Below are 91,859 nucleotides of genomic sequence, written 5' to 3'. Positions count from 1 at the left end.
AAGTGGATCAACAGTTCAAGGAGATGCAAGTTACTTATGGAGTACAGGAGCAACGACTTCAAGTATAGAAGTAACAGCAGCAGGAGAATATACTGTAACAGTAACAGATTCAATAAATGGATGTTCATCAACAGAAACGGTAATGGTTAGTGAAGATACTACCGCAGTAGTTGCGAGTATTACAGGAAACGAGACTTTAACTTGTACCATAACAAGCGTTGTTTTAGATGCAAGTGGATCAACAGTTCAAGGAGATGCAAGTTACTTATGGAGTACAGGAGCAACGACTTCAAGTATAGAAGTAACAGCAGCAGGAGAATATACTGTAACAGTAACAGATTCAACAAATGGATGTTCATCAACAGAAACGGTAGCGGTTAGTGAAGATAACACAACTGTTAACGAGGTTGTAAATATTTGTGATGACCTATTTGATGGTTTCGGTAACCCTGTTCAAACAGTTGATTTAAATGATTATTTAAGTTTAGCTTCTGATACAAGTGGAACTTGGGAGGCAATAGATATTCCTAATAGATTAAATGGAAGTTTATTGGATGTTGTTGAATTAGAAAATGGCGAATATAGATTTAATTTTACGTCATCAACAGGATGTGTATCACAATTAACTGTAGTTATTGATTGTGCGGTATTAGCGTGTGTTACACCAGATGAAATATCCAAAGTAGTAACCCCTAATAATGATGGTATAAACGATACATTTAATGTTGGTTTAGTTGGTGCTAGTAGCTGTAAATATATTGTTGAAATATTTAACCGCTGGGGTAAAATGGTATATGAATCTAAAGATTATAAAAACACTTGGGGAGGATATCATAATAATTCAGGATTGACAATAGGATCAAGTGCAAAATTACCAGCAGGAACCTATTACTACATTGTTAAAGTAATAGATTCTGGAGGGCAATCTTTAGAGCCAATAACAGGGTATATTTATTTAGGAACTCATTAAAAAAACAAAAACTATGAAGCGATTAATTATAATAGTAGTAATGTTAACATTGGGATTTGAATATTCGAATGCTCAACAATTACCACAGTTCACGCAATATATGTATAATACAATTTCTGTGAATCCTGCTTATGCAGGTAGTAGAGATGCTTTAAGTATTGTAGCACTAAATAGAAATCAATGGGCTGGTTTTGATGGAGGACCTCAAACACAAACATTATCTATTCATTCTCCTTTAAGAAATGAAAAAGTTGGTTTAGGACTATCATTAATTAATGATAAATCAGGATTTGAAAATTTTACATATGTTTATGCAGATTTTTCTTATACACTTCAAGCTAGCGATGAAGTAGATGTTAGTTTTGGATTAAAAGGAGGGTTAACATATTATAAGTTAGCAGAAGAATTGTATAATGATACTGAAGTTAATCAAGATCCTTATTTTGATGAAAGACTTAATAGATGGAATTCCAATTTTGGTGTTGGTATATTATTTCATTCAGATAAGTGGTATGCAGGTTTATCAATACCTAAACTGGTAAATCATGATTTACATAATGATACTGAATATGCAGCTTTAGAAACCGTTCATTATTATGCCATTGGAGGGTATGTATTTGATTTAAATGAAAATTTAAAATTAAAACCTTCTTTTATGACTAAATATACTAAAGGAGCTCCTTTATCTTTAGATTTAACAGCCAACTTTTTATTTAATGAAACATTTTGGCTGGGTGGTTCTTACAGGTTTAATGGAGAACAAAGAGCTTTTGGTGCTTTAGTAGATTTTCAAGTTTCTGATCAGTTTAGAGTTGGTTATACTTATGAAATTCCAACAGGAGAAATTAGACCTTATACTTCAGGGTCTCATGAGATTTTGTTAATGTATGAATTTAAATTCTTGAAAAACAAACAAAAATCTCCAAGATACTTTTAACCAAATAAAGATGAATACTATGAGAAATATAAGACTTTTATTTATTGCTTTTGCTTTGATTGGCATTACATCAATGTTTGGTCAAACTGCAAAACAAAAAAGAGCTGACAGACAATTCGATAATTTTTCTTTTGTGAAAGCTATTTCAACTTATGAAAAATTAATTGACACGAGTTTTAATGAACGATATGCTATGCAAAAATTAGCTGACGCATACATAATGTTGAGACAGCCTGAAAATGCCTTGCCTATTTATAAAGAGGTTGTTAAACAAGAAAATGTACCATCTGAATATTTTTTATATTATGCTCAAACTTTAAGAGCTACCGGAAATTATGAGGAATCTAAAAAATGGATGAAGATGTATAAAGAAGCCGGAAATGAAAATGATTCAAGAGTTAAAAGCTTTTTTAAGAATGAAGATTTAGCTAGTGCTATTTTTAATTCAAAAGAAAAAAATACCTTACATACAGTAGATTTTAATTCTAAGTTTAATGACTTTGGTGCAGTTGCTTTAAATGATAAAGTTGTTTTTACATCGTCTAGAGATGAAGGAGTTGCAATTAAAAGACTCTATGCCTGGGATAAACAACCATTATTAGATGTTTATCAAGCACCAACTGAAGGAGGTACTGAAGAATCTATTACAAAGTTTTCTGATGAAATAAATACCATTCAGCATGATGGTCCAGTAACTTTCAATGCAGATGGAACCAAAGCTTACTTTTCTAGAAATAATTACCACGAAAGTTCAAAAATTAGTGATAGTAAAGGGGTGATGCATGTGGGTATTTATTCAGCAGATTTAGTGGAGGGTAAATGGACAAACATTAAGCCAACAAATTTAAATAACCCAAACTATATAGTGTATCATCCATCTTTAAGTAATGATGGTAAAACATTATATTTTGCTTCTGATATGCCTGGAGGTGAAGGAGGAACGGATATTTATAAGAGTTCTATAAATGAAGATGGATCTTTAAGTGCACCAATAAATTTAGGGAATATTGTAAATACTGAAGGTAATGAATCGTTTCCGTTTATTTATGGAGAGGATGAAACATTATATTTTTCTTCAGATGGCCATGTAGGTTTTGGACTTTTAGATGTTTTTGTTTCTATTAAAAATGAAAATAATGAAATTGTTAATGTAATTAACTTAGGAGAGCCAATAAACAGTAAAAAAGACGATTTTGCTTATTTTTTATCGAAAGATGGATTTAAAGGATATATTTCTTCAAACAGAAAAGGAGGAATGGGAGGAGATGATGTTTATGCATTTACAAGAATTCCACCTCTAACCTTAAAAGGTCAAATTTTTGATGCCATAAATAACGAGCCAGTTGCTGGAGCAAAAGTTGTTTTATCAAGAGAAAATGGCGAAGAATTAACGTATTTTATCACAGAAGAAGATGGAGCTTATGAACACTTAATTCCAAGGGATGAAAAATTTATTTTAAAAGGATCTAAAGAAAAATATCAAGATGCTATAAAAGAGTTTAGCTCATTTGGATTAGAAAAGAAAACTGAATTAATAGTTAATTTAAATATTCCAATGGCACCAATTGAAGATGTTGTTGTTTTAGCTGATTTAGAAACTATTTATTTTGATTTAGATAAGCACAATATTAGACCTGATGCAGCCGTTGAATTAGATAAGGTAGTAGCCTTAATGAACAAATATCCAGGAATGGTAATTCGTTTAGAATCTCATACTGATAGTAGAGCTAATGATGATTATAATATGAGATTGTCTAATAGAAGAGCTAAATCTACTTATGATTATATAGTGTCTAAAGGAATTAATGCTGACAGAATAACTAAATATGAAGGATTTGGAGAAACTCAATTAGTAAATAAATGTTCTAATAATGTACCTTGTTCTGAACAAGAACACCAACTTAATAGAAGAACTGAATTTATTATTATAAAAATGAAATAAAGTAAATAGCAGTCGTAAACTAATGATTTTGAATATACTACCGTTGTGGGGACGACAATTTTCTCAAGTTATTATTTACGGCTGTTTACTTTTACAAATTTCAATAAAAAAAGAAGCAATGAATCTCATTGCTTCTTTTTTTATTTATACTCAAAAATTTTGATATTATTTTACTAATCCAGCTCTTTTTAATAAAGCTTCATTTGTGGGTTTTTTACCTCTAAATTTAAGGTACAATTCCATTGGTTTTTCAGTGCCTCCTTTTTCTAAAATAAAGGCTTTAAATTTTAAAGAAGTTTTTTTATCAAATATGCCTTTTTTTCTAAATAAATCAAAGGCATCAGCGTCTAAAACCTCAGCCCATTTATAAGAATAATATCCAGAAGAATAGCCTCCTTGAAAAATATGTGCAAAAGAAGTGCTCATACAATTTTCTTCAACTTCCGGATATAGTTGGGTGTTTTTAAAAGCTAAGGATTCATAATTTTTAACATTAATAATCTTTGAAGGATCTTTAGCATGCCATGCCATATCTAAAATTCCAAAGCTTAACTGACGTAATGTTTGGATTCCTTCTAAAAAATTAGAAGATTTTTTTATTTTTTCAATAAAATCCATTGGAATAATTTCTCCAGTTTCAAAATGTTTGGCAAATAGATTTAAGGCTTCTTTTTCATAACACCAGTTTTCAAATAATTGACTAGGAAGTTCAACAAAATCCCAATATACATTAGTTCCAGATAAACTTTTGTAGGTGGTGTTTGCTAACATTCCATGTAGGGCATGACCAAACTCGTGAAATAAGGTTGTAACTTCGTTAAAACTTAATAAAGAAGGTTTTTTTTCTGTTGGTTTTGTAAAGTTACATACAATTGAAATGTGTGGCCTAGAATTTTCGTTATTTTTAATCCATTGTCCTTTAAAAGACGTCATCCAGGCACCATTACGTTTCCCTTCTCTCGGAAAAAAATCGGCATATAAAATAGCAATATATTTGCCAGCAGTATCGGTAACTTTATATGTTTTAACATCCTTATGATAAGTGTCAACAGAATTAATTTCTTCAAAAATTAAATCATATAATTTATTTGAAATTTCAAAAACACCATTAATTACATGCTCTAATTTAAAATAAGGTTTTAATTTTTCTTGATCAAGATCGAACAATTCTTGTTTTAATTTTTCAGAATAATAAGCGCTATCCCATTTTTGGATTTGTTCAATTCCATCTTTTTGTGCTAAATTTTTTAATTGTTGAAACTCTTTTTCAGCAGCTGGTTTAGCTTTAACAAGTAAATCATCTAAAAAATTAATTACTGTTTGTGGGTTTTCGGCCATTCGCTCTTCTAAAACAAAGTGTGCATGAGTTTTATAACCTAATAAATTTGCCCTTTTATGGCGAAGTTTTGCAATATTTAAAACAATATTTTCATTGTTATATTTATTATTTTGGAAAGCTTTAGAACCAAAAGCAACAGCCATTTTTTTTCTTAATTCCCTATTTTTTGCATAGGTTAAAAAAGGAATATAGCTTGGGTAATCTAATGTAAAAATCCAGCCTTTTTTCTTTTTTTGTTTAGCTGTAAATTCTGCAGCCTCTAAAGCGCTTTCAGGTAAACCTTTTAATTCTTCTTTGTTAGTAATATGAAGCTCAAATGCATTGGTTTCTGCAAGTACATTTTCACCAAATTTTAATTTTAGTTTAGAGAGTTCTGTATCAATTTTGCGTAGTTCAACTTTTTGTTTTTCATTTAGATTGGCTCCATTTCGAACAAAACTTTTGTAATTATTTGTTAGTAAAGTTTCTTGTTCTTTAGTTAAATTTAGTTCATTTTTAATGTCAAATATTAATTGAACTTTTTTAAAAAGTTGTTTATTTAACCTTACATCATTTGAAAATTCAGAAAGTAAAGGAGAAACTTCTTGTGCAATTTTTTGAATTTCATCAGTAGTTTCAGCAGAATTTAAGTTGAAAAAAATGCTTGAAACACGATCTAATACTTCACCACTAAAATCTAGAGCTTCTATAGTATTCTCAAATGTTGGAATCTCTTTGTTGTTTACAATTTTATCAATATCAGCTTTTGCAAGTTTAATGGCTTCAATAAAAGCAGGTTTAAAATGCTTGCTTTTAATTTTGGAAAAAGGAGCTGCACCGTATGGTGTATTAAAATTTTGTAATAAAGGATTACTCATATTATTATAGTAATAAAATTTAATTTTTTAAAATGAGTTTACAGATGATTGAACATCAAATAAAGTCTCTTTTGTTGGGTAGAAGTTATTTTTTAAGTTCTTCAGAAGCCTTTATAACCTTAACTTTTAACGCCTCTTTATATTCAATAATTTTATCTAAAACCTTGGTGTTGGAGCTTCCAATAATTTGAGCGGCTAAAATTCCAGCATTTTGAGCGCCATCAAGAGCAACAGTAGCTACAGGAACTCCACCAGGCATTTGAAGAATTGACAATACCGAGTCCCAACCATCTATAGAGTTTCTAGATTTCACGGGCACTCCAATAACAGGTAAAGGGCTCATAGAAGCAACCATTCCAGGTAAATGAGCTGCGCCACCAGCGCCAGCTATAATTACAGATATTCCACGTAAATGAGCGTTTTTTGCATACTCAAATAATTTTTCTGGTGTTCGATGAGCAGACACAATATCAACTTCAGTTTTTATATCAAAACTTTTTAAAATATCAATTGCTTGTTGCATAATTGGAAGGTCAGAATTGCTTCCCATAATTATTCCTACTTTACTCATAATTGTTTTATTTACTAATTACTCGAATGGTATTTTTAACGTTTTCTGCTATTTTTCTCGCTTCAGATAAATCATTATTTACAATGGTTACATGTCCCATTTTTCTGAAAGGACGTGTTTGTTTTTTCCCATAAATATGAGGAGTAACACCATCCATCTTTAATATTTCTTCAATATTTTGATACACTACATTTCCCGAAAAACCTTCTTCTCCTACCAAATTTACCATAATTCCTGCAACTTTACTATCAGTATTACCTAAAGGAAGATTTAAAATGCTTCTTAAGTGTTGTTCAAATTGACTGGTGTAAGAAGCTTCAATACTGTAATGACCACTGTTATGAGTTCGAGGAGCGACTTCATTTACAATTATTTCATCATCTTTTGTTTGAAACATTTCAACGGCCAACAAACCAATATGCTGAAAAGAGTTGGCTACTTTTAAGGCAATATTTCTAGCTTTTAGAGCCACATTTTCTGAAATTCTAGCAGGGCAAATAACATATTCAACTTGATTAGCTTCTGGATGAAATTCCATTTCAACTACAGGATATGTTTTAGTTTCACCATTTTTGTTTCTAGCCACAATAACTGCTAATTCATTTTTAAATGGAATTAAATCTTCAACAATACAATCGGTATTGGTTAATGAATTTAAATCGTTTTGATTTTTAACAATTTTAACGCCTGTTCCATCATAACCAAATTGAGCAGATTTCCATACAAAAGGGAAAGCTAAGGTTTCTTTTTTTAATTGATCTAATGATGTAAAACGTTTGTGTGGTGAAGTTGGAATGTTATTTTTAACAAAAAAATCTTTTTGTTTTCCTTTATGTTGAATAGTTTTTAAAACACTTGGCTGTGGATAAATTTCCAAACCTTCTTCTTCTAATTTTTGTAATGCTTCAATATTCACATGTTCAATTTCAATAGTAAGTAAATTTACTTTTTTACCAAAATTATAAACAGTATCAAAGTCCATTAAATCTCCTAGATGAAATTCGTTACAAATTTGTGCACAAGGAGCTTCATGTGTTGCATCTAAAATACAGGTGTAAATATCAAATTTTTGAGTTTCGGTTAGTAACATTTTTCCTAATTGGCCACCACCTAAAACGCCTAACTTAAAATTGGATGAGAAATAATTTTTCACTTTTAAAACTTTCGCACAAAAATAACAATCTGATTTTAATTAGATTGCTTTAATATTAAAAATTAGTAATAATTAGGGTTTTACTGTTAACGGTATTTACTTTATATTCTCTAGCAAATTGAGTATTTCCTGAAGTTTGAGGCGTACCATCAATAATACTATATTCACTATTATCGCAAGAACATTTTAATTTTAAACTTCCATCAAACTCCATTGGTGAATTACAATCGTTGTTTGGGCAAGCTCTTTCAAATGCTTTGTATTTAGGCGTAAGCCCTGTATTTTGTATAATAATTCCTTTTAAACCACCATTAGTATATGCCCAACCACTTGGAGTTTGTAAATTAATATATTGTGGTAAATCTAAATTTATAGTCACATTTACATCAATGTTAGGTAAAATATCTTGAGTGTCATTTTTTTCACAAGAAAAAAAAAGAAAGCATACAAACAATAATAGTAAATTTTTCATAGTTATGGTATGAAGTTTATTGGTAAACGATTGCAAGTTACAAATATTTTGTACATTTGTATAAAGTCTCATGCTGGTTGCCAGTTTTGAGATTTTTGTATTTATATAAATTAATTAGTTATGAGTAAAATTTCGTATTACACCGAGGAAGGAATGAAAAAATTGAAGGACGAGCTTGAACATTTAGAACGTGTTGAGCGTCCGAGAGTAAGTAATGATATAGCAGAAGCTAGAGATAAAGGTGATTTAAGTGAAAATGCTGAATACCATGCTGCTAAAGAAGAACAGTCTTTATTAGAACTTAAAATAGCAAAATTAAAAGAAGTTGTTGCCAGCGCTAGAGTGATAGATGAATCTAAATTAGATACTTCAAAAGTTTTGATACGTTCTACTGTAAAAATAAAAAATACAGTAAATAACATGGAATTTAAATATACCTTGGTAGCAGATTCTGAAACAAATATAAAAGAAGGGAAATTGTCTGTAAATTCACCTATAGGGAAAGGACTTCTTGGTAAAAAAGTAGGTGATTTAGCCGAAATACAAGTGCCAAGTGGCATTATGAAATTTGAAATTTTAGAAATTACTAGGGGGTAAAATTCTAATCATCTTTTATTGAAACCCCTTTTCAATTTTTTTATTGAAAGGGGTTTTATATTTTTGAATAAAAATACAATTATGAGTTCAATATTTACTAAAATTATAAATGGAGAAATACCATCTTATAAAATAGCTGAAAATGATGATTTTTATGCGTTTTTAGATATTAATCCTAATGCTAAAGGGCACACGTTAGTGGTACCAAAACAAGAGGTAAATAAGTTATTTGATTTAAATGAAGAATTATACAATGGCTTAATGAGTTATTCAAGAAAAATAGCAAAAGCTCTTGAAAAAACGATTGATTGTGAACGTATTGGTATGGCAGTTATTGGATTAGAAGTACCTCATGTACATGTACATTTAATTCCATTAAAAGAAATGGCTGATATTCAGTTTTCAAAAAAAGTAAAACTAAGTTCTAATGAATTTGAAGCCATAGCTAAAGCAATTTCAAATAATTTATAACTATTTGTTTAAGCTAATTAAAAAAGTAGTTCCTTTTTTAACTTCAGATTTTAAAACTACAATTTTGCCTTTGTGATAATCTTCAATAATTCTTTTAGCTAAAGATAAGCCTAAACCCCAACCGCGTTTTTTAGTAGTAAAACCAGGAGAAAAAATCTTTTTCTGTAAGTTTTTAGGAATCCCTTTGCCATTATCAGCTATTTTAATAAATACTTGTTTGTCATTTTCAGAAATTGAAAGCATTATTTTTCCTTTTCCTTCCATTGCATCTATGGCATTTTTTACAAGATTTTCAATAACCCAACTAAATAATTGCAGATTTAAGAAACAAAAAATTTCATAATGAACGCTTTTAAATTGAAATTCAACCTGTCTAGAACTTCTAGCTTCTAAATAATTGAATGCGTCTTGTGTTGCCTTTACAATGTTGTTTTGTTGAAGTACAGGAACTGAACCAATTTTAGAAAATCTTTCCGCTATAATATTTAATCGTTGCACGTCTTTTTCAATTTCTTGCACGGTGTTTTCATCAGTATTTTCCAATCTTAATAGTTCAATCCAGCCAAGTAAAGAAGATAAAGGTGTTCCAATTTGGTGAGCAGTTTCCTTAGCCATTCCAGTCCAAAGTTTATTTTGATCGGCAACTTTATTAGATTTAAAAAATAAGTAAATAACACTCGCAAATAAAAACAAAATAAGAATTAAAGCTACTGGGTAATACTTAAGTTTGGTTAATAAATCGGAATCTCTATAATAAATAAATTGCTGGGCGTTTCCTCTTTTATGGCTGACCATAATAGGTTCGTTTTGACCTTTCATTATGGAAAGTTGTTTTTTTAAATAGTTCTTTTTTTTGATTTTTAAAGTATCTAAATTGGACCAATCAGTAATGCTGTCTTTTTCATCAGTAATTATCATAGGAATATTACTATTAAAGCCAATAATATTAGTTTCTAAAGAAAAATCAGCATTTAAATCAAAAGTATTAAAGCGTTCGTATGCACCAGCTAAAATTTGCATTTTAGCTCTTTCTTCATTTTTAAATTTTTGAAAAAAGTCGTAAGTATTCCATAAAATAAGTGCTACAATAATAAAAGAAGCAACTATTACAGCCCAACGAACTATTTGTGTATTTTTATAGGAAGCCATTATTCAAATATAAAATATATGTAGCTATAACTTAAAAATAAAATCGATATTATTTTAAAATTGAAATATTTACATTTGTTAAAAAAGACTCATTCAATGTTAAGTATAAATCCACAAGAAATTACAATACCTAAATTACACGGATATTTATTAAGTGCGGTTGCACCTAGACCCATTGCTTTTGCAAGTACCGTTGATATTAATGGATTTCCAAATTTGTCACCATTTAGTTTTTTTAACGTGTTTAGTGCTAATCCGCCAATTTTAATTTTTTCGCCTGCTAGAAGGGTTAGAGATAATACCACAAAACATACCTTTGAAAATGTTAAAGTCACTAAAGAAGTTGTTATTAACGTAGTTAACTATAAAATGGTTCAACAAATGTCGTTGGCAAGTACAGAATATCCAAAAGGTGTAAATGAATTTGAAAAGGCAGGTTTTACCATGTTAGCATCTGAAAAAGTGAAACCTTTTAGGGTTGCTGAGTCACCCATTCAAATGGAATGTAAAGTAACTGAAGTTATAGAGTTAGGGAAAGAAGGAGGCGCAGGAAATTTAGTAATATGTGAAGTGGTAAAATTACATATACAAGAAGATTTAATAGATGCTCAAGGGAATATTAATCAACATAAGTTAGATTTAGTGGCTAGGGCAGGAGGTAGTTTTTATTCTCGAGCAAAAAATGGATTTTTTGAAATTCCTAAACCACTTTCATCATTAGGTATTGGGGTTGATACTATTCCAAAAGAAATAAGAACAAGTACCATACTTTCAGGAAATGATTTAGGGAAGTTAGGGAATATTTCTGCATTACCTTCAGCGGAAGATGTTAATAAGTTTGCAAAAGAACATCGTCAATTTGTTGGGATAAATACTTCAAAAAAACATACATTTGCCAAAGAATATTTAGAAAAAAACGATGTGCAAAGTGCTTGGAAGGTGCTTTTAATCAAATAATTAGTGAATATGGAAATAACTGGAAAAATTAAAAAAATTGATGAAACTAAAACTTATGGGGCTAGTGGTTTTAGAAAAAGAGAAATGGTGGTAACAACAAATGAGCAATATCCTCAAATGTTATTGATTGAATTTGTACAAGATAAATGTGATTTATTGAATAATTATGCTGTTGGACAAGATGTGAAAGTTTCAATAAACTTAAGAGGTAGAGAGTGGATAAATCCTCAAGGTGAAGCAGTTTACTTTAACTCTATACAAGGATGGAGAATTGAAGTAGCACAGGCTGAAGGTACTTCAGAAATTCCACCAATGGCGCCTGTTGATAACTTTGAAACTACTTCAAATATTGATGATAGTGAACCAGATGATTTACCGTTCTAAAAGGTAAATTTCAATGATATTTTAAAGAGAAAAGCTGATGTTTTTCTCTTTTTTGTTTCATTATATTTGTGAAAATTAATGACATGTTTTTACTATCTAAAGATTTAGTGTTTCCACCAGTACATTTAGCAAATGAAGATGGCATGTTAGCAATTGGAGGCGATTTATCTTCTGAAAGATTACTATTAGCGTATAAAAGTGGAATTTTCCCTTGGTTTAGTGATGGAGAGCCAATTGTTTGGTACAGTCCAAATCCAAGAATGGTTTTGTATCCAGAAAAGCTAAAAGTTTCAAAAAGTATGAAACAACTGATTAGAAAAAATAAATTTCAAATTACGTTCAATCAAAATTTTAAAGAAGTAATTACCAATTGTAAAATTATTGCCAGAAAGAATCAACCGGGTACTTGGATTACCAATGAAATGCAAGAAGCGTATATAAAACTACATCAAAAAGGGATAGCAAAATCTGTAGAAGTTTGGAAACAAAATGAAGAAGATAAATCTAAAAGAGAGTTGGTAGGAGGGTTATATGGCATCGATTTGGGAACTATTTTTTGTGGAGAAAGTATGTTTAGTAAAGTAAGTAATACCTCAAAATTGGCTTTTATTTACTTAACTCAAAAATTAAAAAGCAAAAACTATAAATTAATTGATTGTCAGGTTTATAACTCTCATTTGGCAAGCTTGGGAGCTGAAGAAATAGAAAGAGATCAATTTTTAACTTATTTATAAAAGTGTAATATATACAGGAAGTTCATTACCTTTGAACTTGATATACATAATATTAAAAATGGAAATAAAAAACGCACAACTTATAGTAGATAATTGGATTAAAAAACACGGTGTTCGTTATTTTAATGAATTAACAAATATGGCTCAATTAACTGAAGAAGTAGGTGAAGTGGCTCGTATTATTGCGCGTAGGTATGGTGAACAAAGTGAAAAAGAAAGTGATAAAAATAAAGATTTAGGAGAAGAATTAGCCGATGTTGTTTTTGTGGTGTTGTGTTTGGCAAATCAAACAGGGATTGATTTACAAGCTGCTTTTGATAAAAAAATGAATATTAAAACTGAAAGAGATCACGACCGTCATCACAATAATCAAAAACTAAAATAAAATGAATCAATATAAAAATAAGTCATTTGTTAAATTGGCGATACGTTTTACAATTATCTTTTTCATTTTTGTTGCTATTATTGAAATGGTATTTACCATGATAAAAAATGGCAGTTTTACTGCGATGGCTCAACAGTATTTTTCAATAGAAACGGGGCTATATTATTTTAAACGAATTGCTGTAATGTCAACAATTTATGGACTTTTTATGGCTGGTTATTATAAGTTTATAAAAAAATAAGCAACTAAATTATTATTTAACTGCTTATTTTTGGTAAAAAACAATTATTATTCATCCAAATTGATAAGATTTATAGTGCTTTCTTTCACTTTTTTGTTTAATTTTTTAATATCATTATTAAATATTTCATAAATTTTAGAAAGTTCGCTATCAATTAATTTAGTCACTTCATTTTTAAATTCAATAGACTGGTCTGTAGGTCTAAAATTACCAATAGAACTCAACGAATTTAAATGAGCTAACTTGTTGTTTAACTTTATAGGAAAGTTTAACGGATCTTGACTGCTTTTGCTTTTTGTTTGATATAATTCATTTTCATGTTTGGTTAAATCTTCTACAATTTTATTAGCCAATTCAACTATTTCTTTATGGTTTTCTTTGTCAGAAATTGAGCTTTTTAACTGTTTTATTTGTGTTTTAACTTTTGAAATATTTTTTAATGTTTTATGAATTTCAGTTAATTTTTCTTGAATTTCAATAATAAAGTTAAATTGTACAATTAGATCTTCATCTGAAGCTGAACTTCTAGGATCTTTCAATAAATTAAAGGTTTGTTCAGAAACCGTATTCCCATTATTGCTTAATTTTACCACATAAGTACCAGGTAAAGCTTTAGGACCACTTAATGATGCCCACCATAAAATCATTCCTTTTACTTTTTCAGCATCAGGGTATTTTAGATTCCAATTAAAACTATTTGCACCACTTTTAGCTTTTAATTCTTCTTCATTTTGGTTTTTATCTGGTTTTGTTGAATATGTTTTAATATGCTTTCCAGATTCTTCATAGAATGACAAACTTAAAGTATCTTCTTTTTGAAGGTTTTTTACATAATAATTAACAAGTACCCCTCCAGGATGATTTTGCCCAGCTGTATTAGATTTTCTAGAACTTCCACTCATCCTATAACTATCCATTGGTTTGTATAAAAATAATTCTTGAGAAATGAGGTTTTCATTTAATTGGTGAAGAGGAGTTAAATCATCTATGATCCAAAATGATCTTCCTTGAGTTGCGGCAATTAAATTGTTGTTTTTTATGGTTAAATCGGTTATAGGTACAATTGGTAAGTTTAATTGAAACGGGCTCCAATTTTCTCCATCATCAAAGCTTATATACATTCCGTTTTCAGTCCCTGCATATAACAACCCTTTTCGGTTTGGGTCGCTTCTTAAAACTCTTGTAAAATGCTCAGATGAAATACCGTTGGTAATTAATTTCCAAGTTTTTCCATAGTCTTCTGTTTTATAGATATAAGGTTTGTAGTCGCCTAATTTATAGCGTGTACCTACAATATAAGCACCTCCTGCTGTAAAAGGATCTACTTCAATACAATTAATCATCATCCATTCAGGCATTTTTTTAGGTGTAACATTAATCCAATTTTTACCACCATTTTTAGTGATATGAACTAAACCATCATCAGAACCTGTCCAAATTAAGTCTTTTTCAAAAGGAGATTCTACTGCTGCAAAAATAGTTCCGTAATATTCAACGCCTGTATTGTCTTTTGTAATTGGTCCTCCAGAAACTCCTAGTGTTTTAGGGTCATTTCTAGTTAAATCAGGGCTAATAACTTCAAAACTTTGTCCTTCATTATACGTTATATGTACATGGTTTGAAGTTGTATACATCTTTTTTGAATTGTGTGGAGAAAAGAAAATAGGATAGTTCCATTGGAAACGATATTTCATGTCTTCAGCCCCATGTCCCATTGGATCATCAGGCCAAACATTAATAACTCTAGTTTCATTTGTTTTGTGATTAACTCTAGTTAAAAGTCCCCCATAACTTCCTCCATAAACAATGTCATTATTTAAAGGATCAACTGCAATATGAGCACTTTCGCCTCCAGCAGTACTTTCCCAATCACTTTCTCCAATGGTTCCACCGTCAGTTCTATGTAAAATTCTTACGGTTGAATTATCTTGTTGCGCACCATAAATTCTATACGGAAAATGATTGTCTGTAACTACACGGTAAAATTGAGATGTAGGTTGATTGTGGTAGGTACTCCAGTTTTCACCAGCATCAAAACTTACTTGAGCACCTCCATCATCAGCAATAATCATACGTTGATTATTCTCTGGAGAAATCCATAAATCGTGATGATCTACGTGTGGAGCATTAAAAGTTTTAAAAGTTTTTCCGCCATCTTTAGATTGATGGTATTGAACATTTAATACATATACTGTATTCTGGTCCTGTGTGTCTGCATAAATACGTGTGTAGTACCAAGCTCGCTGGCGTAATTTACGCTCACTATTGATAAGTTTCCAAGTTTTTCCAGCATCAAAAGATTTGTAAATTCCACCATCTTTATTTTCAATTAAAGCCCAAATAATATCTGAGTTTATAGGAGATACGGCCAAACCACTTATCCCCCAAATTCCTTTGGGTAGTCCTTCATTTTCAGAAATATTACTCCAACTTTCACCTTCATCGGTACTTTTCCAAATTGCTGAGCCTTCTCCACCGCTTGATAAACTATAAGGAGTTCTCCTAACATTCCAAGTTGAAGCATATAAAATTCGAGGATTATTAGGGTCAAAAATTAAATCTACAGCTCCAGCATTTTCATTTGAAAATAATACTTTTTTCCAGTTTTTACCTCCATCAATCGATTTGTAAACACCTCTTTCTTGGGTAGGCTTATATAAATCACCTAAAACTGCTGCAAAAACAATATCTGGATTTTTAGGATGAATTTTAACTCGAGGGATGTGTCTAGAATTTTTTAATCCAATATGTTCCCAAGTTTTTCCCGCATTTACAGATTTCCACATACCATCACCAGAAGAAACATTGCCGCGTACAGTAACTTCTCCATTACCTACATAAATTACGTTATTATCAGATTCACTCACAGCAATTGAACCAACAGATCCTCCAAAAAAGCCATCAGAAATATTACTCCAAGTATTTCCTGCATCAGTTGTTTTCCAAACGCCACCTCCAGTAGCTCCAAAATAATAGAGATTAGCTTTATTAGCTACTCCAGTAACCGCTGCACTTCTACCGCCTCTAAAAGGACCAATATTACGCCATTCAATAGATTTGTAAAATTCTTCATTAAATTTGCGTACTAGTTTTTGAGCAGTAACTTTGTGGGCTGAAATTAAAAAGAAACAGCTTATAAATAGTAAATATTTTTTCATAATGTTTGGTTAAATTGTTTGATAATTAACGAAATATAAATCTATAAAAAATATTTTATTAAAAGCGATTAATAGAAAATAGATGGAATTGTTAAAAATTGATAAAATAAATAGAGTTGTAAAAGGTAGTATTAAAATTACAGGCTCAAAAAGTGAATCTAATAGATTATTAGTTTTACAACAATTTTATCCTAATTTAAGAATTGAAAACCTATCAAATTCTGATGATTCAAAACTAATGTTACAAGCACTAACGAGTAACTCAAAAGAAATTAACATTGGACATGCGGGAACAGCTATGCGTTTTTTAACTTCGTATTTTTCAGTTAAAGAAAACTCTGAAATTGTTTTAACGGGTTCGCATAGAATGAAAAATAGACCTATTGAAATTTTAGTTGATGCGTTAACTACTTTAGGAGCTAACATTAAATTTATAGAAAAAGAAGGGTTTCCTCCATTAAAAATTTTAGGAAATAAACTAACAAATAATTTTATTGAAATTGACGGAAATGTAAGTAGTCAGTATATTTCATCGTTATTATTAATTGCCCCAACCTTAAAAAATGGATTGCGATTAAAGTTTAAAGGAAACATTACTTCGGTTCCTTATATAAAAATGACCTTGCAGTTGTTGTCTGAAATAGGAGTTAAATATACTTGGATAGATGATCAAATAGTTGTAGAACCAAAAACAGAAATTGATGGTCAAACAATTACGGTTGAATCTGATTGGAGCTCAGCTTCGTATTATTATAGTTTGTGTGCTTTAAGTCCAAATTCAGAAATTGAAATATCATCATTTAAAAAAGAAAGTCTTCAAGGCGATGCAATATTAACTGATATTTATAAAAATTTAGGCGTGGAAACCACTTTTAAAAACACTTCATTAATTCTAAAAAATAATGGAGAAATTAATAAAGATTATTTTAAAAATCTTGATTTAAAAAATGCTCCAGATATAGCTCAAACTATTTCAGTTACTTGTTTTGGTTTAGGTATTGAATGTTTTTTAACAGGTTTACATACCCTTAAAATAAAAGAAACTGATAGGTTGGTGGCGTTAAAAAATGAACTTGAAAAGTTAGGAGGACATGTTGAAATAACCAACCAAACACTTCATTTAAAAAAGTCACTAAAAATAAAGAGAGATATCTCGATAAAAACTTACGATGACCATAGAATGGCGATGGCTTTTGCTCCGTTAGCTTTAAGGGTTCCAATTTCAATTGAAGATCCAAATGTTGTTTCAAAATCGTATCCAACTTTTTGGGATGATTTTAAAAAAATAACACTTTAAAATTCTCAAAAACAAAGTTTTATTGCAATTCACTTGACAACGCCTATGTCGATGTTGTATATTTGCGCTCATTCAAGAAAAAATACCTAAGAAAAGTTGCTAAAAAGTACAATTTTAAACAACATTTCTTTGTATTAAATATAAACAACAATAAAGACACATGAAATTATCACATTTTAAATTCGATTTACCTGAAGATTTATTAGCAGAATACCCAGCAGAACATAGAGATGAAGCTCGTTTAATGGTTTTAAATAGAAAAACACAAACTATTGAACATAAAATGTTTAAAGACCTGATAGAATATTTTGATGAAGGTGATTTAATGGTGTTAAACAATACTAAAGTTTTTCCAGCTCGTATGTATGGTGAAAAAGAAAAAACTGGTGCACGCATCGAAGTTTTTTTATTAAGAGAGTTAAATGCAGAAAGCAGACTTTGGGATGTACTTGTTGATCCAGCTCGAAAAATTAGAATTGGAAACAAATTATTTTTTGGTGATGACGAAAGTTTAGTAGCAGAAGTTATTGATAATACAACATCAAGAGGAAGAACATTACGTTTTTTATATGATGGTTCTTATGAAGAATTTAGAAAAAAATTAGATGAACTAGGTGAAACTCCGCTTCCAAAATACATTAAAAGAGCTGTAGAACCTAGTGATGAAGAGCGTTACCAAACCATTTATGCAAAACATGAAGGAGCGGTTGCTGCTCCAACAGCTGGATTGCATTTTTCAAAACACTTAATGAAACGTTTAGAAATTAAAGGAGTTGATTTTGCAGAAGTAACGTTACATGTAGGTTTAGGAACTTTTAGTCCTGTTGAGGTAGAGGATTTATCTAAACATAAAATGGATTCAGAGCAATCATTGGTTCCAGAAAATACTGCAGAAATTGTAAATAATGCAATTGATAATAAAAAAAGAGTTTGTGCTGTTGGAACTACTGTAATGAGAGCATTAGAAAGTTCAGTTTCTTCAGATAAACATTTAAATGCGTTTAATGGTTGGACTAATAAATTTATTTTTCCTCCTTATGATTTTAGTATTGCAAACTGTATGATTACTAATTTTCACACCCCTAAATCAACACTTATGATGATGGTTGCAGCTTTTGCAGGGTACGATTTTTTAATGGAAGCTTATAAAGAAGCTGTTAAAGAAAAGTACAAATTTTACTCATACGGAGATGCGATGTTAATCATCTAACATTTAAAATATAAATTCCCGCGAGAGCGGGTTTCTTTTTTATAAACTTGAAGTATTAATGATTGAAAAAAAAGACATACGAGCTTTAACCAAAGAACAATTAAGAGATTTTTTTGTTGAACATGGTGATAAAGCTTTTAGAGGGAATCAGGTTTATGAATGGTTGTGGAGTAAAAGTGCACATTCTTTTGAAGATATGACAAATATTTCAAAAGAAACACGTCAAATGTTAGAAAATAATTTTGTAATCAACCATATAAAAGTAGATCAAATGCAGCGAAGTTCTGATGGAACTGTTAAAAATGCGGTGAGATTGCATGATGGTTTAATAGTAGAATCTGTATTAATTCCTACAGAAAATAGAACCACAGCTTGTGTTTCTAGTCAGGTTGGATGCAGTTTAGATTGCAATTTTTGCGCAACCGCTCGTTTAAAGAAAATGAGAAACTTAAACGCAGATGAAATTTTTGATCAAGTTTCTGCAATAAATCAAGAAAGTTTATTGTACCACAACCATAAACTCTCTAACATTGTTTTTATGGGAATGGGAGAACCTTTAATGAACTATAATAATGTACTAAAGGCTATTGAAAAGATAACTTCAGAAGAAGGATTGGGTATGTCACCAAAACGCATTACAGTTTCAACTTCAGGAATTCCTAAAATGATAAAAAAATTAGCGGATGATGAAGTGAAATTCAATTTGGCTGTTTCATTGCATTCAGCAATTGATGAGGTACGTTCTAAAATTATGCCTTTTAGTAAAGCTTTTCCTTTAAATGATTTAAAAGAATCGTTAGCATATTGGTATGCTAAAACTGGAAGTAGAGTAACTTATGAATATGTGGTTTGGAATGGAATTAACGATACTAAAGAAGCAATTAACGCTTTAGTAAAGTTTTGTAAATATGTGCCTTGTAAAGTAAATTTAATAGAATACAATCCTATAGATGATGGAGATTTTCAACAGGCAAACCCTCAAGCAATAACCGATTATATTAGCATTTTAGAAATGAATGATATTATTGTAAATGTTAGGCGAAGTAGGGGAAAAGATATTGATGCAGCTTGTGGACAATTAGCAAATAAAAAAAGCTAGATAATTTTATCTAGCTTTTTTATGTTATAAAGAAATAATTAATTTCTTTTAAGTTTCTTTTTAACTTCAACTTCTTGGTAAGCTTCAATAACATCACCAATTTCTATATTGTTAAAGTTTTTAATTTGAAGTCCACAATCGTATCCTTTAGCAACTTCTTTTACATCATCTTTAAATCGTTTTAAAGAGGTTAATTCACCAGAATGGATAACTACACTATCTCTGATAACTCTAATTTTAGAATTTCTATAAATTTTTCCACTAGTAACCATACAACCAGCAATATTACCTACTTTCGAAATTTTATAAACTTCTCTAATTTCAACATTTCCAGTAACTTCTTCTTTAATTTCTGCCGATAACATACCTTCCATTGCATCACGTAAATCGTTAATAGCATCATAGATAATTGAATAAGTTCTAACATCAATTTCTTCATTTTCAGCTAAAACTCTTGCGTTTCCTGATGGTCTAACATTAAATCCAACAATAATTGCATCAGAGGCAGAAGCTAATAATACATCAGATTCTGTAATGGCACCAACACCTTTATGGATAATGTTGACTTGAATTTCGTTGGTAGATAGTTTTTGGAAAGAATCTGTTAATGCTTCTACAGAACCATCCACATCACCTTTTAAAATAATATTTAATTCTTTAAAGTCACCAAGTGCAATTCTTCGTCCTATTTCATCTAAAGTAATATGACGTTGAGTTCTTACCGATTGTTCACGTTGTAATTGAGAACGTTTAGCAGCAATTTGTTTTGCTTCTTTTTCATCTTCAAATACATTAAACTTATCTCCTGCTTGCGGCGCGCCATCCAATCCTAATATAGATACTGGAGTTGAAGGACCTGCTTCTTTCATGTTGTTTGCACGTTCATCAAACATAGCTTTTACTTTACCACTATGTTTCCCAGCCAAGATATAATCTCCAATTTTTAATGTTCCTTCTTGAACTAAAATGGTAGAAACATATCCACGACCTTTATCTAATAAGGCTTCAACTACGGTTCCAACTGCATTTTTATTTGGGTTAGCTTTTAAATCTAACATTTCAGCTTCTAACAACACTTTCTCAAGTAAATCATCAACACCTTCACCTGTTTTAGCTGAAATATTTTGTGATTGTATTTTTCCACCCCAATCTTCAACAAGTAAATTCATTGCTGAAAGTTGTTCTTTAATTTTATCAGGGTTAGAGTTTGGCTTATCAATTTTGTTAATTGCAAAAACGATAGGAACACCAGCTGCTTGGGCATGACTGATTGCTTCTTTAGTTTGCGGCATAACATCATCATCAGCGGCAATAACAATAATCACTAAATCGGTTACTTGCGCTCCACGAGCACGCATAGCTGTAAAGGCTTCGTGACCAGGTGTATCTAAAAACGCAATTTTTTGACCGTTTTTTAATTGAACTCCATAAGCACCAATATGCTGGGTAATTCCACCAGATTCACCTGCAATTACATTTTCTTCACGAATATAATCTAATAAAGATGTTTTACCGTGATCCACGTGTCCCATTACTGTAATAATTGGAGCTCTTGGTTCTAATTCATCTTCTGTATCTATATGTTCCTCAATTGCTTCTTCAACTTCAGCTCCAACAAAATCTACGGTATAACCAAACTCTTCAGCAACAATTGTTAATGTTTCAGCATCTAAACGCTGATTCATAGTAACCATCATTCCTAACGTCATACAGGTTGAAATAATGTTGGTTACAGGAATATCCATCATAGTTGCAATTTCACTTACAGTTACAAATTCTGTAACTTTAAGTATTTTGCTTTCTGCTGCTTGTATTTCCTGATCAATTTCAGTTTGTTGACGATGTAGATCTCTTTTATCTCTTCTATATTTTGCTCCTTTACCTTTTTTAGATTTACCCTGTAATTTTTCTAAGGTTTCACGTACTTGTTTTTGTACTTCAGCTTCTGAAGGTTCTTCTTTAATAATAGGTTTTCTAGTTCCTCTTTGTTGAGCTCCTCTTTGTTGTTGAGTCCCTCTATTGTTAGAAGTTCCAGATTTTCTATCGTTAGGAGATGTAGGAGATTTTTTTATTCTTCTACGTTTCTTTTTATTAGCATCAGCAGTTGATTCTTTTTTTGCCGCTGTAGGCTCAGCTTTTTTCTTTTTAGGTCTTTCAAATTGTTTTAAATCAATTGTTTTACCTGTAATTTTAGGACCTGATAATTTTTTGTATTGTGTTTCTATAGTTTGAGGAGTTGTTGTTTCAGGTTCTTGCTCCTCAGTTTTTTTATGTTTTTCTTCTTTTTTAACTAATGGTTTTTCCTTTTTTTGAGAAATAACAGGTTCATTCTTTTTTGGTTTTTCTATAGCTGCTTCAACTTCTTTTACCTTTTCTGGTTGTTTTTTCTCTTCAATTGGTTTTTCTTCTACCTTTTTTATTTCTTTAGGCTCTTCTTTTTTAACCTCTTTAACCTCAACCTTAGGAGTTGGTTCTATTTTTTCTTCAGCAGCTTTAGGAGTTTCAACTTCTTCTTTTTTTGGTTCAATTTCAATTTTACCAACAGTTTTAACTTCTAGTTTTTCAGCTTTAGCTTTGACAACAACTTTTTTAGCTTCTTCTTCAAGACGCTGTTTTTCTAACTTTTCTTCAAGAGCAATTCTGAGCGCTTCTTTTTCTTTGCGCTTTTCTTCGCTTACTTCTTTAGATGCCGCTTTTTTACTTCTATCAGTTTGAAAACCATCCAATAGTATTTCATATTCTTCACCAGATATTTTTGTTGTTGGTCTAGCTTCAATCTCAAATCCGTGATTTGCTAAGTGCTCAACAGCTCTATCTAACGAAATGTTTAATTCTCGTAATACTTTGTTTAGTCTCAATGTTTTGTTGTCAGCCATATAATTTATTTTTAGCCTATTTGTTTTTAGAAATTTGATTAGTCTTCAAATTCTGATCTTAATATTTTTTGAACTTCTAAAATTGTTTCTTCTTCTAAATCAGTTCTACTTAAAAGCTCAGATACATCTTTTTCAAGTACGCTTCTAGCAGTATCTAAACCAATTTTTTTGAATTCTTGGATTACCCAAGTTTCTATTTCATCAGAGAATTCAGTTAATTCTACATCATCTTCAGTTTCAACTCCTTCTCTTTGCACATCAAGTTCATAGCCAGTTAATTGTGAAGCCAAACGGATGTTAACACCATTTTTACCAATGGCTTTTGAAACTTCTTCAGGTTGTAAAAATACATCAACTCTTCCTTTTTTGCCATCTTCTCTACCTTCTTCTTCATGAATTTTCATAGAAACGACTTTGGCAGGACTTAAAGCACGTGCAATGTAAAGTTGTGTGTTTTTGGTGAAATTGATAACATCTATATTTTCATTACCTAGTTCACGTACAATTCCGTGGATACGAGAGCCTTTCATACCTACACAAGCTCCAACAGGATCTATTCTATCATCGTATGAATCTACAGCTACTTTAGCTTTTTCACCAGGGATTCTTGCAACTCCTTCTATAGTAATTAAGCCGTCAAATACCTCTGGAATTTCTTGTTCAAATAACTTTTCTAAAAATTGAGGGGAAGTTCTTGATAAGATAATTACAGGTTTGTTTCCACGCAATTCAACAGATTTTATAATACCTCGTACAGATTCTCCTTTTCTAAAATAATCTGAACGAATTTGTTCGCTTTTAGGTAATACAATTTCATTTCCTTCATCATCTAATAAAATAATTGCATTATGACGAATGTGATGTACCTCGGCACTATAAATATCTCCTTCTAAATCTTTAAATTGTTTAAAAGTATTGGTGCTGTCATGTTCATGAATTTTCGATATTAAGTTTTGACGCAATGCTAAAATTGCTCTTCTACCTAAATCAATTAATTTAACTTCTTCAGAAACATCTTCACCAATTTCAAAATCTGGTTCAATTTTTCTTGCTTCTGAAAGTTCAATTTCTTCATTATCATCTTCGGACATTCCATCGGCAACAACAACTCTGTTACGCCAAATTTCTAAATCGCCTTTGTCTGGATTAATAATAATATCGAAGTTATCATCTGATCCAAACTTTCTTTTTAAAGCAGCTCTAAATACTTCTTCAAGAATTGACATTAAAGTAACTCTATCTATATTTTTATCACCTTTAAATTCTGAAAACGACTCAATTAATGCTAAATTTTCCATGCATCCTTATTAATTAAAATATTATTTTCACTTTTGCCTCTATAATGTCTGCAAATGGTATTGTTGCTTTTTTGGCAACAGTAATTTTGCCTTTTCCTATTGGTTTAGGTTCTCTAGCTTTCCATTCTAAAGTTATATCATCATTTAGAACTTCTGTTAAAGTGCCTTCAATAGTGGTTGTATTTTTTAGTTTTACCTGTAAAATACGATTTATATTTTTAATGTACTGCCTGTTGACTTTTAGAGGATGTGAAACATCTGGTGACGTAACTTCTAAAGAAAAATCTTCTTCTTCTCTGTCTAAATTATGCTCAACTCCTCTACTAATTCTTATACATTCTTGTAGCGGTATTCCATGGTCACCGTCTACTTCAACATAAATTTTATTATCTGGTAAGAATTTTAATTCTATTAAAAAAAGTTCTGGATTTTCTTTAATTGCTTCATTTACCAGATTTGTAATTTTTTCTCTATCCATCTTTGTATAAAAAGAGGGGACTTTACGTCCCCTCCTTCCTCTATTCTGTAATAATTCGCTGCAAATATAGTAACAATTTTTGAAATGATAAAAAATCATTCTTCTTTTTAATTTAAAATTATTAACTTTACACTAACCATAACATTCGATTCAACAAAAATTTATGAGAAATATACTTGTCCCTATTGATTTTTCTGTGCAAGCAGAGTATGCAGCTAAAGTGGCTGCAGATATTGCTAAATTAACAAACTCAAAGATTTATTTACTACATATGTTAGAACTGCCTACAGGAGTTATTGATCCGGCAAGTTATGGTTCATCTAACAATACACCAACCGCATTATTATTTTTGAAAAGAGCGCATGAAAAATTTCAAGACTTTATGAAGCTTCCTTTTTTTGAAGGTTTAGAAGTGGAAGATTCTGTTCAATTTCATAAAGCTTTTGATGGGATTATTGATGAAAGTAAAAAGAAAGAGGCCGATTTAATTGTGATGGGATCTCAAGGAACATCAGGATTGGAAGAAATGCTTGTTGGCTCTAACACTGAAAAAGTGGTTAGAAATTCTGAAGTTCCTGTACTTGTGGTAAAAAAAGAAATTTCAAATTTTAAAATTGAGAATATTGTATTTGCATCCAATTTTAAATATGCAAATAGAGTTGCTTTTCAAAAAATATTAAATTTTGCAAGCTTATTTAATGCGCGTTTACATTTATTAAAGATTAATACGATTCATAATTTTGAAACAACTAAAGAATCTAGTGATGCTATAAGAGCATTTATTAATGAATTTGATTTAGGAGATTATACGCTTAATATTTATAATGATATTTCTATTGAAGCAGGTATTTTGAACTTTTCAAAAGTAATAGATGCTGATGTTATTTTATTAAATACCCATGGTAGGAGAGGTTTAGCTCATTTATTTAATGGAAGTATAGGTGAAGATTTAGCCAATCATGCAAAGTTGCCAGTGGTTACTTTTAAGTTGTAAAAAACTATTTTAAAAAACATAAAAAGGAACTTAATTAAGCTCCTTTTTTATGCTGTAAGATTTAACTTAGCTTTTATCTTTTTTATAAGAATTCATAAAGTCTTCTGAAAGTATTTTTTTTAAAAAATAAATCAATTCTTTAGCATTAGTTTTAGAAAAAATTAACGGAGGCTTAATTTTTAAAACATTATGGTCAGGTCCATCTACACTCATTAAAATATGATGATCTTTCATTCTATTAGCTAAATAATTGGTTTGTTCTTTTAAAGGAGTTAATTTGCTATCAACTAATTCAATTCCTAAGAATAACCCTTGTCCACGGACTTCTCCAATGATTGGAAATTTATGAGCTAATTTTTTTAATTCACTTTTTAAAAATTCACCAATTATAAGTGCGTTTTCTTGAAATTTTTCTTTTTTTACTATTTTTAATACTTCAGTGCCAATTGCACAAGAAACTGGGTTGCCTCCAAAGGTGTTGAAGTATTCCATACCATTAGCAAATTTATCTGCAACCTTTTGAGTACAAGCCACTGCTGCAATAGGATGTCCATTGCCCAAAGGTTTTCCTATAGTAACAATATCTGGAACAACATTATGTAATTGAAATCCCCAAAAAGTTTTTCCCATTCTACCACATCCTGTTTGAACTTCATCTGAAATGCAAATGCCTCCTGCGTTTCTAATAATTTCGTAAGATTTTTTTAAAAAACCACTCGGTAATTCAATTTGTCCTCCACAACTTATAATTGGCTCTACTATAAATCCACCTATGTTTCTTCCTTTTTGTTGGACTTGATTAACTAATATTTTAACTTCTTCAGCATAGTTGGCACCTGCATTTTCACCTCTATATTTTCCTCTAAAAGCATCAGGAAGTGGGAAAATATGAGTGTTTTCTGGAGCACCATTTCCACCGCTACCATCAAACTTGTAAGAGCTAATATCAATACACATGTTTGAGTTTCCATGATAGCCAACTTCTGAAGCAATAATATCGCGTTCTCCTGTAGCTGCTTTTACCATTCTAATTGCTAGTTCATTGGCTTCACTTCCTGAATTAACAAAATGTAAAACATTTAATTCTTTAGGAAGTGTTTCAATTAATTCTTTGGCTAATTCATTAATATTTTCATGAAGATATCTTGAATTGGTATTAAGTAAAGCCATTTGATCTGTGCCAGCTTTTACAACCTTATAATTTTCATGTCCTACATGGGCAACATTATTAACAGTGTCTAAATATTTTTTTCCAAATGGATCCATTAAATATGGTCCAAAACCTCTAACCATTTTAACAGGTTGCTTGTATTGAAGACTTAGGCTTTTGCCTAAATGCTTTTTTCTATAAGAAATTAGCTCTTTATTTGAAATATCTTTTTTTTGTTGAAGTTCAGAAATTTTAAAAAGCTGATTTGGGTTTGGGCAGATGCTTTTCCAAACCTCAATTTCATTGTAAAATGCTACCCCCGGAAAGTCATTTTTATAATCTAATAAAGATAACATAACCTGAAAGTGAAGGTGAGGAACCCAATTGCCATTTTCTATTGGATTGCCTAAATAACCAATACAATCCCCTTTTTTAATATGTTTTCCAACGTTGTTGTTGGTAATACTTTCAACACTTAAATGCCCATATAATGTAAAAAATTCAAGTTCATCAAAAGTGTGTTTTAAAATTAGGAGTCCTCCATATAATTTATTTCCAGTATTATTGAAAGAAACAACAACTTCACTGTCAAATAAAGCATGTACAGGAGTGTTTTTTGGCAACCAAAAATCAATTCCTAAGTGAATAGTCCTGCTTTCTTTTCCATAATTTCCAATTTTGTCAAAAGCAGTTGAAGTATATAAGGGCCTTGGTTCTAAATAACCCCCAGCTATAATTTTTGAAGGATTTTTAGACTGTAATTTGTTAATTTTAAATTCAAATAAATCTAAATCGTTAAATTCTTCATGATGTCCAATCCATTTGCTTGAAACGCTAAGGTCTAATAATTTAACTTCATTTTTATGAATAGTAGGGAATAATTGTGTTAAGTTGAAATTAGTTTTGGTTGTCCATTTTTTAAATTTATGTTCATTAGGATGAGCTTTAAATCCACAAGCTTTTCTAAAACTAAAATACGCAAATTCTAAACTTATTTTACGCCATTTTTTTAATAAAATCCAAGCAGGTTTTTCACTAATTTGCAGATACTTATTGTTTGGTTGCTTAATTTTATTAATTGCAGATTTGGTTACGGAAATCACCAAACGCATAGCAATAGCGCAATATAAATGGTTTAATTCATTTTGATTTAAATTAAATTTGGAATGATAACCTTTTACAATTGGTAAAGCAGCTTCTAGAGGATCGTTATGATTCATCATTGCATAACTACATGCAACAGCTACATCATTTATAATTTGAGTATGAATACTATCTCCATAGTCAATAATAGCAATTACTTTAGGGTGAATTAATTCAGAAGAAACAATGATGTTGTTATCATTTGCATCATTATGAACTACTGATTTTCTTAGTTTTTTATAAGAATTAAAACCAGCTTCAAATTGCTGTTGAAAATAAATAATTAGTTCTTTTTCTTCTTCATTAAATAAATTAATATGTTGTTTTGTCCAAAGCGATTGTGCAATATCCCAATCAAATTTTCTATGAATTTCAGGATGTGTAAAATTATTTAAAGCTAATGTAATTAGTCCACATTGTTCTCCTAAGCTATAACGTAAATCATTTAATTGAGGATTTACATTGCTCCAAACTCTTCCCGATATCCATGTTAACAATCTAACTTTTCTTTTATTACCAGCTTTATCTGTGATTTCTGAAATTGAAGAATTATTTTTATCGAGTAGTACTTTAGGAACAGTTAAATTTGAGTTTTGTTTTTCAAGATATTGTAATAGTTTTTGTTGAAAATCTAAATAAGTACTGTTTTTATTTGGAGGAGAAATTTTTAGAACATAATTTTCATTTTCAGTTTTAATCTTAAAATTAACATCTATTTCACCAGGGAGTTTATTGGCTTTTCCAACAATATTGTATTGAGAAAGTAGTAATTTTTCGGCCTCTACAGTAGTTATTTCTATGGCTTTATAATTCATATCTAATTTTCATTAAAAACATATATAATTTTCACCTCAACTAAATTTTTTGAAAGTAAGTTTCATTCTAATGATTAGTTATTGGATGATGAATTTCTATAATTCAATTTCATGCAATATATTCAATAACACTTATATTTTAGTGCTTAATTGAAAAGGATTAAAGTAAGAATATAAAAAGTTTCTCTATATTTCTTTTAAAAAGTAAATATAATGTAATCATTAATTTTATATGATATACTTATTAGCTTTAACTGATACTTTATTATCAGTCAATAAATAAAACCTTAGTTACTTATAGGCTTTTGGAATTTCACAAATAGGAATTGGCTTTATTTTATGTTTATTTGCAATATTTCTTTTAGAGAAAATAGTAAAAACTTCTTTTTCTCTGTCATTAAAATCACTAATTTTTTTACCTTTTTCTGCTTGTTGCATAGCCCATTCTAATTCATCGTAAGTGGCTCCAATTTGATCTTCATCGGTTCTGCTATCTCCAAATAACCCATCAGTTGGCTTTGCTTTTTGAATAGATTTAGGAACTTTTAGTATTGAAGCTATTTGATATACTTCAGACTTCATTAAATCTGCTATTGGACTTAAATCTACACCCCCATCACCATATTTTGTAAAAAAACCAACGCCAAAATCTTCTACTTTATTACCTGTTCCAGCTACCAAATAGCCATTTAAGCCTGCAAAATAATACAAAGTTGTCATTCTTAAACGAGCTCTAGTGTTTGCTAAAGATAAATTAACTGTAGCTGTTTCTTTAATTGAAGGAACTACATTTTTAAAATCTTCAAATGTAGAGGTTAAATTTACTTCAATTGAAGTTACATTTTTAAACCTATTTTTTAATTGTTTAATATGTTCTTTACCTCTTAATACTTGGTTTTCTCCTTGATGAATTGGCATTTCTACACAAAGAGTTGGAAAACCAGTTTTAGCACATAAGGTTGAAGTTACTGCTGAATCTATTCCTCCTGAAATTCCTATTACAAAACCATTAACTTTTGCTTTTGTTGCATATTCTTTTAGCCAGGAAACGATATGTTCAACAACTTTTTCTGCATTCATAATTAAACTAATTTAGTACTTTTATCGTTTTAAAAATAGAATTGTAAATATAGAAATTAATGTACAAAACTTTAATACTGTTGGGAGTTTTATTGGTAGCCATCTCATGTTCCAAAGAGTCTAAAGAAAAAATTGATGTTTCCAAAATTGATGTTACTGTAAAAATAGATCGTTTTGAGCAAAAATTTTATAATTCTAACTTAGAAACATTACCTGAGTTAAAAGAAAAATATCCTTATTTATTTCCAGAGCAGAATGCAGATAGTGTTTGGATTCAAAAAATAAATGATATCGAAGAAAGAGAATTGTACCAAAAATCTCAAGAACTTTTTAATGATTTTGAAGAAGAAAAAAAGCAGCTTGAAGACTTGTTTAAGCATATTAAATATTATCATCCTAATTTTAAAGAACCTAAAATTTTAACGCTTATCACAAATTTAGATTATCAAAGTAAAGTAATGTATGTTGATAGTTTATTGTTTATTTCATTAGACATGTATTTAGGAAGAAATAACGAAGTTTATCATGATTTTCCAAAGTATTTGTCGCAAAATTATGACAGGTCTCATTTAAAGGTCGATATTGCTGAGGCTATAAGTTCCAAATTTTTTATCAAAGGAAATAGTAGGCAATTTATTGATTTAATAATTGATGAAGGGAAAAAAATGTATATGTTAGATACTTATTTACCCTTTGTAAGTGATGCTGAAAAAATAGGCTATAGTAAAGAAAATATAATTTGGGTAACCAATAATGAAACTGAAATTTGGAAGTATTTTGTTGAAAAGAAATTATTATATAGTACAGATACTGATTTAACAACTCGTTTTATTTTAAATGCCCCTTTTTCAAAATTTTATATTGATGTTGATAAAGAATCTCCAGGAAGAGTGGGGGTTTGGTTAGGGTGGCAAATTGTTAGGGCGTATATGAAAAATAATCATGTAACTTTGCAGCAGCTTTTGGAAACACCTGCAGAAATAATTTTTAAACATTCAAAATATAAACCAAAAAAATAATGGCAATAGCTCATAAATCAAAAATAGAATTTACAGTTGGTCTAGATGAAAATAAAGTTCCTGAACAACTGCATTGGACAGCAAATGATGGGGGAATTGAAAATGAAGAAGCAAAAGCTTTAATGATTTCAGTTTGGGATTCAATTCATAAAGATACACTTCGAATGGATTTGTGGACTAAAGATATGCCTATTGATGATATGAAACAATTTTTTCATCAAACATTGGTTTCTATGGCTGATACATTTGAAAGAGCCACCAATGATGAGAAAATGAGTGCAACTATGCGTGATTTTTGTGATTATTTTGCAGAAAAATTAGAGTTAAAAAAATAATTAACTAGCATTTTTAATTTGTTGAATAATAGAAAAATAATCTTCAGAGTTTTCTAAAAAATCCATGGTAGATACATCTATAATTAAAGTGTTTAAACTTTCTTCAGTTTTAATAAAATTCACATATCCTTTATGAATTTTATCTAAATATTCTGGAGCTATATTTTGTTCATAAGTTCTACCTCTTTTTTTAATATTTTCAATTAATTGAGGCGTACTTTGATGTAAGTATATGTATAAGTCGGGTTTAGAAATTTCTTTATACATAATGTCAAACATCTTTCTGTACAAAAAGTACTCGTCTTTTGGTAAAGTGACTTGAGCAAAAATTAGCGACTTAAATATGTAATAATCTGAAACTATAAAGTTTTTAAATAAATCAAATTGAGCTAAATCATCTGAAAGTTGCTGATATCGATCTGCTAAAAAACTCATTTCTAAAGGGAAAGCAAATCTTTCATTATCTTCATAAAATTTTGGTAAAAATGGATTGTCTGCAAATCGTTCCAAAACAATTTTTGCATTAAAATCTTCAGAAATCATTTTGGCTAAAGTAGTTTTACCAGCTCCAATATTTCCTTCAATAGCAATGTAGTTATATTTTTCAGAGATGGCAATGGGTCTATTAATTTTTAAATCGGTTTTTTCAATTTCACTTAAATCTGCACAATTTTTTAAACAAACTGAAAGTCGTTGTTTTTCTATTGGATGTATAAAATTTGGCGCTATTTCAACTAGCGGAAACATTACAAAATTTCGGTTAAGCATTTCTTTATGCGGCACCATTAAGTTTTTTGAAAAAATAATTTCATTTTCAAAAAGTAATATATCAATATCTATAGTTCGTGCTTGGTAACCGTTTTTAGAAGTTCTATTTCGACCTAAAAGTAATTCTATTTGTTGTAATTTATACAACAAATTTTCAGGATTTAAACCTGTAGTAACTTGAATACAACAATTAAAAAAATCATCACTTTTAAAACCCCAAGATGCCGTTTTGTAGATTGCGGAAATTTTTACAATATTACCAATCTTTTCTGCAATCAAATTTATGGCTTTTTGTAGGGTATCAAGTTTATTGCCTTGATTGCTCCCAAGAGATAAATATGTGTTTCTTAAAATTTGCATAAAGTAGCTACAAAGAAAAGAAAAGTATGATATAAAAACATACCTTTGTGGTTCAATTTATGAACATTTATAAATTTTTTTAGCATATTTAAATTAGTAGTCCTATGAAATTTTTGAGAAACTTACTGGCTTCAATTTTTGGAACTTTTATTGCACTTGGAATATTGTTTATTCTATTTATATTAATAATTTCAGCGGTAGGTGAATCAGAGAAAGTTACCGTTAAACAAAATTCAGTTTTAGAAATTGGTTTAGAAACTTTAGTTAAAGATTATGCTCCAAAAAGTGATGATCCTTTTGAGGAAATACTTGGGCTAAGCGATGAAAAATTAAGTTTAGAAAAAATTTTAAATGCTATTGAAAATGCAAAGGATGATGCTAAAATTAAAGGAATAAGTATTCGTAGTTTGGGTGTAAATGCAGGGATGTCTCAAGTACAAGCTATTAGAAAAAAATTAGTAGACTTTAAAGAAAGTGGAAAATTTGTAAATGCGTATGCTGATATTTACGATCAAAAAACCTATTATTTAAGTTCGGTTGCCGATTCAATTTTTATAAATCCAATAGGAGCTCTAGATTTTAAAGGACTTTCTACTGAAGTTTTATTTTTTAAAGATTTTGAAGATAAAACTGGCGTTAAAATGGAGGTTGTTCGTCATGGAAAATACAAAAGTGCTGTAGAACCGTATTTATACAATAAAATGAGTGATGATAATAGAAATCAAATAACTTCATTTTTAAAATCTATTTGGAATGAGATGCTTATTGATATTTCAAATAGTAGAAATATAACTATTGAAAAATTAAATACAATAGCTGATAACTTATTAGGAAGAACTCCAGAATTAGCTATTGAAAATAACCTAGTTGATGAAGTACTATATTATGATGAATATACTAGTAAATTAAAGCTAGCTTCAGGTCTTTCAGTTGATGATAAATTAAACACCATTTCAATTGCTGATTATATTTCAACAGGCAAAGGACGTTTGATATCTACAGCTCCAAATAAAATAGCAGTTATTTATGCGCAAGGAACGATTATGTATGGAGAAGGGAATGAAGACATTATTGGTCAGGAATTAATGATTAATTCTTTAAGAAAAGCACGAAAAACAAAAGGAGTTAAAGCAATAGTTTTAAGAGTAAATTCCCCGGGAGGAAGCGCTTTAGCATCAGACCTAATTTGGAGAGAGATAGAGCTAACTAAACAAGAAATACCTTTAGTAGTTTCTATGGGTGATGTAGCAGCATCAGGAGGATATTATATTGCCTGTAATGCAGATAAAATATTTGCACAACCTACAACCATAACGGGTTCTATAGGTGTTTTTGGAATGTTACCAAACATTAGTAAATTATCTGATAAAATTGGTATTAATGCAGAGCAAGTAAAAACGAATACAGGAGCTGATTATAGTTTATTTGAACCAATGACAGATGAATTTAGAGCAGTTACTAAAGAAGGTGTAGAACAAGTTTATACTACATTTTTACAACGAGTTGCTACTGGAAGAAATATGAGTATTAAAGTGGTTGATAGCATTGCTCAAGGGCGTGTTTGGTCTGGTGTAGAAGCATTAGAAAATGGCTTGATTGATGAACTTGGAACCTTAGATGATGCTGTAGCTTATGCTGCTGAACTGGCTGAAGTAACGGATTATAAAGTACGAAATTTTCCTAATTATAAGTTTGATTTAGAAGATAAATTAAATGGGTTTCCTTTTATGCAATCCAAAGAAAAATTATTAATTAAAGAAATTGGTTTAGAGAATTATAAACTTTATCAAACATTAAAACATTTTTCTGAAATGAAAGGAATTCAAGCTAGAATGCCTTTTGTCTTTGATATTCAATAATTAAATTCTTTTATAACTCACAAAGCTGTAATCGTATTTGTTTTTTTTATCAGCTTTATGAAATTCTCTTGAGGTCTCTTTCCAAATAGTGGTATCTATTTCTGGAAAAAATGCATCTGCATCAAATTTATGATGTATAAAAGTTAGGTCTAATTTATCAGCAAATTCAATGGCTTGTTTGTAAATTTCTGCACCTCCTAAAATAAATGGATTTTCATCTTCTTTTGCAGCTTCAATAGCTTGTTTTAATGAATTTACCACCACGCAACCTTTAATAGTATAATTAGGATTTCTAGTGATAATTATATTTGTTCTGTTAGGAAGAGGTTTGCCTAATGACTCAAAAGTTTTTCTACCCATAATAACATGATGCATAGAGGTTACTTGTTTAAATCTTTTTAAATCAGCAGGTAAATGCCAAATAAGTTGGTTGTCTTTTCCTAAGGCATTATCTTCAGCAATAGCAGCAATTATGGTAATCATTCTTGGTTTGAGTTTTTTTGAGAGTTTTCCTTTTTTTTTAATGTAGAGGCGTATTGTTCACTTTCTAACTTTAAGTCGGCTTCTTTTATTAATTCTTTTTCAAGTTTAGCAATTCTTAATTCTTGTTTATGAACTAGTTTTTCTGTTTGCTTTCTTTCCCATTCTTTTCCCATAAAAGGATGTGTAAAAAAAACGTTTACAAAATGTAAAATCCATAAGAAAAACCATAAGAGTATTGCCCAAACAAACCAATCGTATTGTTCACCAATATTTAAAACTTTATTAGTAATAATTAAAAATACAGATCCAATTAAAAACACTACAAAATGAAAATACAATCGTTTTTTTTGTTTGATACGATTTCTTGCATTTTCATAAAGCTCGTGTTGTTCATTGTTCATAGTGAATGATGATTAGGTTACATACTTTTTACCCATTCTTTAATATAACCAGTAAAATCTTCAGTTTCTTCATTTTCCCCATTGTGAATTTGTTCATTAGCAAAAGCTAAAAATTTAGCAATGTTTTCATCAGAAGCACTAAAAAGAATTTCGATAGATTTTAATAAATCTTCATCTTCAATTTCTGAAATGCGTTGTATAATTTTATTTTTTAGTTGTAGTGTGTTCATTTTATTTTTCTTTTACCCCATAAAAGTATTAAATGTTTTGAGAAAAAGGTATTAAATAAATATTAATTTTTACAAATCTTATAGAATGATTTTATACTGAAACACTTCCTTTAATATGTGGATGAGGGTTGTAATTAATTAATGTGAAATCTTCAAATTTAAAATCGAATATATTCTTGATAGCTGGATTGATTTTCATAATTGGAAGCTCTCTTGGTTCTCTAGAAAGTTGTAAATCTATTTGTGTACTGTGGTTATTGTATATATGTGCATCTCCAAAAGTATGAATAAATTCTCCAGATTTTAGATTACAAACTTGAGCCATCATCATAGTTAAAAGGGCATAGGAAGCAATATTAAAAGGTACTCCTAAAAAAATATCTGCACTTCTTTGGTATAGCTGACAGGAAAGCTTTCCATCTGCAACATAAAATTGAAAAAAAGCATGACAAGGGGGTAAAGCTGCTTTACCCTTGGCTACATTTTCAGAAAATGATATTGAAGTATCTGGTAAAACACTCGGATTCCAAGCAGATACTAATAGTCTTCTACTATCAGGGTTTGTTTTAATTGTTTCAATTACTTCTTTTATTTGATCAATTCCTTCACTATTCCAATTCCTCCATTGATGCCCATAAACAGGACCTAAATCTCCTTGTTCATTTGCCCACGCATCCCAAATTTTTACACCATTTTCTTTTAAGTATTCAATATTAGTTTCACCTTTTAAAAACCATAGCAATTCATAAATAATTGATTTTAAATGTAATTTTTTGGTCGTTAACATAGGAAACCCTTCACTTAAATCAAATCGCATTTGGTATCCAAAAATACTTTTGGTTCCTGTTCCTGTTCTATCTTCTTTTAAAGTTCCGTTAGTTCTAACGTGTTTTATTAAATCTAAATATTGTTTCATAATATGTTATTTAACGATGGTAAATTACTTGAATTTTAATTAGTAAAACAATTAAATTGTAAAAAAATATAAGGCTTATTATCCGATAATCATTCCTGCAATTGTTGCGGAAAGAAGCGAAGCTAAAGAACCACCTATAAGGGCTTTCATGCCAAATTCTGAAAGTGTTTTTCTTTGTCCAGGGGCTAATGAACCTATCCCTCCAATTTGAATGCCTATGGAGGCAAAGTTAGCAAAACCACATAACATATAAGTAGCCATTATTACCGATTTGTTGTAAGTAAAATGAGTAGCATTTGCAACATTTTTTAATTCAGCCAATTGAATGTAGCCTACAAATTCACTAGCAGCTAATTTAACACCTAATAATTGTCCCATTAACATAATATCTTCTTTAGCAACCCCAATTAACCACATTAAAGGGGCAAAAATGGTACCTAATATAGACTCTAATGTAAATTGTTGATAAGGAGTATTGGCAGCTATCCAATCATTCAAATTCGTTAAATCTCCAATTTTCCCTAAAATGCCGTTTAACATTGCAATAATTGCAACAAAAACTAAAAGCATTGCGGCAACATTGGCGGCTAATTTTAAGCCTTCTGTGGTTCCATTTGCAATAGCATCTAAAATATTAGATCCTATTTTTTCTTGGGAGACAGTTACATCGGTATTAATTTTTTCTGTTTGTGGGTATAACATTTTTGAAATTACAATAGCGCCTGGCGCTGCCATAACTGAGGCGGCTAATAAATGTTTCGCAAATTGCAACCTTAAAACAGGGTCATTACCACCTAGAAAACCTATGTATGCAGCTAAAACACCACCAGCAACAGTTGCCATTCCACCAACCATAACCAATAATATTTCAGAACGATTCATGCGTTCTAAATAGGCTTTAATCATTAACGGAGCTTCTGTTTGACCTAAAAATATGTTTCCAGCAACCGATAAACTTTCAGCTCCAGATATTTTTAATAACTTGGTTAAAAGTAAAGCCATACCTTTTACAATTATTTGAATAACTCCCAAGTAGAATAGTAAAGAAGTTAATGCTGAAAAAAATATGATAGTTGGCAGTATTTGAAATACAAAAATAAAACCATAAGACTCTACATTCATTAAACCTCCAAATAAAAATTGACTTCCTGCAGCGGTATAATCTAAAATACTTGTAAAAATGCCACCTACAAACTCGAATGCTTTTTGAACAAACGTAACTTTTAAGACCCCAAAACCAATTAAAAGCTGGGCAGATAAGCCAGCTCCAACAGTTTTCCAATTGATTGCTTTTCGATTACTACTAAATAAATATGCAATTGCTAAAAGTGAAATCATTCCTAAAACTCCTCTCCAAAGTGTTGTAAAAGTAAAGCCTTGGTTATCTATAATTGAGTTGTTAATTGACTCCTGTGCATTTATTGAAATGAAACTAAAAAATAATAGGGCAGATAAACTTATTTTTTTATACATAAAGTTGTAAAGTTATTTGGTAGAGCGTTTTTGAATTTCATCTCGAATTTTTGCAGCCAATTCATAATCTTCATTTTGGACGGCTTTAGCTAATTTATCATTTAACTGTTTTAAAGTATCTTTAGAAAATGAAGATTTCTCTTCTTTTTTTGACTCGGGCTCTTCTATTAAACTTTCAATGGATGCATCATCTGTTTGAGCGGTTAATTCATCTTTAATTTTTAGATAAATTCCAGCTTTGTCTAAGATGTTTTCATAAGTGAATATTGGCGCGTTAAAACGTATGGCTAATGCTATGGCATCTGAAGTTCGGGTATCTATAATTTCTTCAATTTTATCGCGTTCACAAATTAAACTAGAATAAAAAACACCATCAACTAATTTGTGAATAATAACTTGTTTGATAATAACATGAAACCTATCTGCAAAAGTTTTAAAAAGGTCATGAGTAAGTGGACGAGGAGGTTTAATTTCCTTTTCTAATGCAATTGCTATTGATTGTGCTTCAAAAGCTCCAATAACAATTGGTAAGGTTCTACTTCCATCTACCTCGCTAAGAACCAAAGCGTACGCACCGCTTTGAGTTTGACTATACGATATACCTTTAATATTAAGTCGAACTAAACTCATAAGTTAAAATTAGCAAAAAGGGCTCTCTAATCAAAGGACTTTTTACACCAAAAATTAGAGCGCCTTTTAAAGAGGCACAATTTAGTAAAATTATGCGTTATTTGCCTTAAATTCTTTTAACTTTTCAATTAATTTAGGAACCACTTCAAAAGCATCACCAACAATACCATAATCGGCAGCTTTAAAAAATGGTGCTTCAGAATCCGTGTTAATCACTACTTTAACTTTAGATGAATTGATTCCTGCTAAATGTTGAATTGCACCTGAAATTCCTATAGCGATGTACAAATTTGAAGCTACAGGTTTACCTGTTTGACCCACATGCTCGCTATGGGGTCTCCATCCTAAATCTGATACTGGTTTAGAACAGGCAGTTGCAGCGCCTAATACACTTGCTAAATCTTCAATCATTCCCCAATTTTCAGGGCCTTTTAACCCTCTTCCACCTGATACCACTATATCGGCATCAGCAATTGTTACTTTTCCAGAAGTTTTTTCAATAGTTTCAGAATGTAAGCCACTTTCTGAAATAGAAGGTGAAAATTCTTCAATTGTAGCAGTTACTTGATTTTCAAAAACGCCGAAAGAATTTTTTGCTAAAGCTAATACTTTAGCTGCTGTTGTTATTTCGCTATTATTAAATGCTTTACTAGAGAATGCTTTTCTTTTTACAATAAAAGGTGAAGTTGAACTTGGCAATGAAACAACATTACTTGCATATCCTGCATTTAAATTTACAGCAACCATAGGAGCCATATACAACCCATTTGAACTGGATTCTAAAATAATTACTTGAGCATTTTCTTTTTCGGCAGCTTGTTTTATAATATTTGCATATGTTTTGGACTGAAATGTTTCTAAGCTTTGATTTGTGATGTTTAAAACTTTTTCAGCACCATAAGTGCCTAGCTGATTAGGTTCTTTTGAGTTAATAGTTACTACAACCAAATGAGTTCCTAATTGTTCAGCTACTTTTTTTCCGTATGAAGTAACTTCAAACGAAGATTTTTTATATTTTCCTTCCGATGTTTCGGCAAAAACTAAAACTGACATATTTTATTTTTTGTTTAATCGTAGAGTTGTTTAATCTTTAGATGATTGATACAACAAATCTACAGTGATTATTATACTTTTAAATTACTTTAGCTTCGTTATGCAATAAATTGATCAATTCATCAACATTATCCGCATCAACTATTTTACAAGCTGACTTGGCTACTGGTTTTTCAAATGAAGTAGATTTAGTTGAAATTTCATTTGAGGTAGCCTCTACAATGGTTAATGGTTTTTTACGAGCCATCATAATTCCTCTCATATTAGGAATACGGAGATCTTTTTCTTCTACCAAACCTTTTTGACCTGCAATAACAAGTGGTAATTTAGAGCTTAAAGTTTCTTTACCTCCATCAATTTCACGAGAAATGGTAGCTGAATCGCCTTCAATTTCAAGTCCAATACAAGCATTTACAAAATTATAATCTAAAAGAGCTGCTAACATACCTGGAACCATTCCACCATTATAATCGATAGATTCTTTTCCAGCTAAAATTAAATCAAAACCACCTTTTTTTACTACTTCAGCTAATTCTTTAGCAACAGCAAATCCATCAGTAGCTTCAGTATTAACTCTAATTGCATCATCAGCTCCAATTGCTAATGCTTTACGTAGCGTAGGTTCAGTATTTACAGTACCAACATTAACAACTGTAATAGTAGCTCCTTGTTTTTCTTTAAACCACATAGCTCTTGTTAACGCAAATTCATCATATGGGTTTATAACATATTGCACGCCATTACTATCAAATTTAGTATCATTTTCAGTAAAATTGATTTTTGAAGTAGTATCTGGTACGTGACTAATACAAACTAATATTTTCATTTTTATTATAGATTTTGAATATAGTGCATAAAAATACACGCCTTTTTAATAATTATCTACGAATGTAGTAATTTTTTTTAAAATATTATGCGTGCATAATATTATTTTATTCATAACTATTTTTTTGAAAGTAAAAATAGAATTGCTTACTTTTGCAAATCCAAAAAAAGAATACCATGAAGACAATACAATTTAGAGAAGCTATATGTGAAGCAATGAGTGAAGAAATGCGTAGAGATGAATCTATTTTTTTAATAGGTGAAGAAGTGGCAGAATATAATGGTGCTTACAAAGCTTCAAAAGGAATGTTAGATGAGTTTGGAGCAAAACGAGTAATAGATTCGCCTATTGCAGAGTTAGGCTTTGCTGGAATATCAGTTGGTTCAGCGATGAATGGAAACCGTCCAATTGTTGAATTTATGACATTTAACTTTTCATTAGTAGGGATAGATCAAATTATAAATAATGCAGCTAAAATCAGACAAATGTCAGGAGGTCAATTAAATTGTCCAATAGTATTTAGAGGTCCAACTGGTTCAGCAGGACAATTAGGTGCAACACATTCACAGTCTTTTGAAAATTGGTTTGCAAATACTCCAGGATTGAAAGTAATAGTTCCTTCAAACCCATACGATGCAAAAGGTTTATTAAAAGCAGCTATTAGAGATGACGATCCAGTTATTTTTATGGAATCTGAACAAATGTATGGTGATAAAGGAGAGGTTCCAGAAGGAGAATATGTTTTGCCAATTGGAGTAGCAGATGTGAAAAGAGAAGGAACTGATGTAACAATTGTTTCATTTGGTAAAATTATTAAAGAAGCTTATAAGGCGGCAGATCTTTTAGAAAAAGATGGAATTTCTTGTGAAATAATTGATTTACGTACGATAAGACCAATGGATTTTGAAGCTATTTTTAACTCAGTTAAAAAAACAAACAGATTGGTAATTTTAGAAGAAGCTTGGCCTTTTGCTAGTGTTTCATCTGAAATCACATTCCAAGTTCAGGAAAATGTATTTGATCATTTAGATGCTCCAATTAGAAGAATAACAACAGCAGATACACCTGCACCATATTCCCCAGTATTATTGGAAGAATGGTTACCAAACTTTAACGATGTTGTTAAAGCGGTAAAAGATGTAATGTACGTAAAATAATGGTATAAAATTTGCGTTATAATTTCCTTTTCAGTTCAACTGGAAAGGATTTTTTTATTATGAAAGAAAAAAATAAAGTACTGAGTTTCCTTTTTTTATTACTAGTATCCTTCACTTTTGCACAAGTTAAAATTGGAGGTGTTGTTAAAGATGAAACTAACGAACCCATCCCTTTTGCTAATATAATTTTTGTAGGTTCAAATACAGGAACAGTGTCAGATGAAAATGGAAAGTTTTATTTAGAATCGGACAAAACTTATACAGAAATTGAAGTTTCTTTTTTAGGGTATGAAACAAAAAAAATGGCTATTAAAAGTAGGGATTTCAACCTTACCATTGTTTTAAAAGAAGAAGCTGCTCAATTAAATGAAGTATTTATTTATAGTGGAAAGGTTAAAAAAAAGGACAATCCTGCAATTGCTATATTAAAAAAAATATGGGAAAAAAAGCGTGAAAATGGTATTTACTTATTCGATCAATATCAATATGAAAAGTATGAGAAGTTGGAGTTTGATATGAATAATGTGGATAGCACTTTAATGAAAAGCAAACTTTTCAAAGGGATGGAGTTTGTTTTTGAAAGTGTTGACACTTCTAATATTACAGGAAAAGCCTATTTGCCTATGTTTATAAACGAGTCTGTTTATAAATCTTATGGAAAAAACAAAGGAGGAAAAAAATTAAGAGAAGACTTAATTGCTAATAAAAATTCAGGATTTAATTCTAATCAAAATGTAATTGCGTTTATTAAAGACTTATATGTAGATTACAATATATATAATAATTTCATTAAAATATTTGATAAAAGCTTTGTAAGTCCTATTTCAAAATTAGCAGGAGTTTCTACCTATAATTATGTGTTAACAGATAGTGCTTTTATAGATAATAAATGGTGTTACAACATTATCTATTACCCACGAAGAAAAAGCGAACTAACTTTTAAAGGAGACTTTTGGGTAAACGATTCTACGTTTGCAGTAAAAGAAATTAATATGCAAGCAACGCGTAGTGCTAATATTAACTGGGTGAAAGACATTTATATTGAACAAGAATTTGATGTGGTAAATGATTCTGTTTTCCTATTGAAACGGGATTATATGATGTCCGATTTTAGTTTAAATAAAAAAGAGAAATCTAAAGGAGTTTATGGTAGAAGAACTACCATGTATAAAGATTATGTTTTTAATGAAGAAAAAGAAGATAAATTTTACAATGAAGAAATAAATATTTACGATGAAAAAATTTATAACAAAACTGATGAGTTTTGGAGTGAAGGTCGTCATGAAAAATTAAATGAAAATGAATTAGGAATTTATAAAATGCTTGATACATTGGCTACAGTTCCTAAATTTAAACGCTTGTATAATTTAGTTTCTATTTTAGGTTCGGGCTATATAGAATTTAACAAATTTGATTACGGCTCAATTTATTCAACATTTGGTAAAAATGATGTGGAAGGAATTAGATTAAGAGTTGGAGGGAGAACCTTTTTAGGAGGAAATGAACCTTGGCGTATTCAAGGATATACCGCTTATGGTTTTGATGATCATAAGTTTAAATATGGCTTATCTGGAAAATGGATGGTTAACCCAAAAAGTAGATTTGTTATAGGTTTAGGAAACAGGCGCGATGTGGAACAAATAGGAGTTAGTTTAACAACAACTAACGATGTTTTAGGCAGAAGTTTTGCCTCTTCTTCGTTTTTTGCAAGTGGTGATAATAGCAAACTTACCAATATAAATTTATCAAATGTGTTTTTTTCGATGGAACCTAAAAATAATTTAAATTTTAGGCTCGGAGCATCTTACAGAACATTAGAATCCGCATCTCCAACAACCTTCAATTTAGACTATTGGATAGATCAAGAAAATAATATAAAAGAATCAAACATTGTTCAATCCGAAATTGACTTTTCAATTAAATATACGCCTAATAGAAAAACTATAGGTTATGGGGTTGAGAGAAATGAGGTTACAGACACCTATTCAACACTATTTTTAAATTATTCGAGAGGAATTAAAGGGGTTTTAAACAGTGATTTTGATTATCATAAATTGCAATTTTATTATAGACAGCCTATTTTAATAGGTGGTTTTGGAAGAATGTTTACAACTTTTGAAGTTGGAAAAACTTTTGGAGAAGTTCCACTAGGTTTATTAAACGTAGTACCAGGAAACCAATCGTATTTTACTATTGAAAACACGTATGCGTTATTAGATTATTACGAATTTGTAACGGATACATATGCTTCACTTCATATTGAGCATAGTTTTAATGGACGTTTTTTATCTAGAATTCCATTATTAAGAAAATTAAATTTACGTGAAATAGTTGGAGTAAAAGGAGTTTGGGGCGAAGTTTCTGATAAAAACAAAGCGCTAAATGCTTCAAATATTAATTATGTGGCTCCTACAAAAGGGTATTATGAATATAGTGTTGGAATTGGAAATATTTTTAAAGTATTTAGAATAGATTTTAGTTGGAGAGGAAACTATTTGGATACACCAAACGCTAATAAATTTGCAATAAAAGGAGCTTTTGGATTCCACTTCTAAAATTCAAAGCAATAAACGATAAGTAACAAACTGAAATTTGTACTTTTGTACAAATTATTAACTAAAAGAAAATGAGTTCTAAAAAAAGAAAAACATTTGATGTATTAATTGAAATACCAAAAGGAAGTAGAAATAAATATGAATACGATTTTGTATTGAATAAAATTAGATTCGATAGAATGCTATTTTCTTCAATGATGTATCCTGGCGATTATGGGTTTATTCCAGAAACATTAGCCTTAGATAAAGATCCTTTAGATGTGCTAGTTTTAGGAAGTGAACCTACATTCCCAATGTGTGTTATGGAAGTAAAACCAATAGGTGTTTTCCATATGACAGATGAAAAAGGACCAGATGAAAAAATTATTTGTGTACCAATTTCAGACCCTATTTGGAATCAATTACACGATATCTCGGATATGAATCCGCACCAAGTAAAAGAAATTGAACACTTTTTTCAAGTATATAAAGATTTAGAAGAAAAAAAAGTAGACGTTGGAGGCTGGGGTGATGTAAATGAAGCTTATGAAATTGTAAATAATTGTACAGAACGTTACGATTTAAGTGAACATAAAAAGAAGCGTACATTTACAATATAAATAGTGTTAAAAAACTTAAATAATACTAAACCATCTTTAAATCTTAAAGGTGGTTTTTTTTATCAGTCTTATTTTACTATTTTTAGCACCATCAAAAAAATTAATTATAACTAACAATAAAAAAATGGAATTAATCGTAACGTATTTACCTGTGTTTGGTGTTCTAGCTCTAGCGTTTGTTTTTGCTAAAAATACTTGGATTTCTAAACAAGATGTAGGTAATGAGAAAATGGCAAGAATTGCTAAAAATATCTCTGATGGGGCAATGTCATTCTTAAAAGCTGAATATAAAATTTTAGCAATTTTTGTTTTAGCTGTAGCAATCTTGTTATATTTTAAAGGAACTAATGAAGCTGGCTCAAACGGAATGGTAGCAGTATCATTTATTGTAGGAGCAATTTGCTCAGCTTTAGCAGGTTTTATTGGAATGAAAGTAGCAACCAAAGCAAATGTTAGAACTACAAATGCTGCCAGAACCTCTTTAGGTAAAGCTTTAGAAGTAGCATTTGCTGGAGGTGCAGTTATGGGATTAGGCGTTGTTGGACTTGGAGTTCTTGGTTTAAGTGGATTGTTTATTATCTATCAAGGTATGTGGCCTGGAACGGATAATATTCCAATGGTATTAAATGTATTATCAGGGTTTTCACTAGGAGCTTCTTCAATTGCTTTATTTGCACGTGTGGGTGGAGGGATTTACACAAAAGCTGCAGATGTAGGAGCTGATTTAGTTGGTAAAGTAGAAGCAGGTATTCCTGAAGATCACCCATTAAACCCTGCAACCATAGCAGATAATGTTGGTGATAATGTTGGTGATGTTGCTGGTATGGGAGCCGATTTATTTGAATCTTATGTAGGCTCAATTATTGGAACAATGGTTTTAGGAGCATTAATTATTACGCCAAATTTTAATGGTCTTGGAGCAGTGTATTTACCTTTAACTCTTGCAGCTGTAGGTATTATAATGTCAATAGTAGGAACTTTATTTGTAAGAGTAAAAGATGGAGGAAGTCCTCATAAAGCTTTAAATTTAGGAGAATTTGGATCAGGATTTTTAATGATTGTTGCTTCTTATTTTATCATTAATGCAATGCTGCCTGAAACAGTAGAGGGACTACCTTTTGGAGCAATGGGCGTTTTTTATGCAACATTAGCTGGTTTAGTAGCTGGTTTTTGTGTTGGAAAAATTACCGAATATTATACAGGAACAGGAACTAAACCAGTTACATCAATTGTAAAACAGTCTGAAACAGGTTCAGCTACAAATATTATTGCAGGTTTAGGAGTTGGAATGATGTCTACAGCTATTCCAATCTTATTAATAGCAGCAGCAATTATAGTTTCACACTATTTTGCAGGTTTATATGGTATTGCAATTGCTGCTGTAGGTATGCTTGCAAATACAGGAATTCAATTAGCCGTAGATGCTTATGGACCAATTTCTGATAATGCTGGAGGAATTGCTGAAATGGCTGAACTACCGAGTGAAGTACGTGAACGTACAGATAAATTAGATGCAGTTGGAAATACAACTGCAGCAATTGGAAAAGGATTTGCAATTGCTTCTGCGGCATTAACAGCTTTGGCATTATTTGCTGCATTTATGAAAACTGCAAATGTGAGTACTATTGATGTTTCACAGCCAGATATTATGGCTGGTTTATTGATTGGTGGAATGTTGCCATTTGTATTTTCGGCTTTGTCTATGAATGCTGTTGGTAGAGCTGCAATGGCTATGATTGAAGAAGTTCGTCGTCAGTTTAGAGATATTCCTCAATTAAAAGGAGCATTAGAAGTTATGCGTAAATATAATTCAGATATGTCTAAAGCTTCTGAAGAAGATAGAAAAGTGTTTGATGCAGCCGATGGTTATGCAGAATATGATAAATGTGTTGAAATTTCTACAACAGCTTCTATTAAAGAAATGGTCTTACCAGGATTGTTAGCATTAATAGTTCCTGTAGCTATTGGGTTTATTGGAGGAGCAGAAATGCTAGGAGGTTTGCTTGCTGGGGTTACTACTTGTGGTGTTTTAATGGCAATTTTTCAATCTAATGCTGGTGGAGCTTGGGATAATGCAAAGAAAATGATTGAAGAACAAGGTAGAAAAGGAACGGAAGCTCATAAAGCAGCAGTTGTTGGTGATACTGTTGGAGACCCTTTTAAAGATACATCTGGTCCATCTTTAAATATATTATTAAAATTAATGTCAGTTGTTGCCTTGGTAATTGCACCAAGTATTGCCTTAGATAAAGTGGAAATGGCTGAATATACTCAGGAAAAAGCTGCTACAGAAATTGTTTCTAAAGAAATTTCTAAAGGAGTAGAGGTTAAAATGTCCACAAATGAAGAAGGTTTAGTTACAGCAACTGTTGTAACAACAATTACTGAAAATGGAGAAACAACTATGAATGAAGAAGTTTTTAAAGGAACAGAAGCAGAGGTAAAAGCTCAACTTGACAAAATTAAAGATATTAAAAAATCTACGAAAGTAGTTAAAGTTGAAGAAATAATAGAAAAGAAATCTTAACACATTAAAGTTAATATTCATAAAAAAAGCTCACAAATTGTGAGCTTTTTTTATGAAACTTTTTACTTAAAACAGTCCATTTATTTGTGCGTCTATTTTGTCAATTATCGAACCTAAATCTTCAGGGTTGTCTACAAAATCTAATTTATCAACTTCTATAATTAATAAGTTCCCTTTATTATATTTTGAAATCCAAGCTTCATAACGTTCATTTAACCTACTTAAATAATCAATGCTTATAGAGTTTTCGTAGTCGCGTCCTCTTTTATGAATTTGTCCAACTAGTGTTGGAATAGAAGCTCTTAAATAAATAAGTAAATCAGGAGGAGAAACCAAGCGTTCCATAAGTTCAAAAAGAGATTCATAATTGGTATAATCTCTATTTGGCATTAACCCCATTGCATGTAAATTTGGTGCAAAAATTCGTGCATCTTCATAAATAGTTCTGTCTTGAATAATATTTTTACCACTTTCACGAATTTCAAGGATTTGTCTAAACCTACTATTTAAAAAGTAAACTTGTAAGTTGAACGACCAACGTTCCATTTCACCATAAAAATCGTCTAAATAAGGGTTTTCTTCAACTGATTCAAAATGGGGTTCCCACTTATAATGTTTGGCTAAAAGTTTGGTTAGCGTAGTTTTACCTGCGCCAATATTTCCTGCAATTGCTACGTGCATAATTAATTTTTAAGTGAAATTTTAAGCGTTAAAGTTAACTAAATTTTTTATGAATTTGTAATACAATTTTAACGCATTAATAAATCAGCTTATACCCAAAACCTCTTACATTTATAATTTGTATACTTGGATCAAGTTTGAGTTTTTTTCTAAGTTTAGTAATAAAAACATCCATACTCCTAGCATTAAAAAAATCATCATCACCCCATAATTTTTTTAGAATAAAGGAACGTTCTAATACCTGGTTTTTGTTTTTAATTAAATAGTATAATAAGTTGGCTTCTCTGTGAGTTAGGTTTTCGGTTGTACCTTCAATTTCTAGAGTTTGCTTTTTTAAATTGAATGTAAATTTTCCAATTGAAATAGGAGTGCTATTATCGTTTTTTTTAGTTCTATTTAAAAGTGAATTCATTCTAACAATTAGCTCTTCCATACTAAATGGTTTTTTTAAATAATCATTTCCTCCCAAATTAAATCCTTTAACAACATCTTCTGTTTGAGATTTAGCTGTTAAAAATATAATTGGGATATCTGGGTTTTCTTTTCTAATTTCTTTGGCAAGTGAAAAACCATCTTTTTTAGGCATCATTACATCTAAAACTAATAGTAGTGGGTGTTTGTTTTTATAAATTTCTAGAGCTTCTTCTCCATTTACACAAAGCAGCACTTCAAAATTTCTAGTTTCTAAACTTTCTTTGATAATTTGACCCAAAGAAGGCTCATCTTCAGCTAATAATATTTTAATTTTATCCATTATTTGGGAGTTCAATTTTAAACAAAGTTGTATTGCTTTTATCATAAATAATGTTAATACTTCCTTTGTGTTTTTCAATTATTTTTTTGGTGTAATATAAGCCAATTCCAAAACCTTTTACATTGTGTGTATCACCTGTAGGAATTCTATAAAATTGTTCAAAAACTTTATCTTTTTGATTTTTATGAATGCCATTACCATTATCTTTAATTAATATTTGGGTATTATTTAATTCAGAAAAAACTTCTATTGTTATTCTATTTCCACCATATTTTATAGCATTATCTATAATATTTCCTAAAGCATTTTCAAAATGAAATTTATCTAATTTCACGATAGGATTTTTGTTAGAAGGTTTAAAATTAAAGGTTTTTTCAGGGGTAATTAATTGGTATTTTTCAATAGTAGTTTCAATGAGTTGATTAATATGTATAGCCTCTTTTTTTAAACTTAGTTCTTCTTGATTTAAAGTGGCGTTTTCTAATATTTTTTCAACCATTAAATCTAACTTATTTACTTGGTTAGTGGCCATAGCAATGTATTTTTCAGACTTAATTTTGTCATCTAAAGCGTTAAAACTTTTCATAGCTTCTAAAGCGGTGGCAATTGTTGCTATAGGAGTTTTAAACTCATGCGTAATATTGCTGATTAGGTCATTTTTAATTTCTGCTAGCTGTTTTTGTTTGTAAATAGTTTTTAATAAATAAATTAAGCTTGAAATGATGCAAATAGAGAGTAAAAGTGAAAGAAAAATACTTATAAATGAACTTTTTAAAAGAATGGCTGTTTCATTAGTGAAAAATAATTCAAGGGAGCTTCTATGTGGTAAGTAGGTAGATTTAGAGATTGTTTTTAAATATTTTTTTGGGAAATTATCTAATTTATAGGTGATAATTTTATTTTTTGAACTATCTCTACTTATTCTTTGTGCATAGTTATATTTTAGAGCATAACGAACATTGATGTTATTTCTGTTAAACTCTTCAACTATATATGTATCTAATTTTTCCAAATCAAGTGTGTCGCGCGATATTGAAATAAATACTTTTGATATTAAACTATCTATATTTTTAGGGAAAGCATCATTTGCCGTAAAAAAAGGATAAGGATTATTTCTTGGGCTCTTTAATAAAAGAGGCTTTTTACTTTCTTGTTTTGCTATGTTTTGTAGTGTGCTGTCAATTTTTCTTCTAAATCCATATCTAGAGTGTGTACTCACAATAATAGTATCAATTTTTTCTTTAGAATTGATAGAGTCTGAAGAAGTAAAAGTAATAATACCTGACTTAGTTAAATTGGCAAAATAAGTTTCAACCGAATTATCTAAACTCAGCTGCACTTTGCTTATTAGGTTTTGTTTGTTTATTTGATATTCGCGATAATTCCAATAAACTTGAACTGCAATGGTGGTAAGTATGGTAATACCAATAAAATACACAACCCATTTGTAATTTTTTTTGTCCATACCTCAAAGGTAAATACATAAATTGTATTATCCGAATTGATTAACAGTAGTTAACATTAGTTAACTGTTATTTAAATTGTTACAAGATATATTTGTGTCTGAATTAAATATTTAAACATCATTAAAAATGAAAAACACCTTTTTTAAATACAGTTCGTTTATATTATTATTAGTTGCAGTTAATTTAAAAGCTCAAGAGTTTCAAGGCAAGGCAACTTATCAAACAAAATCGTCTATTAATATTGATTTGGAAGGGTCTGGAATTCCAGCTGATAGGATAAAAATGATTAAAGAGCGAATGAAAAATCAATTAGAAAAAACATTTGTGTTAACATTCGATAAATCAGCATCTATTTACAAAGAAGAACAAAAACTAGATCAAGCTTCTGGAGCTAGAGGAGGTATGCGTTTTATGATGTTAGGTGGTGGCGCATCAGGAGATTATTATAAAAATTCACAAACAAAAACTTCTGCTAAAGAAAATGAATTTAGTGGTAAAAACTTTTTAATTAAAGATCAATTAAAGACTTACGATTGGAAGTTGGAGCAAGAAACCAAAATGATTGGGCAAAACCTATGTTTTAAAGCAACAACGGTTATTGAAATTCCTGCAAGAAGAGAAATTAGATTTGGAAGAAGAAATGCTTCTGATCAAGATAAAGAAGAAAATGAAGAAGCTCCTAAAATGGAGCAAGCTATTGTAACTGCTTGGTATGCAATGGATATACCTGTAAGCCATGGCCCTGGAGATTTTTGGGGTTTGCCAGGGTTGATATTAGAAATAAATTATGGTAATACTAATATTTTATGCACAAAAATAGTAATCAATCCAAAAGAAAAAATTGAAATTTCAGAACCAACAAAAGGAAAAGAAGTCTCTCAAAAAGAATATGATGAAATCATTGCTCAAAAAATGAAGGAAATGCAAGAAAGATTTAGAAATGAACGGCAAAAAAGTGGGAATACTCATTTTAGAATTAGAGGTTAATAATTGAGGCTTAAAATAATATTTACCATGAAGAAAATACTATTTTTAGTTCTTTTCACATTAATTCCTTTTTTAATTTTTTCTCAAAATATTAAACTTGAAGGAGCTGTAAAAGATAGTTTAGGAAATCCTTTAGAAATGGCCAACGTTATCGCGTTTAAAAAAGGTACTCAATTTTTACAATCCTACTCAATAACCGATACAAAAGGGAACTATAAACTGAGTTTAGAGGAAAATGAAGCTTATACCTTAAGGATAAGTTATTTGGGGTTTGAAACCAAAAGTGTAGAGGTGATTACCAATAATTCCAATAAAAATTTAATTAAAAATATAATTTTATCTGAAACAAATGAGTCTTTAAATCAAGTAGATATCACCTATGAAATGCCAGTTAAAATTATTGGAGATACCATAGTTTATAATTCAGATTCATTTACAACAGGGAAAGAAAAAAAATTGGAAGATGTGCTTAAAAAACTACCAGGTGTAGAGGTTGATGAAAATGGAGAAGTAGAGGTTGAAGGGAAAAAAGTTCAAAAAGTTTTAGTAGAAGGAAAGCCTTTTTTTGATGGAGATTCTAAGTTGGCAACTCAAAATATTCCAGCCAATGCTATTGATAAAGTACAAGTTTTAAAAAACTATAATGAAGTTGCTGGTATGCGTGGTGTAACAAATAATGAAGATAATATTGCTTTAAACATAAAATTAAAAAAAGGAAAGGATAAGTTTTGGTTTGGAGAAGTAAATGCGGGTATTGGAAATGAAGAAAAATATATTGCCAAGCCTAAATTATTTTATTATAGTCCAAATAAAAGTGTTAACCTACTAGCTGACTTTAATAATATTGGTGAGGCACCATTTACAATGAGAGATTATTTTAGGTTTACAGGAGGCTTGCGTGGCGCTATGAGAGACAGTGGGACAAGTTTTAATATTTCATCTGGTGGTTTGGGTTTTATGACCACACAAAATAATAGAGCACAGGAAATAACTTCAAAATTTGGTGCTTTAAATTTTGGTTTATCACCTAAAAAAACACTAGATTTTAACGGTTTTGCTATTGTTAATAATTCAGAAACAGCTATGTTAACTCAGTCTAATACAGTTTATAATAAGTTAAACTTAACTGAAGAATCTTCAAACCAAGCAATGCAAGAAAGCAAATTAGGGATGTTGAAATTTAGCACTACTTATAAGCCTAACACCAATGTTCATGTAGATTATGATGTATTTGGAAAAATTTCAGAACAAACAGAGTTACAAGATGTTACTTCCACAAGCAGAAATGCAGATACTTACAAAGAAGAAAAACCATTTTCAATAAATCAAAATTTTAATATATACTACACAATTGATGATAAAAATATTTTTGCAGCTGAAATGCAGCATTTATTTCAAAAGGATAAACCTTTGTATAATTCAATGGCAACTACACAACCTTTTTTGATAATTCCAACTGAAGGTGAACAAGATGGAAATTATATTTTTGATCTTGTTCAAAATAAAAAATTAACCACAAATAAATTTGACGCTAAGTTTGACTATTATTATTTACTAACGCCAAAAAGTAATGTAAATATTTCTTTTGGAACTACGTTTAGCAAGCAAAATTTGAATTCTAAGATATCTCAAAATTTAGAAAATGGAAGCAAGTTAGATTTTGAAGACTCACTTTTAAACAATGACGTTGATTATAATTTTTCAGATATTTTTTTAGGGTTACATTATAAAATGGTTTCAGGGATTTTTACTTTCAATCCAGGTGTAAGTTTACATCAGTATACTACAAAAGATACTCAATTAGGGGTTGTAAATAAAAGCAATACAACAAAACTTTTACCTGATGTTTATGCAAATTTGCAATTTAAGTCATCTGAAAGCTTAAGGTTTAACTATTCTATGTCAACTCAATTTTCAGATATAGATAATATTTCTGAAGGTTATTTTCTTAGTAATTACAACTCTTTAACAAGAGGTAATAAAGAGCTTGAAAGTGCCTTGTATCATAAATACTCATTAAGTTATTTTAGTTTTAGTATGTTTTCATTTACTAACATAAATGCTTCTGTTAATTATACCAAAAAAGAGAATGGCATAAAAAATAATACTGAGTTGGTGGGTATTGATAGGGTTTCTTATCCGGTAAATTCAAATTTGGCAGATGAAACATTGTCAGCTTTTTTTAGATATGGAAAAACATATAGCAAATTGAAAACTAATTTTTCGGCTAACATTTCAAATTCAACATACAATAATATAGTAAATAACGATTTAATAAAATCAAAATCTTTATCACATAGCTATCAAGGTAGTATAGCTACTAAATTTAAAACCGCTCCAAATTTTGAATTAGGATATCAAAAATCATTTTCAAATTATTCAAAATCGAACAGTGTAACAGATAGACCTTTTGCTAATATGGAAGTTGGATTTTTGAAGAACTTTATTTTAACAGCAGATTACAGTTATTATAAATATAAAAATACTTTTGAAAATTTAAGTAGCGAAACTAAAAATAACTACTCATTTTTAAATGCTAATTTATACTATCAGCAAAAAGATAGTAAGTGGGAATTTAAAATTTCAGCAAATAATTTAACTAATAACACCTCAATGAATACTGATAGTTATCATGAGATTTCAGATAGTAATTCAACATCATTGTATTTTATTCAGCCAAGACTTTGGATGTTTTCTGTGAAGTATAATTTATAGTTTAGTTTTTAACTAATTATAAAGTTAATTTTCAAATAAAAATTCTAATTAGGTAGGTTAGTTAGGATTTTTTTATTGAAAGCCAATAAAAGTTTTAATATTAATACTTAAATTTAACCAAAATAAAAATTAAAATATGGCAAGTAACGAGTTTGAAAAAGGGGTTAAATTTTCTTTTAATAAAAGTATTCATTATAACGAAAAAGCAGTTGTGAGTAAACATATTCTAAAAAAAGAGACAGGGAATATTTCACTTTTTGCATTTGATAAAGGAGAAGGGTTAAGTGAGCATACCACTCCGTTTGATGCTTTAGTTTATATTGTAGATGGCAAAGCGGATATTGTTATTAATGGCATTTCAAATGTATTAGAAGCAAATGAAGCTATTATTATGCCAGCAAATGTTCCACATGCATTAAAAGCTGTTGAAAAGTTTAAAATGGTGTTAACCATGCTAAAACAAAAATAAAGGAACTTTCAGATGGCAATTAAGAGGCATAGTTCTTTGCAAGAATTTTCAAAAGATCATCATCAGGCATTATTACTTTGTTGGAAAATTAAAGTGGGACTGTCAAAAGAAATAGCTTTGGAAAGAATAAAAGCATATGTTGATTGGTTTTATAAAAATCATATTGTAACTCATTTTCTGTTAGAAGAAAAATACATGTTTCCAGTTTTAGGAAGTGAGCATCCACTAGTAATTAGAGCTATGGAGGAACATAAAACGTTGTTAACTCTCTTTGAAAAGAATTTTGAAATTGATAAAGTACTTCAACAATTACATGTAAAGCTAAAAGAACATATCAGATTTGAAGAGCGAGTTTTATTTAATGAAATTCAAAATGTAGCTACAAAAGAACAATTAGCGACCATTAAAAAATTTCATACAAATGAAAAATTTATAGACAACCTTAACGATGTGTTTTGGAAGTAAACAACTAATTTTATAAAACTCAAAAAGCACTTTTACCTAGATGTAAAAGTGCTTTTTTTATAAAAAAATGTGTAAAATTATAAGTTTAATACACCGTTTTCTGTATTTGCAAAATCATTCCACTTATAACTATCGGCCTGTTCGTCGTTAATGTAGTTTCCATCAACAAGGTATCTAAATTCATAAGTGTTATCTTTTTCTAAATCTAAAACACCCTTAAAAGTGCCATTTTTTAATTTTTTTAAATTAGAATTTTTAGCATTCCAATTGTTAAAATCTCCAACAACAGCAACTTCTTTAGCATCTTCAGCAGGAACTGTAAATGTAACTTTACAAATAGGTTTACTTTTTAAGTATTGTTTTTTTATAGCCATAATTTTTTATGTTTATTAGGAGGCAAAAATAGCAAACAATTTTACTTTAAGAGCTTCTAATTTGTGGAAAGTTAAAGATTTATTAATTTCTTAAAAATAAATTTACAAATTAGTTGATTATTAAATTAATGAAGCTTAAAATAGTAATTAAATAAAATAAAAAAGACTGCATAAACGTTTATACAGTCTTTTTTATCATGGTTATTAAAAAATTATAACCCGAAAGCTTTCTTTATACGATCTATATAATCTAGTTTTTCCCAAGTGAATAACTCTACATCAATTGTTTTTTTAGATCCATCAACATTTTCAAAAGTTTTAGAAATGGTAGTGTTTTCTCTTCCCATATGACCATAAGCAGCTGTTTCTAAATACATAGGTTGGCGTAATTTTAATCGATCTTCAATAGCAGCAGGTCTCATATCAAATAGCTGTGTTATTATTTCAGCAATTTCTCCATCTGATTTATCAATATTTGCAGAGCCATAAGTATTTACATAAATACCCATAGGTTCAACAACACCAATGGCATAAGAAACTTGAATTAAAATTTCATCAGCTACACCAGCTGCTACAATATTTTTTGCGATATGGCGAGTTGCATATGCAGCACTTCTATCTACTTTACTTGGATCTTTTCCAGAAAAAGCACCTCCACCATGAGCTCCTTTTCCTCCGTAGGTGTCAACAATAATTTTTCGCCCAGTTAAGCCTGTATCTCCATGTGGACCTCCAATAACAAATTTTCCTGTAGGATTGACATGATATACAATATTATTATTAAATAGTGCTTTAATATCGTTTGGTAATTTTTCAATTACTCGAGGAATTAAAATGTGAATAACATCTTCCTTTATTTTTGCTAACATGGCTTCATCAGTAGGACCAAAATCATCATGTTGTGTAGAAACAACTATATCTTTAATTCTAAAAGGTACATTGTCATCTGTGTATTCAATAGTTACTTGACTTTTAGAATCAGGGCGTAAGTAAGTAATGTCTTTGTTTTCTCTTCTTAATAAGGCTAATTCCTGTAAAATTTTATGACTTAAATCTAAGGCTAAAGGCATGTAATTTTCAGTTTCTTTAGTGGCATAACCAAACATCATTCCTTGATCACCAGCACCTTGTTCTTCTTTAGAGGCTCTGTCAACTCCTTGATTGATGTCTTGTGATTGTTCATGAATGGCAGAAAAAACACCACAAGAATTGCCATCAAACATATATTCGCTTTTGGTATATCCAATTTTATTAATCACATCTCTTGCAATTTTTTGAACATCTAAATAGGTTTTAGATTTTACCTCTCCAGCTAAAACTACTTGCCCTGTAGTTACTAATGTTTCACAAGCTACTTTAGAATTTTCATCAAATGCTAAAAAATTATCAATTAAAGCATCTGATATTTGATCTGCAACTTTATCAGGATGTCCTTCTGAAACAGATTCTGATGTAAATAAATATGACATAATTTTAATTTATTTTAATTATAACAAGAATTTGTGGATTGCTTTGGTCGCTAAAGGAAGTAAATAATTACTGCTTTAGCATTTTTTTACGAGGTTGCAATCAGTTCAAATCCTTCCTCTTAAATTTTAGACTGCAAATATACAAAAAGATTGTAAATAATGAATGATTTTTTGTGTAAATAATAAAATTTAACCAAAATTAAAAAATTTATTTAATTAAAATAATTAGCTTATATATTGTTAAATTCGTAATTTTGAACTGATATTAAGATTAAAAATTATGAAATCAATAAATATATTAGTTATAGGTGCTGGAAACATGGGAATTACATTCGCAGAAGGAATGAGCACTTCAAATCTTCTGAAAGGGAGTCGTATAAATGTGTACGATATTTCAAACGATAGAGCTAAAGAAGTAGAAGCTATGAATATTTTTAAAGTAAATACTTCATTAAAAGATTGCTTATCCAATGCAGATATTATTTTTTTAGCAGTAAAGCCATATAATATAAATGCCCTTTTTGAAAGCATGTATCCTTATACCAATAAAGATCAGATTTTTGTATCGGTTATGGCTGGTGTGCAAATTAAAACAATTCAAGAAGGTTTAAATGTTAAAAAAGTAATTAGGAGTATGCCTAACTTACCAGCTAAAATTGGAGTTGGATTAACAAGTTTTACAGTCTCTGATGCAGTATCAAATTCTGAAGTATTTTTAGTTGAAAGACTATTAAAAACAACAGGTAGCGCTGTGTTTGTTAAAAATGAAGAAATGATTGATGCTTCCACAAGTATTTCAGGGAGTGGACCAGCTTATGTATTTTATTTTATGCAAGCCATTGTTGAAAAAGCTATGGGTTTAGGTTTTTCAGAAGAAGAAGCAAAAAAAATGACTATTAAAACTTTTGATGGAGCTGTAAAATTGTATAAAAAACATAAAGAAACTCCAAATCAGTGGATTGAAAAAGTTGCTTCAAAAGGTGGAACTACTAGGGCTGCATTAGATGTTTTAGAAAAAGATAATGTAAAAAAATCTATTATAGATGCTATTTCTGGAGCATTTGAAAAAGCTGTAGAATTAGGAAAAGCTAATTAAATAGAAATTTTAAAAAAATTAAAGATTATTTGGAAAATTAAAAATTGTCATTACTTTTGTACCATCAAAAATTAAAAAATGATTTTAAACAAGATGAATATGTGTGCAATTATGATGTGTAAAAATTACGCAGAGGACACTATTGTTTAAAAATTAAAAATAATATCAAACAATTTAAAGCCTCTGAATTTTCAGAGGCTTTTTTTATCAATAAACAAAAAATGAAATTTACATTCCAAAAAAATATATGCAACCGATGTTGTATGACAATGCAAATGCAAATAATGCGTAGCATAATGAAATGGTATTGCCTAAATTAAATGGAATAAAAATCTCTTAGATAAAAGTCCCTTTGGTAATACCTAAAACCAAAGGGACTTTTTTTATTTAAAACTAAAACATTAAAAAATATATTATTATGAGTACTCAAAAATTTTCAACACAAGCTTTACACGCAGGACACGATACACAAAATACAGCTGGAACTAGGGCAGTGCCAATTTATCAATCAACTTCTTATGTTTTTAATAATACAGAACACGCGGCTAATTTATTTTCTTTAGCTGAGCCTGGTTTTATTTATACGCGTTTAAACAATCCTACCAATGATATTTTAGAACAACGTTTAGCAGCTTTAGATGGTGGAATTGGAGCTGCAGTTTTTGCTTCAGGAACTTCAGCAATTTCAACAGCTTTATTAACATTATTAAAGTCAGGAGATCACATTGTAGCGTCAAGTACCTTGTACGGAGGAACCTATACATTATTAAATGTAACTTTACCTAGATTAGGAATAACCACTTCTTTTGTAGATGCTTCAAAACCTGAGAATTTCAAAAAAGCAATTAAAGAAAATACAAGAGCCATTTTTATAGAATCCATTGGAAACCCTAAATTAGATGTGTCAGATTTTGAAGCGATTGGGAAAATTTCTAAACAAAATAGCATTCCTTTTATCGTTGATAATACAGTTGCAACACCCTATTTATTAAACCCAATTAAGCATGGAGCAAACATTGTAGTTTATTCGTTAACAAAATTTATTGGAGGTCAAGGTAATTCACTAGGAGGAGCAATTGTAGATGCAGGTAATTTTGATTGGACCAATGGTAAATTTCCTGAATTTACGGAGCCTTCAAAAGGGTATCATGGATTGATATACAGCGAAGCTCTTGGAGAAGCAGCTTATATTGCAAAAATTAGATTGGAAGGTTTACGAGATTTTGGTGGTGCACTAAGTCCATTTAATGCTTTTCAAATTATTCAAGGATTAGAAACCTTGCCAATTCGTTTAGAAAAGCATAGTGAAAATACTTTAGAATTGGCAAAGTGGTTAGAAGCGCAAGAAGAAGTATCTTGGGTAAGTTACCCAGGTTTAGAATCTCATGAATCGTACAAAAATGCCAAAAAATACTTGCCAAAAGGTCAAAGTGGAGTATTGTCATTTGGAGTAAAAGGAGGTTTTGAGTCGGCTAAAACAGTGGTAGATTCTGTAAAAGTTTTTTCATTATTGGCAAATATTGGAGATACAAAATCATTAATTATTCACCCAGCAAGTACTACCCATCAACAACTTACAGATGAACAACAATTAGCTTCTGGAGTAACAAAAGATTTAATTAGACTTTCTGTAGGGATTGAAGATATTGATGATTTAAAGCAAGATTTAAAAGATGCTTTTGTAAAAATTCCAACATTGATAAATAAATAAAAAAAATGTTGGCTGAGAAAAATTTAATGCGTTAATTTGCGCTTTAGTTCATAAATTTATTGACTATTGTTATCAAGAAAGGCAGAGGGAATAGACCCAGTGAAGCCTTAGCAACCCTTTAACTTTAAAGAAGGTGCTAAATTCTACCCATTAAGGATAGATAACTCAACTAAATTACATTTCTAGTAATTTTCTGCATTTTTTCTTAACAATAATTAATCAAATAATTAGCAAAAGTTTGCTAAAATAAATAATTATTGATGAGTAATTTAAAACACATAACCATACAAAATTTTAATTCGGAAAAAAGAGATTGCTATTCTGAATTAAAACTGTCTTACCAAATATTTGGGAAAAAGCTACATACCGCTCCAGTAGTTTTGGTAAACCATGCGCTTACTGGTAACAGTAATGTTGCAGGTAAAAGTGGATGGTGGAGTAATTTGGTGGGAGACAACAAGGTAATCGATACTAATTTATACACAATTTTAGCATTCAATATACCTGGAAATGGTTATGATGGTTTTGTAATTGAAAATTATAAAGACTTTGAGGCTAGAGATATAGCTAATATATTTTTATTGGGTTTGAAACAATTAAATGTTAAACGTCTTTTTGCTTTAATAGGAGGTTCTTTAGGAGGTGGAATAGCTTGGGAAATGGCAGTTTTAAACCCAGCTATTACAGAACATTTAATTGTAATAGCCACCGATTGGAAATCAACCGATTGGTTAATTGCAAATTGTCAAATTCAAGAGCAATTTTTAACCAACTCAAGCAATCCAGTTCACGACGCTCGTATGCATGCAATGTTATGTTACAGAACACCAGAGTCTTTTAAAGAACGGTTTCAACGTTCTAAAAATGAAGAGTTGAAAATTTTTAATGTTGAAAGTTGGTTGTTGCATCATGGTAAAAAATTACAGGAACGATTTCAATTATCAGCCTATAAGTTAATGAATCAATTATTAAAAACAATTGATGTAACTAAAGACAGAAGTGAACAAGTTTTAGATAGTATTAAAGCTACGATTCATATTATTGGTGTTGATTCTGATTTGTTTTTTACAGCTGAAGAGAACAAAGAAACCCATAAACAATTAGCACTTACGCATCCTAATGTTACTTATAATGAAATTAACTCGGTACATGGACATGATGCATTTTTAATAGAATACAAACAACTAGGTAAAATAATAGAACCAATATTTAACAAAAGTTCTAAAAGAAAAGCAATGAAAGTAATAAAATTTGGAGGTAAATCTTTAGCAAATGGAAAAGGCTTAGAAAGCACATTAGCCATCATTTCAAATAAAATAAAAAACAATGAAAACATTGTAGTGGTAGTTTCTGCTAGAGGTAAAACCACAGATCATTTAGAGTCTATTTTAGAAAAAGCTAAAAACGGATTGCCTTATACTTCAGAATTTGAAGAGTTAAAAAAATATCAGACTGAGATTGATGAAAGTGCTGATTTTTCGAAAGAGTTTCAATTGTTAGATGAAATTTTTAGAGGGGTAAATTTATTAGGAGATTACAGTCCTAAAGTTAAAGATCAGGTACTTTCTCAAGGAGAAATTTTATCAGGAAAACTAATCGCTCACTTGTTAACTAAAAAAGGGATACAAGCAAATTTAGTTGATACCAGAACACTTATTAAAACAAACAATCAATTTGGAAAGGCGCAACCTTTTGAAAGCATTTCTGAAGAAAATGTAATTGAGTATTTTAAAAATCAATCAAAAGAAGTTACACAAATTGTTACTGGTTTTATTGGTTCAAATTTAGATGGTGAAACCACCACTTTAGGTAGAAATGGAAGTAATTATACAGCGTCATTAATTGCTAATTTTTTAAATGCTGAAGAATTTCAAAATTACACACATGTAGATGGTATTTTTACAGCAAATCCAGATTTGGTTGAGAATTCTAAAAAAATAGAAAAATTAACATATCAGGAGGCGAACGAGATGGCGAATTTTGGAGCCAATATTTTACATGCCAAAACTATTATTCCTTTAATTGAAAAGAATATTCCATTACGTATTTTAAATACGTTTAATGAGGATAGCGAAGGAACATTAATTGGTTCTGAAACTGAAAAAGGAGGTATTAAATCATTATCTGTAGAGCAAGATGTGGCTTTGGTAAACTTGATAGGTAGAGGTTTGTTAGGAAAAGTAGGTGTTGATGGTAGAATATTTACCGCTTTAGCAAATGAAAATATTAGTGTTAGTATTATTTCACAAGGCTCTTCTGAAAGAGGTATTGGGTTTATAGTAGATGTCAAAAATGGTTATAAAGCTAAAACTGTTTTAGAGAAAGAATTTAAAAACGAATTTTTAACTAAAGATATTAGTCAAATTTATGTAACTGAAAAAGTGTCTGTTATTTCAATAATCGGACAAAGTTTACATTCTTTTAATCAACCTTATAGCGCGTTGATAAAAAATCATATCACTCCAATATTAATTAACAATACAGTTACTGGTGAAAATGTATGTTTGGTTGTTAATCAATCCGATTTACATAAAGCAGTAAATGTAATTCACGGTGAAATTTTTGGAGTTTCCAAAAATATCAACATCGCTATTTTTGGAAAAGGATTAGTGGGAGGAACTTTAATCAATCAAGTTATAAAAAGCAGAGAAAATATTTTAAAAAGAAAAAACATCAATCTAAATATTTTTGCTGTTGTAAACTCATCAAAAGCTATTTTAAACAAAAATGGGGTTACCCAAAATTGGGCTTTAGATTTAGAGCAAAGTGAGGTTAACAGTTCGGTTCAAAATATCATAGATTTTGCAGAAAAAAATCATTTAGAAAACTTAATTGCCATAGATAATACTGCAAGTAGTTCTTTTGTTGAACATTATATAAAGTTGGTTGAAAATGGTTTTGATTTAATTTCATCAAACAAAATTGCCAATACATTAAGCTATACATTTTATAAAGAGTTGAGAAAAAAACTGCAAGAAAATAAAAAATCATATTTATATGAAACAAATGTAGGAGCGGGTCTACCATTAATTGATACTATTAAATTATTACATGACTCTGGTGAAAATATTACAAGAATAAGAGGAGTGTTTTCAGGCTCTTTAAGTTTTTTATTCAATACCTATTCAGAAGAAAACAAGCAGTTTAGCGATGTTTTACAAAAGGCAATTGATAGTGGTTTTACTGAGCCCGACCCAAGAGAGGATTTATGCGGAAATGATGTGGCTAGAAAATTATTGATTTTAGCTCGAGAATTAGATTTGAAAAATGAGTTTGAAGATATTAAAATCCAAAATTTAATTCCAGAGAATTTGAGAGAAGGTTCCTCAGCTGAATTTTTAACAAGATTAAAGGAGTTAAACCCTTATTATGAAAAAGTAAAATTAGAGCAAGATAAGAACCATGTGTTAAGATATATTGGAGATTTGTCTGGTAATTTACAAGAAGATAAAGGAAATTTAGAAGTAAAATTAGTTTCTGTACCAGCCAACAGTTCTTTAGGTCAAATTAAAGGAGCAGATGCAATTTTTGAAATATTTACTGAATCGTATGGAGAAAAACCAATTGTTATTCAAGGAGCTGGAGCAGGTTCTGCAGTAACCGCACGAGGTGTTTTTGGAGATATATTAAGACTAGCAGAAAAGAATTAAATTAGAAAAGGACAAAAAATGAGTGAGAAAAATTTTGAAACAGGTGCTATTAGAAAACAATTAGAACGTTCTCAATATCAAGAGCATACTACCCCTTTGTATGTAACTTCAAGTTTTATTTTTGAAGATGCTGAAGATATGCGTGCTTCTTTTAGTGAAGAAAAACAACGAAATATTTATTCTCGTTTTAGCAATCCAAATACATCAGAGTTTGTTGACAAAGTAGTGCAGATGGAGGGAGCTGAAGATGGGTATGCATTTGCTACAGGAATGGCCGCTGTTTTTTCAACTTTTGCTGCATTGTTAAATAGTGGAGATCATATTGTATCAGCTCTATCAATTTTTGGATCAACACATACGTTATTTACAAAGTATTTTCCTAAATGGAATATTGAAACTTCTTATTTTGATATTCATAATCTAGCTGAAATAGAAAATTTGATAAAACCTTCAACTAAAATTTTGTATGCAGAGTCTCCTACAAATCCTGGAGTTGATATAATAGACCTTGAGTTATTAGGAGCAATAGCAAAAAAGTACAATCTTTTATTAGTGATTGATAATTGTTTTGCGACACCATATATACAGCAACCTATTAAATTTGGTGCAGATTTGGTGATTCATTCTGCTACTAAATTAATGGATGGACAAGGACGTGTGTTAGGTGGAATAGTAGTTGGTAAATCTGATTTAATTAAAGAAATATACTTGTTTTCACGCAATACAGGTCCAGCACTTTCGCCTTTCAATGCTTGGATTTTGTCTAAAAGTTTAGAAACTTTAGCGGTTCGAGTAGAAAAACATTGTGAAAATGCTTTGAAATTAGCAGAATTTCTTGAAAATCATTCAAAAATTTCAACTGTAAAATATCCGTTTTTAAAATCACATCCCCAATTTAAAATTGCACAAAAACAAATGAAATTGGGAGGAAATATTGTAGCCGTTGAGGTTAAAGGAGGTTTAGAAAAAGGTAAGCAATTTTTAAATAGCATTAAAATGTGTTCTTTATCAGCCAATTTGGGTGATACAAGAACCATTGTAACCCACCCAGCTTCAACAACTCATAGTAAACTTTCTGAAGAGGAACAATTAGCGGCAGGAATAACTCCTGGTTTGGTAAGGATTTCTGTTGGATTAGAACATGTAAATGATATTATTAAAGATATAAATCAAGCGTTAAATAGTTAAAAAACATAAAATATGTTAAAGATATTTCAATAGAATATATTTTTTAATCTAAAAGTCTATCGATTTGGTAGGATAATAAAAAAATATGTACTTTTGGCAAAAGAAAACAGCATAAACAAAAAAATGATAATTGATCAAATTTATACATCAAGTAAAACCAAAAATAGTAAGGAATTTGATAAAATAAAAAATTCTGAAAAAGCTTCTCGAAGTTTGGTTAAAGCTATTAGTTGGAGAATTGTTGGAACTATAGATACCATTTTAATTTCTTGGCTAATAACAGGTAAAATTACTTTGGCATTATCAATAGGTTTGATTGAAGTAGTTACAAAAATGATATTATACTTTTTTCATGAACGAATATGGAATTTAATAAAATGGGGAAAAAAATGAAAGATTTAGACTTAAAAAAAATTAATAAAGAATTACAACATAAATCACCTGAAGAAATAATTTCTTGGGCTTTAAGTATAGCCCAAAACCCTTTAGTAACCACAAACTTTAGACCGTATGAGGTGGTAATTTTACATGCGTGCACCCAGGTGAAAAAAGACTTAAAAGTAATTTGGTGCGATACTGGTTACAATACACCACAAACTTACAAACATGCAAATGAATTGATAGACTCTTTAAGTTTAAACATCAAATTATACGTTCCAAAGCAAACAGCAGCTCATAGAGACGCTACTATTGGAATTCCTCAAGTTAATGATCCATTACATATATTGTTTACAGAACAAGTTAAGTTAGAGCCTTTTAATAGAGCTATGAAAGAACATCGACCAGATGTTTGGTTTACCAATTTAAGAAAAGGACAGACAGCTTTTAGGGATAGTATTGATATTGTATCAAAAAGTAAAGATGGGTTATTAAAAGTAAGTCCTTTTTATCATTGGACAGATGAAGAATTAGATACCTATTTGAAGGAACGAAATTTACCAAATGAATTCAAATATTTCGATCCAACAAAAGTTTTAGAAAACCGAGAATGTGGTTTGCATTCATAAAAATTATAAAATGACAGAGAAATTACACATTAATGCACTTGAAAACGAAGCAATTTATATTTTTAGAGAAGTTGCAGCACAATTTGAAAGACCAGTATTACTATTTTCAGGAGGAAAAGACTCCATTACTTTAGTAAGGTTAGCCCAAAAGGCATTTTACCCAGCTAAAATACCTTTTCCTTTAATGCATATTGATACAGGTCATAATTTTCCAGAAACTATAGAGTTTCGTGATAAATTAGTAGAAGAATTAGGTGTTGAGTTAATCGTTAGACATGTTCAAGACTCTATAGATCAAGGCAAGGTAAAAGAAGAAACCGGAAGGTATTCAAGTAGAAATATGTTGCAAACAACTACGCTTTTAGATGCCATAGAAGAACTTAAATTTGATGCTTGTATAGGTGGTGCAAGAAGAGACGAAGAAAAAGCAAGGGCAAAAGAACGTATTTTTTCAGTACGTGATGATTTTGGCCAATGGGATGAAAAAAATCAACGACCAGAACTATTTGATATGTTAAATGGTAATATAGATTTAGGGCAAAATGTACGTGTTTTTCCAATTTCAAACTGGACAGAGTTAGATGTTTGGACTTATATTGAAAATGAAGACTTAGAAATTCCTTCAATCTATTTTGCTCATAAAAGAGATATTTTTGTTAGGGATGGGCTAATTTGGTCAGCTTCAGAACATGTATATAAAGATGAAGAAGAAGAGGTTGAAGAACGAATGGTACGTTTTAGAACCGTTGGCGATATGAGTTGTACTGCTGCTGTAGATTCTTACGCCACAACAATTAGTGAAGTGGTGGCAGAAATACGAGATTCAAGTATCTCAGAACGAGGTGCTAGAATTGATGATAAAAGATCAGAAGCAGCAATGGAAAAACGTAAACAACAAGGGTATTTTTAACAAACAATAAAGGTAAAAAATGGAAGTATTAAAAATAGCAACAGCAGGAAGTGTAGATGATGGTAAAAGTACCTTAATTGGAAGGTTATTATACGATACCAAATCACTTACAGACGATAAATTAGAAGCAATTGAACGTAGTAGTAAACAAAAGGGATATGATTATTTAGATTTTTCTTTAGCTACAGATGGTTTGGTTGCAGAACGAGAACAAGGAATTACAATTGACGTAGCTCATATTTATTTTTCAACAAATACCAGAAGTTATATTATAGCAGATACTCCTGGTCATGTAGAATATACTAGAAATATGGTTACTGGAGCTTCAACTTCACAGGCAGCCATTATTTTAATTGATGCTAGACACGGTGTTATAGAACAAACCTATCGTCATTTTTTCATTAACAACTTATTAAGAATAAAAGATGTAATTGTGGCCATTAATAAAATGGATTTAGTTAATTTTTCTGAAGATCGTTACAATGAAATAAAAGATGATTTTCAAAAATTAGTTGAAAAAAGTGATTATGAAGATCAAAACATAACATTCATCCCTGTAAGTGCTTTAAAAGGAGATAATGTTGTAGAAAAATCGGATGTAATGTCTTGGTATCAAGGAGAAACTTTAATTTCTCATTTAGAAAATTTAGATACTGATGATATTTACAATAATGGAAAAATGCGTTTCCCTGTACAATATGTGATACGACCTAAAACAGAAGAATTTCATGATTTTAGAGGTTACGCAGGTAAAGTATATGGAGGAGATATTCAAGTGGGAGATGAAGTGGTAGTTTTGCCTTCGGAAACAAAAACCAAGGTAAAAGAAATTTATTTTAACGATCAAAAATACGAGAGTGCCTCAAGAAGATCTTCGATTTCTGTAACTTTAGAAAATGATGTAAATGTAAGTAGAGGAGATATGATTGTAAAAGCAACAGAACTCCCTAAAATTGACAAACGATTTACAGCAACAATCTCTTGGATGGATGCCAAACAACTGGTGTCAGGATCAAAATATGTTTTACAGCATGGAGTAAATAAAGTATTAGCCAAAGTAACAGCAATACTTAATAAAATTGAAACAGATTTTTCTGGTGTAGAAACCAATGTTTCAAATTTAGAAATGAATGATATTGCATCAGTGTCATTTCAATTAAACAAACCTATATTTTTCGATTCATTTAAAGAACATAGAACAAATGGAGCTTTTATTTTAATAGATCCTCAATCAAACAATACCGTTGGGGTTGGATTTATCGAATAATATAAGTAGCTAAAAATCAATAATATATATAATTAATTAAATTCATAATTTTTTATGAACTAGGAGCATACTACCACTAACTAAAAAAATCTAACATTATGCAAAGTTTTAGAAGCGAGATCGAAAATCCGATCGTCGAGAGGGATATTATTGACCTCGAAAAAAAAATTAAACTTTATTACGAAGGAAAAATTGACGAAGAACGTTTTAGAAGTTTACGTTTGGCAAGAGGTGTTTATGGGCAACGTCAGTTTGGAGTACAAATGATTCGTATCAAATTACCTTATGGAAAATTAACGAGCGAACAATTACACAGAATTTGTGAGGTTTCCGATGAATATTCTCGTGGTAGATTGCATATCACTACACGTCAGGATATTCAAATTCATCATGTGAGTTTAGACAGAACGCCTGAACTTTGGTCGCAGTTAGAAAAAGATGATATTACACTACGAGAGGCCTGCGGAAATACCGTTAGAAATGTAACTGCTTCTGAAACTGCAGGAATTGATATTAATGAGCCTTTTGATGTTTCTCCGTATGCACATGCTGTTTTTGAATTCTTTTTAAGAAATCCAATTTGTCAAGAAATGGGGAGAAAGTTTAAAATTTCATTTTCAGGAACAGATGAAGATACTGCGTTAAGTTTTATGCACGATTTGGGTTTTATTGCTAAAATTAAAGATGGAAAAAAAGGATTTAAAGTAATGTTAGCTGGAGGGTTAGGCTCACAAGCACGTTTGGCTGATACCTTATTTGAATTTATTTCAGAAGAAAAAATAATCCCTTTAACAGAAGCAATTTTAAGAGTTTTCGATAGGCATGGAGAACGAGTAAAAAGAGCAAGAGCACGACTTAAATTTTTAGTTAAAGAAATTGGTTTAAAAGCCTTTTTAAAATTGGTAATTGAAGAAAAAAAAGCACTTTCTTATTCGGTTTATAAAATTGATGCCTCCAAATATGGGAGCGTACCAACAATTTCAAAGTTAAAAGCTCCAAAAGTAGTTATTGAAGATAAAGAAGCCTTTGAACTATGGAAATCAATCAATGTAATTTCTCAAAAACAACAGGGGTTTTCAGCAATTGGAATCAAGATTCCTTTAGGTGATTTTTACACTAATAAAGCTCGTTTATTAGCAGATTTAATTAAAAAATATGCAGCCAATGAGTTGCGATTAACCTTGCGCCAAAATATTTTAATTCGCCATGTTAAAAATGAACTTCTTCCTTATTTTTATGTAGAACTGTCCAAATTAGGTTTTACAGAGGTGGGTTACAATTCTACAGTTGATATCACATCTTGTCCTGGAACCGATACGTGTAATCTAGGAATTGCAAGTAGTACTGGAATTACAACAGAATTGGAAAAGGTGTTGAAAAATGAGTTTCCTCAATATCTTAAAAACAAAGAAATTGCTATAAAAATTAGTGGTTGCATGAACTCTTGTGGTCAGCATTCTATGGCGCATATTGGATTTCAAGGAATGACAATAAAGTATGGAAATTTGGTAGCACCAGCATTGCAAGTTTTATTAGGTGGAGGAGTTTTAGGAAATGGGAAAGGTAGAGTTGCCAATAAAGTAATTAAAATTCCGAGTAAAAGAGGACCTAATGCTTTAAGGTTTATTTTAAATGATTATAAATCAAATAAAATTGAAAAAGAGTCATTTTTAGAGTATTACGATAGAAATGGTGAAATTTATTTTTATAATTTATTAAAACCTTTGGCAGATAGTTCAAATTTAAAAGAAAGTGATTTTGTAGATTGGGGGAGTGATAACCCTTATATAAAAGCCGTAGGTGTGGGAGAATGTGCAGGTGTAGTGATAGATTTAGTAGCTACTTTATTATTTGAAAGCAAAGAAAAATTAGAAAATGCAAAGGAATCTTTAAAACTCCTTCAATTTTCCGATAGTATATATTATTCTTACACAAGTTTGGTAAATACAGCTAAAGCTTTGTTGATAACTGAAGGAAAAAAAACAAATACACAAGCAGGAATTATAACTCAATTCGAAGAGGTTTTTGGTAAAAGTATTGATTTGGGGCAAACATTTTCTCAATTAGTTTACCAAATTAAAAACAATGCACCTACTACACATTTTGCAAAAAACTATTTAAATGATGCTATTTTATTTTATGAAAAAGTAAGTGAATTTAGAGCTAAAACTTTTACCAATGAAAAACAATAAAAAACCAAAAGTAACTTTAATTGGTGCAGGACCTGGTGATCCAGATTTAATTACTGTTAAAGGAGTAAATGCATTAAAAAACGCAAAAGTAGTGCTTTATGATGCTTTAGTTAATCGTGATTTATTGAGCTATGTTTCAGTAACAGCTAAAAAAATTTTTGTAGGAAAGCGTAAAGGAATACATAGTTTTTCACAAGAAGAAATTCATAAATTAATGTTGGAAAATGCTTTTGAATACGGCAATGTTGTAAGATTAAAAGGAGGAGATCCATTTATTTTTGGAAGAGGTGGTGAAGAAATAGATTATTTAACTTCTTTTGGGATAGAAACAGAAATAATTTCAGGTATTTCCTCATCTATGGCAGTTCCTGCAAGCGCAGGAATAGCATTAACCAAAAGAGGTGTTTCTGAGAGCTTTTGGGTAATTACTGGAACCACTTCAGATAATAAATTATCTAAAGATATCTATTTGGCAGCTCAATCTACAGCTACGGTAGTTATTTTAATGGGAATGAGTAAACTTGCTAAGATTGTTCCCATATTTAGAAAGTATGGTAAAGGAGATATTCCAACTGCAATTATTCAAAATGGAACAACTAGTAATGAAAAAATAGGAGTAGGTACCATAAATTCAATTCAAGAGGTGGTTGAGCAAAAAAAACTATCATCACCAGCTATTATTATTGTTGGTGAAGTGGTAAAAGAAAGTGTAAAGCTACGCTCATTTTATGAAGAGTTTACTTATTTACCTGCATAAAAGGAATAATAATGAGTGCAAAACATAACGAATTGTATCCAGTTTTTTTAAAAGTGTCTGAACTTCAAGTGTTAATTATTGGAGGAGGTAATGTTGGGTTAGAAAAATTAACTTTTTTGTTAAAATCGAGCCCGAATGCTAAGGTAACTATGGTATCTTTAACTTTTGCGCCTGAATTAATTGAATTATCTAAAAAACATCATGTGGAACTTATAAAAAGTTCTTATAAAAAGTCTTTTTTAAAAGATAAACACTTGGTGATTATTTGTACAAATTCTTTAAAGGTAAACACCAAAGCATATCAGCATTGTAAGGCTAAAAATTTATTGGTCAATGTTGCTGATAACCCACCGTATTGTGATTTTTATATGGGAGGAATTGTAACCAAAGGAGCTGTTAAAATTGCAATTTCAACCAATGGGCAATCGCCAACATTGGCCAAAAGATTGCGTCAGTTTTTAGAGAGTGTGATTCCTAATGAGATTGATAATTTAGCAAAAAATTTAAATGTATATAGAAATACTTTGAAAGCTGATTTTTCTACTAAGGTTTTGCAATTAAATGAATTAACTAAGAATTTGTTGTCAAAATAGATAAAATTTTAAAATCATTTGTAAATAAAAGGAATAAGCCGTTTATTTGCACAAAAGTTCATAAATAAACTGAAATTGTTATTAAGAAAGGCAGAGGGAATAGACCTGATGAAGCCTTAGCAACCCTTTATTGTTAAAGAAGGTGCTACATTCTACCGCATACATTTGTGGGAAGATAACTAAGAATACTTCACAAAGTAACTTCTTCTTTTTTAATAATAATCTACAATTTATGGTAATTATTTACGATGGAAGAATTTAAAAACATACTACAGCATAGAATTTTAGTACTTGATGGTGCCATGGGAACCATGATTCAGCAATATAAATTTTCTGAAGAAGACTATAGAGGCGAACAATTTAAAGAGTATCATATTTCAGTAAAAGGGAATAATGATATGCTTTCTATAACGCAGCCACAAGCTATTAAAGAAATTCATAAAAAATATTTAGAAGCAGGAGCTGATATTATAGAGACCAATACCTTTTCAAGTACAACTATTGCCATGGCAGATTATGGAATGGAAGAATATGTGTACGAACTCAATTATCAATCAGCTAAAATTGCCAAAGAAATCGCTGAAGAATTTACTTTAAAAAATCCATTAAAGCCACGTTTTGTAGCAGGTTCAATTGGACCAACAAATAGAACCGCAAGTATGTCACCTGATGTAAATGATCCAGGGTTTAGAGCGGTTACTTTTGAAGATTTAAGAAAAGCTTATAAACAACAAGTTGAGGCTTTAATTGATGGGGGTGCCGATGTATTATTGGTTGAAACAGTTTTTGATACACTTAATGCCAAGGCTGCATTGTTTGCTATAGAGGAAGTAAAAGAAGAAAGAGAGATGGAAATACCTATTATGTTGAGCGGAACTATTACGGATGCAAGTGGAAGAACTTTGTCTGGACAAACAGCTGAAGCATTTTTAATTTCAGTTGAACATATTCCATTAGTTTCTATAGGTTTTAATTGTGCGTTAGGGGCAAAGCAATTAACACCTCATTTAGAAGTTCTGGCTCAAAAATCTAACATAGGAATTTCAGCGCATCCAAATGCTGGTTTGCCAAATGCTTTTGGAGAATATGATGAAACACCAGAGGAAATGGCTGCTCAAATTAAAGAATATTTAGATAAAAGTTTGGTAAATATTATTGGAGGTTGTTGTGGAACAACACCAGCACATATAAAAGCAATTTCCAATTTAGTAGAAAATTATAAACCAAGGTATGTTGTATGATGAATGAAACTAAAAAATACTTAAAATTATCAGGTTTAGAGCCTTTGATTATTACTCCAGATAGTAACTTTATTAATGTAGGAGAACGTACCAATGTAGCAGGCTCTCGTAAATTTTTACGATTAATTAAAGAAGAAAAATTTGACGAGGCTTTAGCAATTGCACGTCATCAAGTTGAAGGAGGAGCGCAAATTATAGACATCAATATGGATGATGGGTTGATTGATGGAAAAGATTCTATGGTGCGCTTTATGAACCTAATTGCAGCAGAACCAGATATTGCACGTGTACCTATCATGATTGATAGTTCTAAATGGGAAATTATTGAAGCGGGTTTGCAAGTGGCTCAAGGTAAATGTGTAGTAAATTCAATTAGTTTAAAAGAAGGTGAAGCACAATTTATACATCAAGCAAAGCTTATAAAACGTTATGGTGCGGCTGTAATTATTATGGCTTTTGATGAAATTGGTCAAGCAGATACTTATGATAGAAGAATAGAAATAGCAAAACGATCATACGATATCTTGGTAAACAAAGTTAACTTTCCTTCTGAAGATATTATTTTCGATTTAAATATTTTTCCAGTTGCAACAGGAATGGATGAGCATAAATTAAATGCCATCGATTTTATTGAAGCTACTCGTTGGGTACGTAAAAATTTACCAAATGTAAGTGTAAGTGGAGGAGTTAGTAATGTTTCATTTTCTTTTAGAGGAAATAATGTTGTTCGCGAGGCAATGCATTCGGTGTTTTTGTATTATGCAATCAAAGCTGGAATGAATATGGGAATAGTAAACCCAACAATGTTAGAAGTTTATGATGAAATTCCTAAAGACTTGTTGGAATATGTTGAAGATGTTATTTTAAATAGAAGAGAAGATGCCACAGAACGTTTATTAAATTTTGCAGAAACTGTAAAAGGAACTGCTAAAGAACAGAAAGTAGATTTGTCTTGGCGTGAAAAAACATTACAAGACAGAATTACCCATGCCTTAGTAAAAGGGCTGGATGAATTTATAATTGAAGATATTGAAGAAGCTAGACAACAAGTTGCAAAACCAATTGAAGTTATTGAAGGAAATTTAATGATTGGTATGAATGTAGTTGGTGATTTATTTGGCTCTGGAAAAATGTTTTTGCCTCAAGTTGTAAAGTCAGCTAGGGTAATGAAAAAAGCGGTTGCCTACTTACTTCCTTATATTGAAGCTGAAAAAGGAGAAGTAAGTAAAGCCAATGGAAAAATTTTATTAGCAACAGTAAAAGGAGATGTCCATGATATAGGAAAAAATATAGTGGGTGTTGTTTTGGGTTGTAATAATTATGATATAGTTGATTTAGGTGTTATGGTGGCTCCCGACAAAATTATTGAAACTGCAAAATCTGAAAATGTAGATGTAATAGGTTTAAGCGGTTTAATTACCCCAAGTTTAGATGAAATGGCTTTTTTAGCAAAAGAAATGGAACGGCTAAAATTCAAAGTTCCATTATTAATTGGAGGAGCGACTACCTCAAAAGCACATACTGCTGTAAAAATAGATACGCAATATTCCAATGCTGTAGTTCATGTAAATGATGCTTCTCGTGCTGTAACTGTGGTAGGAGATTTATTAAATAATAGAATCAATCAAAAATATATTGGAGATATAAAAGCCGATTATGTTAAAGTTCGTGAAGGTTTTTTGAGCAGAGCTAGTAAAAAAGAATACTTATCTTTAGATGAAGCTCGAAAAAATAAATTTAAAATAGATTGGAATACCTCGAATATTGCTGTTCCAAGTTTTATAGGAACTAAAACAATAGAAGATTTCGAATTAAATAAATTGTTAGCATATATTGATTGGAGTCCCTTTTTTAGAAGCTGGGAATTGCATGGAAAATACCCAGCTATTTTAACTGATAAAGTTGTAGGTAAAGAAGCTACTAACTTATTTAAAGATGCTAAAGAATTACTTCAAAAAGTAATAGATCAAAAATTGCTTAAAGCGAAAGCGGTATTTGGAATTTTTCCTGCTAACTCGTGTATTGATGATATTGAAGTATATAAAGATGAAGATAGAAATAAGGTGAAAACAACTATATTCACATTACGTCAGCAATTAAAAAAGAAAGAAGGCATTCCTTCAATAGCGTTGTCCGATTTTATAGCGCCTAAAGAAACCAATATCAAAGATTATATTGGTAGTTTTTGTGTTTCAACTGGGTTTGGAACTGCAGAATTGGCTGCAGAATTTGAAAAGAATCATGACGATTATAATTCTATTATGATTAAAGCTTTAGCAGATAGATTGGCTGAAGCGTTTGCAGAATATTTGCATGAAAAAGTAAGAATCAAATATTGGGGATATGCTAAAAATGAACAACTGTCAAATGAAGAATTAATCAAAGAAAATTATGTAGGAATTCGTCCAGCCCCAGGATATCCAGCTTGTCCAGATCATAATGAAAAAACAACTATTTGGCAACTGCTAAATGTGAAAGAAGCCATTGGTGTTGAATTAACAGATAGTTTGGCTATGTGGCCAGCGGCATCGGTTTCAGGATATTACTTTGCCAGTGATCAAGCAAAATATTTTGGATTAGGTAAAATTACACAAGAACAAGTAAAAGATTTTGCCATTCGTAAGAAAATGGATTTTGAAGTCGCAAAAAGATGGTTGAGTCCAAATTTAGCCGAATAAATTAGGGTGAAAGATTTTTTTAAATAAAAGTTTTGAGTTGAAACACCTTAACTATTAAATTTTAACAAAAGGAATGAAAGTAACAGAACATATAAAACAAGCTCAAGGAAAAACATTATTTTCGTTTGAAATTGTACCGCCACAAAAAGGTCAAAACATTCAAGATTTATACAATAATATTGATCCTTTAATGGAATTTAAACCTCCTTTTATTGATGTAACTACATCTAGAGAAGAGCATGTATATATACCAAAAGAAAGTGGATTATTAGAGCAAAAAATTACTCGTATGAGACCGGGTACAGTTGGAATTTGCGCTTCATTAAAATATAAATACAATGTAGATGCTATTCCACATGTATTGTGTGGAGGTTTTACTAAAGAAGAAACTGAGTACGTATTGGTAGATTGTCATTATTTAGGTTTAGATAATGTAATGGCTTTACGTGGTGATGCTATGAAACACGAAAAATATTTTCAAGCATCTAAAGACGGTCATCAGTATGCGTCCGAATTAGTTTCTCAAATAAGTGATTTAAATAAGGGAAAGTATTTACATGAAATTATTGAAACTCCGTATAATGCAGATTTTTGTATTGGTGTTGCTGGATACCCTGAAAAACATTTAGAAGCACCAAGTATGGATTCAGATTTAAAAAGATTGAAAGATAAAGTGGATGCTGGAGCAGACTATATAGTAACGCAAATGTTTTTTGATAATGATAAATATTTTGAATTTGTAAAAAAAGCTAGAGAAATAGGGATATCTGTGCCTATAATACCTGGGATTAAACCTATAGCAGTTAAAAGACATTTACAAATTCTACCTCAAGTTTTTAGATTGGATGTTCCAGATATTTTAATTTCAGAAATTGAAAAATGTAAAGATAATAAGCAAGTAAGACAATTAGGCGTTGAATGGGCAATCAATCAATCAAAAGAATTAATTAAAGCAGGTGTTCCAGTAGTACATTTTTATTCTATGGGGAAATCAGATAATATTAAGGCTATTGCTCAAGAAGTGTTTTAATAAATGTAACTGAATTCTTTAATATTACAATCGTAAATAGTGTCATAAATAAAAGTAATATAAGTAGAATTGCTTTGGTTATTTTTTTGATTACTTTTGTATTTATATTTAAAGAAATATTAATAAAAAAGATATAACATGGCATTAGAAGTAACAGATGCAACTTTTAACGAAGTAGTATTACAATCAGACAAACCAGTAATGGTTGATTTTTGGGCAGCTTGGTGCGGTCCTTGTAGAATGGTTGCTCCAATTATGGATCAATTAACAACAGAATATGAAGGAAAAGCAACAATTGCAAAAGTTGATGTGGATGCAAATCAAGAATTTGCAGCCAAATATGGGGTTAGAAACATCCCAACCGTATTAGTTTTTAAAGGGGGTGAAGTTGTTGAAAAACAAGTTGGTGTAGCTCCAAAAGCAACATATGCTCAAAAAATTGATGCTCATTTGTAAAATATAATGATTCTAATATTTTCTAAGGCTTAACAATTATGTTAAGCCTTTTTCTTTTTATATACTATATTTACAAATATTAATACATATGGCTACCAATTCAGTACAACAAATATCAGAACTTAACAATCTTGAACTATTAGCAAACCAAATAGTTGAAGGATTTATAACAGGGATGCATAAAAGTCCTTTTCACGGATTTTCAGTTGAATTTGCAGAGCATAGACTTTATAACAAAGGGGAAAGCACAAAGCATATTGATTGGAAGTTATATGCTAAAACAAAAAAATTATTTGTCAAAAGGTATGAAGAGGAAACCAATTTAAGGTGCCATATAATTATTGATAATTCAGCTTCTATGCATTATCCAATTATTAAAAATATATCTATAAATAATTTATCTAAAATAGGTTTTTCTGCAATAGCTTCAGCAGCATTATTAGAAATATTAAAGCGACAAAGAGATGCTATTGGGTTAAGTATTTATAGTGATAAAAGCGATTATTACGCTCCTGCAAAAGGGAGTGATAGACACCGAAGAATGTTGTTACATAAATTAGAAAATTTATTAGTGCAAGAATCGGATGCTGCAACAGATACTTACACGTTGCTTCACGAAATTTCTGAAAAAATACATAAACGTTCACTCATTTTTTTATTTACTGATATGTTTCAAGTTACTAAAAATGAGAATGAGCTTTTTGAAGCTTTACGTCATTTAAAATATAATAAACATGAAGTTGTATTGTTTCATACATTTGATGGGAAGTTAGAATATGATTTCGATTTTGAAAATTCACCTAAAAAATTTATTGATATTGAAACAGGAGATGAAATTAATTTATATGCTTCTACAGTTAAAGAAAATTACCAAAAAGAGATGGATAAATATTTTAATGAATTAAAGCTGAAATGTATGCAATATAAGATAGATTATGTTCCTGTAGATATTCATAAAGGATTTCATCAAGTATTAATATCGTATTTAATTAGTAGAAAAAGGTTTTTGTAATATTTTTTAAAAAAAAGCTTTGCTATTATCAAAAACACATTTATATTTGCATCCGCTAAGAGCAACGGTCTGGTAGTTCAGCTGGTTAGAATACCTGCCTGTCACGCAGGGGGTCGCGGGTTCGAGTCCCGTCCAGACCGCAAAAAAATCCTTGAAAACTCAAGGATTTTTTTATTTATAAAAGTTTACTACTTCTAAAAAGTCTTAATTGATAATTAATTTAAATTAAAAAAAATGAATGAAATTAAGCAAAATACTCATTTAGAGACTTCTGAAAAATTTGTTGGAGCTGTAGTAGCTCTTGAAAATGAAAAGGCTACAGTTGAACTGACAATTATTAAAGAAATGATTGTTGATAATTTTGGACTTGCCCATGGGAGTTTTATATTTGGTTTAGCTGACTATGCCGCAATGCTTTCAATAAATGAACCAACAGTAGTATTAGGAAAAGCAGAAATTAAATTCTTAAAGCCCGTAAAATTAGGTGATAAGTTAAAAGCCGAAGCTGCTATTATTAACAGAGTTAATGAAAAAAAAATACTTGTAAAATCAGTAGTTTATAGCAGATCAACCCTTGTTTTTGAAGGAGAATTTGTATGTTTTGTGTTGGAAAAGCATGTGCTAGATTATTAATTCAGAAACTAAAGTAAATATAAACTTGAACTTTTTTATAAAATTTTCTATTCTAAAATTTAGTTCATAAAATATATTGTTTATATTTGCATCCGCTAAGAGCAACGGTCTGGTAGTTCAGCTGGTTAGAATACCTGCCTGTCACGCAGGGGGTCGCGGGTTCGAGTCCCGTCCAGACCGCAAAAAAGCATCTCAATTGAGATGCTTTTTTTATTGCTTTATAAAAAAGCGTTCATTCATACAATTTTCACTCTCAAAAAGGGCTAAATAATTTTGTTGATTAAGAAATTTAGCTGCGGTAATTTTTTATAAACTCTTCTAATGGCATTGGAGTGAGATTCCTTGATTTGTAGTGTTCAAAATAGGTTTTGTATGTTTTTTTGGCAAACTCGCTAATAGATTTTGAAGAGCAACTTTCATTTAAATATATAGATTTCATAAAAAAGAGTTTGGTGTTGGTTTATTCTATTCAAAAATAGCTTCGTTTTTAACGAATGTTAAAATAACAAAATAAAATTGAAAAATCCAAAAAATATACCGTTTATTGATTAAAATCATCCATTTGTTTATAAAAATACGCTATTTGTTAATGAAAACTAACTATTTATTTAGAGTGAAGTTGGAGAGTTATTTTCTAATCATCATTTAAATTTTGAAGAGTCAACCTTAATTCAAATAATTTAAGATTGAATAATCATTAAAATAGGATATAAATAGTTATTTTCGCATAATAGCTTAAACCTATTTAAAATGAAAGGAATTATACTAGCAGGTGGCTCAGGAACAAGGCTGTATCCTATTACCAAAGGAACATCAAAGCAATTGTTGGCAGTATATGATAAACCTATGATTTATTATCCATTATCTGTTTTAATGCTGGCTGGAATAAAAGAAATTTTAATCATCTCAACACCTCAAGATTTACCCAACTTTAAAAAACTGTTGGGTAATGGCACTTCACTGGGATTAAAATTTTCTTATATAGAACAGCATTCACCTGATGGTTTGGCTCAAGCTTTTATTTTAGGTGAGGAGTTTATTGGGAATGATGATGTTTGTTTAATTTTAGGAGATAATATTTTTTATGGTGCTGGTATAGAAAAGCTACTTAGTAAGGCTGTAAAAAATGTTTCAGAAGAACAAAATGCTACTATTTTTGGATATTATGTTCACGAACCTCAACGATATGGAGTTGCGGAGTTTGACATAAATAAAAATGTGGTTAGTATTGAAGAAAAACCCAAAAACCCAAAAAGTAATTATGCTGTAGTAGGGTTGTACTTTTATCCTAATTCGGTAGTTAAAATTGCAAAAGAAATAAAACCAAGCGAAAGAGGTGAATTAGAAATTACTACTGTAAATCAAACATATTTGGAAAAAGGCAATTTAAAAATGAAATTAATGGGTAGAGGATATGCTTGGCTAGATACAGGAACACAAGATTCTTTATTAGAAGCTTCAAACTTTATTCAAACAATAGAAAAAAGGCAAGGCTTAAAAATTGCCTGTATTGAAGAAATAGCATTTGAAAATGGCTTTATCACCAAAGAACAATTAATAGCTTTAGCTAAAGAATATAAAAATAACGAATATGGGGAGTATTTACTTCGCGTAGCAAAATAATACACTATTGGAATTTAGTAGAACAGCCATACCAGATGTAGTTTTATGTAAACCTACTGTTTTTTATGATAAAAGAGGTTATTTTTTTGAAAGTTTTAAAAAAGAAGCTTTTGAAAATTTTTTAGGGTATCAGGTGAAATTTTGTCAAGATAATGAATCTAAATCAGTAAAAGGAGTTTTAAGAGGGTTGCATTATCAGTTACCACCATTTGCACAATCTAAATTGGTGAGGGTTATTTATGGAAAAGTATTGGATGTAGCAGTGGATATTAGAAAAAACTCTTCAACATTTGGTCACTATGTGGCCGTTGAATTGAGTGATGAAAATAAGCATCAATTATTTATTCCTAAAGGATTTGCTCATGGCTATAAAGTATTAAGTAACGAAGCTATTTTTAGTTATAAAGTTGACAATTATTACCACAAAAAATCTGAAGCAGGAATTTTATATAACGATTCTGATTTAAATATCAATTGGCAAGTTATTGACGATAATTTATGTATTTCAGATAAAGATAAAAATCAACCAGTATTTAAAGAGGCAAAAGTATTTGAAACAATTTATTAATTTGATGGAAACTATTCTGGTAACAGGTTCGGGAGGTCAATTAGGGTTGTCTTTGGTAAATTTAGAGAAAGAGGAGTATCCTCAATTCAAGTTTTTATTTACCAATAAGCATACACTAAATATTTTAGATTTTGAAGAGCTTGAAAAATATATTGTTAAAAATAAGGTTACTTTAATAATTAATTGTGCAGCTTATACAAATGTTGATAAAGCGGAAGATGAAGAAGAGCTTGCTTACAAAATTAATTGCTTAGCAGTTCAAAATATTGGTCAACTAACCAAAAAACATCAATTAAAATTAATTCATATTTCTACCGATTATGTTTTTGATGGAACTTCCGAATTTCCGTACAAAGAGATAGCCATAACCAATCCCCAAAATAAATATGGACATAGTAAATTAGAAGGAGAAAAAGAGCTTTTAAAAATAAACCCGCCAAATACCTTAATTATAAGAACGTCTTGGTTATACGCTCCACATGGAAAAAACTTTGTAAAAACAATTTTAAAGTTATGCGAAGAGAAGGATGGTATTTCGGTAGTGAATGACCAAATAGGATCTCCAACATATGCAGTAGATTTAGCTTCTGCCATTTTAAAAATAATACCATTTTTACAAACGGAAGGGGTACAAATATTTCACTATGCAAACAGTGGAAAGTGTAGTTGGTATCAATTTGCAAAAGAAATAATTAAAATTTCTAATCGTACTTGTAAAATTGAACCTACAACATCTCAACAATTTAAAACCAAAGCTAAAAGACCAAAATTTAGCTTGTTGAATACTGAAAAAATACAGCAAACGTTTGATATAAAAATCCCTTATTGGGAAACATCTTTAAAAAAGTGTATTAACTTAATCAATTAAAAAATGAAGTCAATATTAATTACAGGAGGAGCAGGATTTATAGGTTCAAATTTAGTGGAATATTTTGTTGAAAAATATCCTGATTTTAGAATTGTTGTACTTGATTTGTTAACCTATGCTGGTGATGAAGCTAATTTAAATACGGTAAAAAATGCTAAAAATTTTACATTTATTAAAGGAGATATTTGTGACAGAGGTTTAATAGAGCGTATTTTTCAGCATCATATAATAACCAATGTAATTCATTTAGCCGCAGAATCACATGTTGATAATTCTATTGCTCATCCTGATATATTTGTAAAAACTAATGTATTAGGTACATTTACCCTAATTGACGTTGCTTATAAATATTGGATGGAAAAACCGTTTGTAATTAAAAAAGGATACGAAAATAGTCGTTTTTTACATGTTTCTACCGACGAGGTTTATGGTAGTTTAGGAGAAACCGGATTGTTTACTGAACAAACAGCATACGCACCAAATTCACCATATAGCGCATCCAAAGCAAGTAGCGATTTAATAGTTAGAAGTTACCATCATACTTATGGAATGAATACTGTAATAACAAATTGTTCAAATAATTACGGGCCTAAACAAAATAATGAGAAATTAATTCCAACAGTTGTAAAAAAAGCGCTACAAGGTAACGATATCCCAATTTATGGCGATGGAAAAAATATTAGAGATTGGTTATATGTATTAGATCATTGTAAGGGAATTGAATTGGCATTTTATAAAGGAAAAAGTGGAGAGGTATACAACATTGGAGGTGAAAATGAGCGAACCAATAATTATATAGCTCATAAAATTTGCGAATTATTAGATGAATTAGTGCCTTTACCAAATAAAAGCTATAAAGATCAAATTACCTATGTTGAAGATAGAGCTGGCCACGATTTCAGATACGCCATTGATGCTTCTAAAATTAAAAATGAATTAGGTTGGAAAGCTGATGAAAATTTTGAAACAGGTATTTTAAAAACAGTAAAATGGTATATTGAAAAATATAAAAATCAATAGTAATAAATGAAAGAAACTATTAAAATTGCTGTTATAGGTTTAGGGTATGTTGGGTTACCATTAGCTCGTTTATTTGCTACAAAATATTCGGTAATAGGTTATGATATTAATCAAAAAAGAGTAACTGAATTAAAAAAAGGGTTAGATGTTACATTAGAGGTTAATTCTAAAACTTTAAGTGAAGTTTTGGTTGATGTTTCTTCCACTAATAAAGGACTTTATTGTACAAACAACATCAGTGATTTAACCAATTGTAATTATTATATTGTTACCGTTCCAACACCTGTGGATAAAAATAATAAACCAAATTTAATTCCATTAATAAAATCTAGTGAAACGGTTGGTAGTGTCTTAAAAAAAGGCGATGTTGTAATTTATGAGTCTACAGTTTATCCAGGCGCAACAGAAGAGGTATGTGTGCCAATTTTAGAGAGGGCTTCAGAGTTAACTTTTAATAAAGACTTTTTTGTTGGATATTCTCCTGAACGTATCAATCCAGGAGACAAAGAACACACAGTCGATAAAATTTTAAAAGTAACTTCAGGTTCAACCAAAAAAATTGGTGAAAAGGTAAATAACCTTTACGCTTCAGTAATTTCAGCTGGAACTCATTTAGCCCCTTCTATTAAGGTGGCAGAAGCGGCAAAAGTTATTGAAAACTCTCAAAGAGATATTAATATTGCTTTTGTAAATGAATTAGCAAAAATATTTAACCTATTAAATATAGATACTCAAGCAGTTTTAGAAGCTGCATCAACAAAGTGGAACTTTTTAAAGTTTCAACCAGGTTTAGTTGGTGGACATTGTATTGGTGTTGATCCTTATTATCTAGCTCAAAAAGCACAAGAAGTAGGTTATCATCCTGAAATTATATTGGCTGGAAGAAGAATGAATGATAGTATGGGACAGTATGTAGCTTCAGAAGTAATTAAACTGTTTGTTAAAAATGATATTGAAATTAAAAATGCGCAAATATTAGTTTTAGGAATTACTTTTAAAGAAAACTGTCCTGATGTTAGAAATACAAAAGTTGTTGATGTTGTTAAACAGTTGGAAGATTTTGGAACCAACGTAACGGTGTTTGACCCTTGGGCTAATCCAAATGAAGTACAACAAGAATATCAAATAAAAACTGTTCAAAAAATACCTAAAAAAACTTACGACGGTATTGTTTTGGCAGTGGCACATCAAGAGTTTTTACAAATAAATTTCGATTCCTACCTTAGCAAAAATGGAGTAATTTATGATGTAAAAGGAGTGTTACCTTGTAAAGTAAATGGAAAACTTTAATTTAAATGAAAAAAATGAAAAATTTTGCATTAATAGGCGCTAGTGGATATATAGCTCCAAGGCATATGAAAGCTATCAAACAAACGGATAATAACTTAATTGCTGCATTAGATAAATTTGACAGTGTTGGAATTATGGATAGTTATTTTCCAAATGCAGACTTTTTTACTGAATTTGAACGTTTTGATCGTCATATTTCCAAATTAATATATGAGCAACAAACAACGTTGGATTATGTAAGTATTTGTACACCAAATTATTTACATGACGCACATATTCGTTTTGCTTTAAGACAGGGAGCAGACGCTATTTGTGAAAAACCATTGGTTTTAAACCCATGGAACATTGATGCTTTAGCTAAAATTGAAAAAGAAACCAATAAAAAAATATACAATATATTACAGCTACGAGTTCATCCTAGTATTATAGCGTTAAAAAATAAAATTGATAATGGTCCAAAAGATAAAGTGTATAATATTGATTTAACCTATCTTACATCGCGTGGGCATTGGTATTATACCTCTTGGAAAGGTGATGTTTCAAAATCTGGAGGAATAGCTACGAACATTGGAGTGCATTTTTTTGATATGCTTTCTTGGATTTTTGGTGATGTAAAACAAAATGTTGTACATGTAAATACTCATGACCGATCTGCAGGATATTTAGAGTTTGAAAAAGCTAGAGTTCGTTGGTTTTTATCTATAAACTATGATGTGCTTCCTGATGAAATTAAAGCCAAAGGACAAAGAACATTTAGATCAATTACTGTAGAAGATGAAGAACTAGAATTTAGTGGAGGTTTTACAGATTTGCACACCATTTCTTATGAAGAAATTTTAAAAGGAAATGGATATGGTATAGAAGCGCCAAGGCAAGCCATTGAGATTGTTCATAATGTACGCCATGCCACTCCAATTGGAGCAAAAGGAGAGTACCACCCATTTGTGTTAAAACCTTTGGTAAAACATCCTTTTGATAGAGGTGTTATGTAAGTGCTGAGAGTTTTAAAATAATATACATATTTAAAGTGTTTTTAAAGCGAATTTTTGATGTTGTTTTAGCAATTGTTAGTCTAACTATAGGATGGCCATTTATAATTATCATATGGCTTATGGCAGGTGTTGATACAAATTCAAATGGAATTTTTATTCAAAATCGTGTGGGACAATTTGGTAAACAATTTAAAATTTTCAAATTTAGAACTTTGCATTTAAATACTAACAAAATATCAAAAGTTGGGGCATTTTTCAGAAAATATAAATTGGATGAAACACCACAATTAATTAATATTTTGATAGGAAATATGAGTTTTGTAGGGCCAAGACCAGATTTACCAGGTTATTATGATGCTTTGAAAGGAGAGAATATTAAAATATTACAGTTGAAGCCTGGTTTAATAAGTGAAGCAGCCTTAAAATATGCAAATGAAGAAGATTTGTTAGCTAAACAAACAAATCCTTTAAAATATAATGATGAGGTTTTATTCCCAGAAAAAGTACATTTAAATTTAAATTATTACTACAACCAATCTTTTTGGGGAGATATAAAATTAATATGCAAGAGTATAAAAGTACTCTTAAATCCTCATTTATAATTTTTTTAATTTATTAGAAAACAATAAACCATAAAAAAACTGTAGTTTTAATTGTGGAATCTAACTTAGCAAATAAAGAAAAAAAAATATGGCTTTCATCTCCTCATTTAGGGCAGAATGAACAAACGTATGTACAAGAAGCTCTTGATAGTAATTGGGTAGCCCCTTTAGGCTCAAATATAACTGATTTTGAACAAGGGCTTCAAAATTATATTAAAGAAAATAAATATGTTGTAGCTCTAAATTCTGGAACAGCAGCAATACATTTAGCTTTAATTATGGCTGGTGTTGGTGTTGGAGATGAGGTTTTGTGCCAAAGTTTTACGTTTTCAGCTTCAGCAAATCCAATTGTTTATTTAGGTGCTAAACCAGTTTTTGTGGATAGTGAAAAAGATACTTGGAATATGTGCCCAATGTTATTGGAAGAGGCAATAAAAGAAAGGATTTTAAAAGGTGTTAAACCAAAAGCAATTATTGCAGTACATTTATACGGGATGCCATACAAAGCACAACAAATTTCAATAATTGGTAAAAAATATAACATACCAATTGTTGAAGATAGTGCAGAAGCTTTGGGAAGTAAAGTAGATGAGAAATACTGTGGAACTTTTGGTTTGTATGGTGTTTTTTCTTTTAATGGTAATAAAATTATAACAACTTCTGGCGGGGGGACATTAATTGTGAATTCTGAAAAAGAAAAAGAGAAAGCAATTTATTTAGCAACACAAGCTAAAGATCAAGCACCTCATTTTCAACATTCTCAAATAGGATATAATTATAGGATGAGCAATGTATTAGCTGGAATAGGAAAAGGACAGCTAGAGGTTTTAGAAGATAGGGTTAAGACGAGAAGAAGAATTTTTGATAGGTATTTTGAAGAGTTGAAAAATTTAGATTTTAAGTTTTTGGAAGAGCCAAAAGGGTTTAAATCTAATAGATGGTTAACCACTATTCAAACACCATCTTTTCAAACAAGAGAAAAAATTAGAAAAGCTTTAGAAATTAAAAATATTGAATCTAGACCTTTGTGGAAACCTATGCATTTACAACCTGTTTTTAAAAACTGCAAAGCTTATATTAGTGGAGTTTCAGAAAATTTATTTGAAAAAGGATTATGTTTACCTAGTAGTTCAAATTTAACAGAGAAAGATTTGGGTAGAATAATTGAGGTGCTTAAAAAGTTCTAAGAATGCTAAAAAAAATAATTAATAATAATACCCTCCGTTATTTAGTATTGTTGTTTGATATCAACATTCTTGTTATCACTTTTATTTTAACTGTTTTAATTGCATCCAATTTTAAATTTAACATGCCAGCTACTACGCTGGTATTTTATGTTATATGGTACTTAATTATTGCTTGTATTAGTTTTTTATTTGTAGGGTCTTATAAAGGGATAGTTAGACAATCAGATTTTAAAAATTTGATACGCATCACTAAATCCAATTTATTAATCATGTTGGTTGTTATTGGACTGATGTTTGTAAGTCCAAAATTATCAATTGTTAGTTTTTCGGATCTTTCTTTTTCAGTTGTTTTTATTCATTTTATTTTGAGCCAATTGTTCTTTATAATAAGTAGATTTTTGTATAAAGAATTGTATTATTTGATAATTTCAGATGTAAAATACGAGAAAAGAGTTCTTATTTATGGTACTGGAGAGTTGGGTAAAATAACATATAAGGTGTTAACAGAAGAAACTATTTACAAATTAAATGTAATTGGTTTTATTGAAAATAATATCAAGAAAGTTAATAATGAATTGTATGGTTTAAGAATTTTTAATTTTAAAGAGGTTGATAATGAGTTTGTTTTTACAAAAAAAATTGATGAAATTATAATTGCTTGTCAACTAATAAAACCTAATCAATTACTTCAAATTGTAAATACATTATCAAAGTTACCAGTAAAAATAAAAATTGTTCCTACTACCAAAAACTGGATTGCAAATACATTAAAAACTCAACAAATTACACCTTTAAAGATTGAAGATTTGTTAGGAAGAACCTCAATTCAATTGAACAACCCAAATTTAAAAACAGAATTTAATGGAAAAGTTATTGTTATAACAGGTGCTGCAGGATCTATAGGATGTGAAATTGCTAAACAAATTGCAAATTATAATTTTAAAAACCTTGTGTTAATTGATAGTGCAGAATCTAGTCTTTATAATCTTCAACAATATTTTATACATAAAAAAAATAAAAATATTACAGCTATAGTAGCGGATATTAGAAATAGCAAACGAATGGAGGAAGTGTTTAAAAAAATTAAACCTCAAATTGTTTTTCATGCAGCAGCCTACAAACATGTTCCTTTTATGGAAGAAAATCCTTATGAAGCTGTTAGCACCAATGTTTTAGGAACTAAAATTATTGCAGATATTTCATTAAAATATAAAGTAAATAAGGTTGTATTGGTATCAACCGATAAAGCGGTAAATCCAACTAGTATTATGGGGGCAACCAAAAGAGTTGCAGAAATGTACATAAATAGTTTGCAACAAGAAGGGAATACAAAATTTATAACCACTCGTTTTGGAAATGTATTAGGTTCTAACGGATCCGTTATTCATTTGTTTAAATCTCAAATAAAAAATGGAGGCCCCATAACTGTAACCCATAAAGATGTCACAAGGTTTTTTATGACAGTTTCTGAGGCTTGTCAGTTAGTTATTGAAGCTGGAGTTATGGGAAATGGAGGCGAAATATTTGTGTTTGATATGGGGAATTCTATTAAAATTTACGATTTAGCACTAAATATGATACATTTATCAGGCTTAAAATTTCCTGATGATATTGATATAAAAATTACAGGTTTAAGGGCTGGTGAAAAAATTTATGAAGAAGTTTTAAGAACTGATGAAACCACAACAGTTACACACCATAAAAAAATACTCATAGCCAAAGTTAAAAAGTTTAATGCAAATGAAATAATTTGCAATATAAATGAACTATGTAAATTAAATGAACAATTGGATGATAAAAATACGGTGATTAAAATGAAAGAAATTGTTCCAGAATTTAAATCCAACAACTCTGCGTATGAAAAACTGGATTTTTAAATCAACAACCTACAATTAATTCTTTTAAAATTATTGAAACAAAACATTGTTTTTTAAAATTGGACGAACCATTTTAACAGCTTTCACATTATTTATTTTTTCTAAATAATTTAAATGCCTATTATTGTGAGTATCGGTGCCAACAAAATCTATAAAACCTTGTTTTAAAAGTTTAAAAGCTGTTTTTTGAATAGACTCTCCGTAGTATTTTGATAGTGATAATAAATTTAATTGGAATAAACACCCAGCTTCTTTAAGTTTGGAATATTCTTCAAAATTATGATGGAAATAGGAGTATCTTTCAGGGTGGGCTAATATAGGCTTATATCCTGCAATTCGAATGTTAAATAGTTGTTCGTATAAATTTAGAGGCGGATTAAAATACGATAACTCAATTAAAATAAAATGATCTTTAAGTGTCAATAAATCTTTAGTTTTTAAGAGTTTGTCAAAGTTCTCATCTAACATATATTCAGCAGCGGCTTTAATTGAAATATCTTTAAGCCCTTGTAAATTTAATTCATTTTGTAATTCTGCTAATTTGGTTAAAATACTCTCCTTTGAATTTTCCCAAACACCACCCATAATATGAGGTGTACATATAAAATTCTTAATACCGTAATTGTGCATTCTTTTAATAAGTGAAATAGCTTCATTTAAACTCTTTGTTCCATCATCAATATTGGATAATAAATGACAATGGATATCCACAAACTCTTTGGGGAATAAATGAATAATAGGTGTTTTCTTTTTAAATAATGATAGCATATAAAACGGTAATAGATGATAGCGTAAAATTAAATGAACTTTTGTTTTTACTGGCTATTTAAATATAAATATTTAAAACTTTATTTGAGTAACTAAATTTTAATATAAATAGTATTTTTTAGAAAAAATTTATCTATTTAATATAGTAAAAGCTACTTAAAGTAATGATTAATTATAAAAATATACAAATAATTAATCTTTAAAAGAAGTATCAAATTAGATTTCTCTTAGTTTTTAAAAGTTATATTGTGAAATGTTTAATGAAATTTTATTTTTTTGTTAAAATAATAAGAATTGTATTTTTTTTTAAAAATAAATTGCTCTTTTAAAATTAATGTATAGATTTGCCAAATAAATTATGACAATGAAAACAAATAATACTTGGAACCGTTTCTATTTTTACTTTTATTTTATCAATAAAGGTTGAGACTTCGTATGTATTATTTAAAAAAATAAATTAAAAAGTCTCGATATAAATCGGGACTTTTTTTTTGATAAAAAATAACAATGAAAGTAGCAATACAAGGAATTAAAGGATCGTTTCATCACATAGTTGCTGAAGCCTATTTTGGTAAAAATATCGATTTAATTGAATGTTTATCATTTAGTGAATTACCAAATTTACTTTATACTAATAAAGCAGAAGTTGTAATTATGGCAATAGAAAATACCATAGCTGGAGCCATTTTACCCAATTACGCTTTAATTGATGAACATCAATTAAATATTTGTGGAGAATTTCATTTGCCAATACAACACAATTTAATGGTGTTAAACGGTCAAAAAATTGAAGATATTAAAGAAGTTTATTCACACCCAATGGCTTTATTACAATGTCATAAATTTTTTAAAGACTACCCTCATATTAAATTAATTGAAGATAAAGATACGGCTTCAGTGGCCAAACGAATTAGAGATAATAATTTAAAAGGGATAGGAGCCATAGCAAGCGAATTAGCAGCAGAAACGTATGATTTAACAATTTTAGCCTCAGCAATTCAAACGATTAAAGAGAATGCGACCAGGTTTTTTATTTTAACAAACTCTGAAGCTAAAAATTTGGTTTCAGCTAATAAAGCATCTATTAAATTTATTACAAGTGATGACACAGGTAGTTTGGCACAAATATTAACTATTTTGGCAAAACACCATTTAAATTTATCTAAAATACAGTCTATGCCAGTTATTGAAACACCTTGGAAGTACGCATTTTTTGCCGATTTTATTTTTAATAGTTATGCGGATTATTACAATGCCATGAATGAAATTAAAGATAAAGTTGAAATGTTAAAAGTATTAGGTGAATACACTAAAAGTAAAAGATAATGATTCAAAAAGCGGATAGATTAAATGAGGTAAAAGAGTATTATTTTTCTAAAAAGCTTAGAGAAGTAGCCGCATTAAAAAATGAGGGGAGACCAATAATAAATATTGCTATTGGAAGTCCAGATTTAGCCCCTCCTTTAAATGTAATTGAAGCAGTAAATAATGCAATTCAAATACCCAATGTACACCAATATCAAAGTTATCAAGGTATTCCTGAATTACGAGAGGGTATTGGTAAATTTTATAAAGATTATTATCAAGTTGATTTAAACCCTAATAATGAAATATTGCCTTTAATGGGTTCTAAAGAAGGGATTATGCATATTTCAATGGCTTTTTTAAACAAAGGAGATCAAGTGTTAATTCCTAATCCAGGATATCCAACATATGCTTCTGTGACTAAATTAGTTCAAGCAGAACCTATATTGTACAACTTAAAGGAGGCTACAAATTGGTTGCCTAATTTAGAAGAAATAGAAAATCAAGATCTTTCTAAAGTAAAAATGATGTGGATAAATTATCCACATATGCCAACGGGAGCAGAAGCTACAAAAGAGCATTTTAAAAAATTAATAGATTTTGCAAAAAAATATAATATTTTAATTGTAAATGATAACCCCTATAGCTTTATTTTAAATGATTCTCCTACAAGTCTTTTAGCCGTTGAAGGAGCGAAAGAGGTTGCTGTTGAATTAAATTCATTAAGTAAATCATTTAATATGGCTGGTTGGCGTGTAGGTATGGTTGTTGGGAATTCAAAAATTTTAAAAACAATTCTACAGGTGAAAAGCAATATGGATTCAGGAATGTTTTTGGGAATCCAAAAAGGTGCAGTAGAAGCTTTAAACTTAACAAAAGATTGGTTTGAAAAACAAAATAAAATTTATAAAAAAAGACAAGCTTTGGTTTGGAAAATATTTGATGCCTTAGATTGTTCTTATAATAAAAACATTGGAGGTTTATTTGTGTGGGCAAAATTACCTAAGGGAGAATCTGCTGAACAATTTACAGATACCTTATTATATGAAAAAGATGTATTTATTACTCCAGGAACTGTTTTTGGCTCAAATGGAGAAGGGTATATAAGAGCATCTTTGTGTGTGTCAGAAGAGGTTTTTAAAGAAGTTTTAGAAAGAGTTACAACGGTTAAAAGTAAATTGTAATGGAAAAATTAGTAATAATAGGTTTGGGCTTAATAGGAGGTTCTTTAGCATTAGACTTAAAGCAGCGAATGGGGTTTAAAGTTTATGGGATAGATCAAAATCCTGATCATATTCAAAAAGCCTTAGAATTGGGTATTACTGACGCTGAAATGAACCCTTCAGAGCTTTCTCAAGCATCGGTAGTAATAATTGCGGTACCTGTAAATGTAATACCACATGTACTAAAAAAGGTGTTAGATACAATTGCAACTAACACGCTGGTTTTTGATGTAGGTTCTGTAAAGAATGAAATTTGCAAGTCTATAGAAAATCATCCAAAACGAAAGAATTTTGTTGCAGCTCACCCTTTAGCTGGTACCGAGTTCTCTGGCCCTGAAGCAGCAATTTTAAATCTATTTGATGAAAAAGTAAATATTATTTGTGAAGCAGATAAAACAGATTGGAAAATTTTAGATAAAGCCATTAGTTTATTTAAAAAATTAAATATGCGCATAAAAATGATGAACCCAATTGAACATGATAGGCACATAGCTTATGTATCTCATCTTTCACATGTAAGTTCATTTATGCTTGGTAAAACAGTGCTTGAAATTGAAAAAAACGAGCAAGCAATTTTTGATATGGCAAGTACAGGTTTTGCATCGACAGTGCGTTTGGCTAAAAGTTCGGCGACTACCTGGACTCCAATATTTTTAGAAAATAAAGAAAATGTTATTCGCTCATTAGATGAATACATAAAAAATTTAATTGAATTTAAAGAAATGATTGTCAATAATGATAGTGATGCTTTAAATAAAACAATGAAAGAAACCAATTATATAAAATC

At 30.0% G+C, this 91,859-nt stretch carries 80 protein-coding genes, 2 tRNA genes and 2 riboswitches (1 of these 84 cut by a window edge); of the genes, 56 read left to right on the top strand and 26 right to left on the bottom strand.

What is annotated here, in order from left to right; translation table 11 throughout:
• The 3 genes from Q0714_RS07015 to Q0714_RS07005 all read left to right on the top strand — a co-directional run.
• A partial coding sequence (locus Q0714_RS07015) for a gliding motility-associated C-terminal domain-containing protein (RefSeq protein WP_298263777.1) occupies window positions 1-970 on the top strand: 970 nt, incomplete at its 5' end.
• Between the two features lie 13 nt (window positions 971-983).
• Entirely contained in the window at window positions 984-1,907 is a 924-nt protein-coding gene (locus Q0714_RS07010) for a type IX secretion system membrane protein PorP/SprF (protein WP_298263776.1), read from the top strand.
• Between the two features lie 19 nt (window positions 1,908-1,926).
• On the top strand, window positions 1,927-3,849 hold the full coding sequence (locus Q0714_RS07005) for an OmpA family protein (RefSeq protein ID WP_298263775.1): 1,923 nt from the start codon (window positions 1,927-1,929) through the stop codon (window positions 3,847-3,849).
• 165 nt (window positions 3,850-4,014) lie between these two features.
• On the opposite strand, the gene Q0714_RS07000 is transcribed toward Q0714_RS07005, so the two are convergent.
• From Q0714_RS07000 to Q0714_RS06985, 4 genes are all read right to left on the bottom strand, one after another.
• Entirely contained in the window at window positions 4,015-6,045 is a 2,031-nt protein-coding gene (locus tag Q0714_RS07000) for a M3 family metallopeptidase (RefSeq protein ID WP_298263773.1), read from the bottom strand.
• Window positions 6,046-6,130: 85 nt separating this feature from the next.
• Window positions 6,131-6,616 (bottom strand): 5-(carboxyamino)imidazole ribonucleotide mutase, encoded by a 486-nt coding sequence (gene purE / locus Q0714_RS06995; RefSeq protein ID WP_298263772.1) that lies wholly within the window; start codon window positions 6,614-6,616, stop codon window positions 6,131-6,133.
• Window positions 6,617-6,623: 7 nt separating this feature from the next.
• Window positions 6,624-7,769 carry a 5-(carboxyamino)imidazole ribonucleotide synthase gene (locus Q0714_RS06990; protein ID WP_298263771.1) on the bottom strand — a complete coding sequence of 382 codons (1,146 nt, stop codon included), beginning with the start codon at window positions 7,767-7,769 and terminating at the stop codon, window positions 6,624-6,626.
• 55 nt (window positions 7,770-7,824) lie between these two features.
• Entirely contained in the window at window positions 7,825-8,241 is a 417-nt protein-coding gene (locus tag Q0714_RS06985; protein ID WP_298263769.1) for a hypothetical protein, read from the bottom strand.
• A gap of 120 nt (window positions 8,242-8,361) precedes the next feature.
• Here Q0714_RS06985 and greA point away from each other — a divergent pair, with 120 nt between their 5' ends.
• Both greA and Q0714_RS06975 read left to right on the top strand, forming a co-directional pair.
• On the top strand, window positions 8,362-8,838 hold the full coding sequence (gene greA, locus Q0714_RS06980) for a transcription elongation factor GreA (protein ID WP_298263768.1): 477 nt from the start codon (window positions 8,362-8,364) through the stop codon (window positions 8,836-8,838).
• A gap of 81 nt (window positions 8,839-8,919) precedes the next feature.
• On the top strand, window positions 8,920-9,309 hold the full coding sequence (locus Q0714_RS06975) for an HIT family protein (RefSeq protein ID WP_298263767.1): 390 nt from the start codon (window positions 8,920-8,922) through the stop codon (window positions 9,307-9,309).
• Here the strand turns inward: Q0714_RS06975 and Q0714_RS06970 are convergent, their stop codons facing one another.
• On the bottom strand, window positions 9,310-10,458 hold the full coding sequence (locus Q0714_RS06970; protein WP_298263766.1) for a HAMP domain-containing sensor histidine kinase: 1,149 nt from the start codon (window positions 10,456-10,458) through the stop codon (window positions 9,310-9,312).
• Window positions 10,459-10,554: 96 nt separating this feature from the next.
• Here Q0714_RS06970 and Q0714_RS06965 point away from each other — a divergent pair, with 96 nt between their 5' ends.
• The 5 genes from Q0714_RS06965 to Q0714_RS06945 all read left to right on the top strand — a co-directional run bounded on the left by Q0714_RS06965 (window position 10,555) and on the right by Q0714_RS06945 (window position 13,159).
• The gene (locus Q0714_RS06965; protein ID WP_298263765.1) at window positions 10,555-11,415 is read left to right on the top strand and encodes a flavin reductase family protein; all 861 of its coding nucleotides are present in this window, start codon (window positions 10,555-10,557) and stop codon (window positions 11,413-11,415) included.
• Window positions 11,416-11,424: 9 nt separating this feature from the next.
• Window positions 11,425-11,799 (top strand): DUF3127 domain-containing protein, encoded by a 375-nt coding sequence (locus tag Q0714_RS06960; RefSeq protein ID WP_298263764.1) that lies wholly within the window; start codon window positions 11,425-11,427, stop codon window positions 11,797-11,799.
• 83 nt (window positions 11,800-11,882) lie between these two features.
• On the top strand, window positions 11,883-12,533 hold the full coding sequence (gene aat, locus Q0714_RS06955) for a leucyl/phenylalanyl-tRNA--protein transferase (RefSeq protein WP_298263762.1): 651 nt from the start codon (window positions 11,883-11,885) through the stop codon (window positions 12,531-12,533).
• 58 nt (window positions 12,534-12,591) lie between these two features.
• The gene (locus Q0714_RS06950; RefSeq protein ID WP_298263760.1) at window positions 12,592-12,918 is read left to right on the top strand and encodes a nucleotide pyrophosphohydrolase; all 327 of its coding nucleotides are present in this window, start codon (window positions 12,592-12,594) and stop codon (window positions 12,916-12,918) included.
• A gap of 1 nt (window position 12,919) precedes the next feature.
• Window positions 12,920-13,159, top strand: a complete 240-nt coding sequence (locus Q0714_RS06945) for a hypothetical protein (RefSeq protein ID WP_298263759.1) — start codon at window positions 12,920-12,922, stop codon at window positions 13,157-13,159.
• A gap of 47 nt (window positions 13,160-13,206) precedes the next feature.
• Here the strand turns inward: Q0714_RS06945 and Q0714_RS06940 are convergent, their stop codons facing one another.
• A complete protein-coding gene (locus tag Q0714_RS06940) occupies window positions 13,207-16,317 on the bottom strand; it encodes a glycosyl hydrolase (protein ID WP_298263757.1) in 3,111 nt (1,036 codons plus the stop codon).
• Between the two features lie 82 nt (window positions 16,318-16,399).
• On the opposite strand from Q0714_RS06940, the gene Q0714_RS06935 reads away from it, so the two are divergent.
• The 3 genes from Q0714_RS06935 to rlmN all read left to right on the top strand — a co-directional run bounded on the left by Q0714_RS06935 (window position 16,400) and on the right by rlmN (window position 19,923).
• Window positions 16,400-17,614: a 3-phosphoshikimate 1-carboxyvinyltransferase gene (locus tag Q0714_RS06935; protein ID WP_298263756.1), complete on the top strand. Its 1,215-nt coding sequence runs from the start codon at window positions 16,400-16,402 to the stop codon at window positions 17,612-17,614.
• Window positions 17,615-17,774: 160 nt separating this feature from the next.
• The gene (gene queA, locus Q0714_RS06930; protein ID WP_298263755.1) at window positions 17,775-18,824 is read left to right on the top strand and encodes a tRNA preQ1(34) S-adenosylmethionine ribosyltransferase-isomerase QueA; all 1,050 of its coding nucleotides are present in this window, start codon (window positions 17,775-17,777) and stop codon (window positions 18,822-18,824) included.
• A 58-nt stretch (window positions 18,825-18,882) separates the two neighbouring features.
• Complete coding sequence (gene rlmN / locus Q0714_RS06925) at window positions 18,883-19,923, top strand: 23S rRNA (adenine(2503)-C(2))-methyltransferase RlmN (protein WP_298263754.1); 1,041 nt, start codon at window positions 18,883-18,885, stop codon at window positions 19,921-19,923.
• A gap of 38 nt (window positions 19,924-19,961) precedes the next feature.
• Here rlmN and infB read toward each other — a convergent pair whose 3' ends face one another.
• From infB to rimP, 3 genes are read right to left on the bottom strand one after another with little or no spacing between them, the layout of a single operon-like run.
• The gene (infB, locus tag Q0714_RS06920) at window positions 19,962-22,799 is read right to left on the bottom strand and encodes a translation initiation factor IF-2 (RefSeq protein WP_298263753.1); all 2,838 of its coding nucleotides are present in this window, start codon (window positions 22,797-22,799) and stop codon (window positions 19,962-19,964) included.
• A gap of 38 nt (window positions 22,800-22,837) precedes the next feature.
• The gene (nusA, locus tag Q0714_RS06915; RefSeq protein WP_298263752.1) at window positions 22,838-24,097 is read right to left on the bottom strand and encodes a transcription termination factor NusA; all 1,260 of its coding nucleotides are present in this window, start codon (window positions 24,095-24,097) and stop codon (window positions 22,838-22,840) included.
• Window positions 24,098-24,110: 13 nt separating this feature from the next.
• Window positions 24,111-24,575 carry a ribosome assembly cofactor RimP gene (gene rimP, locus Q0714_RS06910; protein ID WP_298263751.1) on the bottom strand — a complete coding sequence of 155 codons (465 nt, stop codon included), beginning with the start codon at window positions 24,573-24,575 and terminating at the stop codon, window positions 24,111-24,113.
• Between the two features lie 163 nt (window positions 24,576-24,738).
• On the opposite strand from rimP, the gene Q0714_RS06905 reads away from it, so the two are divergent.
• Window positions 24,739-25,569 carry a universal stress protein gene (locus Q0714_RS06905; protein ID WP_298263750.1) on the top strand — a complete coding sequence of 277 codons (831 nt, stop codon included), beginning with the start codon at window positions 24,739-24,741 and terminating at the stop codon, window positions 25,567-25,569.
• A 66-nt stretch (window positions 25,570-25,635) separates the two neighbouring features.
• On the opposite strand, the gene Q0714_RS06900 is transcribed toward Q0714_RS06905, so the two are convergent.
• Together Q0714_RS06900 and nadE are read right to left on the bottom strand one after the other, a co-directional pair.
• Window positions 25,636-28,677, bottom strand: coding sequence for an aminotransferase class III-fold pyridoxal phosphate-dependent enzyme (locus Q0714_RS06900; RefSeq protein ID WP_298263749.1), 3,042 nt, complete (start codon window positions 28,675-28,677; stop codon window positions 25,636-25,638).
• Between the two features lie 291 nt (window positions 28,678-28,968).
• Window positions 28,969-29,757 carry an NAD(+) synthase gene (gene nadE, locus Q0714_RS06895; protein ID WP_298263747.1) on the bottom strand — a complete coding sequence of 263 codons (789 nt, stop codon included), beginning with the start codon at window positions 29,755-29,757 and terminating at the stop codon, window positions 28,969-28,971.
• A gap of 59 nt (window positions 29,758-29,816) precedes the next feature.
• On the opposite strand from nadE, the gene gldB reads away from it, so the two are divergent.
• Window positions 29,817-30,776, top strand: coding sequence for a gliding motility lipoprotein GldB (gene gldB / locus Q0714_RS06890; protein WP_298263745.1), 960 nt, complete (start codon window positions 29,817-29,819; stop codon window positions 30,774-30,776).
• Complete coding sequence (gldC, locus tag Q0714_RS06885; protein WP_298263743.1) at window positions 30,776-31,111, top strand: gliding motility protein GldC; 336 nt, start codon at window positions 30,776-30,778, stop codon at window positions 31,109-31,111. The genes gldB and gldC overlap by 1 nt, the downstream gene beginning before the upstream one ends.
• Here the strand turns inward: gldC and folK are convergent, their stop codons facing one another.
• Window positions 31,112-32,239: a 2-amino-4-hydroxy-6-hydroxymethyldihydropteridine diphosphokinase gene (gene folK, locus Q0714_RS06880; RefSeq protein WP_298263741.1), complete on the bottom strand. Its 1,128-nt coding sequence runs from the start codon at window positions 32,237-32,239 to the stop codon at window positions 31,112-31,114.
• Window positions 32,240-32,343: 104 nt separating this feature from the next.
• Here folK and sppA point away from each other — a divergent pair, with 104 nt between their 5' ends.
• Window positions 32,344-34,098 carry a signal peptide peptidase SppA gene (sppA, locus tag Q0714_RS06875; RefSeq protein ID WP_298263739.1) on the top strand — a complete coding sequence of 585 codons (1,755 nt, stop codon included), beginning with the start codon at window positions 32,344-32,346 and terminating at the stop codon, window positions 34,096-34,098.
• On the opposite strand, the gene Q0714_RS06870 is transcribed toward sppA, so the two are convergent.
• The 8 genes from Q0714_RS06870 to Q0714_RS06835 all read right to left on the bottom strand — a co-directional run bounded on the left by Q0714_RS06870 (window position 34,099) and on the right by Q0714_RS06835 (window position 40,110).
• The gene (locus tag Q0714_RS06870; RefSeq protein ID WP_298263737.1) at window positions 34,099-34,581 is read right to left on the bottom strand and encodes a dihydrofolate reductase; all 483 of its coding nucleotides are present in this window, start codon (window positions 34,579-34,581) and stop codon (window positions 34,099-34,101) included.
• A complete protein-coding gene (locus Q0714_RS06865) occupies window positions 34,578-34,982 on the bottom strand; it encodes a 2TM domain-containing protein (protein ID WP_298263736.1) in 405 nt (134 codons plus the stop codon). The genes Q0714_RS06870 and Q0714_RS06865 overlap by 4 nt, the downstream gene beginning before the upstream one ends.
• Window positions 34,983-34,999: 17 nt before the next feature.
• Window positions 35,000-35,212, bottom strand: a complete 213-nt coding sequence (locus Q0714_RS06860; RefSeq protein WP_298263734.1) for a hypothetical protein — start codon at window positions 35,210-35,212, stop codon at window positions 35,000-35,002.
• A gap of 91 nt (window positions 35,213-35,303) precedes the next feature.
• Complete coding sequence (locus Q0714_RS06855; RefSeq protein WP_298263733.1) at window positions 35,304-36,128, bottom strand: thymidylate synthase; 825 nt, start codon at window positions 36,126-36,128, stop codon at window positions 35,304-35,306.
• Window positions 36,129-36,206: 78 nt separating this feature from the next.
• The gene (locus tag Q0714_RS06850) at window positions 36,207-37,601 is read right to left on the bottom strand and encodes a nucleoside transporter C-terminal domain-containing protein (RefSeq protein ID WP_298263731.1); all 1,395 of its coding nucleotides are present in this window, start codon (window positions 37,599-37,601) and stop codon (window positions 36,207-36,209) included.
• Between the two features lie 12 nt (window positions 37,602-37,613).
• Window positions 37,614-38,231 carry a bifunctional nuclease family protein gene (locus Q0714_RS06845; protein ID WP_298263729.1) on the bottom strand — a complete coding sequence of 206 codons (618 nt, stop codon included), beginning with the start codon at window positions 38,229-38,231 and terminating at the stop codon, window positions 37,614-37,616.
• Between the two features lie 90 nt (window positions 38,232-38,321).
• Window positions 38,322-39,284 carry an electron transfer flavoprotein subunit alpha/FixB family protein gene (locus Q0714_RS06840; protein WP_298263728.1) on the bottom strand — a complete coding sequence of 321 codons (963 nt, stop codon included), beginning with the start codon at window positions 39,282-39,284 and terminating at the stop codon, window positions 38,322-38,324.
• A gap of 79 nt (window positions 39,285-39,363) precedes the next feature.
• Window positions 39,364-40,110, bottom strand: coding sequence for an electron transfer flavoprotein subunit beta/FixA family protein (locus tag Q0714_RS06835; protein WP_298263727.1), 747 nt, complete (start codon window positions 40,108-40,110; stop codon window positions 39,364-39,366).
• A 158-nt stretch (window positions 40,111-40,268) separates the two neighbouring features.
• On the opposite strand from Q0714_RS06835, the gene Q0714_RS06830 reads away from it, so the two are divergent.
• The 4 genes from Q0714_RS06830 to Q0714_RS06815 all read left to right on the top strand — a co-directional run bounded on the left by Q0714_RS06830 (window position 40,269) and on the right by Q0714_RS06815 (window position 46,948).
• The gene (locus tag Q0714_RS06830; RefSeq protein ID WP_298263790.1) at window positions 40,269-41,267 is read left to right on the top strand and encodes a pyruvate dehydrogenase complex E1 component subunit beta; all 999 of its coding nucleotides are present in this window, start codon (window positions 40,269-40,271) and stop codon (window positions 41,265-41,267) included.
• 59 nt (window positions 41,268-41,326) lie between these two features.
• Entirely contained in the window at window positions 41,327-43,822 is a 2,496-nt protein-coding gene (locus tag Q0714_RS06825) for a DUF5686 and carboxypeptidase-like regulatory domain-containing protein (RefSeq protein WP_298263726.1), read from the top strand.
• Between the two features lie 71 nt (window positions 43,823-43,893).
• Window positions 43,894-44,421, top strand: coding sequence for an inorganic diphosphatase (locus Q0714_RS06820; RefSeq protein ID WP_298263724.1), 528 nt, complete (start codon window positions 43,894-43,896; stop codon window positions 44,419-44,421).
• A 124-nt stretch (window positions 44,422-44,545) separates the two neighbouring features.
• Complete coding sequence (locus Q0714_RS06815; protein WP_298263722.1) at window positions 44,546-46,948, top strand: sodium-translocating pyrophosphatase; 2,403 nt, start codon at window positions 44,546-44,548, stop codon at window positions 46,946-46,948.
• Between the two features lie 66 nt (window positions 46,949-47,014).
• Here the strand turns inward: Q0714_RS06815 and Q0714_RS06810 are convergent, their stop codons facing one another.
• The 3 genes from Q0714_RS06810 to Q0714_RS06800 form a co-directional block, all read right to left on the bottom strand.
• Complete coding sequence (locus Q0714_RS06810; RefSeq protein WP_298263721.1) at window positions 47,015-47,629, bottom strand: deoxynucleoside kinase; 615 nt, start codon at window positions 47,627-47,629, stop codon at window positions 47,015-47,017.
• 76 nt (window positions 47,630-47,705) lie between these two features.
• Window positions 47,706-48,383, bottom strand: a complete 678-nt coding sequence (locus tag Q0714_RS06805; protein ID WP_298263720.1) for a response regulator transcription factor — start codon at window positions 48,381-48,383, stop codon at window positions 47,706-47,708.
• Window positions 48,376-49,848: a HAMP domain-containing sensor histidine kinase gene (locus tag Q0714_RS06800; protein ID WP_298263719.1), complete on the bottom strand. Its 1,473-nt coding sequence runs from the start codon at window positions 49,846-49,848 to the stop codon at window positions 48,376-48,378. Before Q0714_RS06800 ends, Q0714_RS06805 begins: the two co-directional genes overlap by 8 nt.
• 127 nt (window positions 49,849-49,975) lie before the next feature.
• Here Q0714_RS06800 and Q0714_RS06795 point away from each other — a divergent pair, with 127 nt between their 5' ends.
• The 4 genes from Q0714_RS06795 (at window position 49,976) to Q0714_RS06780 (ending at window position 54,485) form a co-directional block, all read left to right on the top strand.
• The gene (locus tag Q0714_RS06795; protein WP_298263718.1) at window positions 49,976-50,836 is read left to right on the top strand and encodes a GLPGLI family protein; all 861 of its coding nucleotides are present in this window, start codon (window positions 49,976-49,978) and stop codon (window positions 50,834-50,836) included.
• A 27-nt stretch (window positions 50,837-50,863) separates the two neighbouring features.
• Entirely contained in the window at window positions 50,864-53,551 is a 2,688-nt protein-coding gene (locus Q0714_RS06790) for a carboxypeptidase-like regulatory domain-containing protein (RefSeq protein WP_298263717.1), read from the top strand.
• Window positions 53,552-53,687: 136 nt separating this feature from the next.
• Window positions 53,688-54,020 carry a cupin domain-containing protein gene (locus tag Q0714_RS06785; protein WP_298263715.1) on the top strand — a complete coding sequence of 111 codons (333 nt, stop codon included), beginning with the start codon at window positions 53,688-53,690 and terminating at the stop codon, window positions 54,018-54,020.
• Between the two features lie 12 nt (window positions 54,021-54,032).
• The gene (locus Q0714_RS06780) at window positions 54,033-54,485 is read left to right on the top strand and encodes a hemerythrin domain-containing protein (protein ID WP_298263713.1); all 453 of its coding nucleotides are present in this window, start codon (window positions 54,033-54,035) and stop codon (window positions 54,483-54,485) included.
• 77 nt (window positions 54,486-54,562) lie between these two features.
• Here the strand turns inward: Q0714_RS06780 and Q0714_RS06775 are convergent, their stop codons facing one another.
• A complete protein-coding gene (locus tag Q0714_RS06775) occupies window positions 54,563-54,859 on the bottom strand; it encodes an isoamylase early set domain-containing protein (protein ID WP_298263711.1) in 297 nt (98 codons plus the stop codon).
• Window positions 54,860-55,071: 212 nt separating this feature from the next.
• Window positions 55,072-56,328 carry a methionine adenosyltransferase gene (gene metK, locus Q0714_RS06770; protein WP_298263709.1) on the bottom strand — a complete coding sequence of 419 codons (1,257 nt, stop codon included), beginning with the start codon at window positions 56,326-56,328 and terminating at the stop codon, window positions 55,072-55,074.
• A 280-nt stretch (window positions 56,329-56,608) separates the two neighbouring features.
• On the opposite strand from metK, the gene proC reads away from it, so the two are divergent.
• From proC to Q0714_RS06630, 28 genes are all read left to right on the top strand, one after another.
• Window positions 56,609-57,424, top strand: a complete 816-nt coding sequence (gene proC / locus Q0714_RS06765) for a pyrroline-5-carboxylate reductase (RefSeq protein WP_363317289.1) — start codon at window positions 56,609-56,611, stop codon at window positions 57,422-57,424.
• A 418-nt stretch (window positions 57,425-57,842) separates the two neighbouring features.
• The gene (locus tag Q0714_RS06760) at window positions 57,843-59,135 is read left to right on the top strand and encodes an O-acetylhomoserine aminocarboxypropyltransferase/cysteine synthase family protein (protein WP_298263708.1); all 1,293 of its coding nucleotides are present in this window, start codon (window positions 57,843-57,845) and stop codon (window positions 59,133-59,135) included.
• A gap of 66 nt (window positions 59,136-59,201) precedes the next feature.
• Window positions 59,202-59,302: riboswitch (SAM riboswitch) on the top strand.
• 93 nt (window positions 59,303-59,395) lie between these two features.
• Window positions 59,396-62,785 carry a bifunctional aspartate kinase/homoserine dehydrogenase I gene (gene thrA / locus Q0714_RS06755; RefSeq protein ID WP_298263706.1) on the top strand — a complete coding sequence of 1,130 codons (3,390 nt, stop codon included), beginning with the start codon at window positions 59,396-59,398 and terminating at the stop codon, window positions 62,783-62,785.
• Window positions 62,786-62,803: 18 nt separating this feature from the next.
• Window positions 62,804-63,973 carry an aminotransferase class I/II-fold pyridoxal phosphate-dependent enzyme gene (locus Q0714_RS06750; RefSeq protein WP_298263704.1) on the top strand — a complete coding sequence of 390 codons (1,170 nt, stop codon included), beginning with the start codon at window positions 62,804-62,806 and terminating at the stop codon, window positions 63,971-63,973.
• A 123-nt stretch (window positions 63,974-64,096) separates the two neighbouring features.
• Window positions 64,097-64,366 carry a DUF2061 domain-containing protein gene (locus Q0714_RS06745; protein WP_298263703.1) on the top strand — a complete coding sequence of 90 codons (270 nt, stop codon included), beginning with the start codon at window positions 64,097-64,099 and terminating at the stop codon, window positions 64,364-64,366.
• Window positions 64,363-64,980, top strand: a complete 618-nt coding sequence (locus Q0714_RS06740) for a phosphoadenosine phosphosulfate reductase family protein (RefSeq protein WP_298263701.1) — start codon at window positions 64,363-64,365, stop codon at window positions 64,978-64,980. The genes Q0714_RS06745 and Q0714_RS06740 overlap by 4 nt, the downstream gene beginning before the upstream one ends.
• Window positions 64,981-64,990: 10 nt before the next feature.
• Window positions 64,991-65,890: a sulfate adenylyltransferase subunit CysD gene (cysD, locus tag Q0714_RS06735; protein ID WP_298263700.1), complete on the top strand. Its 900-nt coding sequence runs from the start codon at window positions 64,991-64,993 to the stop codon at window positions 65,888-65,890.
• Window positions 65,891-65,909: 19 nt separating this feature from the next.
• Window positions 65,910-67,157 (top strand): GTP-binding protein, encoded by a 1,248-nt coding sequence (locus Q0714_RS06730; RefSeq protein WP_298263698.1) that lies wholly within the window; start codon window positions 65,910-65,912, stop codon window positions 67,155-67,157.
• Window positions 67,158-67,255: 98 nt separating this feature from the next.
• On the top strand, window positions 67,256-69,349 hold the full coding sequence (locus tag Q0714_RS06725; protein WP_298263696.1) for a nitrite/sulfite reductase: 2,094 nt from the start codon (window positions 67,256-67,258) through the stop codon (window positions 69,347-69,349).
• A complete protein-coding gene (gene cobA / locus Q0714_RS06720; protein WP_298263694.1) occupies window positions 69,336-70,106 on the top strand; it encodes a uroporphyrinogen-III C-methyltransferase in 771 nt (256 codons plus the stop codon). The genes Q0714_RS06725 and cobA overlap by 14 nt, the downstream gene beginning before the upstream one ends.
• An 11-nt stretch (window positions 70,107-70,117) precedes the next feature.
• Window positions 70,118-70,699 carry a bifunctional precorrin-2 dehydrogenase/sirohydrochlorin ferrochelatase gene (locus tag Q0714_RS06715; RefSeq protein ID WP_298263692.1) on the top strand — a complete coding sequence of 194 codons (582 nt, stop codon included), beginning with the start codon at window positions 70,118-70,120 and terminating at the stop codon, window positions 70,697-70,699.
• Window positions 70,700-70,774: 75 nt separating this feature from the next.
• Window positions 70,775-70,881, top strand: a riboswitch (SAM riboswitch).
• Window positions 70,882-70,947: 66 nt separating this feature from the next.
• The gene (locus Q0714_RS06710) at window positions 70,948-71,940 is read left to right on the top strand and encodes a homocysteine S-methyltransferase family protein (RefSeq protein ID WP_298263691.1); all 993 of its coding nucleotides are present in this window, start codon (window positions 70,948-70,950) and stop codon (window positions 71,938-71,940) included.
• Window positions 71,937-74,618: a methionine synthase gene (gene metH, locus Q0714_RS06705; RefSeq protein WP_298263690.1), complete on the top strand. Its 2,682-nt coding sequence runs from the start codon at window positions 71,937-71,939 to the stop codon at window positions 74,616-74,618. The genes Q0714_RS06710 and metH overlap by 4 nt, the downstream gene beginning before the upstream one ends.
• 73 nt (window positions 74,619-74,691) lie before the next feature.
• On the top strand, window positions 74,692-75,648 hold the full coding sequence (metF, locus tag Q0714_RS06700; protein ID WP_298263689.1) for a methylenetetrahydrofolate reductase [NAD(P)H]: 957 nt from the start codon (window positions 74,692-74,694) through the stop codon (window positions 75,646-75,648).
• A 138-nt stretch (window positions 75,649-75,786) separates the two neighbouring features.
• A complete protein-coding gene (gene trxA / locus Q0714_RS06695) occupies window positions 75,787-76,104 on the top strand; it encodes a thioredoxin (RefSeq protein WP_298263688.1) in 318 nt (105 codons plus the stop codon).
• A gap of 88 nt (window positions 76,105-76,192) precedes the next feature.
• Window positions 76,193-77,116, top strand: a complete 924-nt coding sequence (locus Q0714_RS06690) for a DUF58 domain-containing protein (protein ID WP_298263687.1) — start codon at window positions 76,193-76,195, stop codon at window positions 77,114-77,116.
• A gap of 66 nt (window positions 77,117-77,182) precedes the next feature.
• Window positions 77,183-77,256 (top strand) — tRNA-Asp (locus Q0714_RS06685).
• 94 nt (window positions 77,257-77,350) lie between these two features.
• On the top strand, window positions 77,351-77,749 hold the full coding sequence (locus Q0714_RS06680) for a hotdog domain-containing protein (RefSeq protein ID WP_298263685.1): 399 nt from the start codon (window positions 77,351-77,353) through the stop codon (window positions 77,747-77,749).
• Between the two features lie 106 nt (window positions 77,750-77,855).
• A tRNA-Asp gene (locus Q0714_RS06675) sits at window positions 77,856-77,929 on the top strand.
• A 570-nt stretch (window positions 77,930-78,499) separates the two neighbouring features.
• A complete protein-coding gene (gene rfbA, locus Q0714_RS06670; RefSeq protein ID WP_298263683.1) occupies window positions 78,500-79,372 on the top strand; it encodes a glucose-1-phosphate thymidylyltransferase RfbA in 873 nt (290 codons plus the stop codon).
• 7 nt (window positions 79,373-79,379) lie between these two features.
• Complete coding sequence (gene rfbC, locus Q0714_RS06665) at window positions 79,380-79,940, top strand: dTDP-4-dehydrorhamnose 3,5-epimerase (protein WP_298263682.1); 561 nt, start codon at window positions 79,380-79,382, stop codon at window positions 79,938-79,940.
• A 4-nt stretch (window positions 79,941-79,944) separates the two neighbouring features.
• The gene (gene rfbD / locus Q0714_RS06660; RefSeq protein WP_298263680.1) at window positions 79,945-80,808 is read left to right on the top strand and encodes a dTDP-4-dehydrorhamnose reductase; all 864 of its coding nucleotides are present in this window, start codon (window positions 79,945-79,947) and stop codon (window positions 80,806-80,808) included.
• Between the two features lie 3 nt (window positions 80,809-80,811).
• Window positions 80,812-81,828, top strand: a complete 1,017-nt coding sequence (rfbB, locus tag Q0714_RS06655; protein WP_298263678.1) for a dTDP-glucose 4,6-dehydratase — start codon at window positions 80,812-80,814, stop codon at window positions 81,826-81,828.
• A gap of 6 nt (window positions 81,829-81,834) precedes the next feature.
• Window positions 81,835-83,118, top strand: a complete 1,284-nt coding sequence (locus Q0714_RS06650) for a nucleotide sugar dehydrogenase (protein WP_298263676.1) — start codon at window positions 81,835-81,837, stop codon at window positions 83,116-83,118.
• 14 nt (window positions 83,119-83,132) lie between these two features.
• Complete coding sequence (locus tag Q0714_RS06645; RefSeq protein ID WP_298263674.1) at window positions 83,133-84,110, top strand: Gfo/Idh/MocA family oxidoreductase; 978 nt, start codon at window positions 83,133-83,135, stop codon at window positions 84,108-84,110.
• 35 nt (window positions 84,111-84,145) lie between these two features.
• Window positions 84,146-84,712, top strand: coding sequence for a sugar transferase (locus Q0714_RS06640; protein ID WP_298263672.1), 567 nt, complete (start codon window positions 84,146-84,148; stop codon window positions 84,710-84,712).
• 53 nt (window positions 84,713-84,765) lie between these two features.
• Window positions 84,766-85,899 carry an aminotransferase class I/II-fold pyridoxal phosphate-dependent enzyme gene (locus Q0714_RS06635; protein WP_298263670.1) on the top strand — a complete coding sequence of 378 codons (1,134 nt, stop codon included), beginning with the start codon at window positions 84,766-84,768 and terminating at the stop codon, window positions 85,897-85,899.
• A gap of 2 nt (window positions 85,900-85,901) precedes the next feature.
• Window positions 85,902-87,776, top strand: a complete 1,875-nt coding sequence (locus Q0714_RS06630; RefSeq protein ID WP_298263668.1) for a nucleoside-diphosphate sugar epimerase/dehydratase — start codon at window positions 85,902-85,904, stop codon at window positions 87,774-87,776.
• A gap of 30 nt (window positions 87,777-87,806) precedes the next feature.
• On the opposite strand, the gene Q0714_RS06625 is transcribed toward Q0714_RS06630, so the two are convergent.
• Complete coding sequence (locus tag Q0714_RS06625; RefSeq protein WP_298263666.1) at window positions 87,807-88,544, bottom strand: CpsB/CapC family capsule biosynthesis tyrosine phosphatase; 738 nt, start codon at window positions 88,542-88,544, stop codon at window positions 87,807-87,809.
• 507 nt (window positions 88,545-89,051) lie between these two features.
• On the opposite strand from Q0714_RS06625, the gene Q0714_RS06620 reads away from it, so the two are divergent.
• The 3 genes in view from Q0714_RS06620 to Q0714_RS06610 are tightly spaced (each overlapping or abutting the next) and all read left to right on the top strand, a layout consistent with a single transcriptional unit that may run on beyond the window.
• Window positions 89,052-89,870, top strand: coding sequence for a prephenate dehydratase (locus Q0714_RS06620; protein ID WP_367181324.1), 819 nt, complete (start codon window positions 89,052-89,054; stop codon window positions 89,868-89,870).
• Window positions 89,870-91,033, top strand: coding sequence for an aminotransferase class I/II-fold pyridoxal phosphate-dependent enzyme (locus Q0714_RS06615; RefSeq protein WP_298263665.1), 1,164 nt, complete (start codon window positions 89,870-89,872; stop codon window positions 91,031-91,033). The genes Q0714_RS06620 and Q0714_RS06615 overlap by 1 nt, the downstream gene beginning before the upstream one ends.
• Window positions 91,033-91,859, top strand: partial view of a prephenate dehydrogenase gene (locus Q0714_RS06610; RefSeq protein WP_298263663.1) — the 5' portion only. Its footprint extends 31 nt past the window's final position; the window shows 827 of its 858 coding nt (coding positions 1-827); its start codon is at window positions 91,033-91,035; its stop codon lies beyond the right edge, outside the window. The genes Q0714_RS06615 and Q0714_RS06610 overlap by 1 nt, the downstream gene beginning before the upstream one ends.

Source organism: uncultured Lutibacter sp., from assembly GCF_947493565.1.
GTDB classification, from domain to species: domain Bacteria; phylum Bacteroidota; class Bacteroidia; order Flavobacteriales; family Flavobacteriaceae; genus Lutibacter; species Lutibacter aestuarii.
The sequence above is the reverse complement of the archived record's forward strand: the minus strand, read 5'-3'. Positions and strand labels throughout refer to the sequence as shown.

Bases quoted from the DNA above. Each gene is read 5' to 3' on its own strand.
- Q0714_RS07010 (WP_298263776.1), top strand. From the start codon at position 984: ATGAAGCGATTAATTATAATAGTAGTAATGTTAACATTGGGATTTGAA.
- Q0714_RS07005 (WP_298263775.1), top strand. From the start codon at position 1,927: ATGAGAAATATAAGACTTTTATTTATTGCTTTTGCTTTGATTGGCATT.
- Q0714_RS07000 (WP_298263773.1), bottom strand. From the start codon at position 6,045: ATGAGTAATCCTTTATTACAAAATTTTAATACACCATACGGTGCAGCT.
- purE (WP_298263772.1), bottom strand. From the start codon at position 6,616: ATGAGTAAAGTAGGAATAATTATGGGAAGCAATTCTGACCTTCCAATT.
- Q0714_RS06985 (WP_298263769.1), bottom strand. From the start codon at position 8,241: ATGAAAAATTTACTATTATTGTTTGTATGCTTTCTTTTTTTTTCTTGT.
- greA (WP_298263768.1), top strand. From the start codon at position 8,362: ATGAGTAAAATTTCGTATTACACCGAGGAAGGAATGAAAAAATTGAAG.
- Q0714_RS06975 (WP_298263767.1), top strand. From the start codon at position 8,920: ATGAGTTCAATATTTACTAAAATTATAAATGGAGAAATACCATCTTAT.
- Q0714_RS06970 (WP_298263766.1), bottom strand. From the start codon at position 10,458: ATGGCTTCCTATAAAAATACACAAATAGTTCGTTGGGCTGTAATAGTT.
- Q0714_RS06965 (WP_298263765.1), top strand. From the start codon at position 10,555: ATGTTAAGTATAAATCCACAAGAAATTACAATACCTAAATTACACGGA.
- Q0714_RS06960 (WP_298263764.1), top strand. From the start codon at position 11,425: ATGGAAATAACTGGAAAAATTAAAAAAATTGATGAAACTAAAACTTAT.
- aat (WP_298263762.1), top strand. From the start codon at position 11,883: ATGTTTTTACTATCTAAAGATTTAGTGTTTCCACCAGTACATTTAGCA.
- Q0714_RS06950 (WP_298263760.1), top strand. From the start codon at position 12,592: ATGGAAATAAAAAACGCACAACTTATAGTAGATAATTGGATTAAAAAA.
- Q0714_RS06945 (WP_298263759.1), top strand. From the start codon at position 12,920: ATGAATCAATATAAAAATAAGTCATTTGTTAAATTGGCGATACGTTTT.
- Q0714_RS06940 (WP_298263757.1), bottom strand. From the start codon at position 16,317: ATGAAAAAATATTTACTATTTATAAGCTGTTTCTTTTTAATTTCAGCC.
- Q0714_RS06935 (WP_298263756.1), top strand. From the start codon at position 16,400: ATGGAATTGTTAAAAATTGATAAAATAAATAGAGTTGTAAAAGGTAGT.
- queA (WP_298263755.1), top strand. From the start codon at position 17,775: ATGAAATTATCACATTTTAAATTCGATTTACCTGAAGATTTATTAGCA.
- rlmN (WP_298263754.1), top strand. From the start codon at position 18,883: ATGATTGAAAAAAAAGACATACGAGCTTTAACCAAAGAACAATTAAGA.
- infB (WP_298263753.1), bottom strand. From the start codon at position 22,799: ATGGCTGACAACAAAACATTGAGACTAAACAAAGTATTACGAGAATTA.
- nusA (WP_298263752.1), bottom strand. From the start codon at position 24,097: ATGGAAAATTTAGCATTAATTGAGTCGTTTTCAGAATTTAAAGGTGAT.
- rimP (WP_298263751.1), bottom strand. From the start codon at position 24,575: ATGGATAGAGAAAAAATTACAAATCTGGTAAATGAAGCAATTAAAGAA.
- Q0714_RS06905 (WP_298263750.1), top strand. From the start codon at position 24,739: ATGAGAAATATACTTGTCCCTATTGATTTTTCTGTGCAAGCAGAGTAT.
- Q0714_RS06900 (WP_298263749.1), bottom strand. From the start codon at position 28,677: ATGAATTATAAAGCCATAGAAATAACTACTGTAGAGGCCGAAAAATTA.
- nadE (WP_298263747.1), bottom strand. From the start codon at position 29,757: ATGAATGCAGAAAAAGTTGTTGAACATATCGTTTCCTGGCTAAAAGAA.
- gldB (WP_298263745.1), top strand. From the start codon at position 29,817: ATGTACAAAACTTTAATACTGTTGGGAGTTTTATTGGTAGCCATCTCA.
- gldC (WP_298263743.1), top strand. From the start codon at position 30,776: ATGGCAATAGCTCATAAATCAAAAATAGAATTTACAGTTGGTCTAGAT.
- folK (WP_298263741.1), bottom strand. From the start codon at position 32,239: ATGCAAATTTTAAGAAACACATATTTATCTCTTGGGAGCAATCAAGGC.
- sppA (WP_298263739.1), top strand. From the start codon at position 32,344: ATGAAATTTTTGAGAAACTTACTGGCTTCAATTTTTGGAACTTTTATT.
- Q0714_RS06870 (WP_298263737.1), bottom strand. From the start codon at position 34,581: ATGATTACCATAATTGCTGCTATTGCTGAAGATAATGCCTTAGGAAAA.
- Q0714_RS06865 (WP_298263736.1), bottom strand. From the start codon at position 34,982: ATGAACAATGAACAACACGAGCTTTATGAAAATGCAAGAAATCGTATC.
- Q0714_RS06860 (WP_298263734.1), bottom strand. From the start codon at position 35,212: ATGAACACACTACAACTAAAAAATAAAATTATACAACGCATTTCAGAA.
- Q0714_RS06855 (WP_298263733.1), bottom strand. From the start codon at position 36,128: ATGAAACAATATTTAGATTTAATAAAACACGTTAGAACTAACGGAACT.
- Q0714_RS06850 (WP_298263731.1), bottom strand. From the start codon at position 37,601: ATGTATAAAAAAATAAGTTTATCTGCCCTATTATTTTTTAGTTTCATT.
- Q0714_RS06845 (WP_298263729.1), bottom strand. From the start codon at position 38,231: ATGAGTTTAGTTCGACTTAATATTAAAGGTATATCGTATAGTCAAACT.
- Q0714_RS06840 (WP_298263728.1), bottom strand. From the start codon at position 39,284: ATGTCAGTTTTAGTTTTTGCCGAAACATCGGAAGGAAAATATAAAAAA.
- Q0714_RS06835 (WP_298263727.1), bottom strand. From the start codon at position 40,110: ATGAAAATATTAGTTTGTATTAGTCACGTACCAGATACTACTTCAAAA.
- Q0714_RS06825 (WP_298263726.1), top strand. From the start codon at position 41,327: ATGAAAGAAAAAAATAAAGTACTGAGTTTCCTTTTTTTATTACTAGTA.
- Q0714_RS06820 (WP_298263724.1), top strand. From the start codon at position 43,894: ATGAGTTCTAAAAAAAGAAAAACATTTGATGTATTAATTGAAATACCA.
- Q0714_RS06815 (WP_298263722.1), top strand. From the start codon at position 44,546: ATGGAATTAATCGTAACGTATTTACCTGTGTTTGGTGTTCTAGCTCTA.
- Q0714_RS06810 (WP_298263721.1), bottom strand. From the start codon at position 47,629: ATGCACGTAGCAATTGCAGGAAATATTGGCGCAGGTAAAACTACGCTA.
- Q0714_RS06805 (WP_298263720.1), bottom strand. From the start codon at position 48,383: ATGGATAAAATTAAAATATTATTAGCTGAAGATGAGCCTTCTTTGGGT.
- Q0714_RS06800 (WP_298263719.1), bottom strand. From the start codon at position 49,848: ATGGACAAAAAAAATTACAAATGGGTTGTGTATTTTATTGGTATTACC.
- Q0714_RS06795 (WP_298263718.1), top strand. From the start codon at position 49,976: ATGAAAAACACCTTTTTTAAATACAGTTCGTTTATATTATTATTAGTT.
- Q0714_RS06790 (WP_298263717.1), top strand. From the start codon at position 50,864: ATGAAGAAAATACTATTTTTAGTTCTTTTCACATTAATTCCTTTTTTA.
- Q0714_RS06785 (WP_298263715.1), top strand. From the start codon at position 53,688: ATGGCAAGTAACGAGTTTGAAAAAGGGGTTAAATTTTCTTTTAATAAA.
- Q0714_RS06780 (WP_298263713.1), top strand. From the start codon at position 54,033: ATGGCAATTAAGAGGCATAGTTCTTTGCAAGAATTTTCAAAAGATCAT.
- Q0714_RS06775 (WP_298263711.1), bottom strand. From the start codon at position 54,859: ATGGCTATAAAAAAACAATACTTAAAAAGTAAACCTATTTGTAAAGTT.
- metK (WP_298263709.1), bottom strand. From the start codon at position 56,328: ATGTCATATTTATTTACATCAGAATCTGTTTCAGAAGGACATCCTGAT.
- proC (WP_363317289.1), top strand. From the start codon at position 56,609: ATGAAATCAATAAATATATTAGTTATAGGTGCTGGAAACATGGGAATT.
- Q0714_RS06760 (WP_298263708.1), top strand. From the start codon at position 57,843: ATGAGTACTCAAAAATTTTCAACACAAGCTTTACACGCAGGACACGAT.
- thrA (WP_298263706.1), top strand. From the start codon at position 59,396: ATGAGTAATTTAAAACACATAACCATACAAAATTTTAATTCGGAAAAA.
- Q0714_RS06750 (WP_298263704.1), top strand. From the start codon at position 62,804: ATGAGTGAGAAAAATTTTGAAACAGGTGCTATTAGAAAACAATTAGAA.
- Q0714_RS06745 (WP_298263703.1), top strand. From the start codon at position 64,097: ATGATAATTGATCAAATTTATACATCAAGTAAAACCAAAAATAGTAAG.
- Q0714_RS06740 (WP_298263701.1), top strand. From the start codon at position 64,363: ATGAAAGATTTAGACTTAAAAAAAATTAATAAAGAATTACAACATAAA.
- cysD (WP_298263700.1), top strand. From the start codon at position 64,991: ATGACAGAGAAATTACACATTAATGCACTTGAAAACGAAGCAATTTAT.
- Q0714_RS06730 (WP_298263698.1), top strand. From the start codon at position 65,910: ATGGAAGTATTAAAAATAGCAACAGCAGGAAGTGTAGATGATGGTAAA.
- Q0714_RS06725 (WP_298263696.1), top strand. From the start codon at position 67,256: ATGCAAAGTTTTAGAAGCGAGATCGAAAATCCGATCGTCGAGAGGGAT.
- cobA (WP_298263694.1), top strand. From the start codon at position 69,336: ATGAAAAACAATAAAAAACCAAAAGTAACTTTAATTGGTGCAGGACCT.
- Q0714_RS06715 (WP_298263692.1), top strand. From the start codon at position 70,118: ATGAGTGCAAAACATAACGAATTGTATCCAGTTTTTTTAAAAGTGTCT.
- Q0714_RS06710 (WP_298263691.1), top strand. From the start codon at position 70,948: ATGGAAGAATTTAAAAACATACTACAGCATAGAATTTTAGTACTTGAT.
- metH (WP_298263690.1), top strand. From the start codon at position 71,937: ATGATGAATGAAACTAAAAAATACTTAAAATTATCAGGTTTAGAGCCT.
- metF (WP_298263689.1), top strand. From the start codon at position 74,692: ATGAAAGTAACAGAACATATAAAACAAGCTCAAGGAAAAACATTATTT.
- trxA (WP_298263688.1), top strand. From the start codon at position 75,787: ATGGCATTAGAAGTAACAGATGCAACTTTTAACGAAGTAGTATTACAA.
- Q0714_RS06690 (WP_298263687.1), top strand. From the start codon at position 76,193: ATGGCTACCAATTCAGTACAACAAATATCAGAACTTAACAATCTTGAA.
- Q0714_RS06680 (WP_298263685.1), top strand. From the start codon at position 77,351: ATGAATGAAATTAAGCAAAATACTCATTTAGAGACTTCTGAAAAATTT.
- rfbA (WP_298263683.1), top strand. From the start codon at position 78,500: ATGAAAGGAATTATACTAGCAGGTGGCTCAGGAACAAGGCTGTATCCT.
- rfbD (WP_298263680.1), top strand. From the start codon at position 79,945: ATGGAAACTATTCTGGTAACAGGTTCGGGAGGTCAATTAGGGTTGTCT.
- rfbB (WP_298263678.1), top strand. From the start codon at position 80,812: ATGAAGTCAATATTAATTACAGGAGGAGCAGGATTTATAGGTTCAAAT.
- Q0714_RS06650 (WP_298263676.1), top strand. From the start codon at position 81,835: ATGAAAGAAACTATTAAAATTGCTGTTATAGGTTTAGGGTATGTTGGG.
- Q0714_RS06645 (WP_298263674.1), top strand. From the start codon at position 83,133: ATGAAAAATTTTGCATTAATAGGCGCTAGTGGATATATAGCTCCAAGG.
- Q0714_RS06630 (WP_298263668.1), top strand. From the start codon at position 85,902: ATGCTAAAAAAAATAATTAATAATAATACCCTCCGTTATTTAGTATTG.
- Q0714_RS06625 (WP_298263666.1), bottom strand. From the start codon at position 88,544: ATGCTATCATTATTTAAAAAGAAAACACCTATTATTCATTTATTCCCC.
- Q0714_RS06620 (WP_367181324.1), top strand. From the start codon at position 89,052: ATGAAAGTAGCAATACAAGGAATTAAAGGATCGTTTCATCACATAGTT.
- Q0714_RS06615 (WP_298263665.1), top strand. From the start codon at position 89,870: ATGATTCAAAAAGCGGATAGATTAAATGAGGTAAAAGAGTATTATTTT.